The 113,755-nt window shown below is 58.1% G+C and carries 103 protein-coding genes, 2 tRNA genes and 1 pseudogene (1 of these 106 cut by a window edge); 55 read left to right on the forward strand and 51 right to left on the reverse strand.

The annotated features are described in order from the left end of the window. Positions 1-120: 120 nt before the first annotated feature. Positions 121-1,224 carry a DNA alkylation repair protein gene (locus tag AC1RKH_RS21985; RefSeq protein WP_493064505.1) on the forward strand — a complete coding sequence of 368 codons (1,104 nt, stop codon included), beginning with the start codon at positions 121-123 and terminating at the stop codon, positions 1,222-1,224. A 174-nt stretch (positions 1,225-1,398) separates the two neighbouring features. Here the strand turns inward: AC1RKH_RS21985 and AC1RKH_RS21990 are convergent, their stop codons facing one another. Beyond that, complete coding sequence (locus AC1RKH_RS21990) at positions 1,399-2,298, reverse strand: LysR family transcriptional regulator (RefSeq protein ID WP_493064506.1); 900 nt, start codon at positions 2,296-2,298, stop codon at positions 1,399-1,401. 134 nt (positions 2,299-2,432) lie between these two features. Between AC1RKH_RS21990 and AC1RKH_RS21995 the strand changes: the two genes are divergently transcribed. Further along, entirely contained in the window at positions 2,433-4,082 is a 1,650-nt protein-coding gene (locus AC1RKH_RS21995; protein ID WP_493064507.1) for a GMC family oxidoreductase, read from the forward strand. Between the two features lie 75 nt (positions 4,083-4,157). Then, positions 4,158-5,780 carry an MFS transporter gene (locus AC1RKH_RS22000; protein ID WP_493064508.1) on the forward strand — a complete coding sequence of 541 codons (1,623 nt, stop codon included), beginning with the start codon at positions 4,158-4,160 and terminating at the stop codon, positions 5,778-5,780. Between the two features lie 93 nt (positions 5,781-5,873). Here AC1RKH_RS22000 and AC1RKH_RS22005 read toward each other — a convergent pair whose 3' ends face one another. Beyond that, positions 5,874-7,307, reverse strand: coding sequence for a serralysin family metalloprotease (locus AC1RKH_RS22005; protein WP_493064509.1), 1,434 nt, complete (start codon positions 7,305-7,307; stop codon positions 5,874-5,876). A 277-nt stretch (positions 7,308-7,584) separates the two neighbouring features. Between AC1RKH_RS22005 and AC1RKH_RS22010 the strand changes: the two genes are divergently transcribed. From AC1RKH_RS22010 to AC1RKH_RS22035, 6 genes are all read left to right on the forward strand, one after another. Next, the gene (locus AC1RKH_RS22010) at positions 7,585-7,938 is read left to right on the forward strand and encodes a hypothetical protein (protein ID WP_493064510.1); all 354 of its coding nucleotides are present in this window, start codon (positions 7,585-7,587) and stop codon (positions 7,936-7,938) included. Positions 7,939-8,344: 406 nt separating this feature from the next. After that, positions 8,345-8,635, forward strand: a complete 291-nt coding sequence (locus AC1RKH_RS22015) for a hypothetical protein (protein ID WP_493064511.1) — start codon at positions 8,345-8,347, stop codon at positions 8,633-8,635. A 286-nt stretch (positions 8,636-8,921) separates the two neighbouring features. Then, positions 8,922-11,636 carry a magnesium-translocating P-type ATPase gene (gene mgtA, locus AC1RKH_RS22020; RefSeq protein ID WP_493064512.1) on the forward strand — a complete coding sequence of 905 codons (2,715 nt, stop codon included), beginning with the start codon at positions 8,922-8,924 and terminating at the stop codon, positions 11,634-11,636. Between the two features lie 211 nt (positions 11,637-11,847). Beyond that, complete coding sequence (locus tag AC1RKH_RS22025; RefSeq protein WP_493064513.1) at positions 11,848-13,542, forward strand: Na/Pi cotransporter family protein; 1,695 nt, start codon at positions 11,848-11,850, stop codon at positions 13,540-13,542. Beyond that, positions 13,530-13,883: a DUF2493 domain-containing protein gene (locus AC1RKH_RS22030; RefSeq protein ID WP_493064514.1), complete on the forward strand. Its 354-nt coding sequence runs from the start codon at positions 13,530-13,532 to the stop codon at positions 13,881-13,883. Before AC1RKH_RS22025 ends, AC1RKH_RS22030 begins: the two co-directional genes overlap by 13 nt. A gap of 150 nt (positions 13,884-14,033) precedes the next feature. Continuing rightward, positions 14,034-15,974 carry a DNA topoisomerase III gene (locus tag AC1RKH_RS22035; protein WP_493064515.1) on the forward strand — a complete coding sequence of 647 codons (1,941 nt, stop codon included), beginning with the start codon at positions 14,034-14,036 and terminating at the stop codon, positions 15,972-15,974. A 190-nt stretch (positions 15,975-16,164) separates the two neighbouring features. On the opposite strand, the gene AC1RKH_RS22040 is transcribed toward AC1RKH_RS22035, so the two are convergent. The 4 genes from AC1RKH_RS22040 to glsB form a co-directional block, all read right to left on the reverse strand. Next, the gene (locus AC1RKH_RS22040) at positions 16,165-17,184 is read right to left on the reverse strand and encodes an AbrB family transcriptional regulator (protein ID WP_493064516.1); all 1,020 of its coding nucleotides are present in this window, start codon (positions 17,182-17,184) and stop codon (positions 16,165-16,167) included. Between the two features lie 6 nt (positions 17,185-17,190). After that, a complete protein-coding gene (locus AC1RKH_RS22045) occupies positions 17,191-18,636 on the reverse strand; it encodes an FAD/NAD(P)-binding protein (protein ID WP_493064517.1) in 1,446 nt (481 codons plus the stop codon). 104 nt (positions 18,637-18,740) lie between these two features. Continuing rightward, a complete protein-coding gene (locus AC1RKH_RS22050; RefSeq protein WP_493064518.1) occupies positions 18,741-19,967 on the reverse strand; it encodes an ATP-grasp domain-containing protein in 1,227 nt (408 codons plus the stop codon). 822 nt (positions 19,968-20,789) lie between these two features. After that, positions 20,790-21,698, reverse strand: a complete 909-nt coding sequence (glsB, locus tag AC1RKH_RS22055) for a glutaminase B (protein ID WP_123424814.1) — start codon at positions 21,696-21,698, stop codon at positions 20,790-20,792. A gap of 166 nt (positions 21,699-21,864) precedes the next feature. Here glsB and AC1RKH_RS22060 point away from each other — a divergent pair, with 166 nt between their 5' ends. Beyond that, entirely contained in the window at positions 21,865-22,728 is an 864-nt protein-coding gene (locus AC1RKH_RS22060) for an NAD-dependent protein deacetylase (RefSeq protein ID WP_493064519.1), read from the forward strand. Here AC1RKH_RS22060 and hcnC read toward each other — a convergent pair. The 4 genes from hcnC to AC1RKH_RS22080 all read right to left on the reverse strand — a co-directional run bounded on the left by hcnC (position 22,706) and on the right by AC1RKH_RS22080 (position 26,479). Continuing rightward, entirely contained in the window at positions 22,706-23,965 is a 1,260-nt protein-coding gene (gene hcnC / locus AC1RKH_RS22065; RefSeq protein WP_493064520.1) for a cyanide-forming glycine dehydrogenase subunit HcnC, read from the reverse strand. The two genes, AC1RKH_RS22060 and hcnC, sit on opposite strands and share 23 nt — an antisense overlap. Further along, positions 23,958-25,367 carry a cyanide-forming glycine dehydrogenase subunit HcnB gene (gene hcnB, locus AC1RKH_RS22070; protein ID WP_493064521.1) on the reverse strand — a complete coding sequence of 470 codons (1,410 nt, stop codon included), beginning with the start codon at positions 25,365-25,367 and terminating at the stop codon, positions 23,958-23,960. The genes hcnC and hcnB overlap by 8 nt, the downstream gene beginning before the upstream one ends. After that, a complete protein-coding gene (gene hcnA / locus AC1RKH_RS22075) occupies positions 25,364-25,678 on the reverse strand; it encodes a cyanide-forming glycine dehydrogenase subunit HcnA (protein WP_493064522.1) in 315 nt (104 codons plus the stop codon). The genes hcnB and hcnA overlap by 4 nt, the downstream gene beginning before the upstream one ends. Positions 25,679-25,948: 270 nt before the next feature. Further along, positions 25,949-26,479 carry a hypothetical protein gene (locus AC1RKH_RS22080; RefSeq protein ID WP_493064541.1) on the reverse strand — a complete coding sequence of 177 codons (531 nt, stop codon included), beginning with the start codon at positions 26,477-26,479 and terminating at the stop codon, positions 25,949-25,951. 316 nt (positions 26,480-26,795) lie between these two features. On the opposite strand from AC1RKH_RS22080, the gene AC1RKH_RS22085 reads away from it, so the two are divergent. Continuing rightward, positions 26,796-27,479 carry a response regulator transcription factor gene (locus tag AC1RKH_RS22085; protein WP_123424820.1) on the forward strand — a complete coding sequence of 228 codons (684 nt, stop codon included), beginning with the start codon at positions 26,796-26,798 and terminating at the stop codon, positions 27,477-27,479. Further along, positions 27,457-28,851, forward strand: a complete 1,395-nt coding sequence (locus AC1RKH_RS22090) for a sensor histidine kinase (RefSeq protein WP_493064523.1) — start codon at positions 27,457-27,459, stop codon at positions 28,849-28,851. Before AC1RKH_RS22085 ends, AC1RKH_RS22090 begins: the two co-directional genes overlap by 23 nt. 95 nt (positions 28,852-28,946) lie before the next feature. On the opposite strand, the gene AC1RKH_RS22095 is transcribed toward AC1RKH_RS22090, so the two are convergent. Both AC1RKH_RS22095 and AC1RKH_RS22100 read right to left on the reverse strand, forming a co-directional pair. Next, positions 28,947-30,254: an ATP-binding protein gene (locus tag AC1RKH_RS22095; RefSeq protein WP_493064524.1), complete on the reverse strand. Its 1,308-nt coding sequence runs from the start codon at positions 30,252-30,254 to the stop codon at positions 28,947-28,949. Positions 30,255-30,258: 4 nt separating this feature from the next. Further along, the gene (locus AC1RKH_RS22100) at positions 30,259-30,960 is read right to left on the reverse strand and encodes a response regulator (RefSeq protein ID WP_123424824.1); all 702 of its coding nucleotides are present in this window, start codon (positions 30,958-30,960) and stop codon (positions 30,259-30,261) included. 293 nt (positions 30,961-31,253) lie between these two features. Here AC1RKH_RS22100 and AC1RKH_RS22105 point away from each other — a divergent pair, with 293 nt between their 5' ends. From AC1RKH_RS22105 to AC1RKH_RS22115, 3 genes are all read left to right on the forward strand, one after another. Beyond that, entirely contained in the window at positions 31,254-32,411 is a 1,158-nt protein-coding gene (locus AC1RKH_RS22105) for an efflux RND transporter periplasmic adaptor subunit (protein ID WP_493064525.1), read from the forward strand. Positions 32,412-32,427: 16 nt separating this feature from the next. After that, a complete protein-coding gene (locus AC1RKH_RS22110) occupies positions 32,428-35,535 on the forward strand; it encodes a multidrug efflux RND transporter permease subunit (protein ID WP_493064526.1) in 3,108 nt (1,035 codons plus the stop codon). Between the two features lie 180 nt (positions 35,536-35,715). Then, positions 35,716-36,357: a DUF1345 domain-containing protein gene (locus tag AC1RKH_RS22115; protein WP_493064527.1), complete on the forward strand. Its 642-nt coding sequence runs from the start codon at positions 35,716-35,718 to the stop codon at positions 36,355-36,357. A 139-nt stretch (positions 36,358-36,496) separates the two neighbouring features. Here AC1RKH_RS22115 and AC1RKH_RS22120 read toward each other — a convergent pair whose 3' ends face one another. The 3 genes from AC1RKH_RS22120 to AC1RKH_RS22130 all read right to left on the reverse strand — a co-directional run bounded on the left by AC1RKH_RS22120 (position 36,497) and on the right by AC1RKH_RS22130 (position 43,363). Next, positions 36,497-38,497 carry a hypothetical protein gene (locus tag AC1RKH_RS22120; RefSeq protein WP_493064528.1) on the reverse strand — a complete coding sequence of 667 codons (2,001 nt, stop codon included), beginning with the start codon at positions 38,495-38,497 and terminating at the stop codon, positions 36,497-36,499. 262 nt (positions 38,498-38,759) lie between these two features. Next, a complete protein-coding gene (locus AC1RKH_RS22125; RefSeq protein WP_493064529.1) occupies positions 38,760-41,087 on the reverse strand; it encodes an autotransporter outer membrane beta-barrel domain-containing protein in 2,328 nt (775 codons plus the stop codon). 215 nt (positions 41,088-41,302) lie between these two features. Continuing rightward, a complete protein-coding gene (locus AC1RKH_RS22130) occupies positions 41,303-43,363 on the reverse strand; it encodes a hypothetical protein (protein WP_493064530.1) in 2,061 nt (686 codons plus the stop codon). Between the two features lie 285 nt (positions 43,364-43,648). Here AC1RKH_RS22130 and AC1RKH_RS22135 point away from each other — a divergent pair, with 285 nt between their 5' ends. From AC1RKH_RS22135 to AC1RKH_RS22155, 5 genes are all read left to right on the forward strand, one after another. Next, the gene (locus tag AC1RKH_RS22135; RefSeq protein WP_493064531.1) at positions 43,649-44,674 is read left to right on the forward strand and encodes a LacI family DNA-binding transcriptional regulator; all 1,026 of its coding nucleotides are present in this window, start codon (positions 43,649-43,651) and stop codon (positions 44,672-44,674) included. Between the two features lie 171 nt (positions 44,675-44,845). Further along, entirely contained in the window at positions 44,846-45,628 is a 783-nt protein-coding gene (locus AC1RKH_RS22140; protein ID WP_493064532.1) for a sugar phosphate isomerase/epimerase family protein, read from the forward strand. Further along, the gene (locus tag AC1RKH_RS22145; protein WP_493064533.1) at positions 45,621-46,646 is read left to right on the forward strand and encodes a sugar kinase; all 1,026 of its coding nucleotides are present in this window, start codon (positions 45,621-45,623) and stop codon (positions 46,644-46,646) included. Before AC1RKH_RS22140 ends, AC1RKH_RS22145 begins: the two co-directional genes overlap by 8 nt. Positions 46,647-46,724: 78 nt before the next feature. Continuing rightward, on the forward strand, positions 46,725-48,023 hold the full coding sequence (locus AC1RKH_RS22150) for an MFS transporter (protein ID WP_493064534.1): 1,299 nt from the start codon (positions 46,725-46,727) through the stop codon (positions 48,021-48,023). Positions 48,024-48,044: 21 nt separating this feature from the next. Continuing rightward, a complete protein-coding gene (locus tag AC1RKH_RS22155) occupies positions 48,045-49,022 on the forward strand; it encodes a 2-hydroxyacid dehydrogenase (RefSeq protein ID WP_493064535.1) in 978 nt (325 codons plus the stop codon). A gap of 135 nt (positions 49,023-49,157) precedes the next feature. On the opposite strand, the gene AC1RKH_RS22160 is transcribed toward AC1RKH_RS22155, so the two are convergent. Continuing rightward, positions 49,158-50,345: a pyridoxal phosphate-dependent aminotransferase gene (locus AC1RKH_RS22160; RefSeq protein WP_493064536.1), complete on the reverse strand. Its 1,188-nt coding sequence runs from the start codon at positions 50,343-50,345 to the stop codon at positions 49,158-49,160. Positions 50,346-50,577: 232 nt separating this feature from the next. On the opposite strand from AC1RKH_RS22160, the gene AC1RKH_RS22165 reads away from it, so the two are divergent. After that, positions 50,578-51,345, forward strand: a complete 768-nt coding sequence (locus AC1RKH_RS22165) for a hypothetical protein (RefSeq protein WP_493064537.1) — start codon at positions 50,578-50,580, stop codon at positions 51,343-51,345. A 63-nt stretch (positions 51,346-51,408) separates the two neighbouring features. Here AC1RKH_RS22165 and AC1RKH_RS22170 read toward each other — a convergent pair whose 3' ends face one another. From AC1RKH_RS22170 to AC1RKH_RS22185, 4 genes and pseudogenes are all read right to left on the reverse strand, one after another. After that, the gene (locus AC1RKH_RS22170) at positions 51,409-52,272 is read right to left on the reverse strand and encodes a methyl-accepting chemotaxis protein (RefSeq protein ID WP_404942524.1); all 864 of its coding nucleotides are present in this window, start codon (positions 52,270-52,272) and stop codon (positions 51,409-51,411) included. Continuing rightward, positions 52,267-53,073 (reverse strand): annotated as a pseudogene (locus tag AC1RKH_RS22175) (MCP four helix bundle domain-containing protein); the annotation flags it as partial. The gene AC1RKH_RS22170 and the pseudogene AC1RKH_RS22175, both read right to left, overlap by 6 nt. Positions 53,074-53,359: 286 nt before the next feature. Beyond that, positions 53,360-54,502, reverse strand: coding sequence for a glycerate kinase (locus AC1RKH_RS22180; protein ID WP_493064538.1), 1,143 nt, complete (start codon positions 54,500-54,502; stop codon positions 53,360-53,362). A gap of 360 nt (positions 54,503-54,862) precedes the next feature. Continuing rightward, the gene (locus AC1RKH_RS22185) at positions 54,863-55,984 is read right to left on the reverse strand and encodes a sugar diacid recognition domain-containing protein (RefSeq protein ID WP_493064539.1); all 1,122 of its coding nucleotides are present in this window, start codon (positions 55,982-55,984) and stop codon (positions 54,863-54,865) included. A gap of 167 nt (positions 55,985-56,151) precedes the next feature. Here AC1RKH_RS22185 and AC1RKH_RS22190 point away from each other — a divergent pair, with 167 nt between their 5' ends. The 3 genes from AC1RKH_RS22190 (at position 56,152) to rarD (ending at position 59,754) form a co-directional block, all read left to right on the forward strand. Continuing rightward, positions 56,152-57,462 (forward strand): MFS transporter, encoded by a 1,311-nt coding sequence (locus tag AC1RKH_RS22190; RefSeq protein ID WP_493064540.1) that lies wholly within the window; start codon positions 56,152-56,154, stop codon positions 57,460-57,462. A 196-nt stretch (positions 57,463-57,658) separates the two neighbouring features. Continuing rightward, complete coding sequence (locus tag AC1RKH_RS22195; RefSeq protein ID WP_493064178.1) at positions 57,659-58,672, forward strand: aldo/keto reductase; 1,014 nt, start codon at positions 57,659-57,661, stop codon at positions 58,670-58,672. A gap of 200 nt (positions 58,673-58,872) precedes the next feature. Next, positions 58,873-59,754: an EamA family transporter RarD gene (gene rarD / locus AC1RKH_RS22200; protein WP_493064177.1), complete on the forward strand. Its 882-nt coding sequence runs from the start codon at positions 58,873-58,875 to the stop codon at positions 59,752-59,754. Between the two features lie 124 nt (positions 59,755-59,878). Here the strand turns inward: rarD and hppD are convergent, their stop codons facing one another. Together hppD and AC1RKH_RS22210 are read right to left on the reverse strand one after the other, a co-directional pair. Beyond that, a complete protein-coding gene (gene hppD / locus AC1RKH_RS22205; protein ID WP_123424842.1) occupies positions 59,879-60,955 on the reverse strand; it encodes a 4-hydroxyphenylpyruvate dioxygenase in 1,077 nt (358 codons plus the stop codon). Positions 60,956-61,197: 242 nt separating this feature from the next. Then, a complete protein-coding gene (locus tag AC1RKH_RS22210) occupies positions 61,198-62,148 on the reverse strand; it encodes a DMT family transporter (protein WP_493064176.1) in 951 nt (316 codons plus the stop codon). Positions 62,149-62,226: 78 nt separating this feature from the next. Here AC1RKH_RS22210 and AC1RKH_RS22215 point away from each other — a divergent pair, with 78 nt between their 5' ends. The 3 genes from AC1RKH_RS22215 (at position 62,227) to AC1RKH_RS22225 (ending at position 65,377) form a co-directional block, all read left to right on the forward strand. Continuing rightward, positions 62,227-63,099, forward strand: a complete 873-nt coding sequence (locus tag AC1RKH_RS22215; RefSeq protein WP_493064175.1) for a LysR family transcriptional regulator — start codon at positions 62,227-62,229, stop codon at positions 63,097-63,099. Between the two features lie 133 nt (positions 63,100-63,232). After that, complete coding sequence (locus AC1RKH_RS22220; protein ID WP_493064174.1) at positions 63,233-64,768, forward strand: EAL domain-containing protein; 1,536 nt, start codon at positions 63,233-63,235, stop codon at positions 64,766-64,768. A 246-nt stretch (positions 64,769-65,014) separates the two neighbouring features. Beyond that, on the forward strand, positions 65,015-65,377 hold the full coding sequence (locus tag AC1RKH_RS22225) for a histone-like nucleoid-structuring protein, MvaT/MvaU family (RefSeq protein ID WP_123424846.1): 363 nt from the start codon (positions 65,015-65,017) through the stop codon (positions 65,375-65,377). A gap of 197 nt (positions 65,378-65,574) precedes the next feature. Here AC1RKH_RS22225 and AC1RKH_RS22230 read toward each other — a convergent pair whose 3' ends face one another. Beyond that, entirely contained in the window at positions 65,575-66,111 is a 537-nt protein-coding gene (locus AC1RKH_RS22230; RefSeq protein WP_493064173.1) for a DUF4946 domain-containing protein, read from the reverse strand. A 138-nt stretch (positions 66,112-66,249) separates the two neighbouring features. On the opposite strand from AC1RKH_RS22230, the gene gloA reads away from it, so the two are divergent. Further along, positions 66,250-66,771 (forward strand): lactoylglutathione lyase, encoded by a 522-nt coding sequence (gene gloA / locus AC1RKH_RS22235; protein ID WP_493064172.1) that lies wholly within the window; start codon positions 66,250-66,252, stop codon positions 66,769-66,771. A gap of 191 nt (positions 66,772-66,962) precedes the next feature. On the opposite strand, the gene ahpF is transcribed toward gloA, so the two are convergent. The 4 genes from ahpF to galU all read right to left on the reverse strand — a co-directional run bounded on the left by ahpF (position 66,963) and on the right by galU (position 72,209). Further along, positions 66,963-68,525, reverse strand: coding sequence for an alkyl hydroperoxide reductase subunit F (ahpF, locus tag AC1RKH_RS22240; protein ID WP_493064171.1), 1,563 nt, complete (start codon positions 68,523-68,525; stop codon positions 66,963-66,965). A 283-nt stretch (positions 68,526-68,808) separates the two neighbouring features. Next, complete coding sequence (gene ahpC, locus AC1RKH_RS22245) at positions 68,809-69,372, reverse strand: alkyl hydroperoxide reductase subunit C (RefSeq protein WP_123424850.1); 564 nt, start codon at positions 69,370-69,372, stop codon at positions 68,809-68,811. Positions 69,373-69,880: 508 nt separating this feature from the next. Continuing rightward, positions 69,881-71,239, reverse strand: a complete 1,359-nt coding sequence (gene gorA, locus AC1RKH_RS22250; protein ID WP_493064170.1) for a glutathione-disulfide reductase — start codon at positions 71,237-71,239, stop codon at positions 69,881-69,883. A gap of 130 nt (positions 71,240-71,369) precedes the next feature. Next, positions 71,370-72,209 carry a UTP--glucose-1-phosphate uridylyltransferase GalU gene (galU, locus tag AC1RKH_RS22255; protein ID WP_123424852.1) on the reverse strand — a complete coding sequence of 280 codons (840 nt, stop codon included), beginning with the start codon at positions 72,207-72,209 and terminating at the stop codon, positions 71,370-71,372. Between the two features lie 255 nt (positions 72,210-72,464). On the opposite strand from galU, the gene AC1RKH_RS22260 reads away from it, so the two are divergent. Together AC1RKH_RS22260 and AC1RKH_RS22265 are read left to right on the forward strand one after the other, a co-directional pair. Then, a complete protein-coding gene (locus AC1RKH_RS22260; RefSeq protein WP_123424853.1) occupies positions 72,465-72,653 on the forward strand; it encodes a hypothetical protein in 189 nt (62 codons plus the stop codon). 147 nt (positions 72,654-72,800) lie between these two features. Beyond that, complete coding sequence (locus AC1RKH_RS22265; RefSeq protein ID WP_123424854.1) at positions 72,801-73,082, forward strand: hypothetical protein; 282 nt, start codon at positions 72,801-72,803, stop codon at positions 73,080-73,082. A 21-nt stretch (positions 73,083-73,103) separates the two neighbouring features. Here AC1RKH_RS22265 and AC1RKH_RS22270 read toward each other — a convergent pair whose 3' ends face one another. Together AC1RKH_RS22270 and AC1RKH_RS22275 are read right to left on the reverse strand one after the other, a co-directional pair. Beyond that, entirely contained in the window at positions 73,104-73,334 is a 231-nt protein-coding gene (locus AC1RKH_RS22270) for a hypothetical protein (RefSeq protein WP_123424855.1), read from the reverse strand. Between the two features lie 136 nt (positions 73,335-73,470). After that, the gene (locus tag AC1RKH_RS22275; protein ID WP_493064169.1) at positions 73,471-73,827 is read right to left on the reverse strand and encodes a hypothetical protein; all 357 of its coding nucleotides are present in this window, start codon (positions 73,825-73,827) and stop codon (positions 73,471-73,473) included. A gap of 211 nt (positions 73,828-74,038) precedes the next feature. Between AC1RKH_RS22275 and AC1RKH_RS22280 the strand changes: the two genes are divergently transcribed. The 5 genes from AC1RKH_RS22280 (at position 74,039) to ada (ending at position 77,325) form a co-directional block, all read left to right on the forward strand. Continuing rightward, positions 74,039-74,341, forward strand: a complete 303-nt coding sequence (locus AC1RKH_RS22280) for a DUF1883 domain-containing protein (RefSeq protein ID WP_019690029.1) — start codon at positions 74,039-74,041, stop codon at positions 74,339-74,341. A gap of 35 nt (positions 74,342-74,376) precedes the next feature. Continuing rightward, a complete protein-coding gene (locus tag AC1RKH_RS22285) occupies positions 74,377-74,547 on the forward strand; it encodes a hypothetical protein (RefSeq protein ID WP_493064168.1) in 171 nt (56 codons plus the stop codon). Between the two features lie 145 nt (positions 74,548-74,692). Beyond that, positions 74,693-75,469, forward strand: coding sequence for a 2OG-Fe(II) oxygenase (locus AC1RKH_RS22290; protein ID WP_493064167.1), 777 nt, complete (start codon positions 74,693-74,695; stop codon positions 75,467-75,469). Between the two features lie 4 nt (positions 75,470-75,473). Next, positions 75,474-76,136, forward strand: a complete 663-nt coding sequence (alkB, locus tag AC1RKH_RS22295; protein WP_493064166.1) for a DNA oxidative demethylase AlkB — start codon at positions 75,474-75,476, stop codon at positions 76,134-76,136. Between the two features lie 85 nt (positions 76,137-76,221). Then, positions 76,222-77,325 (forward strand): bifunctional DNA-binding transcriptional regulator/O6-methylguanine-DNA methyltransferase Ada, encoded by a 1,104-nt coding sequence (gene ada / locus AC1RKH_RS22300; RefSeq protein WP_493064165.1) that lies wholly within the window; start codon positions 76,222-76,224, stop codon positions 77,323-77,325. Here ada and AC1RKH_RS22305 read toward each other — a convergent pair. Both AC1RKH_RS22305 and acuI read right to left on the reverse strand, forming a co-directional pair. Next, positions 77,280-77,738, reverse strand: coding sequence for a GyrI-like domain-containing protein (locus AC1RKH_RS22305; protein WP_493064164.1), 459 nt, complete (start codon positions 77,736-77,738; stop codon positions 77,280-77,282). The genes ada and AC1RKH_RS22305 overlap by 46 nt on opposite strands. Before the next feature lie 18 nt (positions 77,739-77,756). Beyond that, positions 77,757-78,740, reverse strand: a complete 984-nt coding sequence (gene acuI, locus AC1RKH_RS22310; protein WP_493064163.1) for an acrylyl-CoA reductase (NADPH) — start codon at positions 78,738-78,740, stop codon at positions 77,757-77,759. Positions 78,741-78,925: 185 nt separating this feature from the next. On the opposite strand from acuI, the gene AC1RKH_RS22315 reads away from it, so the two are divergent. The 7 genes from AC1RKH_RS22315 (at position 78,926) to AC1RKH_RS22345 (ending at position 85,218) form a co-directional block, all read left to right on the forward strand. Next, positions 78,926-79,990, forward strand: coding sequence for an NAD(P)H-dependent flavin oxidoreductase (locus AC1RKH_RS22315; RefSeq protein WP_493064162.1), 1,065 nt, complete (start codon positions 78,926-78,928; stop codon positions 79,988-79,990). 159 nt (positions 79,991-80,149) lie between these two features. Further along, positions 80,150-80,917: a molybdate ABC transporter substrate-binding protein gene (gene modA, locus AC1RKH_RS22320; RefSeq protein WP_493064161.1), complete on the forward strand. Its 768-nt coding sequence runs from the start codon at positions 80,150-80,152 to the stop codon at positions 80,915-80,917. Next, entirely contained in the window at positions 80,918-81,598 is a 681-nt protein-coding gene (gene modB, locus AC1RKH_RS22325; RefSeq protein ID WP_493064160.1) for a molybdate ABC transporter permease subunit, read from the forward strand. 3 nt (positions 81,599-81,601) lie between these two features. Further along, complete coding sequence (gene modC, locus AC1RKH_RS22330; protein ID WP_493064159.1) at positions 81,602-82,690, forward strand: molybdenum ABC transporter ATP-binding protein; 1,089 nt, start codon at positions 81,602-81,604, stop codon at positions 82,688-82,690. A gap of 181 nt (positions 82,691-82,871) precedes the next feature. Further along, positions 82,872-84,524, forward strand: coding sequence for an ABC-F family ATP-binding cassette domain-containing protein (locus AC1RKH_RS22335; protein WP_493064158.1), 1,653 nt, complete (start codon positions 82,872-82,874; stop codon positions 84,522-84,524). A gap of 88 nt (positions 84,525-84,612) precedes the next feature. Further along, positions 84,613-84,837 (forward strand): hypothetical protein, encoded by a 225-nt coding sequence (locus AC1RKH_RS22340; protein ID WP_493064157.1) that lies wholly within the window; start codon positions 84,613-84,615, stop codon positions 84,835-84,837. A 150-nt stretch (positions 84,838-84,987) separates the two neighbouring features. Further along, positions 84,988-85,218: a hypothetical protein gene (locus AC1RKH_RS22345; protein ID WP_071550498.1), complete on the forward strand. Its 231-nt coding sequence runs from the start codon at positions 84,988-84,990 to the stop codon at positions 85,216-85,218. A gap of 78 nt (positions 85,219-85,296) precedes the next feature. On the opposite strand, the gene AC1RKH_RS22350 is transcribed toward AC1RKH_RS22345, so the two are convergent. The 7 genes from AC1RKH_RS22350 to AC1RKH_RS22380 all read right to left on the reverse strand — a co-directional run bounded on the left by AC1RKH_RS22350 (position 85,297) and on the right by AC1RKH_RS22380 (position 93,480). Next, a complete protein-coding gene (locus tag AC1RKH_RS22350; protein ID WP_123424867.1) occupies positions 85,297-86,268 on the reverse strand; it encodes an XdhC family protein in 972 nt (323 codons plus the stop codon). A 1-nt stretch (position 86,269) separates the two neighbouring features. Beyond that, entirely contained in the window at positions 86,270-87,517 is a 1,248-nt protein-coding gene (locus AC1RKH_RS22355) for a c-type cytochrome (protein ID WP_493064156.1), read from the reverse strand. Between the two features lie 2 nt (positions 87,518-87,519). Then, positions 87,520-88,059, reverse strand: a complete 540-nt coding sequence (locus tag AC1RKH_RS22360; protein WP_123424869.1) for a (2Fe-2S)-binding protein — start codon at positions 88,057-88,059, stop codon at positions 87,520-87,522. Next, on the reverse strand, positions 88,052-90,883 hold the full coding sequence (locus tag AC1RKH_RS22365) for a xanthine dehydrogenase family protein molybdopterin-binding subunit (RefSeq protein WP_493064155.1): 2,832 nt from the start codon (positions 90,881-90,883) through the stop codon (positions 88,052-88,054). Before AC1RKH_RS22365 ends, AC1RKH_RS22360 begins: the two co-directional genes overlap by 8 nt. Positions 90,884-91,183: 300 nt before the next feature. Beyond that, the gene (locus AC1RKH_RS22370) at positions 91,184-91,879 is read right to left on the reverse strand and encodes an alpha/beta hydrolase (protein WP_493064154.1); all 696 of its coding nucleotides are present in this window, start codon (positions 91,877-91,879) and stop codon (positions 91,184-91,186) included. Between the two features lie 774 nt (positions 91,880-92,653). After that, a complete protein-coding gene (locus tag AC1RKH_RS22375; RefSeq protein WP_493064153.1) occupies positions 92,654-92,884 on the reverse strand; it encodes a hypothetical protein in 231 nt (76 codons plus the stop codon). Positions 92,885-93,237: 353 nt separating this feature from the next. Beyond that, entirely contained in the window at positions 93,238-93,480 is a 243-nt protein-coding gene (locus AC1RKH_RS22380) for a DUF1652 domain-containing protein (RefSeq protein ID WP_493064152.1), read from the reverse strand. 241 nt (positions 93,481-93,721) lie between these two features. Between AC1RKH_RS22380 and AC1RKH_RS22385 the strand changes: the two genes are divergently transcribed. Continuing rightward, positions 93,722-94,474, forward strand: coding sequence for a carbonic anhydrase (locus AC1RKH_RS22385; RefSeq protein ID WP_493064151.1), 753 nt, complete (start codon positions 93,722-93,724; stop codon positions 94,472-94,474). Between the two features lie 64 nt (positions 94,475-94,538). On the opposite strand, the gene AC1RKH_RS22390 is transcribed toward AC1RKH_RS22385, so the two are convergent. Both AC1RKH_RS22390 and AC1RKH_RS22395 read right to left on the reverse strand, forming a co-directional pair. Next, positions 94,539-94,724: a hypothetical protein gene (locus tag AC1RKH_RS22390; RefSeq protein WP_493064150.1), complete on the reverse strand. Its 186-nt coding sequence runs from the start codon at positions 94,722-94,724 to the stop codon at positions 94,539-94,541. A 320-nt stretch (positions 94,725-95,044) separates the two neighbouring features. Continuing rightward, the gene (locus tag AC1RKH_RS22395; protein ID WP_493064149.1) at positions 95,045-95,473 is read right to left on the reverse strand and encodes a hypothetical protein; all 429 of its coding nucleotides are present in this window, start codon (positions 95,471-95,473) and stop codon (positions 95,045-95,047) included. Positions 95,474-95,548: 75 nt separating this feature from the next. Between AC1RKH_RS22395 and AC1RKH_RS22400 the strand changes: the two genes are divergently transcribed. Next, complete coding sequence (locus AC1RKH_RS22400) at positions 95,549-95,701, forward strand: hypothetical protein (protein ID WP_493064148.1); 153 nt, start codon at positions 95,549-95,551, stop codon at positions 95,699-95,701. An 89-nt stretch (positions 95,702-95,790) separates the two neighbouring features. On the opposite strand, the gene AC1RKH_RS22405 is transcribed toward AC1RKH_RS22400, so the two are convergent. Then, complete coding sequence (locus tag AC1RKH_RS22405) at positions 95,791-95,976, reverse strand: hypothetical protein (protein WP_493064147.1); 186 nt, start codon at positions 95,974-95,976, stop codon at positions 95,791-95,793. A 266-nt stretch (positions 95,977-96,242) separates the two neighbouring features. Next, a complete protein-coding gene (locus AC1RKH_RS22410; RefSeq protein WP_123426110.1) occupies positions 96,243-96,479 on the reverse strand; it encodes a hypothetical protein in 237 nt (78 codons plus the stop codon). Positions 96,480-96,751: 272 nt separating this feature from the next. On the opposite strand from AC1RKH_RS22410, the gene AC1RKH_RS22415 reads away from it, so the two are divergent. Then, positions 96,752-97,189, forward strand: a complete 438-nt coding sequence (locus tag AC1RKH_RS22415) for a glycine zipper domain-containing protein (protein WP_123426075.1) — start codon at positions 96,752-96,754, stop codon at positions 97,187-97,189. Positions 97,190-97,794: 605 nt separating this feature from the next. On the opposite strand, the gene AC1RKH_RS22420 is transcribed toward AC1RKH_RS22415, so the two are convergent. Together AC1RKH_RS22420 and AC1RKH_RS22425 are read right to left on the reverse strand one after the other, a co-directional pair. Continuing rightward, complete coding sequence (locus AC1RKH_RS22420) at positions 97,795-97,995, reverse strand: hypothetical protein (RefSeq protein WP_123426074.1); 201 nt, start codon at positions 97,993-97,995, stop codon at positions 97,795-97,797. A 184-nt stretch (positions 97,996-98,179) separates the two neighbouring features. After that, on the reverse strand, positions 98,180-98,569 hold the full coding sequence (locus AC1RKH_RS22425) for a hypothetical protein (protein ID WP_123426073.1): 390 nt from the start codon (positions 98,567-98,569) through the stop codon (positions 98,180-98,182). Positions 98,570-99,212: 643 nt separating this feature from the next. Between AC1RKH_RS22425 and AC1RKH_RS22430 the strand changes: the two genes are divergently transcribed. Both AC1RKH_RS22430 and AC1RKH_RS22435 read left to right on the forward strand, forming a co-directional pair. After that, entirely contained in the window at positions 99,213-99,719 is a 507-nt protein-coding gene (locus AC1RKH_RS22430) for a hypothetical protein (RefSeq protein ID WP_493064146.1), read from the forward strand. Further along, positions 99,716-100,045 carry a hypothetical protein gene (locus AC1RKH_RS22435; RefSeq protein ID WP_493064145.1) on the forward strand — a complete coding sequence of 110 codons (330 nt, stop codon included), beginning with the start codon at positions 99,716-99,718 and terminating at the stop codon, positions 100,043-100,045. The genes AC1RKH_RS22430 and AC1RKH_RS22435 overlap by 4 nt, the downstream gene beginning before the upstream one ends. A gap of 607 nt (positions 100,046-100,652) precedes the next feature. Here AC1RKH_RS22435 and AC1RKH_RS22440 read toward each other — a convergent pair. Together AC1RKH_RS22440 and AC1RKH_RS22445 are read right to left on the reverse strand one after the other, a co-directional pair. Beyond that, positions 100,653-100,739, reverse strand: a tRNA-Leu gene (locus AC1RKH_RS22440). Positions 100,740-100,933: 194 nt separating this feature from the next. Further along, positions 100,934-101,007: transfer RNA gene (locus AC1RKH_RS22445), tRNA-Cys, on the reverse strand. Between the two features lie 406 nt (positions 101,008-101,413). Here AC1RKH_RS22445 and AC1RKH_RS22450 point away from each other — a divergent pair. Next, the gene (locus tag AC1RKH_RS22450; protein WP_493064144.1) at positions 101,414-102,088 is read left to right on the forward strand and encodes a DUF3313 domain-containing protein; all 675 of its coding nucleotides are present in this window, start codon (positions 101,414-101,416) and stop codon (positions 102,086-102,088) included. A gap of 48 nt (positions 102,089-102,136) precedes the next feature. Here the strand turns inward: AC1RKH_RS22450 and AC1RKH_RS22455 are convergent, their stop codons facing one another. From AC1RKH_RS22455 to AC1RKH_RS22470, 4 genes are all read right to left on the reverse strand, one after another. Next, entirely contained in the window at positions 102,137-103,483 is a 1,347-nt protein-coding gene (locus tag AC1RKH_RS22455) for a glutamine synthetase family protein (RefSeq protein ID WP_493064143.1), read from the reverse strand. Between the two features lie 23 nt (positions 103,484-103,506). Continuing rightward, positions 103,507-104,064, reverse strand: coding sequence for a helix-turn-helix domain-containing protein (locus tag AC1RKH_RS22460; protein WP_123426068.1), 558 nt, complete (start codon positions 104,062-104,064; stop codon positions 103,507-103,509). A gap of 25 nt (positions 104,065-104,089) precedes the next feature. Next, positions 104,090-105,379, reverse strand: coding sequence for an NAD(P)/FAD-dependent oxidoreductase (locus AC1RKH_RS22465; protein WP_493064142.1), 1,290 nt, complete (start codon positions 105,377-105,379; stop codon positions 104,090-104,092). Between the two features lie 149 nt (positions 105,380-105,528). Next, the gene (locus AC1RKH_RS22470; RefSeq protein ID WP_493064141.1) at positions 105,529-106,053 is read right to left on the reverse strand and encodes a cupin domain-containing protein; all 525 of its coding nucleotides are present in this window, start codon (positions 106,051-106,053) and stop codon (positions 105,529-105,531) included. Positions 106,054-106,261: 208 nt separating this feature from the next. Between AC1RKH_RS22470 and AC1RKH_RS22475 the strand changes: the two genes are divergently transcribed. The 6 genes from AC1RKH_RS22475 (at position 106,262) to AC1RKH_RS22500 (ending at position 112,030) form a co-directional block, all read left to right on the forward strand. Further along, on the forward strand, positions 106,262-107,803 hold the full coding sequence (locus AC1RKH_RS22475) for an FAD-dependent oxidoreductase (protein WP_493064140.1): 1,542 nt from the start codon (positions 106,262-106,264) through the stop codon (positions 107,801-107,803). Positions 107,804-108,105: 302 nt separating this feature from the next. Continuing rightward, positions 108,106-108,294, forward strand: coding sequence for a DUF1843 domain-containing protein (locus AC1RKH_RS22480; protein ID WP_103316425.1), 189 nt, complete (start codon positions 108,106-108,108; stop codon positions 108,292-108,294). A gap of 40 nt (positions 108,295-108,334) precedes the next feature. After that, the gene (locus tag AC1RKH_RS22485) at positions 108,335-108,967 is read left to right on the forward strand and encodes a DUF1842 domain-containing protein (RefSeq protein ID WP_493064139.1); all 633 of its coding nucleotides are present in this window, start codon (positions 108,335-108,337) and stop codon (positions 108,965-108,967) included. 53 nt (positions 108,968-109,020) lie between these two features. Next, positions 109,021-109,605: a DUF1842 domain-containing protein gene (locus tag AC1RKH_RS22490; RefSeq protein ID WP_493064138.1), complete on the forward strand. Its 585-nt coding sequence runs from the start codon at positions 109,021-109,023 to the stop codon at positions 109,603-109,605. A gap of 271 nt (positions 109,606-109,876) precedes the next feature. Beyond that, the gene (locus AC1RKH_RS22495; protein WP_493064137.1) at positions 109,877-111,340 is read left to right on the forward strand and encodes a GDL motif peptide-associated radical SAM/SPASM maturase; all 1,464 of its coding nucleotides are present in this window, start codon (positions 109,877-109,879) and stop codon (positions 111,338-111,340) included. A 276-nt stretch (positions 111,341-111,616) separates the two neighbouring features. After that, the gene (locus AC1RKH_RS22500) at positions 111,617-112,030 is read left to right on the forward strand and encodes a VOC family protein (protein ID WP_493064136.1); all 414 of its coding nucleotides are present in this window, start codon (positions 111,617-111,619) and stop codon (positions 112,028-112,030) included. An 86-nt stretch (positions 112,031-112,116) separates the two neighbouring features. On the opposite strand, the gene AC1RKH_RS22505 is transcribed toward AC1RKH_RS22500, so the two are convergent. Continuing rightward, positions 112,117-113,139, reverse strand: a complete 1,023-nt coding sequence (locus AC1RKH_RS22505) for an AraC family transcriptional regulator (RefSeq protein ID WP_493064135.1) — start codon at positions 113,137-113,139, stop codon at positions 112,117-112,119. A 134-nt stretch (positions 113,140-113,273) separates the two neighbouring features. Between AC1RKH_RS22505 and AC1RKH_RS22510 the strand changes: the two genes are divergently transcribed. Further along, on the forward strand, positions 113,274-113,755 hold the beginning of the coding sequence (locus AC1RKH_RS22510; RefSeq protein ID WP_493064134.1) for an acetyl-CoA C-acyltransferase family protein. Its footprint extends 703 nt past the window's final position; only the first 482 of its 1,185 coding nucleotides appear in the window; it begins with the start codon at positions 113,274-113,276; the stop codon falls past the right edge of the window.

The raw sequence follows: 113,755 nt of genomic DNA on the forward strand, positions 1-113,755 counted from the left end.
GAAACGCATTTGCATGTGTGCACCGACGAGATTAAATCCTCTCGTTTGATTCCGGTGCAACATACAAGGAGCTGCCGCAGGCTGCGATCTTTTGATCTGAAATGCTGAAAGGAATCCATGATGAGTAGCGCCGACCAATCCTCCCCGGCCCTGAAGGAAATTTTCAACGCCGAGCGCTTGCAACACATCGCCACCGAAATGCGCGCGGTGTACCCGGCGTTCAACGCCAAGGCGTTCCTGAAACTGGCCAATGACGGCCTCGGCGAGTTGTCGGTGATGCAGCGCATGGCACGGGTCGGTGAATGCCTGCACGCGGTGTTGCCGCTGAGCTATGAGCAGACGCTGGAGATCCTGCGCCCGCTTGCACCGCGCCTGAACAGCAGCTTCGTCAGCATGTTCCTGCCCCACTATGTCGCCACTTATGGTGTTCACACGTTCGAGTTGTCGATGGATGCGCTCAAGTACTTCACCACGTTCGGATCCTCGGAGTTCGCAATCCGGCATTTCCTGCGCAGCGACCTGGAGCGCTCGCTGGCACTGATGCGCGAATGGTCGCTGGACGACAACGAACACGTCCGTCGCCTGGCCAGCGAAGGCAGTCGCCCGCGCCTGCCGTGGTCGTTTCGCCTCGAACAGGTACAAGCCGACCCGACGCTGGCCGCAGCAATCCTCGACAACCTCAAGGCCGACAGCAGCGTTTACGTACGCAAGTCGGTGGCCAATCACCTCAACGACATCACCAAGGACCACCCCGAGTGGGTGCTGAGCCTGATTGAAGGCTGGTCGCTGGAAAACCCGCGCACCGCGTGGATCGCCAAACATGCCCTGCGCAGCCTGATCAAACAAGGCAACCAACGGGCACTGGCAATCATCGGCGCTGGCGGTAAACCCGAAGTCCAGATCCATAACCTCAAGGTTGAACCGGCGGTGATCAGTCTCGGCGAGACCATCACGCTCTCGTTCGACCTTCATTCAACCGCCAGCGGCAACCAGCGACTGGTGGTCGATTACGCCATCGACTACGTCAAAGCCTCAGGCGCAACCTCAGCGAAAATCTTCAAACTCAAGGGCCTCACCCTGCCCGCCCACGCCCGCCAAACCCTCAGCCGCGCCCAGCAGATCCGCGAACTGACCACCCGCAAGCATTACGCGGGCACGCACGCGATCCACATCATGGTCAATGGCGAACGACTGGGAAGCACCGCGTTCGAAATCACCCCATAATCCCGAAGCAAACTCGGCTCCCACAATGGATTGGCGTACACCTGCAAGAGATGGGTCGGCTGTCAGGCCGCCATCGCGAGCAGGCTCGCTCCCACAGTTGAACTGTGTACACCTGCAAGAGATTGGTCGGCTGTCAGGCCGCCAAGATCAAAAGATCGCAGCCTTCGGCAGCTCCTACGCGTTTGGGGGCTGGCCGAGCAGCAGCGCCTGCTCGCTATCACACAACCCCACCACGTAATCCCACAACACCCGCAACCGCACCGACTTATGCAATTCACGGCGAGTGCTGATCCAGTAACTGCGCTGAATACTTTCAGCCGGCAGCAGCGGCACCAATTCCGGGTCGCTACTGGCCATATAGCACGGCAGCACAGCGATCCCCAACCCCGAGCGCGCCGCCTGCTGCTGGGCAATCACGCTGGTGCTGTGAAACACCACCTGAGGGCTGCGGCAGAAACTGTTGAGGAACATCAACTCCTGACTGAACAACAGATCGTCGACGTAACCGATCCAGACATGCCGCGCCAGGTCTTCACGGCTACGCAACGGCGGCGAACGGTCGAGGTAGGCCTGACTGGCATAAAGCGCCAGACGGTAATCGGTGAGCTTACGGGTGACCAGCATGTCGGCGGCCGGGCGTTCCAGATGAATGCTGATCTCGGCTTCACGGTTGAGGATGCTGACGAATCGCGGCACCGCCACCAGCTCCACTTCCAGCCCCGGATAGCGATCAAACAAGCCCTGCATGCGACTGGCGAGAAACATGATCCCCAGACCTTCGGTCACCCCGACGCGAATCTTGCCCAGCGGCGCACTGGACTGGGTGATTTCCTCCTGCGCCAGCAAGGCGACGTTTTCCATGGCTTCCGCGTGTTTAAGCAACGCTTCACCGGCCGGGGTCAGTTGATAACCCTGGGCTTGCTGGACGAACAGCGCAGTGCCGAGGCTGGTTTCGATGGCCTCGATATGCCGCGCCACCGTGGCGTGGGTGGTTTTCAGGCGCCGGGCGGCGGTCAGCAAGCGGCCGCTGCGTTGCAATTCGAGAAAAAACCGCAGGTCATTCCAGTCGAACATCTGCCTTCCTTGCATGCATGGGAGTTGATCACTGTTTAAAAACGCACAGCAGCTGAGCAAAAACTAACATTCTTTTGCCGAAAACTAACAACTAGGATGGATCTCAATAAGAACAACACGCTGCGAGGTCATGGATGCAACCTGCCGTTGATGCATACGATTACATCGTGGTCGGCGCCGGGCCGGCCGGTTGCCTGCTGGCCAATCGACTCTCCGCCAACCCGCAACACCGGGTACTGCTGCTTGAAGCCGGCGGGCGCGATAACTATCCGTGGATTCACGTCCCGGTCGGTTACCTGTTCTGCATCGGCAACCCGCGCACCGACTGGTGCTTCAAGACCGAAGCGCAAACCGGCCTGCAAGGCCGCAGCTTGAGCTACCCGCGCGGCAAAGTACTGGGCGGCAGCTCGTCGATCAACGGCATGATCTACATGCGCGGCCAGGCCGGTGATTACGACCGCTGGGCCGCCGAGGGCAATCCCGGCTGGAGCTGGAGCGACGTGCTGCCGTTGTTCAAACAGAGCGAAAACCATTTTGCCGGTGACTCGGCGTTTCACGGCGCTGCCGGGGAATGGCGTGTCGAACGCCAACGCCTGTCGTGGCCGATTCTCGACGCTTTCCGCAGTGCCGCCGAACAAAGCGGCATCGCCAGCGTCGATGATTTCAACCAGGGCGACAACGAAGGCTGTGGCTACTTCCAGGTGAATCAGAAAGCCGGGATACGCTGGAATGCCGCCAAGGCCTTTCTCAAACCGATTCGCCATCGACCTAACCTCACCGTCTTGACCGACGTCGACGTCGACCGCGTGCTGTTGGAAAACGGCCGGGCATCAAAGGTCAGTGCGCGCTGGCAAGGCCAGACAAGAACCTTCGTCGCCCGCCAGGAGATCATCCTCAGCGCCGGCTCAGTAGGTTCGCCAAGCATCCTGCAACGTTCCGGCATTGGCCCGGGCAGTCTGCTCAAACGCCTGGGAATCGGTGTCGTCCACGAACTCAACGGGGTCGGCGGCAACCTGCAGGATCACTTGCAACTGCGGCTGATCTACAAGCTGGAAAACGCCCGGACCCTGAACCAGATCGCCGGTAGCCTGTGGGGCAAAGTGGGCATGGGCCTGCGTTATCTGTATGACCGCAGTGGCCCGTTGTCGATGGCGCCAAGTCAGCTCGGTGCGTTCGCCCGCTCCGGGCCGGAACAGACCTCGGCGAACCTCGAGTACCACGTCCAGCCGCTTTCGCTTGAGCGTTTCGGCGAACCCTTGCATGCGTTCCCGGCGTTCACCGCCTCGGTGTGCGACCTGCGCCCGCAAAGCCGTGGCTGCGTGGAGATTCGTTCGGCCGACCCGCAGCAGGCGCCGTTGATTCAGCCCAATTACCTGAGCCATCCGCAAGACCTGCGCGTGGCCGCCGACGCCATTCGCCTGACCCGACGCATCGTTGCCGCGCCGGCCTTGCAACCGTTCAACCCGGTCGAATACCTGCCGGGTGCGGCCTTGCAAAGCGAAGAACAACTGCACGAAGCCGCCGCGCGCATCGGCACGACGATTTTCCATCCCGTCGGCACTTGCCGCATGGGCAACGACGCAGACGCGGTGGTCGACGCCCAACTGCGGGTCCACGGCATTCCCGGCCTGCGCATTGCCGACGCCTCGATCATGCCGCACATCACCTCGGGCAATACCTGCTCACCTACACTGATGATCGCCGAGAAAGCGGCGCAACTGATTCTCGCCGCATCGACCTGGATATCTACCCCGGAAATAGAACGGGTCACCGAGCTGCACTAGTAGGAGCAGCGCCAGCCCACAAGGCCGGCGCTGACAGTGGAACAACAATAAATAAACACTGTGAGGGATACCGACATGTCAGAACAGGCTCAAGCAATAGCCGCGACGCTCAGCGCCGGCACCAGCAAGGAAACCCAAAAAGTCATCTTCGCCTCGTCCCTCGGGACGGTGTTCGAGTGGTATGACTTCTTCCTCTACGGCGCCCTCGCGGCGGTGATCAGCAAACAGTTTTTCGCCGGGGTCAACGACACCACGGCGTTCATCTTCGCACTGATGGCCTTTGCTGCCGGGTTCATCGTGCGGCCGTTCGGCGCTCTGGTATTCGGTCGCCTGGGGGACATGATCGGGCGCAAATATACGTTCCTTGCGACGATCATCCTGATGGGCCTGGCGACCTTCTGCGTCGGCCTGTTGCCAACCTACGCCTCCATCGGCATTGCCGCGCCGATCATTCTGGTGGTGCTGCGCATGCTCCAGGGCCTGGCACTCGGTGGCGAGTACGGTGGCGCTGCAACCTATGTTGCAGAGCACGCGCCGGTCGGCAAGCGAGGTTTCCACACCAGCTGGATTCAGTCCACCGCGACCCTCGGTTTACTGCTTTCGCTGCTGGTGGTCCTCGGCAGCCGCTACTTCACCGGTGATCAGTTCGAAGTCTGGGGCTGGCGTATTCCGTTCCTGCTGTCGATTGTCCTGCTGGGCATTTCGACCTGGATTCGCCTGAGCCTGCACGAGTCGCCAGCCTTCTTGAAAATGAAAGAAGAAGGCAAGTGCTGCAAAGCGCCGATCCGCGAATCCTTCGGCAAGTGGGAGAATCTCAAAGTGGTGCTGATCGCACTGTTCAGCATCAACGCCGGGCAAGCAGTGACCTTTTACGCCGCGCAGTTTTACGTGCTGTTCTTCCTTACACAGTTTCTGAAAATGGACCCGGCGCTGGCCAATACCTTGCTGATTGTCAGCGTGGTGATCGGAGCGCCGTTCTTCATTTTCTTCGGCTGGCTGTCTGACCGGGTCGGGCGCAAGCCGATCCTGATGCTCGGCTTGCTGTTGGCTACCGCACTGTACTTCCCGATCTTCAAAACCCTGGCCCACTACGCCAACCCGGCCATCGACCGCGCCAGCCAACAGGCACCGATCAGCGTGCTGGCCGATCCGGCGACCTGCACCTTCCAGTTCGACCCGGTGGGCAAGGCGCGTTTTGACAGCCCTTGCGACAAGGTCAAAACCTTCCTGGTCAAACAAGGCCTGCCTTACAGCAGCGAAGCCGCACCTGCTGGCAGCGCGGTGCAAGTGAGCGTTGGTGACGTGAAGATCGATGGTTACGACGAGGCGGCCCTGCGCGGTGCCGTAACGCTGGCCGGTTACCCGCAACAGGCGGACACCCAACTGATCAACAAACCGATGATCGTCGCGTTGATTGTGGCGCTGATCATCATTTCCGCGATGTGCTACGGGCCGCTGGCGGCGTTGATGGTCGAACTGTTCCCGACACGTATCCGCTACACCTCGATGTCGCTGCCCTATCACATTGGTAACGGCTGGTTTGGCGGGTTCCTGCCGACCGTGTCGTTCGCGCTGGTGGTCTATACCGGGGATATTTTCTACGGGCTGTGGTACCCGGTGTTGATCACCGGTGTAAGCCTGGTGGTGGGCATGATCTGCTTGCGCGAGACCAAGGACGTGGACCTGGATAAAAACTGACGGATCCTACAAGCATAAAAAAAGTCCGCCCATGTTGGCCCTGGGCGGACTTTCACTGCACAGAACCGCGTCTGCGGTTCTTGTCAGCAGAGTTTAGGCCACAATATCCGTGGTTGCAGCCTGACCTACCGTTCCGACAGCAAAGTCCACCGCACCGTGGCCGGTGAGATCGACATACAGGCTGGTCTGGTTGGTCTGGGCGAAGTAAGTCAGGATCGCGTCACCGGCATGACCGGTGAAGCCGCTGACGAAGTTCAGCGTGGCGGCACCCGACGAGAACTGCGCGATGCCCGACAGGTCGATTTTGTCCTGGCCACTGGTGAAATCCATGATCCAGTCTGGCGCGGTCATGGTCGAATCGGATGCCGCACCGAATACGAAAGTGTCGGCCCCTGCTCCACCCCACAAGGTATCGCCGCCACCGCCGCCATAGATGATGTCATTGCCGGCACCGCCCATGATCAGGTTGGCCACCGCGTTGCCGATCAACAGGTCATTGCCCGAACCACCGATGGCATTTTCCATGGTCACGCCGTGGGCGATGGACACGTTGCCCACCAGGCCACCAACGTCGGAGAACGAGCCTTCGTTGAGGTTGATCTTCTGGTTCTGGCTGAAGCCCGAGAAGTCCAGGGTGTCGTTGCCGCCCCCGTCCCACACCGAGAACACCACTTTGGAATCAGCTGACGTGGCGCTGTAGAAATCGCGACCGGCGTTGGAGTTGAAACCATAGACCGTATCATCGGCACGGGTGCCGAGGTTGGCACCGTAGAGCTTTTGCACCGCGACGATGTCGTCCATCAAGGGTGCCGAGGCGTACGCGCCGCTGCCGTCCTTGCTGAAGTTCTGGCCGGTGTTGCTCTCGCTCCAGTAGCTCATCAGGCTGTAGCCACGCGTGTCCTGAGCGTAGGTCACGTCGTTATAGGTCGGGTTGCCGCTACCTGCGTTATAGACGCCAGGATGGGACAGGCCCAGGCTGTGGCCGATTTCGTGGGTCAGGGTCTGACGCCCGTAGTTGTTGGTGCCCGGCGTCTCGTTGACCCGATACTGATCGTTGATCAGGTACCAGGACTGACCGTCGTAGCTGCCACCCGAAGGCAAGTAGGCGAACGCTGCGCCACCGGTGCTGACGTTGTAGTTACCGAAACTCAGGTGCCCGTCGCCGCCCGTCGCCCCTTCCTTGAACGTGACGTTGGCCACGTCCGACCAGGATTGCAGAGACAGTTTCGCCTGGGCTTTCTGCAGGTCGCTGAACTCGCTGAACTGACCCAGTTTGGTGTTGTAGTTCGCAGGCGCGGAGGTCATGAAGCTGAAGCTCAGCTCGACTTTGCCGTTGCCGTCCGTGTCGTGCCAGGACAGGTTTTTACGCAGAATCTGATCGGCCGCCTGATCCGCTGTGAACGACGGTTTGCCGTTGATCAACTCAGAACCACCGCGATCATACAGATGGCTGAAGGCATCGACCTGGCTGTAGGCCGAACTGACCTGTCCTGAAGAGAAGACGGCTTTTGCTTTGGCTTGTGACATCACTACGTCCTTGTTTCAAATAGTCGGTTCCGATAGACCACGGCGACCCCTTCGCGAGATCGTCCTATCACTCGCCCTGTAGAAGGCGTAACGAAACTGACACAGTTTGAAGCGGCGGGGCTATTGAATTTTTAGATAGCGGACTGTTCAAGGCAAAGCGTCATGGCTCTTTTTGGTCTGACTGACGGTACACCCCTTCATCGCCAGCTCATTGACGTCCGCCCCCAGCAAGCGCGTGATGATGAGTCCGGTAGTAATCGGGCAAGGATGGTTCAACATGGCAAAAATCAACGTTTTGGCAGGCAATTTTCTACAAGGCGATAGCGAGTACCGTGAAGGCGCGTTCCGGCTGAAAACACCCTTCAATCCAGCGCTCGGGGTCAAAGTGCAAGCCTCGGCATTCAAAACCCTGGAAGTTGCATCCGAGGATAGCGTTGCCAACAAGGATGCCATTGGCTACGGCATCGCCGGCGCCATGCTGCTCGGTCCCGTCGGGGCGATCGCCGGCTACCTGATGGCCGGCAAGGAAACCGAGATCACGTTCATCGCCACCTTCAAGGATGGCAGCAAGCTGTTGGCGGCAACTGACAGCGATACTTACCGGGATTTATCCCGGCACATGAGCCATTAAGCGTTACATTGCAAACGCTGGTGCTCATGACATTCAAGCGTAATGTCATGAGCACTTCCCGCCACAACATCGATAACTATCGAATATAAAGACTCTGCTATATCCTCCCGCCTCCATCGGCCACACTTCTTACCTGTCTAATACCTAAACAGAGTGCTTTTAAGGTTGACTTCAGTGGCCTGCCTGAGTACATTGCGCGGGCCGGTAACTCAGGCCTTTTTTCAACTCACAAAAGAATCCAATGGACACAGTATCTAGACGCTGTCTGGCTGATGCGAATTCGCAGAGCTGGGCACTTAACCCAGAAAATGACGGGACTCGACTCCTCGGTCGGGTGAGCTGCGCTAGGGCTTGACGCTCCATCGTAACTTGCCTCTCCGGCGTCAGTCCGGTTGCGAGGCATGTTATGAACTTCAAATCTACTGTAATGCCAGGTGTACGCGCCTTCGCCTCGACGATGCGCGTAAAGCTCTGCCGTGAGCGCCCTGTGGCGGCTAGCTCGCCGTTTTCCTCCCCTTCTTCGCGCACTCAGGCTCACCTGCGTGCCAATTGGCGCGTCTGCCCGTCGACCGGCCAACTCCAGCAACGCTGGAGCGTCGACGAAAGCCAGGAACCACCGAGTCGGTGCTTTTCGCACCTGTTGCAGCAGGCCAGCCTGATGCTGGGTCTGTACCTCGGAGCGCGCACTTTCAGTTGATCTGAAAGTACACCCAGGCATTTAACCCCGCGTTTTCCTTAATAAGGAATTCGGCAACTTCTTATTGCCTGTTTAAAACACACACTTATTGGAGTCTGCTATGGACGACGCCAGTAGTAGGTTCGCTGCATACCGTTTGTTATTGGTTATGCAGCGAACGTTAAAACACAAAAAACACAACGACCTGAATCGATCGCTTACTTGCGCTTCGACATACTTTCGCTCGCCTTTAATTAGCTGAGTTGCCTGTGTGTCGTGCCGCAAGACTGCGGCAGGAGCACACACAATGACCACTGTAAAAAATCGAAAAACACCCGCCCAAGGCGCCACGAGCGACGACACCAAGCTGTCGATGCGCGCCGCCCGTGAGGCGCAAAACGGCCTCGCTGTCACCCTCGCCAACGTGAAAACTTCCGCCGACGGCCTGACCGAGCTCGATGCCGAAGGTCGCCTGCAACGCGAAGGCTTCAACGAAGTGGCCCATGACAAGCCGCCTCATGCGCTGATGCAGTTGCTGCTGGCCTTCAACAACCCCTTCATCTACGTCCTGATGACCCTGACCGCCATCAGCTTCGTCACCGACTTCTGGCTACCCTTTCAAGACGGCGAAGAAACTGATCTCACTGGCGTGATCATCGTGCTGGTGATGGTGTTGGCGAGCGGCCTGATGCGCTTCTGGCAAGAGCACCGTTCAGCCAAGTCTGCCGAATCCCTCAAGGCCATGGTCCGCACCACCGCCACCGTGCTGCGGCGCGAGCAGATGGGCATGAAGCCCAAACTGCGCGAAGTGCCGATGCGTGAACTGGTGGCAGGCGACATCGTTCAGCTGTCCGCTGGCGATATGATCCCTGCGGATATTCGCCTGATCGAATCCCGAGACCTGTTCATCAGTCAGGCCGTGCTGACCGGGGAAGCCTTGCCGGTCGAGAAGTACGACACCTTGGGCAACGTCGCACAGAAGTCCGCTTCAGCGACGCCGACTGATCAGTCCAACCTGCTGGATCTGCCAAACATCTGTTTCATGGGCACCAACGTGGTCAGCGGCACCGCCAAAGCGGTGGTGGTCGCGACCGGTTCACGCACGTACTTCGGCTCACTCGCCAAAGCCATCGTCGGCTCCCGAGTGCAAACTGCCTTTGACCGCGGGGTGAACAGCGTCAGTTGGCTGTTGATCCGTTTCATGCTGGTCATGGTGCCGATCGTCTTCCTGCTCAACGGTTTCTCCAAAGGCGACTGGACCGACGCATTCATGTTCGCCCTCGCGGTGGCGGTCGGTCTGACCCCGGAAATGCTGCCGATGATCGTCAGCGCCAACCTCGCCAAGGGCGCGATGGCGATGGCCAAACGCAAAGTCGTGGTCAAGCGCCTCAACGCGATTCAGAACTTCGGTTCGATGGACGTGCTGTGCACCGACAAGACCGGCACCCTGACCCAGGACAAAATCATCCTCGAGCACCACGTCGACATCAGTGGCCGGCGCGACGATTCGATCCTTGAACTGGCCTGGCTCAACAGCCATCACCAGAGCGGTCTGCGAAACCTGATGGACCAGGCGGTGGTGCAGTTCGCCGAGCGCAACCCGAAGTTCAAGATCCCGTTCGCCTACAGCAAGATCGATGAGCTGCCGTTCGACTTCATTCGCCGGCGCCTGTCGATCATCGTCAAGGACAGCCGCGACGATCATCTGCTGGTCTGCAAGGGCGCGGTCGAAGAGATGCTGAGCATTTCCAGCCACATCCATGAGGGTGGCGTGGTGGTTGCGCTGGACGAGCAGCGTCGCAAAGAGCTGCTGGCGATGGCCAACGAGTACAACGAAGATGGTTTCCGGGTGCTGGTGGTCGCCACTCGCGAGATCCCGAAAGCCCAAAGCAAAAATCAGTACAAAACCAGTGATGAACGAGAGCTGGTGATCCGCGGTTTCCTGACCTTCCTCGACCCGCCGAAGGAGACCGCTGGCCCGGCGATTGCCGCGCTGCGTGACATGGGCGTGACCGTCAAGGTGCTGACCGGCGACAACGCTGTGGTGACCTGCAAGATCTGCCGCGAAGTCGGTCTGGAGCCTGGAACGCCGCTGCTCGGCCAGGACATCGAGAAGATGGACGAGTCGACCCTCAAGCTACGGGTCGAAGAACGCACGGTGTTTGCCAAGCTCACACCGCTACAGAAATCGCGAGTGCTCAAGGCCTTGCAGTCGAACGGTCACACCGTCGGGTTCCTCGGCGATGGCATCAACGACGCCCCTGCCCTGCGTGATGCCGACGTCGGTATTTCGGTCGACAGCGGCACCGATATTGCCAAGGAATCGGCCGATATCATCCTGCTGGAAAAGAGCCTGATGGTGCTCGAAGAAGGTGTGCTCAAAGGGCGCGAGACCTTCGGCAACATCATGAAGTACCTGAACATGACCGCCAGTTCGAACTTCGGCAACGTTTTCTCGGTATTGGTGGCCAGTGCCTTCATTCCGTTCCTGCCGATGCTGTCGATTCACCTGTTGCTGCAAAACCTGATGTACGACATCTCTCAGCTGGCGCTGCCGTGGGACAAGATGGACAAGGAATACCTGCGCAAACCGCGCAAGTGGGACGCCAAGAACATCGGGCGCTTCATGCTATGGATCGGGCCGACCTCGTCGATCTTCGACATCACCACCTTTGCCCTGATGTGGTACGTGTTCTCGGCCAATAGCGTGGAAATGCAGACCCTGTTCCAGTCCGGCTGGTTCATCGAAGGCTTGCTGTCGCAGACGCTGGTGGTGCACATGCTGCGGACCCAGAAGATCCCGTTCTTCCAGAGCACCGCGGCATTGCCGGTGATCCTGATGACTGGACTGGTGATGGCGCTGGGCATCTACATCCCGTTCTCGCCACTCGGCACGCTGGTCGGACTGCAGCCACTACCATGGCAGTACTTCCCATGGCTGGTGGGTACGCTGCTCAGCTACTGCGTGTTCGCTCAGTTGATGAAAGCCTTCTACATCCGCCGCTTCAAGCAATGGTTCTGATGCACTGAACACACCGTAATCCATGTGGGAGCGAGCCTGCTCGCGATGACGGTTGCACATTCAACACTTGTGCTGCCTGTCAGTCCGCTATCGCGAGCAAGCTCGCTCCCACAGATTTTGTGTTCGCCGCACCTGATCAGTACACCTCATCGCACCGCCCTCCGGCTCCCGGGCCGTTAATAAATACAACACGAAATAAGGGAGAGTCCTCATGTCGGGAACTACTCTATTGATCAACCTCGCCGGCTCCATCGCTCTCCTGCTCTGGGGCACCCATATGATTTCTTCGGCGCTGTTGCGCGGCTTCGGCACGCAACTGCGTCACTGGCTGGGAAAAAACCTGAACAACCGCTGGATGGCCTTGCTGTCGGGCGTCGGTATCACCGGCATTTTGCAAAGCAGCACCGCTGTCAGCCTGATGGCAACCTCCTTCACCGCCGCCGGCACCCTGGGCCTTGCGCCTGCGCTGGCGGTCATGCTTGGGGCCAACATCGGCTCGACACTGGTGGTGCAACTGCTCAGTGTCGACATTTCGATCGTCACGCCCATTGTCCTGTTGATGGGGTTCATCGTCTTCCGACTGCGCGATGACTCACGCTACGAAAGCGTCGGTTGCGCGCTGATTGGCCTCGGCTTGATGCTGCTGGCGCTGCGCATGCTCGGCGCAACGCTGGGAGCCGTGGAAGGCACAGAGATTTTCCACGCCATCATGCAAAGCCTCGACGGCGACATTGTCATTGCCTTGCTGGTGGCCATGCTGCTGACGTGGATCTGCCATTCCAGCGTCGCCGTGGTGTTGCTGATCGCCTCGCTGGCCGGCACCGGTCTGTTGTCGCCCGTGACCACCATGGCGCTGGTGCTCGGGGTGAACATCGGTGGCGCCCTGCCCTCGGTGCTCAACGCCAGCTCCAGCGTGGCCCGACGCTTGCCGGTCGGCAATCTGCTGGTGCGAGTCATCGGTGCGCTGGTGTGCTTGCCGTTCGTGCCGATGCTGGCTCAGAGCAGCCCGATTGCAGAGCTGACACCTGCGCTGCTGGTGGTTTGCCTGCACACCAGCTTCAATCTGGTGCTGGCGCTGGTGTTCATCGGTCTGACAGAACTGCTGGCAAAACTCTTGACCCGCCTGCTGCCGTCACCTGCGCGGGACGTTGACCCCGGCATGCCGCTGTATCTGGACGAGGCCGGGCTTGAGGTGGCCAACATCGGGCTGTCCAACGCGGCACGCGAAGCCCTGCGGCTCGCCGATATGCTGTCGATCATGCTCAACCGCGTGTTGCAACTGTTCCAGACCTCGGACCAGGCCAACGCCGATGAGATACGGCAAATCGATCAATCCCTGGATCTGTTGAGCGCGGCAATCCGCGCTTATCTGGCAGACATCGGCCAGGAAGGCATCAGTGACAGCGACGCCGATCGCTCGCAGGAAATCCTGATGTTCGTGATCAACCTGGAACACGCCGCCGACATCCTTTCCACCAGCCTTGCGCAGTTAGCCGCGCGGCGGTTGCGGCGTGGCGAGAGCTTTTCGGTCTTCGAACTGGGCACGCTCTATCCGCTGCACAATGCGCTGCTGGATAGCCTGAGCCTGGCGATCACCGTGTTTCTTCGCGAAGACCTGCCCACCGCCCACCAATTGATCAACCGCAAGGAGACCGTAAGAAGACTGGAAGCGGCGGCCAGCCGGGAACACTTTCGCACGTTGCGCGAAGACAAAAGCGCCTGGGCCGAATCCGGTGACATTTTTCAACGGCTGCTGCGTGATTACCGACGCGTGCATCACCACATCGCGGCGCTGGCCTACCCGGCGCTCGAGCGTGCCGGCGAGCGGGAGATCGAGAGCAGCTACCTGACCGAAGCTCATCCGCAACCCGGCGACGACAAGGACGAACTGCAATGCGCGTCCTGATCTGTGCCGGGCGTTATTACGCCGACACCCGTACCTGCCGCCGAGTACTGGAAGCCTTCCAGCGCCTGCACGAAGTGCGCGTGCTGATTCATGGAGGCAATCAGTTTCTGGGCGGCGAAATCGAAGACTGGGCCCGGGAACTGGGCGCGAACATCGTGCGCTATCCAGCCAACTGGCAACTGCACGGCAAGTTGGCGGAACGCCTGCGCAACACCTTCATGTTGAGCGATAGCCGACCGGACATCGTCATCGCACTGCCCGGCGCAGAAGACACCGAAGAACTGATCGCGCAAGCCAGGACGGCCGGCATTCAAACGCTCTCGGTGAACGAACGGACGTAGCCGTACGCAAATCCGTAGGAGCTGCCGCAGGCTGCGATCTTTTGGGGCGCAGCGCCTAATTAACTGTACATCCATACAGATAAAGGTTGATCCCTGCCGTCGTAGCCCGCATGCTGTGCACCTCTCAAACCCTGATAACTGATGGTGGTTATGCGGCTGTTCCTCTGTGAAAAACCTTCCCAGGCCAAAGACATTGCGGCGGTGCTCGGTGCCAGCCGGCGCGGCGACGGCTGCTGGCTGGGAACGAACGTCACAGTGACCTGGTGCATCGGCCACCTGCTGGAAACCGCACCGCCGGATGCCTACGACACACGTTATAAACGCTGGGTACTGGAAGACCTGCCGATCATTCCCGAGAAGTGGAAGATGCTGGTCAAACCCAGGACCGCCAGCCAGTTCAAAGCAGTCAAACGGCTACTCGGCGAAGCGGATGAGCTGGTAATCGCCACCGACGCCGACCGTGAGGGCGAGATGATTGCCCGTGAGCTGGTGGAGCATTGTCGTTATCGCGGGCCGATCCAGCGCCTGTGGCTATCGGCGCTGGACGACGCCTCGATTCGCAAGGCCCTGGCGGCGCTCAAGCCCGGCGCCGAGACCTTCAGCCTCTACCACTCGGCGCTCGGGCGTTCACGCGCCGACTGGCTGATCGGCATGAACATGAGTCGCCTGTTCACCCTGCTCGGGCGCCAGTCCGGCTATCAAGGCGTGCTGCCGGTGGGCCGCGTGCAAACACCGACCTTGCGTCTGGTGGTCGATCGCGACCGCAGCATCGCCGATTTCGTGCCCGTGCCGTATTGGGCCATCGACGTACAACTGCTGCATGACAACATCCCATTCACCGCCCAATGGCGAGCGGCGTCAGACGTCTGCGACGAGCATGACCGTTGCCTGAATCAGCCACTGGCCCAGGAGGCGGCCACCGCCATGCGCAACGCCGCCAGTGCGCGGCTGGTCAAACTGCGCACCGAGCGGGTCCGCGAAGCCGCCCCGCTGCCGTTCGATCTTGGCACGCTGCAAGAAATCTGCTCGAAAAAACTCGGCCTCGGCGCCCAGGAAACCCTGGACGTTGCCCAGGCACTCTACGAAACCCATAAAGTCATCACCTATCCGCGCAGCGATTGCGGCTACCTGCCGCTGAGTCAGCACAGCGAAGCTCCGGGCATTCTCGCCGCCCTTGGACGTGCCGATCCGGGCCTCGGCGAACTGCTCAACTACCTTGAGCCGCAGCGCCGTTCGCGGGCCTGGAACGACGCCAAGGTCAGCGCCCACCACGGGATCATTCCCACAGCTGCGGCGAAAAACTTCGAACGCCTGACCGGCAAACACCGTGCGGTCTACACCTTGATCCGGGCACGATATCTGGCGCAGTTCCTGCCCAACCACGAATACGACCGCACCCAGGCTGACTTCGACTGCGCCGGGCAAGCGCTGCGGGCGGTCGGCAAGCTGATTGTCGAACCCGGCTGGAAGCGCGCGCTGCCCGAAGCCTTGGCCCCGGCCAAAGGACGGGAAGCCCCGGCACCGCAGATGCTTCCGGCACTGGCTGAAGGATGGGATTACGCCGTCGCCAACGTGACGCTGAAGGATCTCTGGACCCAGCCACCCAAACCGTTTACCGAAGGCGACCTGATCAAGGCGATGAAGAACGTCGCCAAACTGGTGGAAGACCCGCTGCTCAAGCAAAAACTCAAGGACACCACCGGCATCGGCACCGAGGCGACCCGCGCCGGGATCATTCAAGGGTTACTGGATCGAGGTTATCTGATCAAGAACGGTAAAGCCCTGGCCGCCACACCGCCGGCCTTCAGCCTGATCGATGCCGTGCCCCGGGCCATCGCCGACCCCGGCACCACGGCGATCTGGGAACAAGCGCTGGACATGGTGCAAAGCGGCGAAATGAGCCTTGAAGAGTTCGTCGCCAAGCAAGCCGCCTGGATGAGCAAACAGGTCGGCCGCTGCACCGGCCTGCGCCTGACCATCAGCGGCCCGGCAAGCCCGGCCGGCAAGGGTGCGGCGCCCTGGAAGAACAAACGTAAAACCACCAAACGCAAAACCGTCAAACGCAAAACCGCCCCCGCCACCAAGTTGTAGGATCTGGCGAAGCCTGCGATATTTTGACGTCGTTTTTCAAGATCAAAAGATCGCAGCCTCCGGCAGCTCCTACGCCGAATGGCGTGTCCCGCGTAGATACCGTCTTGAACCTCACCGAGCAAGCGCAAGTTTCGGGTCAAATGGCTGGCCCGACTTGAGCCCTCCCGTAAACGACCCGGCATTTGCCTGATCAGGCATTTTCCCGCCGTCTACGCGCCTGAACAATCAAGGCGGGGGCGAAGTGCAACACAACCATCCGCACCAAGTGGTGGGACAGAATGAACACCACGTTCAGCCCGCCACTGAACGCGACGATCGCGATGGTTTCGATGGCCCCCGGCATGTACGCCAACCATGAAGTCAAGGGATCGCTGCCCAGCAACCACCCCGCTACCCTGGCAAACGCAGCGGCGACCAGCAACATCAGCGCGACAGACATCAACCCGGCACGGCCGTGGCGCACGAGCTCCGCCGAGGTAATGTCCTTGAATTTCGAGCCGATCAGCACACCGAGGATGACGGCGGCGGCATCGACGCTCCATGCCGGCATGTGGAAACCGTGCAGATAACCCAGTTTGACGTAGACGCCGGTGGCGACAATCGCGGTGAGCATGAACGGTGCCGGGACGCCGATGCGCAACAACAGGCGCCCGAGCACCAGGCACAGGGCGACCAGCGACAACAACGTCAGCACGGTGTTGATCCCCAGCGTGCTGCTCTCGACAAGCAACGCGTCGACAGGCCCGGGGATGCAAAAACTAACCAGCATGGTGATCGACAACAGGCGGACCAGGTGCACGACAATCACCTTGCTCGACGCCCGCTCGGACTCCAGCAAATCGAATACCGCCGCGAGTGCACCCGGGTAAACGGCCAGCAGCGAGTCCTTGAGGTTCCATCCCGACACTTTGCGCAGCCACAAACCCGCCGCGACAATCTGCGCAGTCAGGCACAGCAGCAACAAGCCCAGGCTGGGCAACAGCGCGGCGACTGTCTGGCTGTCCCAGGCCTCGAACATCAGGCCGGTGGCGATCCCCAATACGATTTGCACGTAGCCAAGACCGAGCGGCATCCTCGGCGAAAATTGGCGGTTGCTGACGATCAATGCGCTCGCGAGTATCGAGCCCAACAACAGGCCATGCGGGACGCCGGCATACTGAAAACCAGTGCCCACCGCAGTGGCAATCAGTAAACACAGTAAGGTTTTCATAGTTTCTCAAACGCCTAATGCACGAAGGTTCTTGTAGATGATTTCAGCCTGCATCTGCAGCACATCAATATTGCTGACCGCGTAGAACACCCCTGCGGTAGGGGCGCCGATTGCGAAGATATTGGTCGGCCCCTGTTCGTTTATCACCCGGCAGTCGTCAAAGCGCACATCGATTCCGCCGTACTGATGCTGGATGCACATCCCGGAGGCCGTCAGGTTTTGGTACAGCGCGCCCTCCATCGAATCGCCGGCGCCGGTCGCATTTACCAGGTTGGAAAACGAACACTGAAAATCCCGCCCCCGTGCCACGAATTGATCCTCGATGACGCTGACATCCGCCAACCCGGTTTTGCAGACCAATCGCCCGGAATGGATATGTTGATGAATCTTGGTCCAGTTCTCCTTGGGAATCGGCACCCGCAGTTGGCGCCAGGCGCTTCGGTATCGCCCGACGAAAACTTTTCGGTCGCGCTCGGATAACAGGTTCCAGATCATCGGCACGATCAGGTTGGTCGATGAAAGCACCGAGTAGATCGCCTCTCGGGCAACCGAGGCCTGGGTGTGATCGCGCATCAAGGCTTCGAGGTTGACGTGAATGCCGTGTGCGCCCAGCTCCTCGTCGAACATTGCCTGTACGGTTTTCAGTACCGAGCCGGTGCCCCGCAGTCGTTGCTTGAGGTTGCTCTCGTTCAGCACCTTGAGCGGGCGCGGATGGTAGTGCTCGCTGTAGTTGGGAATCTTGCTGCTTCGGGTGAGCATCGTGACGTGGTTGTCAGGGTGGGCGTCGAGCAGGGTTAGCGCCACATCGATGGCCGATAACTGATTGCCGAGCACACCGATACTTTCTGAGCGGATGTCGGCTAGTTTGGTCGTCGGATAGGGATTGTTGATGTAGCCTTCGACGCCTTCGAGTCGATAGATATCGGTCGGCTCGGAGTTGCCAGTCGCCAGAACCACAGCGCTGTAGCCCGAGCGTTCGCCGCTGGCGGTTTTCAGCGAGTAGCGTCCCTGTTCTGCGCTCATCCCTATCACCCGCTCGCGGTGATATCTGATGGCGCTATGGGCGCGCAGAGACGACTTGAGTGTCTCTTCGATGAACCTCCCGAACACCGGCCTCGGCTGATAAGATATGGCCTGCGACACGGGACATTCGCGCAACCAATGTTTGAAATCGCCGAGCTCGCGCAAATACATCAGGCTGGCCGGACGGTTGACCAGATTGCTCAAACTGTCCTGTTGATAGGCCTGACCAGACCCGGTGCTGCCGGTTGTATCGTAGACATCCACTTTCAATGCGGGCGTCAGGTGTTTTAGTCGCTCCACGAGAATGGCGCCGCTATAGCCCATTCCGACCACTGCTACCTTGCCCATATCTATCCTTAGATCGGTTTCCAGCGGGCGCGATAACGCCTCTTGGTGTGTATCACAATGCCAGATCATGGCATGCAACATTACGCCAGCTGACGAGGGTGACCGTCAGCCGGCCTTTTGCGGAAGGCAGGCGTGGGTGACGATGCCTTTCGTCTTCCGTTAATGCATCGGGTGGGAAGATTCCGTTACTCCCAGATAAACGTGTCTCTGATCCAACTATCGAGTTGCGCGAGGTGATCGCTGACGCTTTCTTCGCTATCGCCCTCGACAATCGCCGAGACGATTTCGCCATTGGTCAACTTCATCCCGGCGTAGTCCGTGCCCTTTTTTGCGGTGACCGAGCAATAACGAATGAAGGGCAAATCGATGTGTGCCGGATACTCGATCAATTTGCCAGTGCGTGGCGGAACATTCAGTTGTCCCAGCAAGCGGCGCGGCTTGATCAATTCTTTGAGCGATGCCGCTTTCCCGCCCCGCTCCGCGTCAATCAGGGTCAAGCGCGGGTTCAAACCGTAAGCGTCGGTCAACTCCTGGTTAACGCTGCACCCGCCAAGGCGACAGGCGATTTCGCAGACGATCAGCTCTTCACCGTCGAGAAAAACCTCGAGATGGAACAGCATTGTGCCGAGTCGCGGCAGTGCCTGCTCAACGATCCGTCGGGTGAGCGTCACGCATTGTTGGTGAAGCGGATTATGCTCGGCCAGCATCTGGAAACCGAGACTTTTACCGTCAAGGAAATCCAGGCAGGTCACCGTTGAGCGCACCGGAGAGATAATCACCGGCCGGCCGTCAATGTAGAGCCCATTGACGTTCAACAGTGATGAATCGATGTACTTTTCGACCATCAGGTTGTGTAGCGTTGTACTGTCCTGCTCGTGCAGGTAGCTGCGAAGTTCAGCGTCATCGTGTAGCACACGGACCCCACCGGAGCCGCGGCCGTCGCGGGGCTTTACCACTACCGGAAAACCATATTGCTCAGCGAAGTCATTGATTTCGCATGCCGAGCGGACGACCGCCATGGGGTTGATGCGGATGCCATGTTCCGCCAGTTTTTGCTTCATCAGGAATTTGTCCCGATACAGCAAGGTCATCTCTTCGTAACGCGTCGTCGAGCCGCTGAGCCGGTCTTTGATCCGCGCCACGCGCAACAAATCGACTTCCGCTAATGCCACCAGAGTGTTGGTTCCCAGTTCTTTTGCGGCGGCCAGCGCATCCAGCTCAACCACGCCCGAGTCATTGAAGTTTGCATAGAGCCGCAAAGCTGAGGTCAGTGCTGGAAATTGTTGTGTCAGCAATTCCTTGGCTGACAAGTCGCTATAAATCAGGCTGTTGTTACCCAATACACTTAGCCATTCTGCTTCGGAGTGTTGAAGCAGGATTTTTGCAGGCGCAAATAAAATGACAGGATTCAAGAGGGTTATCCGGTATCAAAAGAGTCCATTCAAAATGCCAAGCGCGCAACTGGGCGATAAATCCATGCGAATCACCCGCGCGCAACTTCCTTGGCACACGCAATACACAGTGTTTACAATCTTCTCAACCAAGAGAAATATGAAACAGTGTCAGAGTTCATAAAATTCGTGAGGATCTCCCTCGCTTTCCTTAGCCATGTATGAGTCCAATGCTTTTACCAGAAGAAATTGTTTAACATCATTTTTTTTGCGGGTCAACTCAACCCACTCGCTTGCATTCCTGCAAAAGCCTCCCCTAAAGCCCTTTACCCATAAGGGCTGCGGCTCTGAAGCGTGGTTTCGCGAAACGTTAACCTACCCACTGACTGCACGGTCAATAGTCGCCAGCCAGGTCATTTAATGTTGGAGCTTGAAGCAGCTTGTAAGCGGACCACTTTAATTCAATACTGCTATCCACCTCATTAATCCCGTTGCGCCAATGGTTCATCCCTGCGGATTATTGCCAATCATTATAAGCAACACTTATTGAGCCATTTCATGAGTTATCTGATGACATGAGACCCTTGGGAAAAATCAGTGGCCTGCGGTTAATATCTGAAACAGCCGGTTGATTGCCAAACCATGAATCGTCTCTTTGAGCAGCGATAAGCCCAGTGTAACTGACAGGTTAATACGCTACTTCGTGGCTCGCTGTAGGGCGCTTCCGAAAATGATGGGCACTAGCGAAATCAGTCGAGAGCTATCGCTCCTGACGGCGCGATAGTCGAGATACAAGGAGCTGCAGCAGGACGCGTCAGCTCCTACACAGGATTTCTGTGATGCCTAGAACACCGACCAGCCAATCCGCTGGCTCAGCAGCTCCAGCGCCGCCATGCCGGCCAGCGAGTTACCCGCCGGGTTCAGCTCCGGTGACCAGACGCATACGGTAAAGCGCCCCGGCACCACGGCCACGATGCCGCCGCCCACGCCACTCTTGCCCGGTAGACCGACGCGGTAGGCAAAGTTGCCGGCTTCGTCGTATAGACCGCTGGTGGCCATGATCGAGTTGACCTGTTGGGTCTGGCGCGCGGTGAGAATCTGTTCACCGCTGTGCTTGCAGAACCCATCATTGGCCAGGAAACAGAAGGCCCGGGCCAAATCGACACAACTCATGCGCAGCGCACAATGGCTGAAGTAGCTGCGCAGCACTGCTTCCACATCGTTATGAAAGTTGCCGAACGACTGCATCAGATAGGCCATGGCCGCGTTGCGCGCACGGTGCTGGTACTCCGACTCGGCGACTTTGCTGTCGACCATCACTTGCGGATTGCCGGACAAACGCCGCACAAAATCGCGCATCGACAACGCCGGCGCGGCAAAGCGTGACTGGTTGATGTCGCAGATCACCAGCGCCCCGGCATTGATGAACGGATTGCGTGGCCGACCGCGTTCAAATTCCAACTGCACCAGCGAGTTGAACGGCTGACCGGAAGGCTCGTGACCGAGTCGCTCCCAGATCGCCTCGCCGGAATGCTCGATGGCCTGCACCAGGCTGAATACCTTGGAAATGCTCTGCACCGAAAACGGCGTGTGCGCATCGCCCGCGCAATACAGCTCGCCGTCATTGCCATACACCGCAATGCCCAACTGATCGGCCGGCACACTGCCCAGCGCAGGAATGTAATTAGCCACCTTGCCCTGTCCGATCAGGGGGCGAACCGTATCAAGGATTTCGTTCAACAACGCTTGCATGCCGGGTTCCAAATTCACACCCCGTACCACTGCGGGGACACAGACGCTAGACGCCGCGTGCCCGCGTCAAAGCACAGTTTTGTGCTCAACTGCCACGTCCACGCGGTGGACCGAATAACAACTATCCTGCATCGTGTGGTGAAACCCGGCAACTGGAGTGCTGACCATGTTCGACAGCCTCATTCGCGAACAGCTCGACCACCTTCAGAACTTGATGGCCGAACAGCCGTTGCTGGTGCTTACGGGCGCCGGCATCAGCACGCCGTCGGGCATTCCCGATTACCGTGATACCGATGGGGTGCGGCGCGGTCGGCAGCCGATGATGTATCAGGAGTTCCTGAAAGCGCCCGAGGCGCGCCAGCGTTACTGGGCACGGGCGATGCTCGGTTGGCCGCGGGTTCGGCAAGCGCGGCCGAACCAGGCCCACGAAGCCTTGGCCACGTTGCAGACACAACGACAGATCACCGGGCTGATCACCCAGAACGTCGACACCTTGCACGATCAGGCCGGCAGCCCGGAGGTGATCGAATTGCATGGCAGCCTGCACCGGGTGCTGTGTCTGGATTGCGGCCAGCGCAGTGATCGGGACTCGATCCAGCGCCTCATGGAAGCGCAAAACCCCTATCTGTCAGGCGTCGACGCGGTTCAGGCACCCGATGGCGACACCCTGCTCGACCCGGCCTTCGTCGCGCACTTTCAAGTTCCCCGTTGCCCTCACTGCGAGGGCGAGCGAATGAAACCGGACGTGGTGTTTTTCGGTGAGAACGTTGCACAAACCACCGCGACCAAGGCCATGGCGGCTGCCGAACAGGCTGCGGGTATGCTGGTGGTGGGCTCGTCGTTGATGGCGTTTTCGGCGTTTCGCCTGTGTCGGGTGATCGCCGACCGTGGCAAACCGCTGATCGCCATCAACCTGGGCAAGACCCGCGCCGATGAGTTGTTGGACATGAAAATCGAGGCGTCCTGCGAACAGCTGTTGCCGCTGCTCGCAGAACGCCTGAGCCAATTCAGGCCATTTCTGCCTGTTTGACCACGACCGGTTTCTGCACTTCAAACCGATCCGCCAGGAACGGTGTGATGTCCAGCGGCAACGCTTCGTTGTTCACCAGCTTGTCCAGCAACACCCCGGTGATTGCCGAGGTCAGGATGCCAGTGCGGAAATGCCCGCAGGCATTGAGATAACCCTGAACCCCTTTCATCGGCCCGAGAATCGGTAACTCGTCCGGTGAGCCCGGCCGCAACCCCGCCCAGCAACGCTTGAGATTGATGTGTTCAAGCTCTGGAATGCAGCGGATCGCGCCTTGCACCAGCCCATTGATTTCCGGGTAGGTGGTGGTCACATCGAAGCCTTTGTCTTCGGTGGTGCTGCCGATCAGGATCTCTCCGTTGTCCTTCTGCGCCAGGTAGCAATCACTGGTGGTCAGGCAACCGCGCAAGATTTTCGGCATACACTCGGTCAGCAAAATCTGACCCTTGACCGGATTCACCGGAATGCTGATGCCCGTGGCTTTCAGGCTGAGTTCCGCGGCCCAGGCACCAGCGGCGTTGATCAAGGTGTCGCAACGGAACTCGCCGGCCTCGGCAGTCTGCACGCCGACCACTCGCGCGCCCTGGCGCAACACCTCAGTGACGTTGGTGTTGAAGTACAGGTCGACGCCATTCTGCCGGGCGCCTTCGGTGTAGGCATCCGCCAGACGGAACGGGCTGACCTGATGGTCGCAGAGAAACTCCAGCGCCCCGCGCGCCTCATGGCTGACACTCGGCTCGGCCTCGCGCAGTGCGGCCTGATCAAGCCAGCGCACCTGATCGGCCAAGTGTGGAATACAGGCGACGATGTGCTCGGCGTACAAACGGTCCTCATCGTCGTAGATCACGAATTTCAGCCCGGTTTTTTCGAACTTGAAGTCCATGCCGTGGTTCTCCTGCAACTCGCGGTGCAGGTCCGGGTACATCGCATTCGATTGCAGGGCAAAGTCAAAGAACGAATCCGGCAGGATGTGCGGCGTGCTGGAGTCGACCGCCACCGCCGTGCCCTGGGTTTCGCGCTTGCGGTCGGCCGACATCATGCGAAAAAAGATCACCCCGCAGCCCAGCCCCACCGACTCGCCAATCGCCCAGAGACCGCCGGCCGACGCACGGGTCGCGTTGCCAGGGCGCTTGGCGTCGATCAGCGCGACTTTCAGGTTTTTGCGTTTCGACAGTTGATAGGCACAGGAAGCCCCGATCACACCGCCACCGGCAATCACCACATCGTAGAACTTACTCATGATTCAACGCATCCGTGCCGAGGTTCTGGAAAGCCGAAAAAGGAATCGGCTCGATTGGGAAACGCGGACGCAACCAGCCCACGTCCTGACGCCCGGTGGCGTCACGCAAGCGGTCGCTGCAATAGCCGACGCACATCCGCCCCTGACAGTCGCCCATACTCACCCGCGTGCGCATTTTCAGGCTGGCCATGTCCTCAACACCTTGGGACAGCGCCCGATCGATGTCGGCGCGGGTGGCGTTTTCGCAGCGACAGATCACCGTGTCGGCAGCCGGCAACGCCGTTTGCCCGGCACCGCGCTCGGTGTAGCGATTCACCGCCGCGCGAAAGCGCACGATGGACTTGAGCTTCGCCAGATAGCGGTCACGCAATTGCAACGCACGGTCGACGTCCAGCACACCACGTTGCATGAGGATCGACAGCGCGGCGATCCGTCCACTGAGCATGGCCGCCTCACCGCCACGAATCCCGCCCATGTCGCCGGCCAGGTGGACGTGCGGTTCACTGCTTTGCTGCCAGATATTGGCCGTGGCGCGCAGGTAACCGTCATCGCTGAAGCCATGTCCCAGGCCCATTTGCTGACTGAGTTGGGTACGCGGAATAAAGCCATAGCCCACCGCCAGGGTCTGCGCCGCAACCTGCTCGGTGCGACTCAGGTCTGGCTGCCAACTGCTGGAATACGGTGCGACCGTCACACTGCGCAACTCGCCCTCGCCTTGCGCCTCGACTACGCCCCAACCGTAACGCATCGCGATTCGGTGCAATTTCAGATAGGCGAGCATGCTCAGCCCGTCGAGGAACAGTTGCGGTTTGTTCAGCAGTGCCAGGCTTTCCTTGGCGATCTTGCCGAAAGCGCAGGCCTCGAACACACCGGCAACCTTCACCCCGGATGCATGCAATTGACAGGCAACCAGCGGCAACAACGGACCGGTACCGGCGATCACCACCGGGCTTTGCGGTTTGACCACGCCACTTTTGATTTGCAGCTGTAAACCGCCCAGCAATATCACTCCCGGCAAGGTCCAGCCGGGGAACGGTACGCTGCGCTCATGGCATCCGGCGGCAAGCAACAACTGCGGGTAGGTGATTTCCTGCAGGTGTTCGTCAGCGTCCAGCATGACCAACGCCCGAGTCCCTTCTGCACCGATGACCCGAGTGTTCAAACACACATCGATCAGCGCACAACGCGCCTGAAAGTCACCATGCAGCCTGGCCAGAGCCTCGGCGTAACGCGGCCCCAGATAGTCCAGATGCACGCCGTCACGCAACGGCCCGCGATACACCACGCCGCCCAATCGGGAAGCTTCTTCGAGCAACGTGCAATGCACGCCGTGTTCGGCCAGTTCAATGGCCGCCGCCATACCCGCCGGGCCACCGCCGACGATCACCGGATGCAGGCTCATAGTGCCTCCTGCTCGGCAATACGGTTGACCACCGTTTCGACCTTCATGCCCGGCTGCACCAGAGTCTGGCAGGCGCGGCGCTTGTGTCGGCCGTTGATTTTCACCAGACAGCACTGGCACACGCCCATGCCGCAATAGGCCCCGCTGATCTGGTCGTGATCGTTGCGTGCGACCTGGCGCACGCCGAGGGATTGAATGACCGTCAGCACGGTTTCGCCAATCGCGGCGCTGACCGGTTGGCCATTGAGTTCGATGGTCATATCCGCCGTTTGCAGCGGCTGAATATCAAAGGTTCGATCTAGGCGTTGCATTGCATAGTTCATCCATGAAAGGGTTGGGTAAAGGTTGCCAGCTCCATGCTGCACTACACCTTGCAAGTCGGTTGATCCGCAAAAAATGCGCCGACCTGTACCGGTAACTCGACAACGCAACATGCGCGCACCACGGCGATGTAGCCGATGTCATGCGACAGACCTGGAGCGCATACGTTAGGAGTTATTTCACCGGACAATATTGATCCAGGCCAGTGAAAGCCTGGACTCATCCTTTTTTACAGAACGAGATGATGCGCCAGGGGCGCATCAGTTGGAGAAAACGTACTGCCCCTTGACCTTTTTCGGACCGATAAAGGCATAGTCCGGAAACAGCAACGACCTCAGGCGCATGACGAAGTACAGAACGCCCAACGTGAACACGGCACCCGCGGTGGCCACCAGCGGTGCCTCGGAAAATCCGGAGAACAATCGCGGCAGCTGGGTAATCGTCAGGACGATGTAGAGGGTATAGGCCTGCGCCGAGTTCTTGTAGAAGCCATAAGCGAACAGTAGCGGGACCACACCGGCAATCGCCGCCAGGATAAAGGCCGCTTTGGGCCCGATGCTCGCCCCAATCAAATACCCGAGCACCACGCCCATCAATGCCTGAATGAAGTTGATGGTCACCAGCGCATTAACTTTGCGGTAATGCGCCTGGTACAGATTCCGATCCGGATGCGCGGCGATCCAGAAGGCGAGCACCCGGTCCCCGACCCCTCCACCGGAAAACGCTTTGAAGGTCTCTGTCTTGGAGCGGCCTGCTTCAAGCATCGCCTCCAGTTGCCGTTTGATTTCCATTTTTTTCAAGACACTTCCCCTCTGCAAATTCAGGCACAGTCGTTGTCGGCCAACGCTAGTAGAGCGCCGGCATCTTGTCCATCCGTGGCCAACACCTGAAAACGGCCACGTCTATCGAGGTAAAAAACAAAAAATCGTGTCACCTTGCCCTGTGTTTCGAGCATCGGCTACTTTCGTTTATAGCTTTAGAGCCTCCAGGCAACGGGTGGCCAGATGATATCAATGATTGCCTGTATAAAAGTTTTTTTAGAAACCTCGCGGGCATTTCTTGGCACACTGCCGCCCCGTGTATTTCATTTACTCTCAGGCAAGCCCCATGACCCGAATCCTGACCATTGAAGACGACGCCGTCACCGCACGGGAGATCGTTGCCGAGCTGAGCAGCCATGGCTTGCAGGTGGACTGGGTCGCCAATGGTCGAGAAGGCCTGGCGCGAGCGGTCAGCGGTGACTACGACCTGATCACCCTGGACCGCATGCTGCCGGAGCTCGATGGCCTGGCGATTGTCACCACCTTGCGAACCATGGGCGTGTCGACGCCGATTCTGATGATCAGCGCCTTGTCCGACGTCGACGAGCGCGTTCGCGGCCTGCGTGCCGGCGGCGACGATTACCTGACCAAACCCTTTGCCACCGACGAAATGGCCGCCCGGGTCGAAGTCCTGCTGCGACGCCAGAACACCGTCAAGGACTACACCACGACCCTGCGCGTGGCCGATCTCGAGCTCAATCTGATCAGCCGCGAAGCCAGCCGCGCCGGGCAGTTGCTGAGCCTGCTGCCCACTGAATACAAACTGCTGGAATTTCTGCTGCGCAATACCGGGCAGATACTCTCGCGGATGATGATTTTCGAAGAGGTCTGGGGCTATCACTTCGACCCGGGCACCAACCTGATCGATGTACACATCGGACGTCTGCGCAAAAAGATCGACCCCCCGGGCCAACTGCCGCTGATACGGACTGTGCGAGGCTCGGGTTATGTCATTGCTGAACCCGTCTAAAGGCTGGCGGTCATCCAGCAGCCGTTTGCTGGCACTCTACAGTTCGCTGTTCGTGGTCTGGAGCGGCCTGCTCATGGGGGTGATGTATTACGAGGTTTCCAGCTACCTGGAGAACCTTGCCAAACATTCGCTGATGCAACGCCAGCACCTGTTTTCGCGTTTCCACGGCGAGCAACTGGATGAGGCGCTGATCGCCAGCATCACCTTCGATCAGCGCGGTATCGACGCCTACGGGCTGTTCGACGAGCAGCATCGGCCCTTGCACGGACTGATCCGCAAGATCCCCGCCGGTCTGCCGCTGGACGGCAAGATCCATGAACTGCCCGACTGCGCCGACCCGGATGACGCCAGCATGCCGTCCGACAGTTGCGACGCGGTGGCGACTCACACTCTGGATGGCCGCTGGCTGGTTCTGGTGCGTGACAACGGTTCGTTGTTCGCGGTCACGCGGATCATCCTGTATGCACTGTTCTGGGGAGTCTCGCTGACCATTATCCCCGGCATCGCCGGTTGGCATCTGTTGCGCCGTCGGCCGTTACGGCGCATTCGCGCCCTGCAAGCGAGTGCCGAAGCCATCGTCGCCGGTAACCTGAACCACCGTTTGCCGCTGTCCAGCCGCCGCGATGAGCTGGACATGCTCGCGGCCATCGTCAACGCCATGCTCGAACGCATCGAGCGGCTGGTGAATGAGGTTAAGGGGGTTTGCGACAACATCGCCCACGACCTGCGCACCCCGCTCACCCGGCTACGCGCGCAGCTTTACCGCATTCAGCAGCAGGCCGCCGAAGGGTCCGATGAAGCGACGCAACTGGATCAGGTGCTCGCCGAAACCGACACCCTGATGGCGCGTTTTCGAGGCTTGCTGCGGATTTCCGAGTTGGAGGATCAACAGCGGCGTTCGGGTTTCGTGCTGTTCGATCCGTTGCCGTTGCTGCAGGAACTGCATGATTTTTACCTGCCGCTGGCCGAAGAAGGCCATCTGAGCCTGAGCCTGCAAACGCCGCAAACCTTGCCAGCGCTGACTGGCGACCGGGCATTGTTGTTTGAAGCCTTGTCGAACTTGCTGAGTAACTCGATCAAGTTCACCCCGGCGGGCGGTCAGGTCATTGTGCGGGCGAGCGATAACGCCGGCAGCACACGCATCGAGGTACTCGACTCCGGTCCCGGCATCCCTGCGGACAAACGCACGGCCGTGTTTCAACGTTTCTATCGCGTTGACGACAACGCTAAAAAAGGAGGTTTCGGCCTCGGATTGTCGATTGTCGCAGCCATCGTGAACCTGCATGGGTTCACCCTTGATGTCGGCAGCAGCGAACTCGGCGGCGCCCGGCTGACGCTCGATTGCCGCCAGCGTTTACTGCCCGCGGATTAGCCTGCTGCCCCCAAAAGATCGCAGCCTGCGGCAGCTCCTACGGATAGACACCACCCCCTCCGTAGGAGCTGCCGCAGGCTGCGATCTTTTGATCTTCAGGCGCTCATGGGGGTCGGCAACCACAACCGGAACCTCGCCCCGCCCAGTGGCGAGGTTTCGGCCGTCAGCGTGCCATCCTGGGCTTCCAGTGCCCGACGGCTGATCGCCAGTCCCAGGCCAAACCCGCCCGTGGCGCGGTCGCGGCTGCGGTCTAGCCGATAAAACGGCTCGAAGATTCGCTCACGTTCGTCTTCCGGAATGCCGATACCGTCATCGTCGACCCAGATTTCGCAGCCTTTGGGGCAAACCTGCACGCCGATTTGAATACGTTTTTCGCAGTAACGCATGGCGTTGCGCAGCAGGTTCTGGATCGCGCGGGCGGTCAGGCGCGGGTCGAGGCTAAAGCGTTCGAGCTGGCCGTGCAGCATGACGTCGATGACGATGTCCGGCGACTCCAGTTCCTCATCGACGCTGCCCAGAATGCTGTCGATGAACTCATCCAGCGACACCTCCACCTGCTCCGGCACCCGTACCGGATTTTGCAGGCGACTGTAGGAGAGCAATTCCAGCACCAGCTCATCCAGTTCACGAATGTGTGCAACCAACCCCTGCAAACGCTCGCGGCTAGCGGCCGGCAAGTCGTCGGACAGCGCCAGTGCCAGGCCAAAATCCAGTCGGGTCAGCGGCGTGCGCAGTTCGTGAGACACCGCATTGAGCAGGTCACGTTGCTGGTTCAGGAGATTTTCTATATCACCGGCCATGGTGTCGAAGACATTGGCCAGGCTACCGATGTTCGAGCTCGGCGGAATCTGCGTGCGCTCGCTCAAGTGGCCCTTGCCGAAGCGCTCGGCAGTATTTTTCAGACGTTCCAGGTCGCGCCAGTGCGGCCGCAGCCAGATCAGCAGGCAAGCCAGCAGCGCCGCACCGATCAGTACGTTGATGCTCCAGTACAACAAATTGACGTCCAGCGGATCCGGTGGCACCACCAGCTTCACCGACAGCTGTTCGTCCAGCGGTGAAACCGCCAGCGTACGCCAGCCCCAGTCGCCCATGCGGATGACCTTTTCACCGCGCTCCAGACGTTCACGTTCGTAGGGTGTGAAGTCCGCGTCGTCATTGCGCACCAGCACCACATGCAACGGGCTGAAGTCGTTGTCCAGTTGCGTCGCCAGGCGAGTCCATTGCTCGCTCGGCACCGCGTGAAACTGCTTGACGATCAGGTTCTGCAAGCCTCGGGACTGATCGAGGTTGTAGTTTTGGAATCGCTCATGAAAAGCCTTGATCACCAGATCCGGGATGAAATAGATCGCCGCGCTGAAGGTGACGATGGTGATCAGGTAGAGGCGGATCAGAATGCGCAGCATGGTTTCAGCATTCCCACTCGGAGCGACTGAACAGATAACCCTTGCCCCACACGGTCTTGATCTTGCGCGCTTCGCCGGCGTGGTCATCGAATTTGCGCCGCAGCTTGGAGATCGCCACGTCCACCGAGCGGTCGGTGCCGTTGAATTCGATGCCGCGCAGGCGTTGCAGAATCTGGTCGCGGCTAAGCACTTCACCGGCGTGGCGCGCCAGCACCACCAGCAGGTTGTATTCGCCGCTGGACAGTTCGACCAACTGCTCGCGCCAGATCACGGTGCGCTCCGACAGGTCGATACAGAGGTTGCCCATGAGGATTCGGTCGCTGGCGGTCTGTGGTTCGTTCAGGCTGCTGCGCCGTAGCAAGGTCCGCACCCGTGCCAGCAACACGCGCGGCTCGCAAGGTTTGGTCACGTAATCGTCGGCGCCCATCTCCAGCCCCAGCACCTGGTCGTGACTGTCGTCGCGGGCCGTCAGCATGAGAATCGGCAGGGTCGCCGAATCGGCGCGCAGCAAACGACAGACCTGCAGGCCATCGAGGCCCGGCAGCATCAGGTCGAGGATCACCAGATCCGGCGGGTTGATTCGCGCCCGTTCGCGGACATGGTCGCCACGGCTGATCACGCTGACCTGATAGCCATTGCGTTCAAGGTAGCTGGCAATCAATTCAGAGAGCGCGGAGTCGTCTTCGACCAGGAGGATGTTGGGCATGGGTGTTTCCAGGGAATGCAGTGGCGTTTGATAAACCGCTATCGCGAGCAGGCTCGCTCCCACAGTTGATCGGGGGTGTTCACAAAATCTGTGCTCACATCAAATCCCTGTGGGAGCGAGCTTGCTCGCGATGGCGGCATAACAGTCGCAAAAGGAATCAAGCAGCCAAGGATATACGCCCTCACGCGCGCATGAGTAAAACCCTTACACAATTTCACACAGCACCTACAAAGCTTCACCGCTACGCTCGTCCCCTCCCCGTAGGATGCCGGGGTCATTATTGGGGTATTCACATGTCAAAGAACCTGTTTGCGAAGCTCGGCCTGATTGCCTTGGCAATGACGCTGAGCGCGTGTGACAAGTCCTCCACCGCCGAAGAAACAGCGCCGCTGGCCACGGTCCGGATCGAAACCATCTCCGCCGGGCCGCTGTCGATCAGCAGCGAACTGAGTGGGCGGATCGCCGCACCACGAATCGCCGAAGTCCGCGCCCGGGTGGCCGGCGTCGTCTTGCAACGAACCTTCCGCGAAGGCAGCGACGTCAAACAGGGCGACGTGCTGTTTCGCATTGATCCGGCACCGTTCAAGGCGGATCTGGACAGCGCCCAGGCGGCGCTGCGCAAAGCCGAGGCCAATGCCTTTCAGGCGCGTTTGCAAGAGCAACGCTACGCGCAACTGATCGAAGGCAATGCCATCAGCGGCCAGGATTACGACAACTCCCGCGCCAATGCCCGGCAGACCGCCGCCGATGTCGCGGCCAATCAGGCGGCAGTACAACGGGCGAAACTGAACCTGGGTTACGCCACCGTCACTGCACCGATTTCCGGGCGCGTCGGTCGTGCGCTGGTCACCGAAGGCGCGCTGGTCGGGCAGAACGAAAGCACGCCCTTGGCGCTGATCCAGCAACTGAACCCGATCCACGCTGACCTGACCCAGTCAACCCGCGAACTCAACGAGTTGCGTCGGGCCTTTCGTGCCGGGCAGTTGCAGCAGGTCGGTCAGGATCAGGCCAAAGCCACATTGATTCAGGATGACGGCAGCCTCTATCCGCTGCCGGGCAAGCTGCTGTTCGCCGACATCAGCGTCGACCCGAGCACTGGTCAGATCATCCTGCGCAGCGAGTTCCCCAACCCGGACCTCGACCTGCTGCCGGGCAGTTTCATCCGCGTGCGCCTGGAGCAAGCAGTCAACCAGCAAGGCATCAGCGTGCCGCAACGGGCGATCCTGCGTGACAGCGCCGGCATTGCTCAGGTGCTGCTACTCGACGCCGACGCACGCATCAGCCAACAACCGGTGCAGCTTGGCCAGGTGCAGAAGAATCGCTGGATCGTTACCGGCGGCCTGAAACCCGGCGACCGCATTGTCATCGAAGGCCTGCAACACGCCCGTCCCGGCGAAAAAGTGCAGATCGACGACACCCCTCTTCCACTTGCCCAGGTAACCGGGCAGTAGGCAGGACGCAGACTTTATGCCGCAATTTTTTATCGACCGCCCGGTATTCGCCTGGGTGGTCGCGCTGTTTATCCTGTTGGCAGGCAGCCTGGCCATCCCGCAGCTGCCCGTCGCGCAGTACCCCAACGTTGCGCCGCCAAAGGTCGAGATCTATGCGGTGTACCCCGGCGCCTCGGCGCAAACCGTCGATGAAAGCGTGGTCAGCCTGATCGAAGGCGAGCTCAACGGCGCTGACCATCTGCTGTATTTCGAATCCCAGAGCAGCCTCGGCACCGCCACCATCACCGCAACCTTTCAGCCTGGCACTGATCCGGAAATGGCTCAGGTCGATGTGCAAAACCGCCTCAAAGTGGTCGAGTCGCGCCTGCCGCAAGCGGTGATTCAGCAAGGCTTGCAGGTCGAAAAAGTCTCGTCCGGCTTCCTGCTGTTGATCACCCTCACGTCCAGCGACGGCAAGCTCAATGACGTCGCGCTCAGTGATTACCTGGCGCGCAACGTGATGAACGAAATCAAGCGTCTGGACGGCGTTGGCAAGGCCCAGCTGTATGGTGCCGAGCGGGCCATGCGGATCTGGATCGACCCGCAGAAACTGATCGGTTTCAACCTGACCCCGGCCGACGTCAATGCCGCGATTGTTGCGCAGAACGCCCAGGTCTCGGCCGGCAGCATCGGTGACTTGCCGACCCGCACCACTCAGGAAATCACCGCGACGGTGCTGGTGAAAGGTCAGCTGTCGACCCCCGAAGAGTTCGCCGACATTGTGCTACGGGCCAATTCCGACGGTTCCACGGTGCGTGTAGGCGACGTGGCACGGGTCGAAATCGGCAGCCAGGAATACCAGTTCTCCACCCGCCTCAATGGCAAGCCGTCGACCGCCGTCAGCGTGCAACTGGCGCCCGGCGCCAACGCCTTGAGCACGGCAACGCTGGTGCGCGAGAAGATGGACGAGCTGGCGCGCTACTTCCCGGCCGGCGTGGAGTACAAGATTCCGTATGACACCTCGCCGTTCGTCAAAGTCTCGATCACCAAAGTGATCTACACCCTCGGCGAAGCGATGCTGCTGGTGTTCGCGGTGATGTTCCTGTTCCTGCAGAACATCCGCTACACGCTGATCCCGACCCTGGTGGTGCCAGTGGCGTTGATGGGCACCTTTGCAACCATGTTGGCGCTGGGCTTCTCGATCAACGTGTTGACCATGTTCGGCATGGTCTTGGCGATCGGCATTCTGGTGGACGACGCCATCGTCGTCGTCGAGAACGTCGAGCGGATCATGGTCAACGAAGGTCTGTCGCCCAAAGAAGCCACGCGCAAAGCCATGAGCCAGATCACCGGGGCGATCATCGGCATCACCCTGGTGCTGGTGGCGGTGTTTATTCCGATGGCGTTCATGCAGGGCTCGGTGGGGGTGATTTACCAGCAGTTCTCGCTGTCGATGGCCACTTCGATCCTGTTCTCGGCGTTCCTCGCCCTGACACTCACCCCGGCACTTTGCGCCACGCTGCTCAAACCGATCGCCAAGGGTGAACATCATGCCAAGGGCGGTTTCTTCGGCTGGTTCAACCGGCGCTTCGAGCAGATGACCGAGGGTTATCAGCGCTGGGTGGTGTACGCACTGAAACGCAGTGGCCGTTTTCTGCTGGTCTATGGCGTGCTGTTGATCGGCCTGGTGTTTTGCTTCAGTCGCCTGCCCTCGTCCTTTCTGCCAGTCGAAGACCAGGGTTACACCATCACCGACATTCAGCTGCCGCCGGGCGCGAGCAAGAACCGCACGGTGCAGGTGGTCGAGCAGATTGAAGCGCACAACGCCACGGAGCCGGGCGTCGGCGACAGCACGGTGATTCTCGGTTTCAGTTTCTCCGGCAGCGGCCAGAACGCAGCCCTGGCGTTCACCACGCTCAAGGATTGGTCGGCACGTAGCCGTGATGATTCGGCGGCCTCGATTGCCGATCGGGCCAACATTGCGCTGAGCCAGATCAAGGACGCCGTGGCCTTCGCGGTGCTGCCGCCTCCGGTTGACGGCCTCGGTACGTCGAGCGGTTTCGAGTTCCGCCTGCAAGACCGTGGCGGCCTTGGCCATGCCACGCTGATGCAAGCGCGCAGCGCGTTGTTGGCGGCCGCCGAGAAGAGCCCGATCCTGATGAATGTGCGCGAAAGCGCCTTGGCTGAAGCACCGCAAGTGCAGCTGGAGGTCGACCGCAAACAGGCGAATGCCTTGGGCGTTTCGTTTGCCGATATCGGCAACGTGCTGTCCACCGCCGTGGGCTCGGCTTATATCAACGACTTCCCCAACCAGGGGCGGATGCAGCGGGTGGTGGTTCAGGCTGAAGGTGATCAGCGCAGTCAGGTTGACGATTTGCTGAAAATCCATGTGCGCAACAACGCCGGAAAAATGGTGCCGTTGTCGGCGTTCGTCCAGGCCAAATGGACCCAGGGCCCGGCGCAGCTGACGCGCTATAACGGTTACCCGGCCATCAGCATTTCCGGTGAGCCGGCGCCCGGTCACAGCACCGGTGAAGCGATGGCGGAAATCGAGCGCCTGGTCGCCCAGGGGCCGGCGGGACTGGGTCAGGAATGGACCGGGTTGTCGTTGCAAGAGCGGCTGTCTGGCAGTCAGGCACCGATTCTGCTCGGTTTGTCGTTGTTGATCGTGTTCCTGTGTCTCGCGGCGCTGTACGAGAGCTGGTCGATTCCGACCTCGGTGCTGTTGGTGGTGCCGCTGGGTGTGCTCGGCGCGGTACTGGCCGTGACCTTGCGCGGGATGCCCAACGATGTGTTCTTCAAGGTCGGACTGATCACCATCATTGGTCTGTCGGCGAAAAACGCGATCCTGATCATCGAGTTCGCCAAGAGCCTGTACGACGAAGGCCATGACCTGATCGACGCCACAGTGCAAGCCGCGCGCTTGCGCCTGCGGCCAATTGTCATGACCTCGCTGGCATTCATCCTGGGCGTGGTGCCGTTGGCGATTGCCACCGGAGCCAGTTCGGCGAGCCAGCAAGCGATCGGCACGGGTGTGATTGGCGGGATGATCACCGCGACCATGGCGGTGGTGTTTGTGCCGGTGTTTTTTGTAGTGGTGATGAGATTGGTCCGCAAGCGACATAAGAACATCTGCACAACATAAATCAACTGTGGGAGCGAGCTTGCTCGCGATAGCGGCATAAAAGCCAACATGGATGTTGGATGTTACGGCCTCATCGCGAGCAAGCTCGCTCCCACATTGGTTCTCATCAATCTCACCCTTGTGGTCACAACGGACCTCGCTGGGCTAAGGTGTTACAAAGCCCTGACGTATCGAGCCTCCATGCCACACCTCCTGCGCACCCACCCTCGCCTGACCGCCGCCACCCTGCTGGGGGTGGCGGTCAGCATCCTGGCTCCGGCCGACTCACTCATCAGCAAGATCCTGATCGGCTGGAATTCCGGCGTCTGGACCTATCTGGTGCTGATGCTCTGGCTGACCGTGCGCTCACGGGCCGATGACGTAAAACGCATCGCCGAAGTCGAGGATGAAAACGCCGGGGTGGTGCTGCTCATCGTCTGCATAGCGGCGATTGCCAGCCTCGCCACCATCACCCTGGAACTGGCCGGCAGCAAGGACCTGGAAACCAGCCGGAGGCTATTGCACTACGGCTTCACCGGGATGACCGTGATCGGTTCGTGGTTGTTGGTCGGGGTGATCTTCAGCGTGCATTACGCACGGCTGTTCTACACCTGGGACGGCAAGGACCCGGCACTGCGTTTTGCCGAAGGTCTGCTGACCCCCAACTACTGGGACTTCCTGTACTTTTCCTTCACCATCGGCGTGGCAGTACAAACCTCCGATGTCGGGGTCGCCACACGCAGTTTGCGCAAAATCGTGCTCGCCCAGTCACTGATCGGTTTTCTGTTCAACACGGCCATCCTGGGTTTTTCGATCAACATTGCCGCTGGACTGTTCAGTTGATGAAAACTGCGCGCCGCACTATTGGGCGCGACCAATGACAGCGTTTTCATCAGCCCAAGCAGACTTCCCCCCTACAAAGTCAGAGCATGGAAAACAGAGAGAGGTGTTAACCTCTCTCTGTTGTATTGACCAACATTGATTAGAGTGTTGGTGTCCCTTCGCAATACAGGCTACCGGCTAACAGCCTAACTTCACGCACGAACATCTCTGACTGAACGGGCTGGCCATTAATCTCCACCCTGTACCAGATTTTTATAGCACCATTTAATCGCCCAGAATCCTGGGGCGGTTGAATGGGTTTAATCTTGGTCACATAGGGCTTGATATTGACCATAAACCCATTCCCTACTTCACTACCGGTGACCGTATAAGACTCTGAGAACCCGGTGCCATTGATGGGTTCGACGCCAAGACGATCGTACGTACCGACTGAGTGCACCACAACAACGGAGCCCTTCGGCATATAGGTGACATCAAGAGGAACGGTCACCGTTAATTGAAGGTCTGTACCTGTACCGGTAAGACTGCGGCAGTTAATGATCTCCTTTCTGACACCATTTTCAATAATTGGATAAGTGGGTGCCGATGGAGACGCAAATACGGCTACTGCATCAACGGTCACCACCGTTCTTTCCGAGCGAAACACATTCTTGCTTCCATCCGCTTGAATAGTCCAAAAGGCATTGTGATTGCCAGTACCTAGCCGATCAATAACAGACGAAGGTATTTCGTATGTAAGCTCCGTCTCAATACCGGTCAAAGCCAACTCGTAGATCAGCTCCCCACCATACCAGAGCCGAGCAGTCTCACTACCTAGAATCACCCAGGGGTCACCAGGATTATTCATCGGCGTCCGGATATTGACCGGACTTCCACGGTCCGCGCGCGTTATATGATTCAGTGTCCCGGAAACCCCTCGAAGTTCGACATTGACCATCTGCGGGTTTATCAAGTCCGGTAGGTTCGGGCTTTTTGGGCCGGCCTCCATAAAGTCAATATCAAACGTTAGCATGGGGGACTGAAGCGGCAATTCTCCATCTCGTTTGAATTGATAGGACAGGTGTGCCTCATACAGTGTGTCACGATCAATAGGCAATTGCCTGATGACCAAGTAACTGAGTGGGAACACCAAGGGGCCTGCCCCCTCACCCACTGCCTGTTCTGCCACTGCAATATTATCAAGGTACAACAAGACCCGGTCCGTTGGGAGTGAGTGTTCTGGACGAGGAACATAGCATCTCGGTGTTGGCTGAACCTTTTCCAGATCAAGCAGCCCATCGTCACCCAGAACCGGCAACTTGGGCGCCTCCAGCACTGGCTCAGGTCGAAGTTTCACATCCAGGTAAGTGTGCAGCGAAACCTTGCTGGCATTACCTACACTATCGGCAATAGAGTAAGCCGCATAAAGAGTGCGGTCTGCACCCAGATATTCTTTAAAGCTTTCAACCGGGATATTTACCAGCCCAGTTTCATTCAAATACCCGGAAAACACTTCATTGGGGAGCGGAGAATCGGCGCCCGGCACAGTGTCGGAAATAGAAACTCTGACAAAGTCACTCATCAGATAAAAAGAGTAGCCAGTGTCTACTTCAAGCTCCAAGTGTGAATTATCTTCCAACCATCGTTCATCGATGACCTGGTCAGGTGGCACATTTAGAAAGACAGGCCTCACGGGCCGAATGTAGCCACCGTTATATTTACTTTGGTAAGGGGCATGGCGGTCGACCCTAATGTCGAGTTCTTTTGTGGGAGTATCGTTACCGGTATTCCCAGCAGTGACTATCAACCTCACTCTATAGTGAGTTGAGGCATTAATCACATCATTATCAAGCAGTTCAGCACTCGGCAGAGCAACATATTGAGGGTACCCGTCTGCGGTCGCCGGCAAATTCTGTTGAGGCCCTTCATACACAATGAATGGAAATGGCTTTCTCGGGTCAATCAACTGCAATACCGCAGTATCACCCTCATGATATTCGTTCAACGCCACCAACTTAACCACTACGTCCGCCTGATCCAGAAGTACTTTAGGCAGCAGTCCATTTTCGATCAGCCCATCAATCACTGGAGCCGGGTGCGGCTCCGCTGCATCTGGGAATGGGCGGTGAAGATTCGGTGTTGCCTTTTCTTTAGCGGTCATTTCATGTTCTCCATCACAATTGAATTGATGCACGTCCGAACAGGACTTACTGGCAATCGTTCTTCAATAACAGGAAGTGACCCGTTAGCCCCTGCAAGAAATTAAACACCTGATCCCCGACACCGGCTACTGTCAGATCTGACAGGTCTTACGACCGCCGGTCGGTTTGCGGCTTCACCAGGGTTTGTGACCGCACAAAAAAAACTCCATAAAAAAAGCCGCACCTCTGTCGAAACGCGGCTCTCTAAAAGTTAATCGCCCGTTACCACTTGAATTGCACACCCACCGTCCCGTCAATCGGCATCTCGATGTTATTGCCGTTCATATACCCGACCTCGGCGTGTGCACTCCAGCGATCCGTCAGTTTCATGGCAACCCCCGTTGCCACTTCAAAGCGCGACCCGGAAAGGTCATGGTTGAACGCAGTGTCGTTGACCTTGTACTCATTGCTTTTGGAAAACTCATGGGCGAATGCGGCACGGACATAAGGCTGCAGCGTGCCACCGTTGGCCATCGGCATGTCACGACCTGCGGTCATCCCAGCCTTGCCCACGAATGACCAGGTCCGGTCGCCCTTGGCCTGCATACCGTTGTCCAGGTCATAATCCTTGCCCTGAATGAACGCGGTCGACCACCGAGTGAAAGGCTCGATGAAATACCCATCGTCGAGTTTGATATTGCGACCGAACTCCACAGAGCCGCTCACACCGGTATTGCCATAATCACCCTTGGACTTCGTACCATCACTCATCGCAATGTCGGCCTTGTTCTCGAAGCGGTTGAGCTTGACGGTGCCATCGACGTAGTACCCGCTCACGTCATCCAGCCAGGTCAGGTAGCTGCCCAGGTAATAGCTGTCGACGGTACCGCTGGTGCCATGACTCAAAGCGAGGTCCGACTTGCTGTAGCCCGCCATCACCCCCAGCAACCATTGACCGTCGCCCAAAGGTGTATCTACACCCAGCGCGAAGCCCTGTTGCGTTTGCCGAAAGCTATTGCCTGAGTCTCCTTCGACGTTGTACTTGCTGCCAAAGGCCCGGCTCCAGGCCCCCGACTTGCCAGTGTTGAAGCGCACTTCCCCCATACGAGTGCGCAACAAGGCGTCTTCGCCTAACAACACGGTAAGCGGCGCACCAAACAACGCACTGACGACTTGAGTGGAAGGACTGACGCTACGCTTGGTCGGATCGAGGAACCAGTTTTTACCGGCCGCATCCTGACTCAGCCCATAGGAATACGTACCCAAGTCGACCGCGCCATCGGCATTGGCCAGCGAGAACCGGGCATCGCCGCCTTCTGTGTGCACCACGGTGATCGGCTGGCCACCGGCCGGATCGACACCGCTGCTGGTGATCAACAGTTGATGGTTGCCGCTAGCGATGCCGGTGACGTTCAGCACATCGGTCTGGCCCGTGGTGAAGTGGGTGCCCATAATAAACAGGCCGTTGCCCGACAGGTTGGTTACGTCCAGTTGATAGTAAGCATCCTCGGCACCAAACCGGACGGTGCCGCCGTCCATGGCCAGGTTGCCGACTTGACTGTTGCCGGTCAGGTTCCATTCGGATTGATGATCGATGCCCACCGCAGCGACGTTTTCCATGCGCCCGCTCAGCAGAGAACCTTGCTGCAACTGAACATTAGCGGTGCTGCCCGCCTCGGCGATCACATCACCAGTCAGCGAGCCTTGCTTGAAGTTCAGGTTGGCGGTGCTGTTACCGGCCACCTGGACATTGCCGTTCAGTGCGCTCCCACCAACATTCAAGTTGACCGAAGCGGCTCCCGTCACTTCAAGAACGGTGCCGTTACCGCCCTTGAGAGTGGAACCGTTGAGAACATCAATCTGCGTCGCCGCACTGTCCTTGCCGGCGTAATCGACAAGAATCGCCGAACCCGATCCACCGATCACGCTCGAGTTGTCCAGAATCAATGTGCCCGGTTGAGCAACAGAGGTATCAACCATCAGGCTCACGCCATTCTGGCCACCGATGATGCGGCTGCCATTGCTGGCAGTCACACTGCCATTGGTCAGCTTAAGCCCGTAACTGGCGGTGCCGGTACCTTCAAGCGTGGAATTCGAAAGCGCCAGAGTACTAAGGCTGGTGACCCACGCCCCGCCCGTCACGCCAGTGATCGTGCTACCGGTCACCGTCGCTGTAGAACCGTTCGTGGTGGTCCCGTCACGGGCGATGCGCATCCCCAAACGGTTACTGTTGATGGTGCTGTCAGTAATATTCGCGACGCTGCCGACCAGCGCGATGCCGTTCTGGTTGTCAGCAGCGTTGACGGTCGTCTTCACCAGATTGACCGTCGAGCCCTGGGAGGCTGAAATCTGTTGCGTCGTGCCCAAATTGACATTGAGCGTCGACTGTTGCACTGCGGATATACCAAAAGTCGACATACCGTCGACCGTTAAAACTGCACCGTTGTACAGTTGCCAGTCCTGGGTCACCCCCGGTGCGCTGATCGTAAGGCTGGTGCCGTCCAGGCGCTGGGCACTGGCATAGGGCGCGATCATCGACATAAGGGCCAGTGATGATAAATTGAGCCCGACGACAATCGGGCTGAGGTTAAACCGTTGCGCTAACGACATAGTGAGGTGTCCAGATAGTGATCCCTCCCAGAAGGAACGATCCAGTAATTCGACAAGGGAGCTCTCCTCCCGGAATGCGCGGGAGACTACGTGCGTAAACGAAGTGCGTATGTAGGACTTTTCATCAGTTCAAGCGGACTTTTCGCTCTACAGAGTCAGAGCATAAAAAGCAGAGAGAGGTGTTCGCCTCTCCCTGCTGACTCGAGCATTATTAATTAGAGTGTTTGTATCTCTTCACAATACAGGCCACCAGCCAACAGCCTTACTTCACGCATAAATTCATCTGACTTGGTTGGCTCACCCTTAACCTGCACCACATACCAAATTTTTATAGCGCCATTGAGTAGTCCAGACTCCTGGGTTGGCTGAATGGGTTTGATTTTAGTTAAATAGGGTTTAATGTTCACCTTAAACTCACCCGCCGCCACTTCAGCGACAGTGATTCTGTGAGGCTCAGAGAACTCGGTACCCGCGATAGGTTGGAAACCAAGTCGATCAGACGTACCGATTGAATGCACTACAACAGTGGAGTTCTCCGGCATATAGTTGGTGTCGATAGGCACCGTCACTACCAGTTGACGATCTGGACCAACAACCGTGAGGCTCTTGCAATTAACAACCTCTATTCTGTTGCCATTGTCAGTGATCGTGGAGGTCGGTGCCGACGGAGCGAAAAAATTGACAATCGCTGCATCAACGGTTACTTCAGTTTTTTCCGAGAGCCAGGTGTTGGAACTCAGATCGCCCTGAATAGTCCACCAGGCATACTTTTTACCAGTACTATGCCGATCAATAACAGCCTTAGATATCTCGAATGTAAGGATTTCCTGCTCCCCTTGCAACCCCTCCGAGAAAACCACTTCACCGTCGTATATTAACTCAGCATACTCGCTACCTTGAGGTTTCCACTCGACGGTGGCCGACATCGGTGTCTGAATAGTGACCGGACCTTCACGGTCCCCGCCCGTAATATGATTCAACGTTCCAGATTCCCCTGTAACCCCAACGTTCACCATCTTCGGATTGGTCAAGCTCGGTAGATCGGGGTTATTCGGGCCGGCCTCAGTGAGATCAAGAGTAAAGGCTGTTGACGGCGAAGGAATCGGGGTCTCGATCCCTCGTTTCAGCTCATAAAGCACCTCTGTGGAAATCGTTGTCTCGCGATCGATAGGCAGTGATTTAAGATCCAGATAACGAAGTTCGAACCGAAGCAGGTTACCCGTACCCACTGGGAGCTCTGCCACGTCAATAGTAGTAACAACACCCGCAATAGTGCTACGTATCTGGAGCAGAATATGGTCTGAGCCGAGCCAGTGCTTACCGCGATCTACATAGGTATAGATCTTTGATTCAAGTGTTTTGAAATCAAGCGTCCCCCCTTCATTCACGATCGGGATTCTGGGCTTTTTGAATTCGGGCTTAGGACGTAGAAGCACGTTAAGGATGGTATTAAATGAAACTTTACTGACGTTTTTTACAACATCCTCAAGCGTGTAGCTCACATAAATTGGCCCATCATTTTTCACTTCGCTTTCAAAGTCTTTAACCGGAATATCAACAAACCCAGTGGCGACTAGATCTCCAGAAAAAACCCTATTCGGAAGCGGGTCATCTGCCCCTGGCTCAGTAGTAGAGATGGAGATATGAATCCGATCACTGGGCGAATAAAATTTGTAACCCGCTTCAACTTCCAACCTCAGGTGCGTATTGTCTGCCAGCCACTGCTCGTCAATGCTGCCCGAAACATTTAAAACTTCAACCCTATCAGGCCGAAGGTAACTGCCATCCTGCTTGCTTTGGTAAGGTGCGTAACGGTCGACGCCAATATCAAGTGCATGTGAGGGAATATCGTTACCGGTATCTCCCTGGGTGACGATTAATTTCACCTGATAGCGAGTGGCAGCGTGAACTTTGTCACTGTCCTTCAACTCAAGACTCGGCAGAGGAAAGGATTGAGGGTATCCTTCTGCAGTGGCTGGCAAGTCTCGTGGATCCCCTTCATAAACAAGGGCTGGAGGTGACCTGCTTAGATCAAACAACCGTAATACAGCCGTATCACCTTCATGGTATTGATTCAATGCCTTCACTACGACTACTACGTTTGCTTGATCCAGAAGCGCTTTAGGCAGCAGTCCATCATCAATCAGCCCCACTATCTCTGGAGCCGGATGTGGTTCTTCTGCATTGGGTAAATTGAAAGAGCGGTGTTTGATACGAACTTCTTCAGCAAGTTTTTGCCGGGTCAGCGTCGATGTCAGTTTTTCGTTAGCAGTCATTTCGCGTTCTCCATCACAGTTGAATTGATGCACGTTCGAACAGGCGTTGCAGGGGAGCGTTCTTCAATAACAGGAAGTGACCTGTTATCCCTGCAAGAAATTAAACGCCCTATCCCCGATACCGGCTACTGTCAGATCTGACAGGTCTAACGACCGTCTGTCGGTTAAATGCGACTTTTCCCACAACTTCCTTCGCCGATGAGCTTGACGTTCACTTGCGTCTGGTGTTTTCTGAAACCGGTTTCAGCGCCAGCCACAACAACTCAAACAACAAGGCTTCACACCGTGACTACTTTTTCCGCCGCCCAGCGCGGCCGCGTCACCATGCTTGATGTCGCCGAACACGCCAGGGTCTCCAAGGCCAGCGTGTCGCGTTTTATTGGTGAAGACCGGGCCTTGCTGTCGGATGCCACTGCCAAGCGCATCGAGCAAGCGATCAGCGAACTGGGCTATCGCCCGAACCAGATGGCTCGCGGTTTGAAGCGTGGGCGTACCCGCCTGATCGGCATGCTGGTAGCCGATATCCGTAACCCGTATTCGATTGCCGTGATGCATGGCGTGGAAACCGCTTGCCGTCAGCACGGCTACAGCCTGGTGGTGTGCAACACCGACCGTGACGATGAGCAGGAGCGTCAGCATCTGGCGGCGCTGCGCTCGTACAACATCGAAGGCTTGATCGTGAACACCCTCGGTCATCACCTTGATGAGCTGCGCGAGTTGCACCGTGAACTGCCGATGGTGCTGGTGGATCGCAAAGTCGATTTGCTTGATAGCGACCTGGTCGGGCTGGACAACCCGGCAGCGGTTGAGATGGCCCTTGCCCACCTTGAAGAACGCGGCTATCGCGACATTGTGTTGCTCAGCGAACCGTTTGACGGCACTAGCTCGCGGATTGAGCGGGTCAACAGCTTCAAGGCTCAAATCGATCAGCGCGCTCTACTGAGCGGTGCGGTGGTCGAAATCGGCAGCGACCTGAACACACGCCTGAAATCCTTCCTGACGACACCCGGCTCCGGTCCGAAAGCACTGTTTTGTGCCAACGGTATTGCCGCGTTGGCCGGCACCCGCGCCTTGCGCGAATTGGGCTGCACGCTGTTTGCAGACATCGGCTTGATCGCCCTGGATGACCTCGACTGGTACCCGCTGGTGGGCAGCGGTATTACCGCCCTCGCCCAGCCAACGGCGGAGATTGGCGCGAGCGCGTTCGAGTGTTTGCTCAAGCGCTTGCGGGGCGATGACGGGCCGGCGCGAAAACTGGATTTTGCGGCGCGGTTGATTGAGCGTGGGTCGACACGGCGGAAGTTGGTGTGATGCTTCTGACGCCATCGCGAGCAAGCTCGCTCCCACAGGGATTGTCTAAACAACATAGATCCAATGTGGGAGCGAGCTTGCTCGCGATGAGGCCCTCAAGATCACCGCAAAAATCAACGATTTGACTATTTTTTTGAACAAAAATGAAACCGGTTTCAGAGGTGCAAAACAATGAATAAATCACCCGTTTCCATCAGTCTCTCCAGCTACGGCGCCGATCTGGTTCGCCAGCGTGGGCAGTTGAGTTTTGTCGCATTGCTGGCCGCTGCCGGTGCTGATCGCATTGAACTGCGTGAAGAACTGCTTACCCATGAAGTCGCTGCCGACGTGGCGTCGGCGATCGAACACAGCGGCTTGGGCTGTGTGTATTCCTCGCCACTGGAACTGTGGCTGGCCGGTCAGTCGAAACCCAATCCGGAACTGGCAGACACCTTGAATCGAGCGCAGGCGTTTGGTGCCAGGTGGCTGAAAGTCTCGCTGGGTTACTTCACCGACACGAATGATCTGCCAGCGCTGGCCCGGTGTCTGGCCCAAAGCCCGGTACAGTTGCTGGTGGAAAACGACCAGACCCTGCACGGCGGGCGCATCGAGCCTTTCCAGCGGTTTTTCACTGCGGTTGAAGCGCATGCGCTGCCGGTGCAGATGACCTTCGATATCGGCAACTGGCAATGGCAGGACCAGTCCGCCGCCAGCGCCGCGCGCCTGCTCGGCCGGTATGTCGGCTATGTGCATTGCAAAGCGGTTCGCCGCCGCGCCGACGGCAAATGGATTGCCGTACCACCCTCGCCCGGTGATTTGCAGGAATGGGAACAGCAGTTGCAGTACATGCCCCAAGGGGTGATGCGGGCGGCGGAATATCCGTTGCAAGGCACAGACCTGGTGCAGTTGACCGCCGAGCATGTCGCCACTCTCGCCCGCCTCGGTCAGGCACGGCTGGAGAGCGCTCATGTCTGAGATCGATATCCTGTCGTTTGGCGAAACCATGGCGATGTTTGTCGCCGAACAGCGTGGTGATCTGGCCGACGTTGGGCAGTTCCACAAACGCATCGCCGGTGCCGACAGCAATGTCGCGATCGGCCTGTCGCGACTGGGGTTCAAGGTGTCCTGGCTGAGCCGGATCGGCGCTGATTCGCTGGGCCGATTCGTGGTCGAGACCCTGGAGCGGGAAGGCCTGGATTGTCGCTTCGTCGAGACCGACCCGGCGCACCCGACCGGTTTTCAGCTCAAGTCGCGTGCCGACGATGGCAGCGATCCTCGCGTCGAATACTTCCGTCGGGGTTCGGCAGCCAGTCTTCTGTCAGTGCAGTCGATCGTTCCAGAGCTGCTCGAAGCCCGGCATTTGCACGCCACCGGCATTGTGCCGGCGCTGTCCGAGTCTGCGCGCCAGATGTCCTTCGAGTTGATGACGCGCATGCGCGAGGCCGGTCGCAGTCTCTCGTTCGATCCCAACCTGCGCCCAACACTGTGGGCCAGCCAACAGCAGATGATCCGCGAAATCAATCGGCTCGCGGCGCTGGCCCATTGGGTGCTACCGGGGTTGAGTGAGGGGCGCTTGCTCACCGGCTTCGATGATCCGGCCGACATTGCAGCGTTTTATCTGGATCAGGGCGCTGAAGCGGTGGCGATCAAGCTAGGCCCCGACGGTGCCTATTACCGCACCCAACAGGATCAGGGGTTTGTACCCGGTGTACCGGTGACCAAGGTGGTGGACACGGTGGGCGCCGGCGATGGTTTTGCGGTCGGGATGATCAGCGCCCTGCTGGAGAACGTCAGCGTCCCCGACGCCGTGCGGCGGGCCAACTGGATCGGCAGCCGCGCGGTGCAGAGCCGTGGGGATATGGAGGGTTTGCCGACCCGGGCCGAGTTTGAGGCCGCCAATCGCGAGCAAGCTCGCTCCCACACTGGATCTGTTTCAGACACAAATTCTATGCCCGACGCCAATCAAATGTGGGAGCGAGCTTGCTCGCGATGAGGCCCTGACTGTCACCGCACTACCTGAACCCGAACCGTTACCTGTTGCGACAAAAACAACAAGCTCAGGAGCACTACCATGCAAACGCTGAACCTCGCCACCCGCCGCTGGTGGTACATCATGCCGATCGTGTTTATCACCTACAGCCTGGCGTACCTGGACCGCGCCAACTACGGTTTTGCCGCCGCCTCCGGAATGGCCGCCGACTTGATGATCACGCCGGGACTGTCCTCGCTGCTCGGCGCGCTGTTCTTCCTCGGGTACTTTTTCTTCCAGGTACCGGGGGCGATCTACGCGCAAAAGCACAGCGTCAAGAAGCTGATTTTCGTCAGCCTGATCCTCTGGGGTGGTCTGGCCACATTGACCGGGATTGTCTCCAACGCCTACATGCTGATCGCCATCCGCTTCCTGCTGGGGGTGGTTGAAGCTGCGGTGATGCCGGCGATGCTGGTTTACCTGTGCCACTGGTTCACCCGCGCCGAACGCTCGCGGGCCAACACCTTTCTGATCCTCGGCAACCCGGTGACCATGCTTTGGATGTCGGTGGTGTCGGGGTATCTGGTGCAGCATTTCAGCTGGCGCTGGATGTTCATCGTCGAAGGGTTGCCGGCGGTGCTCTGGGCGTTTATCTGGTGGCGTCTGGCCGATGATCGTCCCGCCGACGCCAAATGGCTGAGCAACCAGGAGAAGCAAGACCTGCAAAGCGCCCTGGCCGCCGAACAGGTCGGGATCAAAGCGGTGAAAAACTACACCGAAGCGTTCCGCTCACCCAAAGTGATCATCCTGGCCCTACAGTTTTTTTGCTGGAGCATCGGCGTTTACGGTTTTGTGCTGTGGCTGCCGTCGATCCTCAAACATGGCGCGCAGATGAACATGATCGAAGCCGGCTGGCTGTCGGCGCTGCCGTATCTGGCGGCGGTGATTGCAATGCTTGGGGTGTCCTGGGGCTCGGACCGGATTCAGCGGCGCAAACGTTTTGTCTGGCCGCCGCTGTTGATCGCCTCGATCGCGTTTTACGCCTCCTATGCCCTCGGCGCCGAACACTTCTGGTGGTCCTATGCGCTGCTGGTGATTGCCGGCGCCTGCATGTACGCCCCTTACGGGCCGTTCTTCGCCATCGTTCCGGAGATCCTGCCAGCCAACGTTGCCGGCGGTGCCATGGCGTTGATCAACAGCATGGGCGCCCTCGGTTCGTTCGGTGGCTCTTATCTGGTTGGCTACTTGAACAGTTCCACCGGCTCGCCTGGCGCCTCTTACCTGCTGATGAGCGCTGCCTTGATGCTCTCGGTGGTCCTGACGATTTTCCTCAAGCCCGGTGCCAGTGACCGGGCCCAGCCCACGCGTGCGCCAGCCCGGCCCGTCGCGGCACATTCCTGAATTGAACAAGAGACTGAACCGATGAAAAAGCAGGTCGTGCTGTACAAAAAACTGTCTGCGCCGCTTATGGCTCGCCTGCATGAACAAGCGCAGGTGACGCTGATCGACAACCTCAACGCCGAGGGTCTGAAGCTGTTACGCGAAGCGCTGCCCGGTGCCCACGGTCTTCTGGGCGCCAGTCTGAAACTGGACGCCGAACTGCTCGACCTGGCGCCACACTTGAAGGCCATTGCCAGTGTCTCGGTCGGCGTCGACAACTACGACATCGACTACCTGAACCGTCGACAGATCCTGCTCAGCAATACTCCGGATGTATTGACCGAAACCACCGCCGACACCGGTTTTGCGCTGATTCTGGCGACTGCCCGGCGCGTGGTTGAACTGGCCAACCTGGTGCGCGCCGGGCAATGGAGCCGCAACATCGGCCCGGCGCATTTCGGCAGCGATGTGCACGGCAAGACCCTGGGCATCATCGGCATGGGCCGCATCGGCGAGGCGCTGGCCCAACGTGGGCATTTCGGTTTCGGCATGCCGATTCTCTATCACAGCCACAGTGCAAAACCTGCGGTGGAGCAACGCTTCAACGCGCAGTACCGCAGCTTGTCGGACTTGCTACAGCAGGCAGATTTTGTCTGCCTGACGTTGCCGTTGACCGCCGAAACCGAAGGGCTGATCGGCGCTGAACAGTTTGCGCTGATGCGCCCGGAGAGCATTTTTATCAATATCTCCCGAGGCAAGGTGGTCGATGAAGCGGCGTTGATCGAAACGTTACGCCAAGGGCAGATTCGTGCGGCCGGGCTGGATGTCTTCGAGCGCGAGCCGCTGGCTTATGATTCGCCGTTGTTGCAGTTGAACAATGTGGTGGCGACCCCGCACATCGGCTCCGCGACCCACGAAACCCGCGAAGCCATGGCCCGCTGCGCCGTCGACAACCTGCTGGCGGCGCTGGCTGGTGAACGCCCGGCGAATCTGGTGAATGGCCAGGTGTGGAAAGCTTGATGGTTTTGGCGTTCGTTAGATAGCTATCGCGAGCAGGCTCGCTCCCACAGGGGATCTGTGTGTACATGCAATCCAGTGTGGGAGCGAGCCTGCTCGCGATGAGGCCATCAAATTCAGCACAAAGTTTCAGGCTGATCAGGCCCGGTGGGCTTTCAGCAACTGCGCTGCACAGCGCACGATCCGGCGGCAGGCTTCGGCCAGCCGCTGTTGATCCAGCACCAGACCAATGCGGATATGCCCCGCCGCACTGGGCCCGAAGGCTTCACCGGCGAGCACTGACACGGCATAGCCTTCCAGCAATTTTTCGGCGAACGCCTGCGCCCCCACACCGGTCTGGCGCACATCGACCATTACAAACATCCCGCCATCCGGAATGACCGGATTAATGCCCGGGCAATCGCTCAAGCGCGCACACACCAGATCACGCCGCGCACGGTACTCGTCGCGCATCAGCGCAAGCTCCGGCAAATCTGCCTCCAGTGCCACACACGCTGCGTTCTGCACAAAATCCGGAAGGCCAAAGAGCATGCACAACGACAAATTCTCCAGGTGTTCAGTCAAGAGTTTCGGACCGATCACCCAACCGATTCGCCAGCCGCTCATGGCATGGGACTTCGACAGACTGTTCACGGTCGCCGTGCGTTCGGCCATCCCCGGCAGGCTGGCCGGACTGATGTGCTCGCCTTCATACAACAGCTCGCTGTAGACCTCGTCGCTGATCAGCCACAGGTCATGCTTGATGCACAAACGCGCCAGGGCCTGCCAGATCGGCAGCGACAAACTTGCCCCGGAAGGATTGTTCGGACTGTTGAGCAGAATCGCGCGGGTTTTCGGGGTGATCCGTGCGGCGACGTCCGCCGGGTCGACGCGAAAACCGTTCTCCGGCCTTACCGCTATCGGCACCACCTTCGCCCCACAGGCGCCGAACACGCCTTCATACGTCACGTACATCGGCTCCGCGACCAGCACCTCGTCACCCGGGTCGAGCAGGCATTGCACCACCGAGTACACCGCACACTGCGCGCCCGGCAGTACCAGCACATGGTCGGCATCCACCCGCTGACCGCTGCGCCGGGTGTGACGACGGGCGATGCTGGTGCGCAGCGACCGCGTGCCGCGCACCTCCGAATAATGGGTATCGCCGGCCAGCAAGCTGTCGATGGCCGCCTGGACGATCGGCTTCGGCGTATCGAAGTCCGGGTCGCCGACCGACAGCAGCAACACATCGACGCCCTGCTCGCGCAATTCCAGCGCTCGGTAGTGAATCTGCCAGGCATCGGCTCCGTCGCCGGCGATTCGTTGGGTCAAGGCTGAATAGCGCATGTACTTCTCCTGTCGCGCGAACTCCACATTGAACCCTATCTCAAATCACGAAACGCGCCACCCTGGTCCACATTCTTCAACCGCCTCCCGGAAAGTCATTTATTTCAGTCGTAACGATTAAACCTTTCAGACTGCGACGAAAGCACTGGGCTGTATACCTGTCACACCTGACAGTATCCAAACCGGCGATATCCCTTAATTATCCGTCTTTCCTACTCTTGGAGAGTCAGAAATGGATACTCTTGATAAAGACACACTGACAGCGCCCGGTTCCTTGCACCTCCCCACCGCGCTGAAGAACTACCAATATCCGGAAGAGAATCTGCTGCCAGCGCCCGCGCTCCATAGCGACCTGCCAATGATAATTGACCCCCTTTGGCCCGACCATGCTCAGCCCGGACAGCAGGATCTATTGGAAGTCTGGTACGCCGAGCCAGGCGGTCAGAGTGAAAAGGTGCGGGAATATGTCGTCGATGGTCGGCCATCGCCATCGCCACCCCTTACGCTTTATCTTCCACACTCGTACTTGCAGATCGATGGCGTGGGCTCGATCACCTACAAAGTGCGGCGACATGACGGCTGCTTGTATGAGTCCATCAGCACACCGATTACAGTGGATAGACGTACACCACTGGGAGGCACGACCGGGAAAGAAACCATCTTTGATCCCGAGTTGAGCAATGGAGAAGGCGTTACCCCGGCCTACCTGAAGCAACACCACGACGTGGTGACGTTCACCATTCCAACATTTGAGGAACAAAGAGCAGGTGACCGGGTAGGCCTGTGTATTGGTGGGGTGAATGAGCCACATTTTGCCCATACGGTCATCCAGCAGAGCGGACGGGACACGGTGATGGTTGTACCGGGTGATTTCTTTCGCGGCATACGCGATGGCACCCATATGTGCTATTACAGGCTCAGCAGTCGTGCTGGTCTGGAAGGTGTGAACTCCATGCTCAAGTTCATTCGAATTTTCGTTGGCCCTAAAAGCGAACTTTGATTACCTGTCAGGCCTACCGTACTTCCCTGCTTATTGTTGGGTGAAGTACGGGCGACCTAAGGCTCAAATCACGAAACGCGCCACCATGGCATTCAAATCTACCGCCAGACGCGACAGTTCATGGCTGGCGGCGCTGGTCTGGTTGGCACCGGCGGCCGATTGAGTGGCCAGATCGCGGATGTTCACCAGGTTGCGGTCCACTTCGCGCGACACCTGCGCCTGTTCTTCCGAGGCGCTGGCGATCACCAGGTTGCGCTCGTTGATCTGGTGGATCGACTGAGTGATCTGCTCCAACGCCACGCCCGCGGCACGGGCCAGCTCCAGCGTAGTGTGGGTGCGCTGGTTGCTTTGCTGCATGGAATCGACCGCTTCGCCGGTGCCGTTTTGAATACCGGCAACCATTTTTTCGATTTCCTGGGTCGATTGCGCGGTGCGATGCGCCAGGGCGCGGACCTCGTCCGCCACCACCGCAAATCCGCGCCCGGCTTCACCGGCACGCGCTGCTTCGATGGCGGCGTTGAGCGCCAGCAGGTTGGTTTGCTCGGCAATCGCCCGAATCACGTCCAGCACCTTGCCGATATCACGGCCCTGAGTGGCCAGGCCTTCGATCATCAGCGAGGTGTTTTGTACGTCATGGGTCATCGTCTGAATGGCGTTGACCGTTTCCACCACACGGTCGCGACCTTCACGAGCGGCCTGGGTCGATTGATTCGACGCTTCGGAGGTGGACACCGCGTTGCGCGCAACCTCTTCCACGGCGGCGGTCATTTCGTTAACGGCGGTCGCGGCCTGTTCGATTTCGTTGTTTTGCTGTTGCAGACCGCGCGATGCTTCTTCGGTCACGGCGCTGAGCTCTTCTGCGGCGGCACCCAGCTGATTCGCGGAACCGGCGATCTGCTCGATGGTTTTGCGCAAGTTGGCCTGCATGGTCGACAAGGCGCCGAGCAAACGTGCCGGTTCGTCCTTGCCATCGACTTCGATGGGTTTGGTCAGATTACCGCCAGCGATGGATTCCGCAGCGGCGACAGCACGGTTCAGCGGTGTGACGATGCTGCGGGTCAGCAGCCAGGCCAGCAACACCGTCACCAGAGCGGCGATCACCGAAACCGCGATGATGCCATTGGTGGCATAGGAGTACTGGTCGCCGGCTACCGCATCGGCTTCGGTTGCGCCTGCCTGGTTAATCGCGATCAGCTTGTTCAACTGCTCACCCATCAAATCGGTACCTTCCTTGATACGCGTATTGATCAGGTTGCGCATGTCATCGACTTTGTTCTGCCGCGACAGCTCCATCATCTGGTTTTGCGCTTGCAGATAACTGTCCAGGGTGGCGGCAAAGGTTTTGTACAGCGCCGCCTCTTCCGGACCGGCTGGCAGGGCTGCATAGCTCTTTTGCGCTTGCCTGGCCTTTTCAGTGAGTGCGCTGACACGGGTTTCAGCGTCTTGCAACCCGGCTGCGTCGCGGTTTACCAGCACACGGAACGACAGAATGCGCAAGCGCAGGACGCTCTCCGTGATATTCCCAAGGAAGGCTACGCTGGGTAACTGATTGCTTTCCATGTCGATGGAGGCCTGGCGGATGATCGACATGCGGTTCACGGCAAATACGCCGAGCACGATCACCAGCAACGCAATGAAAGCAAAACCCAGGAAAGCTCGAGGCGCGATATTCATGTTTCGCAAGGACATAGGATGAGTCTCGGAGTAGTGATGTCTTCGAGCATCCATGCAGTGAACGCTGGCAAGCAGGAGATCGCTCCCGGCGTGCGGGTAGGCGACTTTGTTTGGAGGGGTGTGCGCCTATACCCTGTATCGGCAGGGCTTTAGGTTTTATGCAGGCTTGAGAAAAATATATTTCTTGGTGTGACAAGTGTTTCAAGGGTGAAACACTTGTCGGGTTTCAGAGGACTCTTGTAGAAGGATAGAACGCGGTTGATCAGGTTGAACGCGTTCACCGGTTTTGCGGTTGCTACGCAACCGAACGCAGGCTTCGCCAGCTGCTACAGGATTGCCTTTAGTCCTTGTGGACCGCGATGCGCCAAACGCGGGCGATGTCCCGGGCGCGATCATGCAGCAGGCGCGAAGCGTCGGCGCAGGCTTGTTCCAGCGTCATCGGCCCGGACGTCAGCGCGAATGCCGCGTCGACCCCATGTTCGTACATCTGCTGATAGCCCTCGCCAAGGGTGCCGGCGATGACGATCACCGGCACGCCCTGCTGCTGGGCGATACGCGCCACACCAAACGGCGTTTTGCCACGCAAGGTCTGAGCGTCGAAGCGGCCCTCGCCAGTGATCACCAGATCCGCATCACGTACTGCAGCTTCCAGGCCGACCAGGTCGGCGACCACTTCCACGCCGGCACGAAATTGCGCGCCAAGAAACGCCTTCGCTGCAAACCCCAAACCACCCGCAGCCCCACTGCCCGGTTCGTCACGTAGATCTTTTTTCAGGGTTTGGGCGCAAAGCCCGGCGAAATGCCCAAGGGCTAGATCCAGCTGTTGCACCTGCTCGACCGATGCGCCTTTCTGCGGGCCGAATATTGCTGAGGCACCGTGGGGGCCGCACAGCGGGTTGTTGACGTCGGCAGCGATCTCGAAGCGCACGTTGGCCAGACGCGGGTCCATGCCACTCAGATCGATCTGCGCCAGTTGCGCCAATGCCAGGCCACCCGGTTTCAACATCTGGCCCTGAGCATCGAGCAGTCGCACACCCAGCGCCTGCAACGCACCGGCACCCGCGTCGTTGGTGGCGCTGCCGCCAATGGCCAGGATGATCCGCTGCGCACCCGCATCGAGTGCCGCGCGGATCAGTTCGCCCGTACCGAAAGTGCTGCTGGTGCACGCATCGCGCTGGCCCACCGGCACCAACTGCAAACCGCTGGACTCGGCCATTTCGATGATCGCGGTGTGATTGTGGGGCAGCCAGCCCCAATGCGCGTCGACCTGTGTGCCGAGCGGTCCCTGTACGGTGACGCTGCGCAGCTCACCTTCGCAGGCAGCGAGAATCGACTCGACCGTGCCTTCCCCGCCGTCAGCCATCGGGCACTTGACCAGCGTCGCGTCCGGCCAGACCTCGGCCAGTCCCATCGCGATGGCGTCGGCCACGGCTTCGGCACTCAGGCTGTCCTTGAACGAATCGGGGGCGATGACGATTTTCATGTGAATTCTCCAGTTCCAATGGAGCCCATGCTGCCAGTTGAAATGAACAATAACGCCGGTCCGTTGCACAAGTGCGGCTGGGGTTTATTGTTCATTTCTACAAAACACTGTGGGAGCGGGCTTGCTCCGGGCGGCGATCCGACGAAGGCGGTGTATCAGTCACCATGGATATCGGATGTGATGGCCTCTTCGCGAGCAAGCCCGCTCCCACAATGGATTGGCGGTGAAACAAAATTTTGTGAACCTGCCGATCCATTGTGGGAGCGAGCCTGCTCGCGATGGCGATGCGTCAGCCACCATGGATATTGGATGTGATGACCTCTTCGCGAGCAGGCTCGCTCCCACAGGGATTTGTGTCGTTCACGGTTTGGTGTCGGTCTGTGGCAGTAGTTGCACGCCCAGGTACAACGCGAGCATGCCATCGAGGCGCAATGGGTCGACGCCACTGAGTTCGGCGATGCGCTCCATGCGGTAACGCAAGCTGTTGCGGTGGATGCCCAACGCATCGGCACACGCCTGGCTTTGGCCGTCGTGTTCGCACCAACTGCGCAATGTCGCCAACAGTTGGCCGTTACCGTCCTTGGCGATGACTTTGCGCAGTGGGGTGAGCAATTCGTCCAGCGCATCGTCATTGCGATGGCGCCAGAGCATGACCGGCAGTCGATAGCGGTTCAGCGTCAGCAAACGGCTGTTGGGCAACACGTCACGCCCATAGGCCAGCAAGTCGCCGACCCGCCGATAGCAACGGCGCAAGCCTTGCAATCCATCCGCCTGACCGCCAACAGCGATGCGCAGAATGTTCCAGCCCAGGCCTTCGAGCTTTTCCAGCAAGCGTTCGTTGTCCACTGCTTGCGTGGTCGGACGGCACCACAGCAGCGATGACTTGGCGGAGCTCACGCACCAACTGTCGGGATAGCGTGAGATCAACCAGACGCTCAAGGCCTCGGCGGTTTGCCCGGCGCCATGTTCCAGGCCCAGTTCAAACAAATAAGGGGTACGCGACAGTTGCGGTTTGAGGCCCATTTGCTGTGCTTCGTCGATCAGCCGTGGCGAATCTCCCGCCTCGCTGAGCAGCAACGCCAACAGATCATCGCAACGCTGGCGACGCCATTGCTGTTCGGCCTGCTGGTTGCGCTGGCCGACCAGCATCTCGGCGGTCATGCGTACCAGTTCCGCATAGGTACGCAGTTGCTCGGGCTCACCGGTAATGCCCAGCACGCCGATCAGGCGCTGATCGAGCAGCAGCGGCAAATTGATCCCCGGCTGCACGCCCTTGAGGTGCACGGCCGTCTGGGCGTCGATTTCCACCACCCGCCCATTCGCCAGCACCAGCTGCGCACCTTCGTGGCGGGTATTGATCCGCTCCGGCTCGCCGCTGCCGAGGATCAGCCCCTGGCTGTCCATGACGTTGACGTTGTACGGCAGGATGGCCATCGCCCGGTCGACGATATCCTGCGCCAGGTCGTGATCAAGTTCGAACATGCGGGTAATCCTTGAAAACGTGCGGTGATTGATTGTTCACCCGCACAGGCTGTTGGCGCAAACCCTGTGCTCAGGCACAAAGACATCCGCTTAGGGGTGACCGAGACTCTTCAGGCGATCAACGTTACCCTTGCCTCGCAAAAAATCATAATAAAGAGAGACCCGCCATGTCACAGAGCGCCGCTGCCACCCTGGCCACCGATGACGATAAAAACGCCGTCTACAAGCGCGTTACCCTGCGCCTGATCCCCTTCATCTTCATCTGCTATCTGTTCAACTACCTCGACCGGGTCAACGTTGGATTTGCCAAACTGCAGATGCTCGATGCGCTGAAATTCAGCGAAACCGTGTACGGCCTCGGGGCCGGAATATTCTTTATCGGCTACGTGCTGTGCGGCGTTCCGAGCAACCTGGCGCTGACCCGATTCGGCCCTCGGCGCTGGATCGCAGTGATGATGGTCACCTGGGGCACGCTGTCGACCTGCCTGCTGTTCGTCACCACACCAACCGAGTTCTACACCCTGCGCCTGTTTACTGGCGCCGCCGAAGCCGGGTTCTTCCCGGGCGTGGTGCTGTACCTTTCGCAGTGGTTCCCGACGTTCCGCCGTGGCCGCATCATGGCGCTGTTCATGTCGGCGATCCCGGTGTCCGGCCTGCTCGGCAGCCCGTTCTCTGGCTGGATCCTCAACCACTTCGCCGCCGGTCAAGGTGGTCTCGCCGGCTGGCAGTGGATGTTCCTGCTGCAAGGCATTCCGACCATCACCCTCGGCGCCCTGGCGTTCTTCCTGCTCAGCGACAACTTCGCCAGTGCCAAATGGCTCAAGCCGCAAGAGCGTGCTGTGCTTGAAGCCGATCAAGCCATTGATTGGGCCAACAAACCGAAATCCACCACCGACTCGCTGCAGGCGGTGTTCAAGAACCCGGCGATCTGGGCGTTCGGGCTGATCTACTTCTGTATTCAAAGCGGCGTTTACGCGATCAACTTCTGGCTGCCGTCGATCATCAAGAACCTCGGTTTCGCCGATAACCTGGTGATCGGTTGGCTCAGTGCAATTCCGTACTTGCTGGCGGCAGTGTTCATGTTGATGGTGGGCCGCTCGGCCGATCTGCATAAAGAACGCCGCTGGCATTTGGTGGTACCGATGTTGATGGGCGCGGCAGGTCTGTTGATCGCCGTGAACTTTGCCGCCAACCCGGCTATTGCGATTCTTGGCCTGACCATCGCCACCATGGGCGCCCTCACCGGCCTGCCGATGTTCTGGCCGGTACCGACCGCGATGCTCAGCGCCGGCGCTGCCGCCGGTGGCCTGGCGTTGATCAACTCCATGGGGCAGATGGCCGGTTTCCTCAGCCCGTACCTGGTGGGTTGGGTCAAGGACAGCACCGGCTCGACCGATGCGGCGTTGTACCTGCTGGCGGGTGTGATTGTCGGCGGTAGCCTGTTGGCGCTGCGCATGACGCGTACGTTGCGCGTGTAATCCCCAGCAATCAGTGTGGGAGCGGGCTTGCTCGCGAAGACGGTGGTCAATTCACCATTGATGTTGACCGATAGACCGCTTTCGCGAGCAAGCCCGCTCCCACATGTTGATTCGGCGTGTTCGATAATTCCGTTTGCCCCGTGCAGTTGTTCTGGTATTTGATTGAGCCTTTCCCACCGGCAAAAGGATTTCGCACATGACCTACCGCACACTGGGCCACTCCGGACTGCAAGTGTCCACGTTGACCCTGGGCACCATGATGTTTGGCGAACAGACCAGTACCGAAGACTCGCTGCGGATCATCGAAAAGGCCTGGGATCAGGGCGTCAACTTCATCGACACGGCGGATGTATACACAGGCGGTCGCTCCGAGGAAATCGTCGGTGAAGCAATTGCCAGTCACCGCCATGAATGGGTGGTGGCTTCCAAGGTCGGTTTCGGTCCGGTCGACGGTGTGCCGAATCGCAGCGGGCTGAGCCGCAAGCACCTGTTCAATGGTATCGATGCCAGCCTGGCCCGCTTGGGCACCGACTATCTGGACATCTATTACCTGCACCGCGAAGACCACAACACACCGCTGGAGGTCACGGTGTCGGCCATCGGCGATCTGATTCGCCAAGGCAAGATCCGTTACTGGGGCCTGTCCAACTACCGTGGCTGGCGTATCGCCGAGGTGATTCGCATCGCCGAAAAACTCGGCGTCGACAAACCGGTGATCAGCCAACCGCTGTACAACATCGTCAACCGCCAGGCGGAAACCGAACAAATCACCGCCGCCAACGCCTACGGCCTCGGCGTGGTGCCTTACAGCCCGTTGGCCCGTGGCGTGTTGAGCGGCAAGTACGCGCCGGACGTCACCCCGGACGTCAACAGCCGCGCCGGTCGTCAGGACAAGCGCATTCTGGAAACCGAATGGCGGGTCGAGTCATTGCGCATTGCCCAGCAGATTCAGAAATACACCCTGGAACGCGGCGTCGGCATTGTCGAGTTCGCCATCGCCTGGGTGCTGAACAACTCGGCCGTCAGCTCGGCCATCGTCGGCCCGCGCACCGAACAACAATGGGATGCCTACACCAAGGCGCTGTCGGTGAAGATCACGGCTGAAGACGAAGCTTTCATTGATTCGCTGGTGACGCCGGGGCATTCCTCGACACCGGGGTTCAATGATGTGAGCCATTTCGTCTCAGGTCGTAAACCCCGTTCCAACTAAATAAACACATACCCATGTGGGAGCGAGCCTGCTCGCGATATCGGTCTACCAGTCAACATCAATGTTGAATGTGAAACCGCTATCGCGAGCAGGCTCGCTCCCACAGTTGGCCGGTGTTGATCATTCGGACAATATTCGTCTCTGAAACCACGTATCCTCTGCACCCGTTTCACGCTCACTCAATGTCTCGCGAGGACAGTTTGTCTAAAGGTATTGCTCTATCGGTGTCAGCCTCGGTGCTGTTTGCCGTCATGTATTTCTACACCTCCTTGCTGTCTCCCCTGAGCGGCGTGGAAATCTTCGGCTGGCGAATGCTGCTGACCGTACCCTGCATGACCGTGTTCATGGTGGTTTCCGGCGAGTGGCGGCGCGTGGTCGAAATCCTCCGTCGGGTGGGCAGCAAACCGGCACTGCTGGGCGGTCTGCTGCTGTCTTCGGCATTGCTCGGCGTGCAACTCTGGTTGTTCATGTGGGCGCCGCTGAACGGCCACAGCCTTGACGTTTCGCTGGGCTACTTCCTGCTGCCGCTGACCATGGTACTGACCGGGCGCATCGCCTATGGCGAGCAGCTCTCGTACCTGCAAAAGATCGCCGCGTTTTTCGCCACCCTCGGCGTGCTCAATGAGTTGTATCAGGTGGGCAGCTTTTCCTGGGCGACCCTGTTGGTGGCCATCGGTTACCCGGCCTACTTCGTGCTGCGCCGACGTTTGGCGGCGGACAACCTCGGTGGTTTGTGGCTGGACATGGCGCTGCTGCTACCGGTGGCGTACGGGTTCGTGTACAGCGGCGAACAGGGCTTTGCGGTGTTCGATCAACATCCGTGGCTGTCGCTGCTGATCCCGCTGCTCGGGGTGATCAGTGCCTCGGCGCTGGTGGTGTACATCATCGCCAGCCGGCTGCTGCCGTTCAGCCTGTTCGGTCTGTTGAGCTATGTCGAACCGGTATTGTTGCTGGGGGTTGCGTTGCTGCTGGGGGAAAGCATCAAGGCTGGAGAATGGCTGACGTACATCCCGATCTGGATGGCAGTGCTGGTGCTGGTGTTTGAGGGGTTCAAGCATCTGATGCGGCATCGCCGACCTTAACGCTGCGCAAAACAATGTGGGAGCGAGCTTGCTCGCGATGGCGTCTTCAGTTTCAACATTGATGTTGGCTGACAGATCGCTATCGCGAGCAAGCTCGCTCCCACAGTTTTACAGCTGAAGCAGATTACTCAGTGGACAGCACACCACGGCGAACCTGGTCACGTTCGATGGATTCGAACAGTGCCTTGAAGTTGCCTTCGCCGAAGCCATCGTCGCCTTTACGCTGGATGAATTCGAAGAACACCGGCCCCATCAGGGTTTCCGAGAAGATTTGCAGCAGCAGACGCTTGTCGCCCGACTCGGACGAACCGTCCAGCAGAATCCCCCGCGCTTGCAGTTCGTTGACCGGCTCGCCGTGGTTCGGCAAACGGCCTTCGAGCATTTCGTAGTAGGTTTCCGGCGGCGCGGTCATGAAGCGCATGCCGATCTTTTTCAGGTGATCCCAGGTCTTGATCAGGTCATCGGAAAGGAAGGCAACGTGCTGGATACCCTCGCCGTTGAACTGCATCAGGAACTCTTCGATCTGCCCGGCGCCCTTGGACGACTCTTCGTTCAGCGGGATGCGGATCATGCCATCCGGAGCGGTCATGGCCTTGGAGGTCAGGCCGGTGTATTCGCCCTTGATGTCGAAGTAACGGATTTCGCGGAAGTTGAACAGCTTCTCGTAGAAGTTCGCCCAATAAGCCATACGGCCGCGATACACGTTGTGGGTCAGGTGGTCGATGATCTTCAGGCCCGCCCCGACTGGGTGGCGGTCAACGCCTTCGATGAACACGAAGTCGATGTCGTAGATCGAGCTGCCTTCACCAAAACGGTCGATCAGGTACAGCGGAGCGCCGCCGATGCCTTTGATCGCTGGCAGGTTCAGCTCCATCGGGCCGGTCTCGATGTGAATCGGCTGGGCGCCGAGTTCCAGGGCTCGCTTGTAGGCTTTTTGCGAATCCTTGACGCGGAACGCCATGCCGCACACCGACGGGCCGTGCTCAGCCGCAAAGTATGAGGCGACACTGTGAGGTTCGTTGTTGAGGATCAGGTTGATCGCGCCCTGGCGATACAGGTGCACGTCTTTGGAACGGTGGGTCGCGACCTTGGTGAACCCCATGATCTCGAAGATCGGCTCAAGGGTGTTCGGGGTCGGCGATGCGAGCTCGATGAATTCAAAGCCCATCAGGCCCATTGGGTTTTCGTATAAATCTGCCATGGTTGGCGCCTCATCATGCTGATTAACGGATCGTTAGTTACGAGCAATGCTGAGAGCGGCGGGTGGCGCGCAGGAGATGCCTCGCACACTGCGGGCGAGAAAGTCACCGTAGATCAATTGGAACCCAAATATCTTCATTGTCGACCCAAGGCTCTTGCGGGCGAGGCTTCTGCTGCCAGAAGACGTTATTCTTATATGCGTAACCGGATTCTACACAGCGTAACCAGATTTGTCCGCCTTCTCTATAAAATCCCCCTTTTTGACGCCGGTGCAAGGGGTTTGTTGCACAGGTAGATCCCCAGCAGAATCGCCCCGCCTCCCAGGCACATCGCCAGGCTCAGTTGCTCGCCCAGCAACAGCGCACCCAGCATCACTGCGGTCAGCGGATTCAGCGCAATGAACACTCCCGAGCGGGTGGCGCCGATTTTACGGATGCCGTCGTAGTACCAGATATAGGCCAGCGCCGAACCGAGTACGCCCAGATACAGCAGGCTCAGAAGCTGCCCCACCTGCAATTCGCTCAGGACCTCAAGACTCACCTCACCGCGCACCGCGCTGGTCGCCCACAACATCAATGTGCCCAGCACAATCGAGTAGGTGACGGTGTGCAGTGGGCCTAATGTCTGACTCAGTCCTTTGGAAAACAACGAGTAGACGCCCCAACCCAGCACACAACCGAAAATCAGCAGGTCACCGATCCAGGTGTTCGCGGCATCGCCATCAAACACTTGCTGGTTGCGGCTGACAATCACCACCCCAGCCCCGGCGATGCATATCGCAATGCCTACGACTTTGACTCGACTCAAGCGCTCCTTGAACAGCAGCCACGACGCCAACCCGATGACCGCCGGATTCAACGCCACGATCAGTGAGGCACGAGAGGCGTTGATGTAGTGCAAGCCGTAAAAGAAACACAGGTTGTAAAAGAAGATCCCGAAAAAACCCAATCCCCCCAACTGCAACCACTGCCTGAAGGTCGGGCGTGCCAAAGGGATACGCGCCAACGCCATGAACAGCAGCAAGGCCAGGCTCGCCAGCAGAAAACGCAGGCTCGCGGCCAATAACGGGCTCAGTGTGTCGGCAAGAAACCGGCCGGCAACGAAGGTCCCACCCCAGATCATGGTGACAGTGGCGAGTTTCAGGTAAACCGCGACATCCGAATCACGAGAGCCGCTCTGGACAAGGCTTTTCATAAGTCTCCACGATAAAAAATCAGTCAGATGACGTATTCTTTGTGTAATGCCTGATCATCGTAAAATGAGTAAATACTCATGACCCTGACCCAACTCGAGATTTTTTCCCTGGTGGCCGAGCTGCATGGCTTCACCAGCGCGGCCAACCGCCTGGGCATCACTCAGTCGGCGGTGTCCCATGCCATCAAGTCGCTGGAACAGGAACTCGGTGTCGAGTTGCTCAGAAGACATCAGTCCCACATCGAGCTCAGCGATATCGGACAACAGCTGTTGTTGCGCGCCCGCGCCATGCTCGGGTTGGCCAGCACTCTGCGCCAGGAAGCAGCGGATGCCCGCGGGATGAAACGCGGCACGCTGCGCATTGGCTCATTTGGACCGACCTCGTCGATCAAACTGCTGCCGAAGATTTTGCAGCACTACCGCGCGACCTATCCGGGGATCGAGGTGCACATAGACGAAGGTCCGGATCGGCAAGTGCTGCAGTGGCTTGAAGAGCGGCGTATCGATGTCGGTTTTGTGGTGTTGCCCGAGGAGCGTTTCGATACCATTGCGCTCGTGGAAGACCAGATGGTCGCGCTGATACCGGCCGATCACGAGCTTGCCCGGCGCGACAGCCTGACCTTGAGTGATCTGTGTCACGACCCGTTCATTCTCACCGAAGCAGGCTCCTCGGAGCTGGTTTCGCGCCTGTTCAGCGCTGCCCGGCTGACCCCGGACATTCGCTATCGCAGCTCGCAACTACTCAGCACGCTGGAAACTGTCAGCCGTGGCGACGCCTTGACACTGGTCGCCGAACTTTCGCTACCGGACGCGGAACAGCCGCGCTACCTGAAAAAGCCCCTTTCACCGCCGGTCAAACGCCAGGTGGGTCTGGCGGTGCTAGATCAGCGCCAGTCATCACCGGCGACCCTGGCGTTTATCAAGTTGGCGGTGAATCTGGATTACCGTTGAAAAGCACAAAGCCAATACGCCATCTATCATGGCCCGTGTCTGTACTCTTTTTGAGAGGCAAGCCGCCGCCCTGCCTGCATTTGAGAGCCTTGCTCTATCTGAGAGCCCTACTCCATCGTCACAGGTTCCACAAATGCCCTTGACCGTCAAAGCCCGCCGCACGCCGCTGACTCGCAACCTCATCACGCTGCTGATCGGTCTGGTTCCTGTGCTACTGGGTAGCATCATTCTGCACATGCAAGCCGAACGGGTGCTGGAGCAAAGCACCTACCAAACGGCCGAAGAAGCGGTGCGGCAATTCGATTCGATGCTCGATGACACCGCGCTGGCGGCACAAGAACTGCTGCCGCTGGCCGGACAGCCTTGCGCCGATGTCAAACTGGCCCTGCGCGAACAAGTCACGCGCCGGCCCTTCGTGCGTTCGACCAATCTGGTCTGGGACAACAACATATATTGCAGTTCACTATTTGGCGACTATCAGGCAACGGTCGATCCTGGCGAGTACACACAAGGCAAGTTGTGGTTGATGAACGGCAACCCGGTCACACCCAATACCGCGGTGCTGGTGTATCGCCTCAGTGAAGGCAATCAAGGCGCCCTGAGCGCCCTTGACGGCTATCACCTGAGCAATGTCCTGCGGCTGATTGGACGCAAGACCCTGCTGTTACTGCAGGTCGGTCCCCACTGGTTGTCGGCCGATGGCAAGGTCCATGAGGGCGCCCTGCCCGTATTGCCGATAGCCCGAAGCAACCTTGAATCTGCGCGGTACGCTTATGAAGTAGAGGCCGGTTTTCCCGACGGTGAAGTCTGGCGCTACATGAAAAGCGAATACCCGCCGCTGTTCAGCCTGCTGATCTTCTTTGGGGGAATTGCCGGGATCATTGGTCATTGGCTACAGAAACGCTCGTCATCACCCAGTCACGAATTGCAGCGGGCACTGGAAGCCAATGAGTTCATTCCTTACTTTCAGCCCGTGGTTCACGGCGACACTAAACAGTGGGCCGGCATTGAGGTATTGATGCGCTGGAAGCACCCGAAAGAAGGCCTGGTGCGCCCAGACCTGTTCATTCCGTTCGCCGAGCACTCCGGCCTGATCGTGCCAATGACTCGCTCGTTGATGCGCCAGACTGCAGCATTACTCGCCCCGCATGCGCATTTGTTCCATGAGCGCTTTCACATCGGCATCAATATCACCGCCAGCCACTGTCGTGACCTTGAGCTGGTAGACGATTGCCGCGAGTTTCTCTCGGCTTTCCCGCCTGGCAAGGTCGCACTGGTTCTGGAACTGACCGAGCGCGAGCTGATCGAACCTGACGCCATCACCCTTCAATTGTTCGAACAGTTACATGCGCTGGGGGTGATGATTGCGATCGATGACTTCGGCACCGGGCATTCGAGCCTGGGCTACTTGCGCCAGTTCAATGTGGACTTTCTGAAGATCGATCAAAGCTTTGTGGCGATGATCGGGGTCGATGCCTTGTCCCGTCATATACTCGACAGCATCATCGAACTCTCGGCCAAGCTGGATCTGGGAATCGTTGCCGAGGGTGTCGAAACCATTGAACAGAGTGATTATCTTGCCGCTCACGGGGTGAACTTCCTGCAAGGCTACCTATTTGGACGACCACTGCCGGGCGCTGATTTCATTAATGCGCTGGACAGCCACTAATTAGCCACTTTTCGCGCTCCAGGGAAACCCTCAACAAGTGGGTCCCTGCAGAAAATCGCATAAAACAGCAGCCTGCGTTACATAAAGAAAAAGACGCGATTTACTCTGAGCGAATTAACTACTACAATTTTTCTTGCCTGCGCTAGATTGACAGGTGAGCCAATAACACCGAGTCGCTACAAGGCTCTTGGCTTATAGCTTTGTTGGCGGTTGGTATCAGCCAAACACACTATTGGAGTAAAGATATTGTCCAGACTCGCTGAATTTCGTGCCGCTGAAAAGGCCCTTCAAGAACAGCTCGCGCAGCTGGAATCGCTGAAGAACGACGCCGGGCTCAAGAAAGAAATCGAATTCGAAGAAAAGCTCCAGGGGCTGATGAAATCCTACGGCAAGAGCCTGCGCGACATCATCGCCATCCTCGACCCGAATCCGAAGTCCAGCCTCCAGCAGGCCGCCGCACCTAAAACTCGCCGCGCCCGCGTGGTCAAGGTTTATCAAAACCCGCACACCGGTGAATTGATCGAAACCAAGGGCGGCAATCACCGCGGCCTGAAAGCCTGGAAGGAACAATATGGTGCGAGCACCGTTGACTCCTGGCTGCGCGCTTAAGCTTCCCTGCGCCCCTCCAAAAGCCCTGCCTGTGCAGGGCTTTTTTATGCCCAACCAGACTTGATGCAACGATGATCGGCGATCTAGTTGGAAACGACCGACAAATATCGTCGGTGCCTGGCACAACTTTATGCTTAATCCCTTTGGATATTGAGCAATAACCCTCGGCACTGAAAGCGTGCAGGCGTCGTGCACTACTAAAGTTTCAAACTGTTTCGCGCATCGCGTATTTCATCCTGACTTGCCGCATAAACCTCGGCCTGACCTGCGTAGGAAAAAACATAGGCTTTATCGGCATCTAGCGCTGCGACTAATGTTTGCGACAACACATGCCGCCCATTCTGGGTGACCGTACAGGTGGTTTCCAGCGCTTGCAGGCGGCTCAATGTAGCGGGGTGAATTTTGTTGCAAACACTTTGATAGCCGCCCTGAAAAAAATCCTTTTGTACGGACTTGCGCATTTCCAGCAGCACACCCTGTAAATTGACTTCATGCCCGGGCTCAACCTCGGTCATGGTCAACTCCATGACCAGGACAGGATCACCGTTTGCATCGTTTTTCACTGCCCGCTGCCTGGAAACCTTGGCCGGTGTTTGAGTTGTCGCATTATCTTGAGGCAATACTTGTACTTCCCAGCCGGTGGGCCAGGTGATCTCGGGAAGCACCGTCTCGGCGCTGGCAACCGCCGAAAACAGGCAGGTCAAAACAAACAGATAGCGATACGGTCGAATCATTGCACTAAACACTGGCGGGGCGAGCGTTAAAGTCTGAGCCCAGCCACGCCACCAGGCAATAGCTGAAGGTTTTGCTTTGGCGCAACGCGGGCCCTTGCGTATCATTGGCGCACTGCAAAACTGCTTTCCGGAGGGCCCATGAGCCTGCACGAACTGAATACGTTCCCCGGCGTTACCGCCCAACCTGACACCGCCACGCAACAATTCGTCTTCAACCACACCATGTTGCGGGTCAAGGACATCACCAAGTCGCTGGACTTTTACACGCGCATCCTCGGCTTTACGCTGGTGGAAAAGCGCGATTTCCCGGAAGCCGAGTTCAGCCTGTACTTCCTGGCGCTGGTCGATAAAAACCAGATCCCGGCCGACGCCGCCGCACGCACCGAGTGGATGAAATCGATTCCCGGCATTCTTGAGCTGACGCACAACCACGGCACGGAGAACGACACGGATTTCGCCTACCACAACGGCAACACCGACCCTCGCGGTTTCGGCCATATCTGCATTTCGGTGCCAGACATTCGTGCCGCGTGCGAGCGCTTCGAAGCCCTGGGCTGCGATTTCCAGAAACGCCTGAACGACGGCCGCATGAAGAGCCTGGCCTTCATCAAGGACCCGGATGCGTACTGGGTTGAAATCATTCAGCCGGCACCGTTGTAAAGCTCACCGAAAATCCAGTGTGGGAGCGAGCTTGCTCGCGATAGCGCCCTGACATTCAACATGGATGTTGAATGTGATGACCCCATCGCGAGCAAGCTCGCTCCCACAAAGATCAATCCATCATCTGGATTGTGTGAGACACACAAAACCCCATGATCGCTCATGGGGTTTTGTGTTTTCAGCGTTGACGTTTACGCAGGTGCAGACGTGCGAATCAGGTGATCGAAAGCGCTCAGCGATGCCTTGGCACCCTCGCCTACCGCAATCACGATCTGCTTGTACGGCACGGTCGTTACGTCACCGGCAGCGAACACACCCGGTATCGATGTCTCACCACGGTTGTCGACGATGATCTCGCCGCGCGGCGACAGCTCTATGGTGCCTTTGAGCCAATCGGTGTTCGGCAGTAAACCGATCTGCACGAAGATCCCTTCCAGCTCGACGCTCAAGACTTCGCCTGACTGACGATCCTTGTAACGCAACCCGTTGACCTTCTGACCGTCGCCGGTCACTTCAGTGGTCTGGGCGCTGGTGATGACAGTCACGTTTGGCAGGCTGTGCAATTTGCGCTGCAACACCGCGTCGGCACGCAACTGCACGTCGAACTCCAGCAGGGTCACGTGGGCAACGATACCGGCCAGGTCGATGGCCGCTTCGACGCCCGAGTTGCCGCCACCAATCACCGCAACGCGTTTGCCTTTGAACAGCGGGCCGTCGCAGTGCGGGCAGTACGCCACACCTTTGTTGCGATATTGTTGCTCGCCCGGGACGTTCATTTCACGCCAGCGAGCACCGGTCGCAAGGATCACGGTCCTGGCTTTCAGTGAAGCACCGCTGGCGAATTTGATCTCGTGCAACTCGCCGCTCTTGCCCGGCAGCAGCTTATCGGCGCGTTGCAGGTTCATGATGTCGACGTCGTACTGCTTGACGTGTTCTTCCAGCGCGACAGCGAGCTTCGGCCCTTCCGTCTCCTGTACCGATATGAAGTTTTCGATGGCCATGGTGTCCAGCACCTGCCCACCAAAACGTTCGGCCGCAACGCCAGTACGAATGCCTTTACGGGCGGCGTAGATTGCCGCCGAAGCACCGGCCGGACCACCGCCGACGACCAGCACGTCAAAGGCTTCTTTGGCGCTGATTTTCTCGGCCTGACGCTCGATGGCGCTGGTGTCGATCCTGGCGATGATTTCTTCCAGGCCCATGCGTCCCTGACCGAAGTTCACACCGTTCAGGTAAACGCTTGGTACGGCCATGATCTGACGATCGTTGACCTCGTCCTGGAACAACGCGCCGTCGATGGCGACGTGACGGATGTTCGGGTTCAGCACCGCCATCAGGTTCAGCGCCTGGACCACGTCCGGGCAGTTCTGACACGACAGCGAGAAGTAGGTCTCGAAGTTGAACTCGCCTTTGAGCGAGCGGATCTGTTCGATCACCTCACTACTGGCCTTCGAAGGGTGACCGCCGACTTGCAGCAAGGCCAATACCAGCGAAGTGAATTCGTGGCCCATGGGGATACCGGCGAAACGCAGGCTGATATCGCTTCCCGGGCGATTCAACGAGAACGATGGCTTACGTGCATCGGTACCGTTGTCGAGCAAGGTAATCTGCTGGGAAAGACTGGCAATGTCTTTGAGTAACGCGAGCATTTCCTGGGATTTCGCACCGTCGTCGAGGGAGGCGACGATCTCAATCGGCTGGGTGACCCGTTCCAGGTATGACTTCAACTGAGCTTTAAGATTGGCGTCCAACATACGGGCGATTTCCATTTTGAATAGTGTAGAAAAAACAACGCCCGGGCTGTCGCCTGTACGGCGAGTTCGTTAGATCAAGTTCGGATGCCGGAAGTCCAGAGCCAAGGCGCCGCGACGACTCATAGCCCGCTATGGGGAGGAGCGGCAACGCAGGATATGGGCTGCCGGCATCCGAAATTGACTAACAGAACTCGCCACACAGGCGACCAACTCGCCCAGGCGTTTTTTGGGGCGATGCGGTTTACGTGCTTAAGAGCTCATCGCCCTCGATCGACTCACAGACTCAGATCTTGCCGACCAGGTCCAGGGACGGAGCCAGGGTGGCTTCGCCTTCTTTCCACTTGGCTGGGCAGACTTGGCCTGGGTGAGCAGCGACATACTGAGCCGCCTTGATTTTGCGCAGCAGCTCGGAAGCGTCACGGCCAACGCCGCCGTCGTTCAGCTCGACGATTTTGATCTGGCCTTCCGGATTGATCACGAAGGTGCCACGGTCTGCCAGGCCAGCTTCTTCGATCAGCACGTCGAAGTTGCGGGAGATCACGTGGGTCGGGTCACCAATCATGGTGTACTTGATTTTGCCGATTGCTGGCGAGGTGTTGTGCCATGCAGCGTGGGCAAAGTGGGTGTCGGTCGACACGCTGTAGATTTCTACGCCGAGTTTCTGGAACGTATCGTAGTTGTCAGCCAGGTCTTCCAGCTCGGTTGGGCAAACGAAGGTGAAGTCAGCCGGGTAGAAGAACACGACAGACCATTTGCCTTTCAGATCGGCGTCCGACACTTGGACGAAGTCGCCGTTTTTGTACGCAGTAGCTTTGAATGGTTTTACTTGGCTGTTGATGATAGGCATCGTTGATTCTCCATCAGGGTTGAAAAGTTGATGAGGTGAATCCTACCCACCCGATCGCCTGATGGCTCATTGGCAAACCTGATGCTGCTAATTGGTTTTCGCTATTAGCCAGCACTATCAATAGAAGAAAACCGTATTTATTCGCCAACAGCCTTTTCAGCGATACGGGGGTATCCCGAGAAACGGGCTGGCTTCACCATAGCGCATGGCAGACTTCACAGCCTTCCAGCCCACATAACTCATCAACGATTTCAAATCCCAGACACTGCGATGGGCCCACGCCGCACTGTGGGAGCGAGCCTGCTCGCGATAGCGGTTTCACACTCAGCCTTGAAGTTGAATGTGCTGGCCTCATCGCGAGCAGGCTCGCTCCCACATTTGATCTGAGGTGTTCACCAAGGATCTGGAACTGCGGGCCACAAAAGCCGAAGCCAGCCTTGGAAGCGCTGCATCTGGCGTCCGCCATTAATGCGGAGCCAGACGCAGCGTCAGAAGCACTGTAGGACGATTAACCCGCTACCGGCGTGCGCATGGTGACGAATTCTTCGGCAGCAGTAGGATGCACGCCGATGGTTTCGTCGAAATCGCGCTTGGTGGCGCCAGCCTTCAAGGCAATCGCCAGGCCCTGAACGATCTCGCCCGCTTCCGGACCGACCATGTGGCAACCCAGAACCTTGTCGGTCTTGGCGTCCACCACCAATTTCATCAGCGTGCGCTCCTGGCACTCGGTCATGGTCAGCTTCATCGGCCGGAAACGGCTTTCGAAAATCTGTACCTCATAGCCTTCTTCCCTGGCCTGCTCTTCACTCAGGCCAACGGTGCCGATGTTCGGCAAGCTGAATACCGCCGTGGGAATCATCTTGTAGTCGACCAGACGATACTGCTCAGGCTTGAACAGCCGACGCGCCACCGCCATGCCTTCAGCCAGGGCTACCGGCGTCAGTTGCACGCGACCAATCACATCGCCAATCGCCAGGATCGACGGCTCGGCGGTTTGATACTGCTCGTCGACTTCGACAAAGCCTTTCTTGTCGAGCGTGACCCTGGTGTTCTCCAACCCCAGGTTGTCGACCATTGGACGCCGCCCCGTAGCGTAGAACACGCAGTCCGCCTGCAACTCGCGGCCATCCTTGAGGGTCACGTTCAAACTGCCGTCGGCCTGCTTTTCGATGCGCTCGATGTCGGCATTGAATTGCAGATTCATCCCGCGCTTGGTCAGCTCCTCCTGCAAATGCTTGCGCACCGAACCATCAAAGCCGCGCAGGAACAGTTCACCGCGATACAACAACGTGGTGTCAGCACCCAGCCCGTGGAAAATCCCGGCGAACTCTACGGCGATATAGCCGCCGCCGACCACCAGAACGCGCTTGGGCAGCTCTTTGAGGAAAAATGCCTGATTGGAGCTGATGGCGTGCTCATGCCCCGGAATCTCGGGGATCTGCGGCCAGCCGCCCGTGGCAACCAGAATGTGCTTGGCGGTATGCCGCTCGCCATTGATCTCGACCTCATGCGGGCCAACGATTTTCGCGTGGCCTTCATGCAAGGTCACACCGCTTCCGACCAGCAGGTTGCGGTAGATACCGTTCAAACGATTGATCTCGCGATCCTTGTTGGCAATCAGCGTTGCCCAATCGAAATTCGCCTCGCCCAACGACCAGCCAAAGCCCTGCGACTGCTCGAAGTCTTCGGCGAAATGCGCCCCGTAGACCAGCAGTTTTTTCGGAACACAACCAACATTAACGCAGGTCCCGCCCAGATAACGGCTCTCGGCCACTGCCACTTTCGCGCCAAAACCTGCAGCGAAGCGCGCTGCTCGTACACCACCGGAACCGGCGCCAATCACATAAAGGTCAAAATCGTAGGCCATTTTCAATCTCCTCGGCAGGCCACAAGCATACCCGCTGCAGCTTTCTCGGTCAGCGCTGCGAATTACATGGGGCCGGAAAATGAAAAAGCCACCCGAAGGTGGCTTTTCAGAACAAAACAGCGAAGCGCTTTTAGTAAGCCTTGCCAGTCTTGTAGAAGTGTTCGAAGCAGAAGTTGGTTGCTTCGATGTAGCCTTCAGCGCCACCGCAGTCGAAACGCGTGCCTTTGAACTTGTAGGCAATCACGCAACCGTCTTGCGCCTGTTTCATCAGGGCGTCGGTGATCTGGATCTCGCCGCCTTTGCCCGGATCGGTTTCTTCGATCAGCTTGAAGATGTCCGGAGTCAGGATGTAACGACCGATGATCGCGAGGTTGGATGGAGCATCTTCCGGCTTTGGCTTCTCGACCATGTTGCGGACGCGGTACAGGTCATCACCGATCAGATCGCCAGCGATTACGCCGTATTTGTGGGTTTCCTGCGGGTCGACTTCCTGGATCGCGACGATGGTGCAACGGTACTGTTTGTACAGTTTGACCATCTGGGTCAGTACGCCGTCGCCTTCCAGGTTGACGCACAAGTCGTCCGCCAGAACGACCGCGAACGGTTCGTCGCCGATCAATGGACGGCCGGTCAGAATCGCGTGACCCAGACCTTTCATTTCGGTTTGACGGGTGTAGGAGAACGAGCACTCGTCGAGCAGCTTGCGGATACCGACCAGGTACTTCTCTTTGTCAGTACCTTTGATCTGATTTTCCAGCTCGTAGCTGATGTCGAAGTGGTCTTCCAGGGCGCGCTTGCCACGACCGGTAACGATGGAGATTTCTGTCAAACCAGCGTCCAGCGCTTCTTCAACGCCGTACTGGATCAGTGGCTTGTTCACCACCGGCAGCATTTCTTTAGGCATGGCTTTAGTCGCTGGCAGGAAGCGAGTACCGTAACCGGCTGCTGGGAACAAGCATTTCTTGATCATAAAAGTCCTTAAAAGGGCTGTGTGTACGAGTTTCGGCGCAGTCTAATCAGGCGGCGAGCACCTTACAATGCCCCACACTGGCTAACCGATGCCATCATAGAGAAATATTCCAGCGGATAGTTCCGCAGCGACACAGATTAGCCTCCAGGCTAACGCGTACGGAACAACGCAAAGGCTTCACTTTAGACCAGTGAACGCACCCCGGCACTTTTCCAGTTATCATTGCGCGACTGAACCAGCCAACGAGGCAGATAGATGTCGGCAGCAAAAAGCGTGAACGGTTACCTGATCAATCAGGCCAAAGATGGCCAATGGTGGGTCGACAGCACCAGTGGCGAAAACATCGCCGGGCCCTTCCCCACAGAAGCATTGGCGATTGAAGTGGCCTCGGTGCTGCAAGACACCCCGCCCGCACCCAAGCGGCGCGGCGCCAAGCCTGAGTAACGCGCGTTTCCCAGGGTCTCTGGAGAGCCCTGCCAACGTGCAGGGCTTTTTGGTGTTTGCCTGTACCGACATGGCTGTTCGCTATAGCATCTCGCTGCAGGGCGACTCGTGCCCTCTTCACCCTTTTCACTCGATGACGACCATTCCATGAAAAAATATCTGGCTCTGATTGCGGTGTTGGCTTTGAGCGGTTGCGCCACCGCGTCCAAAACCTATCTGGATAACGGCGAACAAGGCCTGTCGATCGACTGTTCGGGTGAAGCCAATTCGTGGGCCAAATGCTATGAAATGGCTGATGCGTCCTGCGCCGGAACCGGCTATCGGATTATTGGCACCGATGGCACGCCAGCTACCAAGGAAAGCGACAAGACCTTGGGCGTCGATGTTGGCAACTTCAAGAGCCGCAGTGTCGTAGTGGTGTGCAAGTAACCGGCAAAACGTTGTTGGCCGTTACATGTGAATTTCAGCGAATTTGATCCCCAGGCCACGCACCGTCTCGATCAAATCGTCCAGCCGACTGAAGGATTCGACCTCGTCGTTTTCATCCACCAGGAAAAAGCTGCGCCCTGCACTTTTCTTGAAGAACACAATCCATTCGCCGGAGTTTGCCGGATTTTGAATCACATGGGTCGCAGAGATGTGCCCCTCTGCATGCCGCTCTCTTACTTGCTCTCGCTTCATTGGCCACTCCAAAAATGACAATGCCGTCCAAGCCCGAGACTGGACGGCATTCCTGCTGATCGACGACAGTTTATCGGACGATACGGTCAATCAGCTAATTTCAAACTCAGCGAGCGAGGGGGAATCGCCAAAAAAACTATGAGCCGGAAATGCACTTGTTGGCCGCATCCTGCACATCTCCAGGCCGAATTGGCACATTGGACATACTTTCGTGGAGCTTGATGCTACTTCCGCCGGATCGCTCTTCGATGTCAAACACTGCAGCCGGACTCGCAGACAGTTTTCCCGCAACAATGACCCGGACGCCGTCCTTGTTGTAGGGCTCCATTTGCACAGCCCCTCGGGTACTGGCCAAATGCTTGGCCACGCAGTCGGCATACGCTTGAGGTTTTTTCCCCGAGATTACATTCATGGTCGGCAGCGTCTGACTAATGTCCGAGACTGTCGCACAACCACTCATCGCCAACGCCAGCACCAAAACGCCCCACTTCATACAAATCCTCCGATAAAGACCCTCCGACAGCACAAATACTGTTTTTCTCCGGGGACCGCTGCTTTATCACTCATAAAAGCCCGAATAACTGTTTTTAATTGTCAAAGCAGCCTGCGGCAGCCCAATAATAAACCGTTCGTGCTGATAAACTGCGTCATTGCCCATGCTATCGTTTTGATTTTGTAGAAAAAGCCCTTCTGGAGGCGCCCCAATGAAATTTATCCACCAGCGCGAGCACCTCAACGAAGATGACATTGTCGTCATTCAATGCTCCCAAATGTGCAACATCCGCCTGATGAACGACGCCAATTTTCGCAGTTTCAAGAATGGCGGCCGTCACACCTACCACGGCGGCGCATTCGACACCTTCCCTGCGAAGATCACCGCGCCAAGCACCGGTTTCTGGAACATCACCATCGACACGGTCAACCGCCGGCCGATCAGCGTGACCCGCAAACCGACCCTGACTCACTCGATCAAAATCATCCGTCGGTCCAGCTCGAAACTCAGCTGAGGCCCCAGCCCGCACTGCGACAGACAGGTACGACCGTGGCTCAAACGACCAAATACGTCATCAAATACAAACTCAACGGCGAGCGTCGCTTCGAATTCGCCCAGCTTGAGAATGGCACCGAAGCAGAGGCCAAGGCCGCGCTCGCCGCCATTCATGGCGATACGTCAGACATCATCAGCGATATCAGCGTGAGCAAAGCGCTGTAACGCTGACAAGCAAGGGCGGATGATATTATGCGCCCTGAAAGCTTCTCGACAACCACTCCGGAGTTCGACCGCAAGCACCGGAGTGTCGCCCACCCTTGAGCTCCCTAGACTGGCAAACCTCAACCTTGAGTTCAGGAGCCGGAACATGCCCACTTCTTCGCAGCACAACGCCCCCGTAGCGCGTTATATCGACGGCGTCTGTGCGATCGCCGAACACTCTCTGACCTCGCGTATCAATGCACTGGATTGGCCTTCCCTGGAGCAAGACCTCGACCGGGACGGCTGCGCGACGATCAAAGGACTGCTGAGCCCTGAGCAATGTGAAGACCTCAGCGCACTCTACGCTCAGCCTGCGCTTTTCCGCTCGCAAGTGATCATGGCCCGGCATGGTTTCGGGCGCGGCGAATACAAGTATTTCAGATACCCGCTGCCTGGCATCGTTGCTCGCCTGCGCGGCACGCTGTACCCAAGGCTTGTCCCGCTGGCCAACCTCTGGAATGAACGGATGGACTTGCCCAGCCGCTTTCCCATGGAGCACGCAGCCTTCCTGCAACGCTGTCATGACGCAGGACAGGAGCGCCCTACGCCGCTGTTGCTGCAATATGGTCCGCAGGACTACAACTGTTTGCATCAGGATCTGTACGGCGAACATGTGTTCCCGCTGCAAGTGGCGATTTTGCTGTCAGCCCCCGGCGAAGACTTTACCGGTGGAGAGTTCGTGCTCACCGAACAGCGCCCGCGGATGCAATCACGGCCCATGGTGATGAGCCTGGAGAAAGGCGATGCGCTGATCTTTGCCGTGCATCAGCGCCCGGTCAAAGGTGTTCGCGGTTATTACCGGGTTAACTTGCGCCACGGTGTCAGTCGCCTGCACAGCGGCAAACGGCATACCCTTGGAGTGATCTTTCACGATGCGCAGTAACGCGATGCCCCCAGCCACCTTCGATCTGTTTGCCGGCGAAGATCAGCAACCGGCCAGGACCGAGCAAATCGGCGAACAATCCTTCGTTCTCCGAGGCTTCGCCCTGCCCTGGGTGGAGCGATTGCTGCCGGCATTGGAGAAGATTTTACTGGCCGCACCGTTTCGGCAAATGATCACCCCTGGCGGTTTCACCATGTCTGTCGGCTTGAGCAGCTGCGGCACGCTGGGCTGGACCACCGATCGCAGCGGCTATCGCTACACTCGCATCGATCCTGTCAGCGGTGAGCCTTGGCCGGCCATGCCAGAGGTCTTTCGGGAGCTGGCACAGGCAGCCGCACGAGAAGCCGGCTTCCAGCACTTTGAGCCCGATGCGTGCCTGATCAACCATTATCTACCGGGAGCCAGGATGTCGTTGCATCAAGACAAGGATGAACGCTCCTACGAGCCGCCGATTGTTTCGGTGTCCCTCGGGTTGCCGGCGATGTTCCTGTTCGGGGGATTTGCGCGTAGCGACAAAAGTCAGCGAGTGCCGCTGTTTCACGGTGACATCGTGGTATGGGGCGGCGTGGATCGCTTGCGTTATCACGGCGTGCTGCCGCTCAAGGAAGGTCATCACTCACGATTGGGCGCACAACGGATCAACTTCACGTTCCGCACCGCGGGATGAAACCCGGAGTTTGACCGCAAGCGCCGGAGTGTCCGCATCGCCCGCAGTCGCTAGGCTGAACTGAACCTTCAACCGGTAACACCTCATGACCACTGCCAAACCCACCACAGAGCAAGACCCCCGCTGGTCCGCGGTACTGGCTCGCGACCCGCGTGCTGACGGTCAATTTGTTTACGCGGTGAAAACCACCGGGATCTATTGCCGCCCCAGTAGCCTGGCGCGCCTGCCGAAACCGGAAAACGTCGAGTTCTTCGACACCGAGGAACAGGCTCAGGCTGCCGGTTATCGCCCGAGCAAACGCGCGGCGGCAGACCAGACCCATCTCGCCGCACAGCACGCGACATTGGTTGCAGCAGCCTGCCGGCAGATCGAGTCCGCCGAGACGTTGCCCAGCTTGAACGAGCTGGCAGAAGCCGCGCGAATGAGCGCCTTCCACTTTCACCGGGTGTTCAAAGCGGTCACCGGCCTGACGCCCAAGGGTTACGCCACCGCACAGCGTTCACGCAAGGTTCGTCAGCGCCTGGAGGTCGCAGGCTCGGTGACTGACGCGCTGTATGACGCAGGCTTCAATTCCAACAGCCGCTTCTACGAGTCAGCCGACCACCTGCTCGGCATGAAGCCCAGCGACTACCGTGCCGCGGGCCAGAACACCGACATCCGCTTTGCCGTCGGTCAATGTTCGCTGGGGGCGATTCTGGTGGCGCAAAGTCAACGCGGGGTGTGCGCAATCCTTTTGGGGGATGATCCCCACGCGCTAGTCTGCGACCTGCAAGACAAGTTCCGCCAAGCCAACCTGATTGGCGCCGACCATGACTTCGAACAACTGATTGCCAAAGTGGTGGGTTTCATCGAAGCCCCGGCGCTTGGCCTGGACTTGCCGCTGGATGTGCGCGGCACGGCGTTTCAGGAGCGGGTGTGGATGGCGTTGCGGGATATTCCGGCGGGCAGCACTGCCAGTTACGCCGAAATTGCCCAACGCATCGGCGCCCCGAAGTCTTTCCGGGCCGTGGCCCAGGCCTGTGGCGCCAATACTCTCGCAGTGGCCATTCCCTGCCACCGAGTGGTGCGCAGCGATGGCAACCTCTCGGGTTATCGCTGGGGTGTGGAGCGCAAGCGTCAACTGCTTGCGTGGGAAACCCAATCTCAAAAAATGCCGATGTGTACTGCCACTGACTCAGGGCCGGTATAGGCTTCAAAATCGGTGACAAATCGGCGTTTGACCTGCGGATTGGCTTCGAAATACGCCCAGACGCTGCCCCACGCCTCGATCACACTGCCCGGCATCGCCCCCTTCGCCTCGAAAACCAGATACTGGCCGCCCTGCACCTCAATGGTTTCGTAACCGGGGGCGGCTTCACTGACCGCCACCCCGGCCATCACATCGAAAGATCCCGAGGCATCGGACTCATAGCTGGAGTACACCCCGTAAGCCGGTGAGTCCGGTTTCTTGTTGGCAATCTTGTCAAACAGCCCATCGACAAAAAATCGCTGCCACATCGGGCCGATTCTGGCGGTAGTTGCCTGCTGCTCGGCACTGTTGAGCGTACGTACACGCAGTCCCGACACGCGGAATGGTGAAATCTCGAGTTGCTTCAAATCCATGGAACAATTCCTCCGTAGTTAACGATTCACATCCACCACAACCCGACCACGCAACTGGCCGGCCAGCAACCGCGACGCTGCTTCAATCGCTTCGCTCAAACCAATTTCATGACTGATCAGCGGCAACAAAGCGAAATCCAGATCCTTGGCCAGACGATCCCAGGCAACGATGCGGTTGGCTTTGGGCTGGGTCACGCTGTTGATCCCGGCCAAGGTGACGCCGCGCAAAATGAACGGCGCAACGGACGCCGGAAAATCCATGCCTTGCGCCAAACCGCATGCGGCCACGGTGCCATTGGCCCGAGTGCTGGCACAAGCGTTGGCCAAGGTGTGGCTGCCGACCGAGTCAATCACCGCCGCCCAACGCTCCTTCGCCAACGGTTTGCCCGGTTCGGAAAGACTGGCGCGGTCGATGATCTCGCTGGCACCCAGTTGCTTCAGGTACGCGTGTTCCGAGGTGCGGCCGGTGGAGGCAACCACCCGATAACCCAGTTTGGCCAGCAGTGCGATGGCGAAACTGCCGACGCCACCGTTGGCGCCCGTGACCAGCACTTCACCTTGCTGCGGGGTCACGCCGTTACGCTCCAGTGCCAGAATGCTCAGCATCGCCGTGTAACCGGCCGTGCCGATCGCCATGGCCTGGGCCTCGGTGAACGCCGCAGGCAACGGGATAAGCCAATCGCCATCGAGCCGCGCCTTCTGCGCCAGCCCACCCCAATGACCTTCACCCACGCCCCAGCCATTGAGCAACACCTTGTCGCCGGCCTTGAAATCCGGATGGCTGCTGGCGTCGACCGTACCTGCCAGATCGATCCCCGGCACCATCGGGAATTTGCGTACCACGGGACTTGCACCGGTAATCGCCAGGCCGTCCTTGAAGTTCAGCGTGCTGTACGCCACGCGAACCGTGACATTGCCGTCGGGCAACTGATCTTCGCCGATTTCCCGGAGATTGGCGCGGTAACCGCTGTCATCTTTCTCAATCAAAATGCCGTTGAACATGGTTGTCTCCTGACTTGATCGTTAGTCGAAGGGCGAGCCCGAACGAACACCTTCGCAGCCGTTGCACAAAAAAGCCATGACCGAGGGCTACGTTTTTTTGCTCTTCACCTGCGCCTAAAGGCCACTATCCTTGTGGCGGCGACTCCTGTTACAAAATCCGCTCTTGTCATGAAGAGGACGTCCCAATGAGCCAGTGGCCTGACACGCGCATTCTTGATCTGCTCGGTATCGAATTGCCGATTATCCAGGCCCCCATGGCCGGCGCCAACGGATCGGCCATGGTCATCGCGGCCAGCAATGCCGGGGCTCTCGGCTCAATGCCCGCGGCCATGCTCAGCGTCGAACAATTGCGCGAAGAGCTGAAGATCATTCGCCAACACAGCCAGCGCCCGTTCAATGTGAACTTCTTCTGCCATCAACCACCGCTGGCCGATGAGCAGCGCGCAGCACAATGGAAAACCCTGCTGGAACCGTATTACCGCGAACTGGGCGCTGACTTTGACGCACCGACACCGGTTTCCAACCGTGCACCGTTCGACGCCGCCGCCTGCGCGGTGGTCGAGGAGTTCCGCCCGCAGGTGGTGAGTTTTCACTTCGGCCTACCGGAAAAATCCCTGCTGGAGCGGGTCAAGGCCACGGGCGCGAAAGTCCTGTCTTCGGCGACCACTGTCGATGAGGCGATCTGGCTTGAACAGCACGGCTGCGACGCGATCATCGCCATGGGTTATGAGGCCGGCGGTCATCGCGGGATGTTTCTCAGCGATGATCTGAGCAGCCAGGTCGGCACCTTTGCCCTGGTGCCGCAAATCGTCGATGCGGTCAACGTACCGGTGATCGCCGCTGGCGGGATTGGCGATGCGCGCGGAATCGTCGCCGCATTCGCCTTGGGCGCCTCGGCGGTGCAATTGGGCACCGCCTACTTGTTTACGCCTGAAGCCAAGGTCAGTGCTTCTCATCACCGGGCACTGCGTATTGCCAAGGAAAGCGAGACGGCGCTGACCAACATTTTCAGCGGACGTCCGGCACGGGGGATTATCAATCGGGTCATGCGCGAACTCGGCCCGATCAGCCCGCAAGCACCGAGCTTCCCGCTGGCCGGCGGCGCGCTGATGCCACTGCGGGCCAAGGATGAAGCAGATTTCAGCAACCTCTGGGCCGGGCAAGCGCTGCGGCTTGGGATTGAATTACCAACCGCTGAACTGACCCGGCGGCTGGCTGACGAGGCGCTGGCATTGATGGCGCGTCGATAGCGCAAAAAGTTGTATACAATTTTCGCTCGAGGAAAGCCCGTGAGTTCCGTTCGTCGCCATTTCGCTATATATTCCGATATATAGCGTTTTGCTTCAGCCCCGGCGCAGTCGACCGACAACAACAAACTGCCCACCTCACTTGCACCTCGGAGCCGCTTCATGACTATTCGTGTCTCACGTTTTGCCCCTACTTGCCTGGCATCCTTGCTCGCCGTGTTTGCGTTTGGCTCAGCCCAGGCCGATGAAGTCCAGGTTGCGGTCGCGGCCAACTTCACCGCACCGATCCAGGCCATTGCTGCCGACTTCGAAAAAGACACTGGGCACAAACTGGTCGCCGCCTATGGCGCCACTGGCCAGTTCTATACCCAGATCAAAAACGGTGCGCCGTTCGAAGTGTTCCTGTCGGCTGACGACAGCACCCCGCAAAAACTCGAGAGCGAAGGCGACACGGTCAAGGGCTCGCGTTTCACCTACGCCATCGGCACCCTGGCGCTGTGGTCGGCCAAGGACGGTTACGTTGACGCCAAGGGCAAAGTGCTCAGCGACAACAAATATCAGCACCTGTCCATCGCCAACCCGAAAGCCGCCCCTTACGGCCTTGCTGCGACCCAGGTATTGGCCAAGCTGGGCCTGACCGACAAGGTCAAAGACAAGATCGTTGAAGGCCAGAACATCACCCAGGCCTACCAGTTCGTTTCCACCGGCAATGCTGAAATAGGCTTCGTCGCCTTGTCGCAGATCTATAAAGACGGCAAAGTCACCGGCGGTTCGGCGTGGATCGTCCCAGCCAATATGCACGACCCGATCAAACAAGACGCGGTGATCCTCAACAAAGGCAAAGACAACCCGGCCGCCAAGGCACTGGTTGCCTACCTCAAAGGGCCTAAAGCCGCTGCCGTCATCAAGTCCTACGGTTATCAACTCTAAATGACGCTATCGAGTGCCGACTTTTCCGCCATCTGGCTGACCCTCAAACTGGCGTCCCTGACGACGGTCATCCTGCTGCTCATCGGTACTCCGATTGCCTTGTGGCTGTCGCGCACCCGCTCCTGGTTGCGCGGGCCCATCGGCGCAATTGTCGCCCTGCCCCTGGTGCTACCGCCAACGGTAATCGGCTTCTATCTGCTGCTGACCCTCGGCCCTAACGGGTTCGTCGGCCAGCTCACCCAATCACTGGGGCTGGGCACTCTGACGTTCAGCTTTGCGGGGCTGGTGATCGGCTCGGTCATCTACTCGATGCCCTTTGTCGTCCAACCGTTGCAGAACGCCTTCTCGGCGATTGGCACGCGTCCGCTGGAAGTGGCCGCCACCTTGCGCGCCAACCCTTGGGACACTTTTTTCAGCGTGATCTTGCCGTTGGCCAGGCCCGGTTTTATCACCGCGGCCATTCTCGGCTTCGCCCACACCGTCGGTGAGTTCGGCGTGGTGCTGATGATCGGCGGCAATATTCCAGACAAAACCCGTGTGGTATCGGTGCAGATCTACGATCACGTCGAAGCCATGGAATATGCCCAGGCCCATTGGCTGGCCGGGGCGATGCTGGTGTTCTCATTCCTGGTCTTGCTGGCGCTGTACTCCAGCCGCAAAACCAAAGCCGGCTGGAGCTGATCGATGGCCTCAACGATTCACGCTCGACTGAAATTGAGCTATCCGGATTTTTCCCTGGACGTCGACCTGAACCTGCCCGGCCGAGGCGTGACCGCGCTGTACGGCCATTCCGGTTCGGGCAAAACCACCTGCCTGCGCTGCATCGCCGGCCTGGAAAGAGCCGAGCAAGGCTTTATCCAGATCAATGACGAAGTCTGGCAGGACAGCAGCAAAAAACTCTTTGTCGCCCCGCACAAACGAGCACTGGGCTATGTGTTTCAGGAGGCCAGTCTGTTTCCCCATCTGTCGGTGCTGGCCAATCTTGAGTTTGGCCTGCGGCGTATTCCACGCCAGCAGCGCCGGGTCGACATGCTCCACGCCACCGAACTGCTGGGAATCGGCCATTTGCTCGACCGTCATCCACAACACCTCTCGGGTGGCGAGCGCCAACGGGTCGGCATCGCCCGGGCGCTACTCACCAGCCCGAAACTGCTGTTGATGGACGAACCACTGGCAGCGCTGGATTCACAGCGCAAAAGCGAAATCCTGCCGTACCTCGAACGGCTGCACGACGAACTGGAAATCCCGGTGTTGTACGTCAGCCACTCGCAGGATGAGGTTGCGCGGCTGGCCGACCACATTGTCTTGCTCAGCTACGGCAAGGCTCTGGCCAGCGGTCCTGTCGGCGAAACCCTGGCGCGGCTCGACCTGCCACTGGCCTTGGGCGACGACGCCGGCGTGGTCATCGAGGGTCAGGTGACGGACTACGACGCCAATTACCAACTGCTGACTCTGCAACTGCCCCACAGCCAATTGAACGTGCGGGTCGCACATTCGCCTTTGGCCACGGGCAAACAGCTGCGCGTCAAAGTCCAGGCTCGAGATGTCAGCCTGAGCCTTCAGGGTGGTGAACTCAGCAGCATCCTCAATCGCCTGCCAGTGACCGTCACCAGTGAAATTTCCGCAGACAACGCCGCCCACGTGCTGGTGCGCCTGGATGCTGCCGGAACGCCGTTGCTGGCGCGCATCACCCGCTATTCCCGCGATCACCTGCAACTGCATCCCGGCCAACAACTGTGGGCGCAAATCAAGTCAGTGGCGGTCCTCGCGTAATCGGTTGACGCGCGCAACAAGACCATAACCATTGTAAGGGGATAGTCTTTTGAGCTAGTCTGGCCGCCTTTCCCCTATGCCGGACGACCTTTCGACGTGAACAACTAAGCCTTTCAAAAATGTATGCGCAACAAGCTGCCACAGGCACTTGTTGGTCTTTTCGACATTTTTTGGAGGTGCCATGACTCACGTCACGCGTCTGCCTGCGCTTGTAACCCTGAACCAGCTGTCCTATCAGCTCGCCAATGGCGAAACTCTGTTCGACTCCCTGAATCTGCGCCTCGACCATCGTCCCACCGGCATTGTCGGCCGTAACGGCACCGGTAAATCCGTGCTTGCCCGATTGATTGCCGGCGAGTTAACGCCTGCTTCGGGCACACTCAGGCGCTTTGGCAGCGTTGCCTACGTGGCGCAAGAACCGATTGCCGTCGGCGGTCAGAGCGTCGCGCAAGCAGCGGGAGTGGCCCTGATACTTGATGCGCTCGCCAGACTGGCCGATGGCACCGCATCAGCCCAAGACCTTGAGCATGTGGCTGAGCGCTGGGACCTACCCGAACAATTACGCCTGTTGCTCGACGAAGCCGGCCTGCCGGAGCTGACGGAGCATCAGCCCATGGATACGCTCAGCGGCGGCCAACGTGCACGCATTGCACTGATTGGAGCGTTTCTCAGCCAGGCCGATTTACTGGTGCTGGATGAACCGACCAACCATCTGGATGCTGACGGTCGCCGCTGGCTAATGGACCGGCTCGCCCACTGGCGCAGCGGCTTGATTGTGGTCAGCCATGATCGGATGCTGCTCAACAGCCTTCAACGTATCGTCGAACTCAATGCCCTGGGGGTGCAGACCTTTAGTGGCAACCATGCGGCTTACCTTGAGCAGCGCGAGGTCGAGCAAGCCGCGGCGCACGCCGTCCTTGAACACAGCCGTACACTGCGCAGTCGTGAGCTCAAACGGCTACAGCGCGAACACGACACCATTCAGCGACGCGCTGCCGGATCACGCAAAAACGCTGAAACCGCCAACGTCTCACGGTTCGAACGTTCTAAAATTAAAGGCGCGGCCACCGAGATCATGGGCCACATACGTCACGCTCATCAGGCCCACAAATCAGCGATGAATGATCAGGTACGAGAGGCCAACGCGCGGGTTCTACCGTCAGATCCGGTACTGATGACGTTGCCGGGAACCGCTGTGCCGGCCAGTCGGCAGATCATCACGCTAATCGACGCGCAGCTGCCCTGGCTGCCACCCGAGGCGCCGACAACCTTCCTCACTATTTCACTCGCGGGCCCGGTGCGGGTTGCGCTCAGTGGCCCGAACGGTTGCGGAAAATCCACCTTGCTGAAAATGCTCGCGGCACACTGCAAGCCCGTCAGCGGCGATTGCCTGACCCACGTGCCCAGCGCCTACCTCGATCAACATCTGGAATTGCTCGATCCAGAACGTTCCATCATCGAGCAATTGAACCTGCTCGACACACCGCTATCGGAAGGCTCGGTGCGCAGCCGTCTGGCCCAACTGCAACTGGACGCTGTGCGCGTGAGCGTGCCGACTCGCCTGCTCAGCGGCGGCGAACGCCTGAAAGCGGCAATTGCCATTGCCTTTTGGCGGGAGAATCCGGCCCGGCTGCTGTTGCTCGACGAGCCGACCAATCACCTGGACATTGCGTCTGTGCAGGCTCTGGAACTGGCATTACGCGATTTTCCGGGGGCGATCATTGCCGCCTCGCATGATGCCGAATTCCTGCGGGCACTGGCACCCACCCACACCTTGCACTGGCAGCGCACCGGGTGGTGCCTGCAACGTGTCGAAGCACCATTATGGCGTTGACTCAAGTGACGAACAGCACGGAGCCGTTTTGCACCTTTCCAACTTGCTTCTATAGTTGATGTGAACACGATTACACCTCGGTGACGCCATGGAAGACATATTCGTTGTGAAACGTTGCAACAAGACCATCGTCCAGGGTCGCCGGGAGGGTGAAGTGTCTCATCAGCAGCCGATTGCGGCAGTCTGGTACCGGATCGCCGATACCCGCACCGGGGGCGGTTTTATTGGCGATGGTTATGAGCGTATGGAAGATGCCATGCGTGAGTGCCGACGGCTTAATGCCGCCAGCTCGCGAAGCTCGCGTAAAGTCTGAAACGCAGGCCTGAAGCGGCTCCGCTGCAATTGGCTTTCTGGGTCTATACTGATTTCAGCTGAAGGATCGGCGACCTCATCGGCAAACGCTCGCTCCCGGCGAGCGTTTTGTTGCTCGATCAAAAGCTTCTCTGATACGGAGGTGTTTCTCATGTCCGAAAAAGAGTCCATCACCACATTGCTCACCCTGCTCGACTCGCGTCAGGCGCGCTTAGCGGCTGCCTGCAAGGAAATTGCCGACTGGGTCGACATTCATGGCGGCCACCCCACTGCCATGAAAATCCGCGACCGTCTGCAAGACATCGAGAAAGATGCACCGCTGATTCAGAATGCGCTGACGTCGCTCAAACCTATCGACCGGCCATTGCCTCGATTCCGCTAAGCAAGTCCCGGCTCGTACGCTCAAGCCAGTTCAAGCCGGGACTCGCCCAGGATCGGCGCTACCCCGACACGGTGTTTTTCAGAGCCGATCCCGCGCAATACCGCTGCGAATACGCAGAATATCGGCGAGCACCGCCAAGGCAATTTCCGCCGGCGTCTTGCTGCCCAGATTAAGCCCGATCGGCGCGTGAATACGTGCCAGCTCAGCCTCACCCAAACCACCGATACGGCGTAAACGCTCGAAGCGCTTTTGCGAGGTTTGCATCGAGCCCATCACACCGATGTAAAACGCCTCGGTGCGCACCGCTTCCATCATTGCCAGGTCATCGATGCGCGGATCGTGTGTCAGCGCTACCACCGCCGTATCGCTGTGACAGCCACCGTCGGCGATGAACATCGACGGTAGTTCACGACGAATCTCCACGTTCTCAAGGACCACCCCTTCGAGGACCTCATCACGCGGATCACACAGAATCACCTCGAAACCCAGGCCAACCGCAAACTCGGCACACGCCTGCGCCACGCTGGAATATCCGGCGAGTAGCAGGCGTTGGGCCGCACCGACGCGCACACGCACCCGATCGATTTCTCGTTCGATGCGCGGCCCGTGTTCACGGTCAACCAGCAAACTGCGTGCGCCGCTGGCCAGATTCACTTCACGAATCAAGCGACGCTGGCCGAGCAACGCGGACTCCAGCTCACGCAGATGGGCCTGCACCTCACAGTCCGGCTCAAGCTTTTCCACCAGCACGTCGAGCAACCCGCCGCAGGGCAGTTTCACCTGGGAGCGCGGGTCATCGCCTTCGCCGTAACGCACCACCGAAACGGCGTCTTGAAAGGCCCCTTCGGCCATGCGTTCAAGAAAGTCGTCTTCGACACAGCCGCCCGACAGCGAACCAATCCAATGGCCGCTGTCGTTGACCGCCAGCATCGAGCCCGGCGCACGGGGCGCCGAACCGTAGGTGCTGAGCACGCTGCAGAGCCACACACGCTGACCGGCGCTGGACCAGGCCAATGCTCGCCGAACCACTTGCAGGTCAAGATGCTGCATATCAGTACGCCTTGTGCTCAGCGGGAGTGTCCGCCTTCAACTGCTCGATCTGACTGATCGGCAGATCAGCCGGTTGACCACCCCAGGCCTGACGCAAGTAGTTGATCAGGTCGGTCGTTTGTTGATGGCTCAACTTGTCGGCGAAACCCGGCATCGGCTGCATACGCTCGAAACCGGCAAACTTCTGTTCGCCAATCCCGTCTGTGATCACCCGCAACAGGTTGCGCGGATCTTCCAGACGCAACGTGGTGTTGCCTTGCATCGCCACCGCGATGTGCGGCTTGCCTTCGCCGTTGGCGCCATGGCAACCGGCGCAAACGTTCAGGTAATCCTGATGGCCGCGCTGGGCGCTCTCGGTCATTTTCGCCAACGGTACCTCGGTCAACACTTTCGCCTGGGGTGGCGGGTCGCCGAGCAGGAAAGTTGCCATGGCCGCCAGATCCGGATCATTGAGATTCTGGGTGCTGTTATGGAACACCGGGAACATCTCGTTGAACATCGTACCTTGAGCGCTCATGCCGTGCTTGAGGAAAGAGCTCAGGTCCTGATGCGTCCAGCCACGTGCCGCCAGATCGTTGGCGAGCAAGCTTGGCGCCAGGTAGCCATTGAGCAGGCCGCCGGTCATGCGTTTGTCTTGCTGCATCGCACCGGGCAAACCGCGCGGCGTGTGGCACTCACCGCAATGACCGAGTACATCGACCAGGTACTGGCCGCGTTTCCAGTCTTCACTTTTGCCGATCGCCGACGCCAGCGTCACGTCTTTGCCGTAGAGCATGTTCCAGCCCATCAACCCCGGACGCACGTTGAACGGGAAGCTCAGGCGGGTGACCGGGGCGGCACGGTTGATCGGCGCGACGGTCTGCAGGTACGCGTGGATCGCGTCGGAGTCTTCACGCGGCATCAAGTGATACGAGGTGTACGGCATCGCCGGATACAGGTTGGCGCCGTCACGACGCTTGCCTTCGGTCAGCGCGGCAAAGAACTCATCGTCGCTGTACAGACCAATGCCGTGATCCTTGTCCGGGGTGATGTTGGTGCCGTAGATGGTGCCGAACGGTGACACGATCGGCAGGCCGCCCGCATAAGGCGCGCCACCGGGTGCGGTGTGGCAAGCCATGCAGTCCGCCGCCCGCGCCAGGTATTCACCGCGTTTGACCTGTTGCTGATCGGCGGCCTGGGCCTGCTGAATCGCCATCAGCGAAACGGCCAGACCGACCGCAGCGCCAAGGCCGGAGAGTAGTCGCTTCATGCTTAACCCTCCTTGACCAGGCCGAGATCGGTCAGCACGTTGCGCGTGGCGCTGTAATAGCGCACATAGCCGGTGCAGCGGCAGATGTGATGGCCGAGGCTGTCCTCGATCACCGCTTCCAGCTGACTTTTCCTGATCGGCTGACGCTGGAGTTTTTCCACCAGCACGGTCGCGGCGTTGACGAAACCCGGGGCGCAATAGCTGCACTGGAAGGCGAACTCGTCGACGAAACGTTGCTGGATCGGGTTCAGTTCAGTGACCTTGCCGCTGTCATCGCGAACTGCGTGACCTTCGATGGTGCGGATTTTCTTGCCCTCGAAGTAATGCGCGCCGGTGATGCAGGTGCGTACTTCTTCGCTGGTGCCGTCGGGGTTGTCGACAATCACCACGCAGGCATGACAAATACCCTGGCCGCAGCCCAGGCGCGAGCCGGTGAGGTTTCGGTATTCATGCAGGTAGTCGATCATCGGCAGATCATCAGGGACCTCGACGGGACCGACGGATTGACCATTGAGGGTCATTTGAAGCGGACGGTTAGCCATTGAGGGCCTCCTTGATGCGTGCTGGCGTGATAGGCAGGTCACGGACCCGTTTGCCGATAGCGTGGGCCACGGCATTGGCGATGGCACCCACCACCGGAATCATCACCACCTCGGCGATGCCCTTGGACGGATCGCTTGGCGACAATGGCGGGAGGATTTCCGAGGTCTGCTTCCACACCGCAACGTCCTTGGCGCGCGGCAAACGATAACGGTTGAAGTTCCAGTCACCCTCCCCCGGTCCACCTTCGTACAGCGGCATTTCTTCCAGCAGCGCGTGACCGATGCCCATGGCGATCCCGCCTTCGAGCTGGCCCTTGACCAGTTCCGGCACCAACACCCGGCCGCATTCGAGCCAGGAGTGATGGTTGAGGACTTGCACCTCGCCCGAACCTTTATTCACTTTCAATTCGACCAGCGTGGCCACGGGGCTGTAATACGTCACCGCCGCGTTGTTCAACTGGGTCGCCGGGTACGCAATGTTCTGCCGATCCAACAGGTGGAAACCGGCGCTGCTCATCTGCGCCTTTATCGCGGTCGGTGCGCCGTCGCCATACTTCACGGCGAGACCGTCGAGTGGCAGACGCTCGCGCACGCCATTGATGCTGTATTCGGCCTCAGCCCAGCTCCAGCGATTGAAACCGTGCACGGTCGCGCCGGTCACCAGGCCGCGCTCATGGGCACGTTTGGCCAACACAGTGAATGGCAGCGGTTCCATGCCGTTGGCGGTCAATTTGCCGTCGACCCAATGCGCGTCTTCGCGGCGCACCACATACGGGTTGGCCTGACCACCGAACGGGCCTTGACGCCAGATTTCGACGGCGGCTGGCCACAGACCGTGGTTGAACAGCACGCGTGCCGCTTCACGGGTGGCGTGGCTGAAGTAGTAAGCGGAGTTGGTCGCCGACGACGCCGAGGCAATCTTGCCGACCCAACGCGGGTTGCGCAGCACCGTGTCCTGCTCGGCCTGGCTCATGAGGTACGGGTTGCCACTGCTGGTCAGTTGCAGCTCCCTCCATTCAGTTTCACCGGTCTTCACTTCACTGGCCGGGTTGCCGAGGAAATCGGCGACCACCAAGGCCTGGGAAGTCGACATGCCGGTACCGATCTCGATGCCGATGTGGCGCAGCGTGATATGGCCGTCAGCGGTGAACTCGACGCTCGCCATCGGTGCTTCGGAACCGGTGCCGAAGTCTTTCTGGCAGATGGCAAAACCAATGCCGTACCAGTTATACGGGTCCTTGGCGTCCTCCTGTTTTTTCAGCGCGTGACGGTTTTTCCAGAGCTCGTTATCAGCTGCCTTCTCAAGAATTTCATGCAGGCGCAACGCACCTGCCGGCACTGCGCCCTGGGTGTTTTTCATACCGGACAGCAGCGCGTTTTTCTTGCGCAGGTCGATGGCGTCGATACCCAGACGATCAGCGATTTCATCCACCATCATCTCGGTGGCGGCCATGCTTTGCAGGGTGCCGTAGCCACGCATGGAGCCGGCTTCAACGCCGCGCGAGTGGTACGCGGTCACTTGCAGGTCGTTCTGCGGCATGTAGTAAATCGACTGCGCAGCCGTCGCACCAACCGCTGCCACCGAAGGGCTGTAGTTGATTCGGCCACCGCCGTCGATGGACATGTCCGCACGGAAAATCTTGAAGGTGTGATCCTGTTTGTCGACGGCCAACTGGTAACGGATGTTGAACGGATGACGCTTGATGCCGCTCTGGAATTGCTCGTAACGGTCGTTGGCCAGACGCACCGGCACACCGGCGCCATACAACGCCGCCAGGGCTGCGTAGTAGACAAAAATGTTGTGGTCTTTGGAACCGTAGCCAACGGTGTAGCCAGGGTGCATGTTCAGCGTGCTCAAGCCGAAACGCGATGGCGCGATCATCTTCGCGGTTTCAGTTGCGGCCTCCAGCGGGCACTGGGTGGCGACGACAAAATGCAGGGTCTTGGTCGCCGGGTCGTACCAACCGTTGCCGTTGTCTGGTTCCATTGCGGCCGGTTCAATCGACGGCGTCTTGTAGCGTTCGTCGAAGACCATCCAGCCTTCTGGCGGGGTTTCCAGTTGCTGCTTCATGCGCTCGGCATAAAACAGGCCGCGTTCGGTCAGGTTGCCATGCAGGTTTGGCTGGGCGTTCCACACTGGACGCCGTTCGCGAATCATCGGGAACAGGATCGAGTCCTTCAGGCTGGCGAACTCGTCTTCATCCGCCGAGGTTGCCCCACCGACCCGCACATAACGGAAACTGCCATAAGGATCGCGCGTGTAAAACGGAGCCTCGGCGCCGTAGCGGATCGCTTTGTCGTTGAACTTGAGCTTGTTCTTGGCCTGGCGGAAACGCTCGAAGTCGTTCCAGATCAGGATCGCCACCGGATGGCCGATGAACATCGGCACCTTGCCGGTCGGCAGCAGCGGATCGGGCGCATGGTCTTCAGGGAAGACAATGCCATCCTTGTCCAGGTCCTCGCTGGTGACGATGCGATCAGGCTGCAACTCGGCACCCAGCAACGACAGGTCGAAACCGTCATAAATGCGGTCAGCGCGAATGGTTTTGAGCAGCATCGCGTGGCCCTGTTGCTGCGGCCAGCCCGGCATGTCCTTGGCGCGGATGTCGCGAGCAAATACCTTGCTACCGCAGACCTTGGACAATGAGTCGTTGCGCATACGGGCCTTGCCGTTGTTGCCGAGCCATTGCTCGGACGGCACGGTCACGCTGTTTTCCATCAAGGCAGCCAACGCCTGGGAGCTGAGCGGGGTCAGCGTCACGCTGACACCAGCAATCAACCCGCCCTGCAGGAAGGAGCGCCGGGATATATCACGGTTGGACATGGATCATCCTCTGGACGGTTATGAATTCCGCCCATGTCGTTATGGTGTACTGGAAAATCGTTGGTCTCAGGAGCCCTTCCTGGCGATGCGAAGGGCTGAAAAGCCGAAAAGCTGACCTAATGGTTAACTTTATCGAATTTGTCAGGCCTCGGCAAAAGTAATAGTAGTTCGAAGGTGGTTTTCCCTCGTTGTAAGAGGGGGGCTCTTTACGCGGGTTTAAAGCTGCACAGCTTTCCCGGATCTTTTCATGGGACATAAAAAACCCCGCACGATGACGGGGTTCAGTATTTTCGGCAGCCACTATTTCGTCACGGCCGTCGCTGCTTCATCGATCAATCCAGCGACTTCGACCGGCATCGAAGCCAGTGATGCATGGCTTGCCTTCAGGGTGATCACCTTTCTGGCGCCGAGCCGCGCGGACATCCGCTGTTGGTTTTCGGGGGCGATCATTCGGTCGTCACTGGAGATCTGATACCACGAGGGCTTCTTCTTCCAGGCCGGCGCGGTAATCGTGTCGCCAAAGGTACTGGCCAGAGGTGCCTTCTGCGTGATGCCCATCACCAGCCCCTCATTCTCCGGCAGGTCCTGGCAGAAGCTTTGGTGGTAGAGCTTCGGATCGACCCACAAATAACCGTCGCTATCGGGTACAAGGTTCCGCGCCGCAACAGGCAGATGCTCTTGAGTGATACCGCCCGGGCTCTCGCCAGCATCGGGGGCAAACGCGGCGATATACACCAGACCCACCACATTCGGTTGATCGCCCGCCTCGGTAATGACCGCACCGCCATAAGAGTGGCCCACCAGCAAGACCGGTCCTGGTTGTTGCGCAATCATCTTGCGCGTGCGTTCCGCATCGTCGGCCAGTGAGGTCAGCGGTAGTTCAACGGCGCGAATAGAGGCATAGCCCCTTCGAAGCAGCTCCGCGATGACCCTATTCCAGTGCGCTGCGCCTCCCCAAAAGCCGTGTACCAACAAAATCGTGGGTTTGTCGCTCATCAGATCGCTCCCGGTTTCGTAGAGTTGAGTAACCGCCACTCTCACTCGGCGCAGGCCTTCATGATGTGGCGCAATACGCCCATCACTGGGCGTTTGCCACCACTGGGATTAGCACGACGCTATCAGTTCGTCTACAAAGTTATCCCTTGGCGCCCTTCAGCATCGTATGGGGTCTGGGGGGTGATCGATGAACGGAGATTTTTCAGCTCGAAAAAAAGCCCGCATGCGGGCGGGCTTAAAGGGGATATATCAAAGGAGTGAGGTCAATCTAGGCAGGTTAGGGTGAAGAGTTCGTGAAAGGGTTGTCAGCGTTACGGAAATCTCGCGATTCCAGACATCTGGACCAAAGCCTGTGTATCAAGCGGTTGAAACCATCGCTTATCTGACACCCTCACCTTCACGTTGTCTTTCTTTTTGCCTCGCACCTTTACTCCATTTTTTTCTCAACCACTTGTGTAAGGGCTCAAGCAGAAAAAACAGTACATAGGCCGCCAGAACGAGTGCGAGATCAATCCAGGACTCGGCAATGGGCCCTTCGAAGTACTCGATGCAGTACTTGGCTACGAACAGCAACGAGATTCCGCCGAGTGCCATTAATATGACAACGGCCAGACTTGATAACCTTGCTTTCAACTTGATACCTCTCCCTACTGTGTTCCGGCGACCTCATTTTGGACGCTTGGAAATTTCCATCGTTCCGTCAAATCTAAAAGCATGCAGCAAGCCCGAGCCTTGAAATTACGAGGCCCGAGAAGCAGACAGAGTGAGCGATGCTCATTTAAGGCTAATTCGGTGTGCCTTCACTTCATCCGCGTAGGTTGCAAGCCGATCTTCGGCGGTCTCCAGCACTTGACACGTTTTCAGCAGTGACTGAGCGTCGATCTCATTGCCGCTCTGCCTCAGCCGCTCGGCAATGGCTTTGAGCTCCACCGCCGACCATCGCAAATCAGACGCAAGATTCTGGAAATCGCTGCGCAGTTCGTGTTCGGGTTTGTTGAGTAACATGGCAATTCCCTCCGCGTCGCCGCTTCACACGATGCGACGCTCTGAAAATCGGTATGACTGCACAAGACTTGATAACCCTCTCGTGCACTTGATGCAACTCCTGGATTCAGTACCCCGCACCTTCGGCCAATCAAACCTGCCACCCGATTGCTCTCCAGGCGCGTGCCTGCTCAGGCACAGTGAAAACAGCCATCAACTCGGCCAGGTTACAAGCGCATCAGCGATCATGACGACTTGCATCTCGTCGGCCTGAATGACTGTGATTCGGGACCTGAAGCTTGACATGCCTTCAAGAATTTACATAAGTTTTAGCTAGTAAACCATTGTTTTATATGGCGAAAATAATCACAGAATCAGCCGGCAAATGCTCTGCGCCCGGCTTTCATCTCAGTCCGCAGCTCGCCGATAAAGTTGGATATTTCCCGGACACTGGTCAGCTTCACGGTCGATACGCCGGTGATCAGTAATTCAACGCGTCCGGATTCTGGCTCGACAATTTCGATCCTCAACGATCCGTCGGGATTCACCGTGCAGGTGCACGAGAGTGGAGGGAAACCGGACTCCACAATCTGGCAAAGCTGAAGAAGAGGAAACATGGCATTCCGTCCGTGGGATTGTGTATGGGAGTGTTGCCTGATCGTTACAGGTTAGCTGACCACGGCGAACGCGAACGAATTAACCTCAAAGTGCTATGTGTTTCGCACGTCGTAATGCCGCGAAGCCCGCAACAGGCTTTTACAAAGCATCTAGACTCCAACGAAGAAGTGCTGGAGATACAGGCAAGAAGCAACCCTTGATAGCAAGCCATTCCCACCCAAACCCTGAGTACACAAGACTATGTGTGAATCATGTGATTCAAACCCTGCACCAGATGCAGAGAGTCGTCGTCGTTTTCTCCGGCTTGCAGGAATAGGCGCCGGCGCCCTGCTGCTTGCCGGTGCGCTGCCTGACAGCATCGTCCAGGCCGCCGAGAAAAAGGCCCCTCCTCCAAAACCACAAAACTCGATCAGCCCGGATGCGGCCCTTCAACGACTGATCGCGGGCAACAAGCGGTACATCAGCGGCACCTCCAAGACACATGACTTCAAGTCCGAGCGTGAAGCCCTGGTCTCTGGCCAGAACCCGTTCGTGGCGGTATTGAGTTGTGCTGATTCGCGCATCGCCCCCGAGTACGCGTTTGACACGGCTCGCGGCGATCTTTTTGCGGTGCGTGTCGCGGGCAACTTCGTCACCGAAGAAGGCTTGGCAAGCCTGGAATATTCGGTCCTGGCGCTCGGTGCCCCGCTGATACTGGTGCTGGGACATGAAGACTGCGGTGCCCTCGCTGCCGGCATCAAGGCAGTAAAGGACCATGCGGTTTTTCCTGGCCAAATCCAGAAATTGACTGATGCACTCAGGCCCGCTATCGAGAAGGTGATCAAGGATCCGGGAGATCTACTCAGGAACGCGACCGTGCAAAACGTCAGAGAGACGGTCAAAAACCTCAAGAATGCCTCACCCGTACTGACGGAAGCGCTCAATAAGGGCACGCTGAAAGTCGTCGGTGGCATCTATCGACTGGCCAGTGGCAAAGTAGATCTCATCGCCTGATGTGGAAGATGCATCTCACCCAGCGGTGCGATGCATCTTTTGATACCCGCAGACTCGCGCCTGTTTACCGTGAAGTAAGGGGCCTGGCTTTGTCGTGCAATTTTTCAAGCTCGTTATCAACCGTGCTTTGAACATCCTTCAACGCTTTCGGGTTATTTTCCTGTAGCTCGTCGCTGTCCTGTTGCGCTTCACCCGAAAGGGTCGGCTGAACCGGTTTTTTAGCACCCGGTAAGTGCAGATGGATTTTCATGGCTCACCTCCCTACGCCCTATGTCGATACGCATTAGAGGTTGCGAAACGGCCAATGTTCAAAGGCGAGTCGTTAGAAAAGTGCGCGTGAGAGGCTTCCGGAGACACTGAAATACCCTCTCACGAAGGACAAATTTCAGGCAAAAAAAAAGCCCAAGCAGCTGATGGACGCTTGGGGCTTAAAAATGCGTAAACCGTGGTAGGTGAACACGGATGCGATAATAGCTCATCACCCAACATGTAACAAGATATTTACATCTTGTTTTCACACAAAAAATCACCTAACCCCTTAAATAACCACACATTTTTCAAGGCTGTAGCTCAGCGAGAGCTTGGAGCTATTGAAATGCCCTCGCTCACATCACCGTAAATCCGAAAACGTTTTACCTCGCCGGCATCCATGGTCGTTACGACCTCGCGCAAGGAAATACCTATCGAGCACAGGCCGTTACCCTTCAGGTCTTCTCCCGCACCTACAAAGACTTCCCCAGGCTTAGTGAAAAATCTTGCTCCTTCACCAGGCCCCATTCTCGCGACAAAATCACCGTTCACGTAAATACCGATGTAGCAGGCCGAACCCAGCAAGCCACCATCACGCGTCACAAAAATCGTTCCGCTGTCTCCCGCGATGGGTTGCTGAAACGCAAAGACCCGATCACTTGGAACCCGAGCTGCTTTTTCTGCTGGAACCGGTGAAGTCATGCACCCTGAAATCAATACAAAGGCTGCAATAGCTATCAGAATCCGCATGTCGAGCCCTCGCTGAACTATGCCAATACTTCATCATCACCGAGTGAATTGGATATGCACCAGGATCGTGACCCCATGAATGAACGCATGAGAAACAGTATAGATGTCGGGGATGAGGGCCTTGTCCGTTGCAGTGGCTGGCCAGAAAATATTCTTGTCGATACCTGTCTCAGCCCGCAGCCCGTACACCCCAAAAATGAAAAAGCCCAGCGCTATGCCGGGCTTTGATTCGACTCAAGACAGACTCAATGAAGCTGACGTTGCCTCTGTAGCTCGGTCTTCACCCAAATGTTTGTCGGTTGTACTCCTGCTGGACATCACACCTCATAGGCTGTTGGCCTTACCGGGAAGGTGTCAGTCGTCTCTGTCATCATGATCTCGACCGTGGTTGCGATCATAACCCTGATCATTTTCACGACGTTCATATCCTCGGTCATACCGCCGATCATCGCGATGCTCATAGCCACGATCATACTCACGACCATGATCACGGCCTCGATCATGATCTCGACCGTACCCTCCGCCATCTTCCCAGTAAGGCCAGCAGCCTCCCAGCAGGAGAGAACTTGAAATGGCCAGGATCATTAACGCTGTGCGCTTCATTTGAACACCCTAAAAGCAAAGGTCAGAGCTACGGAGATGGGTTGTCGCTCCCCCCGAGTTCAACTCGGAAAGCGTTGTTCAACCGTAGGTACGACCATCAGGCAGTTCAATGATTCACTCGTCAGATGCGACAAGCCAAAAAGCCAGATCCCGCGATCGTCAAACCTTACTGAATTTTTTCGTGGTGACCGGTACGTCTCGCAATGTCGATCCCCCAGTCCAGAGCGTCTTCCATGTCCAGCAGATGCGGTTTTGGGTCGTTGTCCTCAAGGATGGCCGTGCCGTCTGGGCGGTAAACACCGATGAACATCTGCAGCGAGCCGTCCCTCAGTATCTTGGCCCTGACCTCAATCTTGCATCCGTTCGAAAGTGTTTCTGAGTGGATCAAATGGCGCTCAGTCATTGCTGCATCCCTCTCGTGTTTGATAGTTGAGTAACCCACCACGTATTCGCCATGCTACCTCGGCAAGGTGTCTCCATGCCTATAGAAACCCCATCCTTTCCACGGGTCGAACTTTAACTCTGCAGCAGCCTCTACATTTCTAGATATCCATCGGATTAAAACGCGCTGCAGAGAGAAGCTTGGCGATGGGCAGCAAAAGCGTACTGTTTCAAAATGCTCAACACTCTGAAATAGCAGCCTGAACGCAACACCTACTTTTTGAGGTCCACAGCATGCGCATAACACTGCTTACTCTTGCTCTAGGTGCTCTGATCACACAAGGCGCAATGGCCGCTGGGGATGGTTCCGCAGCCGTCGGCGGCGGCGTTGGTGGCGTACTGGGTAATATCGTCGGCCAGCAGCTTGGCGGAAGTACGGGGGCAGCGGTTGGCGCTGGTGTAGGCGGTGCTGCCGGTAGCGCCGTCGGTGCGCCGAGAGGCAACAAAACCAACGCGGCTATCGGCGGCGGGCTCGGATCGGCAGGCGGCTCGGTCATTGGCCATCAACTGGGTGGCACAACCGGTTCCACCATTGGCGCTGGCCTTGGTGGCGCCGCAGGCGGCGCAGTAGGTAATAACCTGTCCGACGATAATCGTAATCGCAGTTCAGGAGGCAATAGTTATAACGGCAAACACAAACATAAGTACAAGAATAAGTATAAGCACGATTAAGTGACTGAATTTACGTGTACGCGAACAGCCCGACCTTGCGTCGGGCTGTTCTTTTCGCCCCTGTCATACCTTCGTCACACCTGCCAGGCACGATGGGATCAGCCAAAAGGATTTGGCCCCATCTAACGAGAGCGCGAGAGACACTGGAGTTCGTTCAACCTCAACCGCGCGCCCTCCCTCGGCAGTCGATTGGACTGCCAGGATTCGAGTCTGAGCGCGGAGTAACGGATCTATCCCGCCCCCGATACGGCGATCTTACCAGCGGCGATACTCTTGTCCCCGATGATCGTCACCGTAGTAACGCCCATGATCATGTCCGCGACCATCACGGTCATGCCAATACGGCCAGCATCCGCCAAGCAGCAGCATTGCTGACATCACCAGGATCAAAGTAGTTGTGCGTTTCATTTGATTATCTCCGAGCAGGCAGCGCCTGACACTGTGTTCGTTTGATCCCCCCCAATTAAGGAGGTTCAAACGCCCTATCGCCTGAGCACGGGCAAACCGAACGCGGTGATCGCCTCTGGAGTTATTACGGCTATTTCACGTTAGAAGGCCAACGTGGCGCCAAATGTGAAGAGCCCAGCGCGATGGCTGGGCTCGGTTCACTTTCTGTGTTCCATCATCTTGTCAGCAAGAAGTCTGGCTCTATCAACCAACAGGTTCTGCCTGTCTTCGTGATTCGATTTCGGCCCTCCTACTGTCGGTGCCGTCAGATGGCTTTCCGCAATCAACGCAGCACAAAAATACTGATCCCAAACGACTCGTTCTCCAGCCGTCCGTTTGTTCATTTCGTCGGAGTTCATATGCGGCTCCTTTTGATGAGATAGCTCAGCTATTTTACGCCCGAACCACAAGCAAGCCCCGCTTGGAATCGAAGAAGCAGGCAATGGCGATGAATGGAAAGGGATCAGCGTCTGGATCCGCGGGAATGCCAGGCAGAGGCATCGTAACGCTGCCCTGATGCGCTGAGCACCGGCAAGTGGTCAGCTAGAAAATATTGATTATCCGCAGCAAGCGCCGAACATCATCAACTGATCGCAACTTGATGGTTCGCTCGCCATCAGGCTTCTCATTAACCTCGCCAAACTCTACGGATAATGCTTTAAGCGAATGATGTTCAGTCTTGAAGGATGGCAGTCGAAAGTAAAAAAGAAGCCAATTATGATTGGACACAAAGCTGAAAGGGCAGCTGCCATCAGACGCAGAAAAAATCCCGATGGACCGCTCTAACCCACCCAGTGTCCAGGGAGAGCAATCGTAGTTTTTCGTAGCGGAAATCGCACCGACCAGCATGCAAAACGCTTCCCGCACTTGTGGGCTTTCGATGGACGAATAGTACTCTACGTACTTCGCTGCATCCCGAGCATCAGTGATCATCTGATTCTCTCCTTAGGTTTGCGCCCCTTTTTCAATCTAGCACCCTCCATACCCGCTGGAGCATTCGATACTCGAAAGCGCCCCGTCCTTTGTTTACTGACAGGGCGCCCACTCGGACGTGATGGTGAAGTTGTTCGGTGTTGAGGGGGGGCCACAAGGCGAACGATGCCACCGAACCAAACCCTGACTACCAATACCGCCGACGGATCATCACGATGGCTAGCGGGCGCTTCGCCAAATCGAAGCAAGAACTTCCATCTAATCCGACGTTACCGGTTGCCTAAAATGATTCGACTGGCTGGTCGCCCGCTCATCAGTGTCGCGATGCAATAAGGAAACGTTGTAATCGTAGGTCGATATCAACGGCACTGGCTCGTCATTACGAGACATTTCAATCCAGCGCCTTGTGCGTTCAATGTCAAAGGATTCATTCTTTAACGACATTTTCGCAACAAGGTTCGCTGAGACCCTGAAGTGCCCACAACCCGCTGAGCATTTGACCTCTGACCAGTCTCCAAGCGCGTGAACAGTCCTAGCGGCAGCCTGACAAATCAAACACTTCATAGTCGATCTCCATGTCAATGATCCATCAACTGTAGCCGATCCCCGGCCAAGGACCTCTCCCATACCCACAGAAGGATGAGTGTCGATCCCGAGTGCCGGCAAGCGGCCTATTCCGTTGGAAAATCGGTTGAGTGAGCCTGCTGAGGCTATCGCCGGCGAAGGTCAAAAAGAACCACCTGCGAAAGATCGGAAAATCTGGAAATACGGGATGCTCATCCCCTTCTGGTTAAATCGGAGAGATTGTCGCAAGGGCACCAATCACGATGGTCAACGCCAGAAACCCACCCAGGAAAATTGCCATCTTCAACATTTTAGGCCTCCAAAAATTATCGGTCTGCGGTCACAGAGTCATTGTGAGGCAGGGGGTGGGCTCATTACAGAAGCAGATAGCAAAGGAAAATACGGATCAGCGCAACAAGCCGAAGCCTTCGTGAAAAGGCTGGAAGATCGCATAAATGCACCCCACCCCTTGCATCCATTTCCTTCTGTTTGGCGCTACGCTTTAAATTCGATGGCATACGAAGCGCCATACGGAACTGCAGTACCTCAAGCTTCGAGTTTCATTTCTCAAGGAATAGAAAAATGACTATCAGCTCAAAAAACTGGCATGCATGGCTGAACACGATGCCATCGAAACCGGACGACCTTCATGTCGTTGGAGATGTTGAAGTTGCCAATCCGGGAGTCGAGGCCTATCTGACCATGCGAGCCCCGCAGGGTTTTAACCCGGCATCACTCATGTTGGATCTGCACTTGATCCAACGACCTGGAAACTGGATTCAACAAATGAGTTGCGCGCAAGCGAGGTTCTCCAGAGTAGTACCTCCAAACTCGCCTCACTACACAACAGTTGAAGTTTTCTACAATGGTGAGCGAATTGCGTTTATCGACAAAATTCCATCCGTCTCCTGACTGATTCGCGCTGGATCAGCCAAGCCGTAACGCCCAGCCGGACACCGTGGCCATGCTGCCCGGCCGGGAGTGCTCGAAGAGTGCCAACCTCGAACGGCGCGTAGCAGCGAACGTCGGCATTCGGGTCGTTATGTCTGCGCCATCGTCCATCGCCTTTACTACGCGATATTTTTGTTCGAAAGGATCAAGCTGCGGGGGGAGAAAGGGGATCAATGAGCCCAATGCGCTGGTGCGCGAGCAGTTGGCCAAAGTCGCAGCTACTTATCCTTGTATCGGCAATCAGACTCATTGATCGTTGCCCAGCTCAATGTTGGGCGATTTCCATTTAACCAAATGGAGATGCATTGGCACGCAGTCAGCGTGCTACGCACTGATTTTTTAACAAAGCAGCTTCTGCACGTCTAATAACCTTTTTTCCTGGCCTTATAGGCTCAGGAAATATCCCTTCCCACCTTCTGCCGGCACAATCGGCATGACAGAGCAGTACATCCGCAACCGGAAAGGCAAGAAAGTCTCGCCAACCAAGTGAATTGCGGAAAGATATTTTTTTGCGGAAAAAAAAGATAAGGGCCTGCGTGAGGTTTCTCACGCAAGCCCTTGATATATATGGTGCCCGAAGCCGGAATCGAACCGGCACGTCCTTACGAACGGGGGATTTTAAGTCCCATGCGTCTACCAGTTTCGCCATTCGGGCGGTAGCGCGGTGAAGCATTCAAGAACGACCGAATTAACAATCAGTCCTTTTTGCTGCTGATACGGCAGGGGGAGAAATATATACAGCCCTTCCCCTCTAAGCAAGTTCGCTGACGTCAAATTCAAGACAAAATCTTGCTGTGTACCGAAAATAAAAAAGCTCCGTAAATCAGCGATCTACGGAGCTATTTATAGTGGAGGCCGAGGTCGGAATCGAACCGGCGTAGGCGGATTTGCAATCCGCTGCATAACCATTTTGCTACTCGGCCTCAAACGTCCGATGCCTAAAAAACAACATCAAACGCATACAAACTGGAGATGGAATCTAGATTGTTATCTATTTCCAACCCTTTGATATCTAAAGGGTTTTTCTCGTTCCTGAATCAGGAATGGACGCAATTCTGGACGTGTTCGCCAGGCATGTCAAGGACAGGAAGAAAAAAATTCTATAGCACGTTACCGAATGCTCTCCACAACCAAGTGACGGCATTCTGGGGCAATGCCTCCACGAGCATAACTACTGGATATTTCGCAATTCGTACCTACGCTAATTCGCGAGAGATCCAGGTTTCAGGTGGGCTGCGGTTGAGTGAAGCACGAAACCACCGGCCCAGCGGGCTTGAGCTCATTGCAAGGCAACCTGAATAAAACGTCTCAACCCATGGAGTAAAAAATATGAGTCTTGCCAGGAAATCGCTTGTCGGCGTTGCCTTGACCAGCCTGCTACTCGGCGGTTGCACCTCAAAAATCACCGAGAAGGAACAGTACTCAGGGTTTCTTCCCAACTACAGCAACCTGCAAGAAGTCACCACACCCAGCGGCGAGAAGGCCATGCGTTGGGTGACCCCTTCCTGGAATCCGAACGCTTACAACACGGTGGCGTTCAAGCAACTGGAACTGTACCCGGCGCCCAAGCCCAATGAGCGAGTCAACCGTCAGACGCTGGATCAGTTGCAAACCTACATGACCGACAACGCCAAGAGCGTACTGAGCCAGAAGTACCGTGTGGTACCGAACGTTCAATCGGCCCCTGCCGGTTCGCGAGTGCTGGTCGTACGCGCCGCGATTACCGGGGTCACGGCCTCAAACGAGGGCATGAAATGGTATGAAGTGGTTCCGATTGCGGCCGCGGTAGGCGCGACTCAGGCGGCCACCGGCCACCGCGACCAGGACACCGAATTGTTCATCGAAGCCGAGATGATCGACGCGAGCAACGGCCAAACCGTGGCCAAAGTCGTGCGCAAGGTCATGGGCCAGCAGTTGAAAAATGCAAGCCAGCAGGTTACCGCCAACGACTTCAAAGTCGCGCTGAAGAAGCTGAACAGCGACATGCAGGCATTTCTCAGATAACAACGGGGTGCAGCGCCGACTCAGCCAGCCAGGCTGAGTCGGTGGTCACTACAGATACCAGCGGTATTCGCGTGCACTGATTTCCTGCAAAAAGGCCAGATGGTCCTGGCGCTTGTTCTCGCAGTACACATCAACAAATTCCGCTCCCAACCCCTCGCGCAGCTGTGGCTGATGCTGCATGGCGCGCACGGCTTCGAGCATTTCCAGCGGAAAGTCGATCCCACTGCTGCGGTCTTCATTGAGTGCTGCGATCGGCTCGCGGCGGGCTTCCAGGCCCTGCTCCACCCCCACCAGAATCGCCGCCAGCACCAGATACGGGTTGGCATCAGCACCGGCCAAGCGATGCTCGATCCGCAGATTTTTCGAATCTGAATCGGGAATGCGCACACAGGCATCGCGATCCTCAAAACCCCAGCTGGCACGTGTCGCCGCATTCACCGTGCCGCCCAAACGACGCAGCGCGTTCTGGTTCGGCGCGAAGATCGGCATGCAATGCGGCAACAGCTCCAGACAACCGGCCACCGCATGCCGCAGCGCCTGCTGTTGGTTGGCCGCCAGCAGGTTTTTACCCTCAGCGTCATAGAGGCTGACATGTACATGCATGCCGCTGCCCGGATGTTGCAAGTAAGGCTTGGCCATGAAACTGGCGCGGTAACCGTGCTTGAGCGCGACGCCACGGGTGCTACGGCAAAACAGCGCCGCCCAGTCAGCGGCACGCAGACCGTCATCGAGGTGACCGAAGTTGATCTCGAACTGGCCCGGCCCAAGTTCGGCAGTGATCACCGTGGTATCGATGCCTTGCGCCCGCGCCGCTTCGACCATTTCATCGAGCACCGGAGAAAAACGTGACAGCCGCTCGATGTGCATGTTCGGTTGATCGTCGGCATCGTCCGACAGCAGATCGCGGGGGAACTGTGGCCGCCCCTCGCGCAACTTTTTATCGAACAGATAGAACTCCAGCTCGAACGCCACCACCGGATGAATGCCTTTACCGCGCAAGCGCTCCAGCACTTGCGCGAGGACCTCGCGTGGCTCGAAGACGATCGGCTTTTCAGTGCCGTCCGAGGTGATCAGCATCTGCCCCAGTGGCTTCGACTCCCAGCTCACCGGTTTGAGCGTGCCCGGCACCAGGCGCCGCAGGGCATCCGGGTCGCCGTCGTTAAAACAATAGTCGCCGATTTTGAACAGCCCACCCTGCACGCCCAGAAGCACGCAGTTCTGCGGCAGCTTCAAAGCACTGCCAGCAGCTACCTTTTCGAGCATCTCGATCGGGTAACGCTTGCCGTAGAAATGCCCCGGAATATCCAAAGCAATCAGGTCGACATAGCGCACCTCGGGGTAGCGTTGGCGAAAAGCACGAACCTCAGCCAGGAGATCAGAGCAGGCAGCATCCATCGTTGTTATTCCTTTTATTGTTATCAGGTGTAAACCCAAAGCACTCGCGTGAGCTGGTCAGTGAGGTTGCCGTAACGACAGCGCGTGTGACTGTCGAGTTGAAAACTATCGCCGGCCTGCAAGGTGACCGGCTCGTCGTCATCGCCCAACCACAGCGTCAACGCACCTTCCAGCACATAACCACCCTGCTCCGAGCTGTCGCTCAAGTGCCGCTCGCCACTGCTGGCGCCGGCCTCCAGTTGGCTTTCGAGCATCGAGAAGGTGGCCCGGATTTTCGGTGAGACCAGAATGTCGGTAATCCCGTTGGCGTAGTACAACGTGCGGCGCTCATCCGGTCGGGTCACCCAAGGCAACACCTTGGGTTTTGGCAAACTGTAGAAATAGGTAGTCGGCACCCCGAGGGTTTCGCTGATTGCGGTCAGGTCCGCCACCGTGGGTCGCGACAAGCCCCGCTCGACTTGTGAAAGAAAGCCGACAGACCGGTCGATTTTGTCGGCCAGTTCCTTGAGGGTGATTTTCTTGTGCTTGCGCAGATCGTGAATAAGGATCGCTAACGCGGCGATTTCTTCTTGCTTGTTCATGCCAGGAATTCCCCAAGATGACTCATCAAATGCTGTCGCGCAGTCGGTACCAGGCCTTGCCGATGGCTTCCAATGGCGCTGCCAGGTATTTACCGCCGGGAAAGCTGCCATTACTCAAACCCTGGTACAACGCCAGCTCATCCGGCTGACCGAGAATCGCATCGGACACGGCGCGAGCCCCGGCCAGCGTCGGGAGCACACCATGCCCGGAATAGCCCTGTAGCCAGTAGAGGTCGCCACGCCGACCAATGTCAGGAGTGCGCTTGAGGGTCAGATCGATATGCCCGCCCCAGGCGAACTCCAGCTCGACACCTTTGAGCTGCGGGAAGACCCGCTCCAGATAAGGCCGTGTCGCGGCGGCGATGTCTTTTGGCATCCCTCCAAGATAGGTACAGCCGCCACCGAACAGCAGGCGGTTATCCGGCGTGCGACGGAAATAGTCGAGGACGAACTGGTTGTCGGTGACGCAGACATTACTCGGCAACAGTGCCGTGGCTTGTTCCGCTGTCAGCGGTGCAGTGGCCACCTGATAAGTGCCCACCGGCAACACGCAACTGGCCAACTGCGGATCGAGCTGATCGAGATAAGCGTTGCACGCCAGCACCAGCACATTCGCCCGAATGCTGCCGTGTTCGGTGGTTACCAGGTACTGACCGCCTTCTTCGCGATAGCTCAGCGCTTTGCTCTGCTCGTAGATACAACCGCCAGCACGTTCGATAGCTGCGGCCAGGCCGAGCGCCAGTTTCAGCGGATTCAGATGCCCGCCTTCAGGGTCAAAGAGACCGGCCTGATAGCGCTCGCTGGAGACCCACTGCGGTAACTGCTCACGCGCTATGAATTGCAGGCCATCGTGACCCCACTTGTGGCTGGCCTCGCGCTGCCACTCTGTCAGGAGACTGACCCGACGCGGCATGACCGACGTCCACAAATGTCCAGCTCGATAATCGCAGTCGAAACCATGGCGCGCAGGCAACTCGCGCAACTCTTGCGCCGCCCAGCGCATGCCGTCCCACAAGCGCCGCGCACGTTCATGACCCAGCGCAGCTTCCAGAGGCGGCATGTCGCACGACCAGCCGAGAATCGCCTGCCCACCATTGCGCCCCGAGGCTGCCCAGGCAACACGACTGGCTTCCAGCAACATCACGCGCTTGCCCGCCAAGGCCAGGCGCAAAGCGGTATGCAGACCACTGAAGCCGGCACCGATGATCAGTACCTCAGCAGTGTGTTCCCCTTCCAGAACGGTTCGATCCACTAGGCGATCAGCGCAACTGTGGGCGTAATAGCTGGCGACATGCCGGGAGGACTGCTGAAACATTCGGGCACCCATGAAATTATGTTTTTATAATTTCATGAAAAACTACAGAATAAATTTCACGAACGCAACACCCTGCCCATCCCTCACGGACCGGATGCCCTGTAGCAGCTGGCGAAGCCTGCTACGGAGTTCGTGCTGGTCTTACTGTTTTATTCTCGCGCCAGCCGCTCAAATAGCGCCGAATGGTCTGGGAATAGCTCACTGAGTGTGCGCCGACTGCCCAATTGCATATCCGCAAAATCGAACCCTGGCGAAACGGCTTCGCTGATCAGGCCGTAAGCAGCCGGTCCATCCATAAGCTGCGAAGCCTTCCAGACACCGCCAGGTACGTGCAGTTGCAGGCACTGCCCGGCGGTGACGTCGCTGCCCATGACCACGGTGTTCAAGGTGCCGTCCGGGTAGATGAGGAAGTACTGAATCGCATCGCCCACATGGTGGTAGTGAACGATGTCGGATTTGTTCAAATGGAAGTGGCCAACGGGAGACGCACCCGTCAGCAGGTAATAGATCGAAGTCATCGCATAACGCCGACCGTCCGCAGTCTCGACCATGGCCTGGCAATCAGACTGAAAGGTTCTGCGGTAAAAACCACCTTCTATATGAGGTTCCAGGTCGAGCGCGGCGACGATGTCTTGGGCGCTGGGAGTGTGTTTGCCGGGGTTGTTATCAGTCATGCGAAGGGCCATCAGTCAGGTTGAATCATGAAGTTTGCATAGCGTGCAGTTGACCGCAAGCGCTCCTGGGAACGTTGACGGTGAGCTTCGATGGGCATTCGCTTTCGCTGCTTTACTGTAAGGGTCGAGCCTGCCAAGTGGGGCGCAGTTTCATTGACGTTCCCCGCTGCTGCCGACTCCAACGAAAATAGCGCCCCGGAGAGTTGTCATGTCCCTGCACAACGTCGCCCGTTTTGCCGACCTTCGAGAAGACCGTGGTACGCGCGTAGAAATCGGTTCACTGAAGATAGTGCTACTGCGGGCCGGTGAACGGGTCTACGCCTATCAGGGCGAATGCCCGCATGCGCAGGCCCCACTGGACGAAGGGGTCGTCTGCAATGGGCGGTTGATTTGCCCCTGGCACAAGGCGATGTTCACGGTCGAGGACGGCCAGGTTTGCGAACCGCCGGCCCTGAATGGACTGACCCGCTACCCGGTCAAAGTGATCGATGGCGATGTACAGGTGGACGACCAGCCTCTTGCGCCCATCGAAGTGGCTCGTCCCGCTGATTCACGCTGCTTTGTGATTGTCGGTGCAGGCGCTGCGGGAACAGCGGCAGCCGCCGCCCTGCGTGAACAAGGCTTTGCCGGTCGCCTGGTGTTGATCGATCGCGAAACGAATCCTGGTTATGACCGCACGGTACTGAGCAAATATGTCCTCGCCGGGGAAATGTCACCCCAAGAAACCCCGCCATTACTGGACGAAAGCTTTTATAACGAACAGAAAATCGAGCGCGTCAAAGGCGAGGTCATCCGTCTCGATGTCGCCGCCAAAAGGGTTTCCCTGGCTGACGGGCACACCTTTGACTACGACGCCGCACTCCTTGCCAGTGGCGGCGAACCCAGACCGCTTTCGGTAAACGGCGCGCATCTGCACAACATCCTGGCGTTGCGCTCGCGCGAGGACGCCGAGCGCATTCTCCAAACGGCAAAACCCGGCGCCCGCGTGGTCATCGTTGGTGCCAGCTTCATCGGCCTGGAGTCAGCGTCGGCCTTACGCCGCCATGGACTGGAAGTCAGCGTCGTCGCGCACCATGAAACACCGTTCAGCAAACTGTTCGGTGAGCGCATCGGCCTGGCGATTTTGTCCCTGCATGAAGACAACGGCGTGGTCTTTCACACCAGTACCCAACCGAGGGCGTTCGAAGGTCAGGAGCATGTCGAGGCTGTTCTGCTCGAAAACGGTCAACGACTTCCCGCCGATCTGGTGTTGATCGGCATCGGCGTCAGCCCGGTCACCGATCTGCTCGAAGGTGTCGAGCTGGACGACGATGGCGGGTTACCGGTCAACGAAGGCATGCGCGCTGCGCCTGGCCTGTGGGCCGCCGGCGACATCGCGTCCTTCGCGTTGCAAGGTGTCCCCACACGCATTGAGCACTGGCGCCTGGCCCAGCAGCAGGCGCGGATCGCCGCGCAGAATATGTTGGGCGGTGAAACACGCTACGCGGATGTTCCGTTTTTCTGGACGTATCACTTCGACAAGACCTTCGAGATGCTCGGCCACGCCGACCGATGGGACCGGATCGTTTTTGAAGGTAACCCCGAGCAATACGCCTTCATCGCATTGCTGTGCACGGGGGAACAGGTCGAGGCCATAGTCGCCTGCGAATACTCACGGCAAATGGCGCTACTGGCCGAACGGATGAAACAGCCGTTGCTGCGCGAGGAAGCCTTGCGGATCATTCGGCGAATCGCCGCGCAAGAAGGTTGAACACCCGCAAAAGGCGAAGTACTTAATGGAACTATCGTCCTTAATTACCAGAAAAAATAATAACCGTACTATTCATTATTAATGGCGATAAGGGCTCGCCTTCCTTATGAGGAAAAAGTTGAATTAACCTCTTTCATCGCCAATCTTAATATTAAACAGCCAACACCCAAACGCATCGCTATTAATGAAATAAAATTTAACAGACGTACTAGCGCATTGCCCATTGCATAATTACCCACGCCTGCTTAACTGCAAAAACTGCTGATGACAGCAGTATTCGCACAACCACGGAAGGAATCGTTATGAGCAATTCAACTGGCCATAGCATGCCCCCTTATGGGGTGGCCATCCAAAGCGCGATCAAGGCAGGCAACCTGCCGCAAATGAAAACACTGTTGAAACAACGCGATGCATCCAAGCCAGAACCCAAAGAACTAAGTAGCGCGTACGAGCAGTTGGCTAAGGAAGTCGCACGCCTGGAACGGCACTAACTGCTGTTTCCGCTCCCCTATTGCAATGGAGGCAATAATTATGTCTGGTTCTTCTCAGCAATCTGTCGGTTTATTCCCACTCTGCTATCAAATTGGAACTTCGGCACCGGGCGCACAAAACCTGGCGCTCAATCTGCTGGTGTTTACACCTGAGCAAACGGTAAGCGGTACTGCCGCCATCACTCAGGCAACCAATCCGCCGCTGGATGTGCACTCCGATGTCTGGGGTGAGTACACCTACATGACGGTGATGAAACCCGGCGTCAGCAAAATCCTGATCACCGTTCAAGGCAACCAGGGTGGCCCAGGCTCGAACTCCATCGTGAATTTCAAGCTGCATCTGGTAGTCGGTAGCGACTGGAAAGCAGGGGTCGCCAACTACGAGTACTTCAATGGTCAGCGCTGGGTCAAGGTCAATGCGCCCGCCCATCTCGTCGAGTCGGTGCCCTCCAAGGCCTATTCACTGCCATTGGAACCGGGCCCGGTAATCCTGCCATATCCGCCAATCATGCCGCTGTACGCCGCGCCGATTCAGAGTGCCATTGCCAGCGGTGACCTGGCCCAGATGAAAAATCTGGCGAGCCTTGCCAAACAACAACTGGACCAGCAACCCCAGTTGCAAAGTGCGCTTGAGGCGGCCAAGGGTGAAATCAGCAGGCTGGAACGCCGCTGACCGGCAACTGAACGTGCCTGGCTTGTCCTGAATACAACTAAGGGAGTTGCACCATGTCAATCGGACTTTTTCACACACGCCTCAACGTTTCCAGCTCACTACTCGGCGCACCGGTTTTGACCCTCGATCTGCTGGTGGATACCGTCAACAAGAAAGTCAGCGGTGTGGCGAGCATTTTTCAAAGCACCTACCCCGTTGTCAATTTCCGTGCCCGGGTTTGGGGTGAGTATTCCGAGGCCAAACTGACTGCCGATGCGGAAAACCACATCATCCTCACTCTGGATGGCAGCCCGAGCGGCCCTAACAGCAATATCGCCCAGACCTTCGACCTGCGCGGCATTCTAGGCGCCGATTGGGCCAGCGGTTTTGCCGACTACAAGTACTACGATCAAGACCACTGGACGACAGTCAGACACGCGGCTGTCAGCCTGGCGCCTGCTCAATACCAGCGGGTCGAGCAGCCGTCACATGCGCACCCGCTTTACGCGGTTGCCGTGCAGCAAGCGCAAGCCAGCGGTGATCTTGCGCAGCTGAAAACCGTGGTGAGCCAGGGCGAACAGCAACTGGCCAACAGCGGCGCCTTGCGCAGCGCGCTGGAGCAGTTGCAAGCAGAAATCGCCCGACTGGAAGCACGCTAACCGGCAATGCCCGGGCTTGGTCACTTAAAAAGTGGCCAAGCCTGGGTAATAAGCGCAATCCCTGTGGGAGCGGGCTTGCCCGCGAAGACGGCGGCACAGTCATCATTAATGTCGCCTGACACACCGCTTTCGCGAGCAAGCTCGCTCCCACAGGTTCTGCGCCCGTTGGCCAACAACAAAAGGTAAATCCGCTCGCGCCATCGACGCTAAGGAAGGCGCGAACACTTCGATGGATTCGTGTCGCGCATGTATCTGTGCGCAAGGATTTCCCATGTCAGACAATCGCCCTGCCCGCTACCTCAGTGAAACCGATCTCAAACGTTACGTGCCGGTCCATGTGGTCTGGGAAATCACCCTGGCCTGCGATCTCAAATGCCTGCATTGCGGATCCCGCGCTGGCCATCGACGCCCCGATGAACTGAACACCCGGGAATGCCTGGATGTCATCGATTCCCTGGCGGCACTCGGCACCCGCGAGATCACCTTGATTGGCGGTGAAGCCTATTTGCGCAAGGACTGGACTCAGCTGATCCAGGCCATCCACGATCACGGCATGTATTGCGCGATACAAACCGGCGGACGCAACCTGACGCCCGCGAAAATGCAGGCCGCGGTGGATGCCGGGCTCAATGGCGTCGGTGTTTCGCTGGATGGACTGGCCCCGCTGCATGACGCGGTGCGCAATGTTGCGGGCTCGTTCGACAAGGCCGTGGATACTCTGCGACGCGCCAAACAGTCGGGGCTTGCGGTCAGCGTCAACACCCAAATCGGCGCGGCCACCCTGCCCGACTTGCCCGAACTGATGGACTTGATCATCGGACTTGGCGCCACCCACTGGCAGATCCAGTTGACAGTCGCCATGGGCAATGCCGTCGATCATCCGGAGCTGCTATTGCAGCCCTACCAACTGCTTGAAGTGATGCCTTTGCTGGCGCGTCTCTACCGCGAAGGGGTTGATCGCGGTCTGCTGATGAACGTGGGCAACAACATTGGTTACTACGGCCCGTATGAGCATATGTGGCGTGGTTTCGGCGACGAGCGCGTGCACTGGAGCGGCTGCGCCGCCGGGCAAACCGTGCTGGCACTCGAAGCCGATGGCACCGTCAAAGGCTGCCCTTCATTGGCAACCGTAGGTTTTTCGGGCGGCAACGTGCGCAACATGAGCCTGCACGATATCTGGCATTACAGTGAAGGCATGCACTTCGGCCGCCTGCGCGGCGTCGACGACCTGTGGGGCTACTGCCGAAGCTGCTACTACAACGATGTCTGCCGTGGCGGCTGCACCTGGACCTCGCACTCCTTGCTCGGCAAACCCGGCAACAACCCCTACTGCCATTACCGCGCTCTGGACCTGCAAAAAAAGGGACTGCGCGAGCGAATTGTCAAACTCGAGGACGCAGCACAGACGTCCTTCGCTGTCGGACGTTTTGACCTGATTACCGAACGTATCGATACCGGCGAGAAGGTCAACAGCGTCAGCGACAGCGGTCAGGTGATCAAGCTGGCCTGGGCGAATCAGGGCCAGAAATCGCCTGATGAAGGCCGTATTCCGCCGCAACTGGCCCTGTGTCGTGGCTGCTTGCAGTACATCCATGCACACGAAGTGACGTGCCCACACTGCGCCGCCGATGTCGCCGCCGCAGAAGCCGAACACCAGGTAAACCGCGCCCGGCAACAAACCATCATCAATACGCTGACCGGCTTGCTGGGGTTGCCGCAAAGCAACTTGATGTAGCGAGGCCTCAAACCGGGGGCGAGTTGCCCCCGGTATTAAACCGGGCGTGCGGGATCGCCAGGATCGCAGCCTACGGCAGCTCCGGATTGCGTACGGTTTTGTCCGCCAGTCATAACGCTCGCCCGCAGCAAACAAAATCATCTAAAAAAACGACGCCTGTCAGCCATAATTAGCACCCTGTTACTCGATAGCTGAATGTCTTTCGCATGGTTTTACCTACGTGGGCAGGCTGGAACACGCCGTGCCCCCTTCCCCTCTGCGTCCCTGGAGCTGACCATGAAAATCAATCCCTACCTGATCTTCAACGGCGATTGCAAAGCAGCCTTCACGTTCTACGCGCAATGCCTGCAAGGCACTCTTGAAATGATGATGACCTTCGGCGAATCGCCGGCTCGCGATCACATCCCGGCGAGTTACCATGACCGAATTATCCATACCCGGCTGGTTGTCGGCGATCAGGCGCTCATGGGGTCCGACACCACGCCTGATCGGCCCTACCACGGTATCAGCGGATGCTCCGTCTCGCTGAATGTCAGCAGCATCGCTGAAGCCGAACGAGTCTTCACCGCGCTGGCGGACCAGGGCTCCATTCAAATGCCACTGGAGGCGACGTTCTGGGCCGCACGCTTCGGCATGCTGGTTGACCGTTTCGGGGTGTCGTGGATGGTCAATTGCGAAAAGGATCAGTGAGTGATTCCGTTCTTTTGAATGCTGTCGACCCTTCGCGCGTCAATAAAAACGCCACTCCCTGAGTGGCGTTTTTTTTGAAGTACCGATCAGGCATCGAGGCGCTTGCCCTGGAACCTCGCCCGGTAACGACCCGGACTCTCACCGGTCCACTTCTTGAACGCCCGATGGAACGCGCTGGGCTCCTGAAAACCGATCTGCTCGGCAATCACCGTGATGCTCGATTGACTCTGGCGCAGCTGTTCAAAGGCGACACCACGGCGCACCTCGTCCTTGATCTCTTGAAATGAACAGCCTTCACGCTCCAGTTTTCGGCGAACGGTGCTGGGGCTCAGATGCTGTTCGATGGCAAAAGCCTCCAGAGTCGGCCATTGGCTGTAATGGCTGTTGCGCAAACGCTGATGAATCTGCGACGCCAGGCCGTGCTGGTTACGGAAACGAATCACCAGCCACTGCGGCGCACTGCGCAAAAATGCCTTGAGTGACACCAGGTCCTGAACCACCGGCAATTGCAGATAACGGCTGTCGAATTCGATCTCTGTGCGCTCGGCGCCAAAGGTCAGGTTGGCGCCCCAGAGCATTGAATCATCACTGAGCGACAAACGCTCATGACGAAAGTCCGCACGATCGATGGGAATGCGCCGCCCGCCCAGCCAACACAGCAGACTGATCATCAACACCAGAAACGTCTCTTCACCGAAATGCGCGACATCGCTGTTTTGCGCCCGAGTCTGCAAGCCGATAACCGCTCGCTTGCCACGCACATTCAACGTGCCGCGAAAATCACGCAAGAACAGTGAGAAATTGGCCAGACACTGACGCATGGCTTTTTCCAGCGTCGGTTCCTGAATCAATGCCCGACAGATCAGGGCAAAACTCCCCGGCGGCATGCCATGAGAATCCAGCTGGAAGAATTCGTCGTTCAACTCTCGAATCTGCACCAGCCACAACGCAGCAAAAGCCGTGGCCGGCACCCGTGCAGTAGGCTGATCCATCAACTGCGGATCGATTCCCACCTGCTCAAGTACAGACCGCAGACGCTGCGGGTTCTCACGCAGGGCATGGATCATTGGATACATGAAGTAGACCGCCACCGAATCCGTTTCCCGCATGTGATCGTCTCTCTCCTCATCATCTGAAAGTGGCAAAAAACGCCATCTGCCTTGAACAGTTCTGGCATAGGCCAGCGGCGCTGCTGATTCTAGACTCGTGCCCAACAAAAAAAGACCTATTTCAGGGAACCAACATGAACCATTCCGATATTTTTGTGGTGAGCGCGGTCCGTTCTGCCATTGGCACCTTTGGCGGTTCACTCAAGGATGTACCGCCTATCCAGCTGGCAACCGACGTTTGCCGCGCGGCCATTGAACGATCAGGCCTGGCGCCCGAACACATCGGTCACGCGGTGATGGGGCATGTGATCCCGACCGAAGCTCGCGACGCCTACATCTCCCGCGCCGTGGCGATCAATGCCGGGCTGACGAAAGAGACGCCCGCCTTCAACGTCAACCGCCTCTGCGGTTCGGGTTTGCAGGCGATTGTCAGTGCCGCGCAAAGTTTGATGCTGGGGGATGCCGGGGCCGCGCTGGCGGGTGGCGTCGAGTCCATGAGCCGCGGTGCGTACTTGTTGCCGCAGGCGCGCTGGGGCGCACGAATGGGCGACATGCAAGCCATCGACTACATGCTCGGCGTGCTGCAAGACCCGTTTGCCGGTTTCCACATGGGCAT

This window comes from Pseudomonas sp. GW822-FHT06B12 (assembly GCF_058799675.1).

Excerpts from the sequence above, each read along its gene's own strand:
- AC1RKH_RS21985 (WP_493064505.1), top strand. The coding sequence starts at position 121 with ATGAGTAGCGCCGACCAATCCTCCCCGGCCCTGAAGGAAATTTTCAAC.
- AC1RKH_RS21990 (WP_493064506.1), bottom strand. The coding sequence starts at position 2,298 with ATGTTCGACTGGAATGACCTGCGGTTTTTTCTCGAATTGCAACGCAGC.
- AC1RKH_RS21995 (WP_493064507.1), top strand. The coding sequence starts at position 2,433 with ATGCAACCTGCCGTTGATGCATACGATTACATCGTGGTCGGCGCCGGG.
- AC1RKH_RS22000 (WP_493064508.1), top strand. The coding sequence starts at position 4,158 with ATGTCAGAACAGGCTCAAGCAATAGCCGCGACGCTCAGCGCCGGCACC.
- AC1RKH_RS22005 (WP_493064509.1), bottom strand. The coding sequence starts at position 7,307 with ATGTCACAAGCCAAAGCAAAAGCCGTCTTCTCTTCAGGACAGGTCAGT.
- AC1RKH_RS22010 (WP_493064510.1), top strand. The coding sequence starts at position 7,585 with ATGGCAAAAATCAACGTTTTGGCAGGCAATTTTCTACAAGGCGATAGC.
- AC1RKH_RS22015 (WP_493064511.1), top strand. The coding sequence starts at position 8,345 with ATGAACTTCAAATCTACTGTAATGCCAGGTGTACGCGCCTTCGCCTCG.
- mgtA (WP_493064512.1), top strand. The coding sequence starts at position 8,922 with ATGACCACTGTAAAAAATCGAAAAACACCCGCCCAAGGCGCCACGAGC.
- AC1RKH_RS22025 (WP_493064513.1), top strand. The coding sequence starts at position 11,848 with ATGTCGGGAACTACTCTATTGATCAACCTCGCCGGCTCCATCGCTCTC.
- AC1RKH_RS22030 (WP_493064514.1), top strand. The coding sequence starts at position 13,530 with ATGCGCGTCCTGATCTGTGCCGGGCGTTATTACGCCGACACCCGTACC.
- AC1RKH_RS22035 (WP_493064515.1), top strand. The coding sequence starts at position 14,034 with ATGCGGCTGTTCCTCTGTGAAAAACCTTCCCAGGCCAAAGACATTGCG.
- AC1RKH_RS22040 (WP_493064516.1), bottom strand. The coding sequence starts at position 17,184 with ATGAAAACCTTACTGTGTTTACTGATTGCCACTGCGGTGGGCACTGGT.
- AC1RKH_RS22045 (WP_493064517.1), bottom strand. The coding sequence starts at position 18,636 with ATGTTGCATGCCATGATCTGGCATTGTGATACACACCAAGAGGCGTTA.
- glsB (WP_123424814.1), bottom strand. The coding sequence starts at position 21,698 with ATGCAAGCGTTGTTGAACGAAATCCTTGATACGGTTCGCCCCCTGATC.
- AC1RKH_RS22060 (WP_493064519.1), top strand. The coding sequence starts at position 21,865 with ATGTTCGACAGCCTCATTCGCGAACAGCTCGACCACCTTCAGAACTTG.
- hcnC (WP_493064520.1), bottom strand. The coding sequence starts at position 23,965 with ATGAGTAAGTTCTACGATGTGGTGATTGCCGGTGGCGGTGTGATCGGG.
- hcnB (WP_493064521.1), bottom strand. The coding sequence starts at position 25,367 with ATGAGCCTGCATCCGGTGATCGTCGGCGGTGGCCCGGCGGGTATGGCG.
- hcnA (WP_493064522.1), bottom strand. The coding sequence starts at position 25,678 with ATGCAACGCCTAGATCGAACCTTTGATATTCAGCCGCTGCAAACGGCG.
- AC1RKH_RS22080 (WP_493064541.1), bottom strand. The coding sequence starts at position 26,479 with ATGGAAATCAAACGGCAACTGGAGGCGATGCTTGAAGCAGGCCGCTCC.
- AC1RKH_RS22085 (WP_123424820.1), top strand. The coding sequence starts at position 26,796 with ATGACCCGAATCCTGACCATTGAAGACGACGCCGTCACCGCACGGGAG.
- AC1RKH_RS22090 (WP_493064523.1), top strand. The coding sequence starts at position 27,457 with ATGTCATTGCTGAACCCGTCTAAAGGCTGGCGGTCATCCAGCAGCCGT.
- AC1RKH_RS22095 (WP_493064524.1), bottom strand. The coding sequence starts at position 30,254 with ATGCTGCGCATTCTGATCCGCCTCTACCTGATCACCATCGTCACCTTC.
- AC1RKH_RS22100 (WP_123424824.1), bottom strand. The coding sequence starts at position 30,960 with ATGCCCAACATCCTCCTGGTCGAAGACGACTCCGCGCTCTCTGAATTG.
- AC1RKH_RS22105 (WP_493064525.1), top strand. The coding sequence starts at position 31,254 with ATGTCAAAGAACCTGTTTGCGAAGCTCGGCCTGATTGCCTTGGCAATG.
- AC1RKH_RS22110 (WP_493064526.1), top strand. The coding sequence starts at position 32,428 with ATGCCGCAATTTTTTATCGACCGCCCGGTATTCGCCTGGGTGGTCGCG.
- AC1RKH_RS22115 (WP_493064527.1), top strand. The coding sequence starts at position 35,716 with ATGCCACACCTCCTGCGCACCCACCCTCGCCTGACCGCCGCCACCCTG.
- AC1RKH_RS22120 (WP_493064528.1), bottom strand. The coding sequence starts at position 38,497 with ATGACCGCTAAAGAAAAGGCAACACCGAATCTTCACCGCCCATTCCCA.
- AC1RKH_RS22125 (WP_493064529.1), bottom strand. The coding sequence starts at position 41,087 with ATGTCGTTAGCGCAACGGTTTAACCTCAGCCCGATTGTCGTCGGGCTC.
- AC1RKH_RS22130 (WP_493064530.1), bottom strand. The coding sequence starts at position 43,363 with ATGACTGCTAACGAAAAACTGACATCGACGCTGACCCGGCAAAAACTT.
- AC1RKH_RS22140 (WP_493064532.1), top strand. The coding sequence starts at position 44,846 with ATGAATAAATCACCCGTTTCCATCAGTCTCTCCAGCTACGGCGCCGAT.
- AC1RKH_RS22145 (WP_493064533.1), top strand. The coding sequence starts at position 45,621 with ATGTCTGAGATCGATATCCTGTCGTTTGGCGAAACCATGGCGATGTTT.
- AC1RKH_RS22150 (WP_493064534.1), top strand. The coding sequence starts at position 46,725 with ATGCAAACGCTGAACCTCGCCACCCGCCGCTGGTGGTACATCATGCCG.
- AC1RKH_RS22155 (WP_493064535.1), top strand. The coding sequence starts at position 48,045 with ATGAAAAAGCAGGTCGTGCTGTACAAAAAACTGTCTGCGCCGCTTATG.
- AC1RKH_RS22160 (WP_493064536.1), bottom strand. The coding sequence starts at position 50,345 with ATGCGCTATTCAGCCTTGACCCAACGAATCGCCGGCGACGGAGCCGAT.
- AC1RKH_RS22165 (WP_493064537.1), top strand. The coding sequence starts at position 50,578 with ATGGATACTCTTGATAAAGACACACTGACAGCGCCCGGTTCCTTGCAC.
- AC1RKH_RS22170 (WP_404942524.1), bottom strand. The coding sequence starts at position 52,272 with ATGCAGGCCAACTTGCGCAAAACCATCGAGCAGATCGCCGGTTCCGCG.
- AC1RKH_RS22180 (WP_493064538.1), bottom strand. The coding sequence starts at position 54,502 with ATGAAAATCGTCATCGCCCCCGATTCGTTCAAGGACAGCCTGAGTGCC.
- AC1RKH_RS22185 (WP_493064539.1), bottom strand. The coding sequence starts at position 55,984 with ATGTTCGAACTTGATCACGACCTGGCGCAGGATATCGTCGACCGGGCG.
- AC1RKH_RS22190 (WP_493064540.1), top strand. The coding sequence starts at position 56,152 with ATGTCACAGAGCGCCGCTGCCACCCTGGCCACCGATGACGATAAAAAC.
- AC1RKH_RS22195 (WP_493064178.1), top strand. The coding sequence starts at position 57,659 with ATGACCTACCGCACACTGGGCCACTCCGGACTGCAAGTGTCCACGTTG.
- hppD (WP_123424842.1), bottom strand. The coding sequence starts at position 60,955 with ATGGCAGATTTATACGAAAACCCAATGGGCCTGATGGGCTTTGAATTC.
- AC1RKH_RS22210 (WP_493064176.1), bottom strand. The coding sequence starts at position 62,148 with ATGAAAAGCCTTGTCCAGAGCGGCTCTCGTGATTCGGATGTCGCGGTT.
- AC1RKH_RS22215 (WP_493064175.1), top strand. The coding sequence starts at position 62,227 with ATGACCCTGACCCAACTCGAGATTTTTTCCCTGGTGGCCGAGCTGCAT.
- AC1RKH_RS22220 (WP_493064174.1), top strand. The coding sequence starts at position 63,233 with ATGCCCTTGACCGTCAAAGCCCGCCGCACGCCGCTGACTCGCAACCTC.
- AC1RKH_RS22230 (WP_493064173.1), bottom strand. The coding sequence starts at position 66,111 with ATGATTCGACCGTATCGCTATCTGTTTGTTTTGACCTGCCTGTTTTCG.
- gloA (WP_493064172.1), top strand. The coding sequence starts at position 66,250 with ATGAGCCTGCACGAACTGAATACGTTCCCCGGCGTTACCGCCCAACCT.
- ahpF (WP_493064171.1), bottom strand. The coding sequence starts at position 68,525 with ATGTTGGACGCCAATCTTAAAGCTCAGTTGAAGTCATACCTGGAACGG.
- ahpC (WP_123424850.1), bottom strand. The coding sequence starts at position 69,372 with ATGCCTATCATCAACAGCCAAGTAAAACCATTCAAAGCTACTGCGTAC.
- gorA (WP_493064170.1), bottom strand. The coding sequence starts at position 71,239 with ATGGCCTACGATTTTGACCTTTATGTGATTGGCGCCGGTTCCGGTGGT.
- galU (WP_123424852.1), bottom strand. The coding sequence starts at position 72,209 with ATGATCAAGAAATGCTTGTTCCCAGCAGCCGGTTACGGTACTCGCTTC.
- AC1RKH_RS22260 (WP_123424853.1), top strand. The coding sequence starts at position 72,465 with ATGTCGGCAGCAAAAAGCGTGAACGGTTACCTGATCAATCAGGCCAAA.
- AC1RKH_RS22265 (WP_123424854.1), top strand. The coding sequence starts at position 72,801 with ATGAAAAAATATCTGGCTCTGATTGCGGTGTTGGCTTTGAGCGGTTGC.
- AC1RKH_RS22270 (WP_123424855.1), bottom strand. The coding sequence starts at position 73,334 with ATGAAGCGAGAGCAAGTAAGAGAGCGGCATGCAGAGGGGCACATCTCT.
- AC1RKH_RS22275 (WP_493064169.1), bottom strand. The coding sequence starts at position 73,827 with ATGAAGTGGGGCGTTTTGGTGCTGGCGTTGGCGATGAGTGGTTGTGCG.
- AC1RKH_RS22280 (WP_019690029.1), top strand. The coding sequence starts at position 74,039 with ATGAAATTTATCCACCAGCGCGAGCACCTCAACGAAGATGACATTGTC.
- AC1RKH_RS22290 (WP_493064167.1), top strand. The coding sequence starts at position 74,693 with ATGCCCACTTCTTCGCAGCACAACGCCCCCGTAGCGCGTTATATCGAC.
- alkB (WP_493064166.1), top strand. The coding sequence starts at position 75,474 with ATGCCCCCAGCCACCTTCGATCTGTTTGCCGGCGAAGATCAGCAACCG.
- ada (WP_493064165.1), top strand. The coding sequence starts at position 76,222 with ATGACCACTGCCAAACCCACCACAGAGCAAGACCCCCGCTGGTCCGCG.
- AC1RKH_RS22305 (WP_493064164.1), bottom strand. The coding sequence starts at position 77,738 with ATGGATTTGAAGCAACTCGAGATTTCACCATTCCGCGTGTCGGGACTG.
- acuI (WP_493064163.1), bottom strand. The coding sequence starts at position 78,740 with ATGTTCAACGGCATTTTGATTGAGAAAGATGACAGCGGTTACCGCGCC.
- AC1RKH_RS22315 (WP_493064162.1), top strand. The coding sequence starts at position 78,926 with ATGAGCCAGTGGCCTGACACGCGCATTCTTGATCTGCTCGGTATCGAA.
- modA (WP_493064161.1), top strand. The coding sequence starts at position 80,150 with ATGACTATTCGTGTCTCACGTTTTGCCCCTACTTGCCTGGCATCCTTG.
- modB (WP_493064160.1), top strand. The coding sequence starts at position 80,918 with ATGACGCTATCGAGTGCCGACTTTTCCGCCATCTGGCTGACCCTCAAA.
- modC (WP_493064159.1), top strand. The coding sequence starts at position 81,602 with ATGGCCTCAACGATTCACGCTCGACTGAAATTGAGCTATCCGGATTTT.
- AC1RKH_RS22335 (WP_493064158.1), top strand. The coding sequence starts at position 82,872 with ATGACTCACGTCACGCGTCTGCCTGCGCTTGTAACCCTGAACCAGCTG.
- AC1RKH_RS22340 (WP_493064157.1), top strand. The coding sequence starts at position 84,613 with ATGGAAGACATATTCGTTGTGAAACGTTGCAACAAGACCATCGTCCAG.
- AC1RKH_RS22345 (WP_071550498.1), top strand. The coding sequence starts at position 84,988 with ATGTCCGAAAAAGAGTCCATCACCACATTGCTCACCCTGCTCGACTCG.
- AC1RKH_RS22350 (WP_123424867.1), bottom strand. The coding sequence starts at position 86,268 with ATGCAGCATCTTGACCTGCAAGTGGTTCGGCGAGCATTGGCCTGGTCC.
- AC1RKH_RS22355 (WP_493064156.1), bottom strand. The coding sequence starts at position 87,517 with ATGAAGCGACTACTCTCCGGCCTTGGCGCTGCGGTCGGTCTGGCCGTT.
- AC1RKH_RS22360 (WP_123424869.1), bottom strand. The coding sequence starts at position 88,059 with ATGGCTAACCGTCCGCTTCAAATGACCCTCAATGGTCAATCCGTCGGT.
- AC1RKH_RS22365 (WP_493064155.1), bottom strand. The coding sequence starts at position 90,883 with ATGTCCAACCGTGATATATCCCGGCGCTCCTTCCTGCAGGGCGGGTTG.
- AC1RKH_RS22370 (WP_493064154.1), bottom strand. The coding sequence starts at position 91,879 with ATGAGCGACAAACCCACGATTTTGTTGGTACACGGCTTTTGGGGAGGC.
- AC1RKH_RS22375 (WP_493064153.1), bottom strand. The coding sequence starts at position 92,884 with ATGTTACTCAACAAACCCGAACACGAACTGCGCAGCGATTTCCAGAAT.
- AC1RKH_RS22380 (WP_493064152.1), bottom strand. The coding sequence starts at position 93,480 with ATGTTTCCTCTTCTTCAGCTTTGCCAGATTGTGGAGTCCGGTTTCCCT.
- AC1RKH_RS22385 (WP_493064151.1), top strand. The coding sequence starts at position 93,722 with ATGTGTGAATCATGTGATTCAAACCCTGCACCAGATGCAGAGAGTCGT.
- AC1RKH_RS22390 (WP_493064150.1), bottom strand. The coding sequence starts at position 94,724 with ATGAAAATCCATCTGCACTTACCGGGTGCTAAAAAACCGGTTCAGCCG.
- AC1RKH_RS22395 (WP_493064149.1), bottom strand. The coding sequence starts at position 95,473 with ATGCGGATTCTGATAGCTATTGCAGCCTTTGTATTGATTTCAGGGTGC.
- AC1RKH_RS22400 (WP_493064148.1), top strand. The coding sequence starts at position 95,549 with ATGAATGAACGCATGAGAAACAGTATAGATGTCGGGGATGAGGGCCTT.
- AC1RKH_RS22405 (WP_493064147.1), bottom strand. The coding sequence starts at position 95,976 with ATGATCGAGGCCGTGATCATGGTCGTGAGTATGATCGTGGCTATGAGC.
- AC1RKH_RS22410 (WP_123426110.1), bottom strand. The coding sequence starts at position 96,479 with ATGACTGAGCGCCATTTGATCCACTCAGAAACACTTTCGAACGGATGC.
- AC1RKH_RS22415 (WP_123426075.1), top strand. The coding sequence starts at position 96,752 with ATGCGCATAACACTGCTTACTCTTGCTCTAGGTGCTCTGATCACACAA.
- AC1RKH_RS22420 (WP_123426074.1), bottom strand. The coding sequence starts at position 97,995 with ATGAACTCCGACGAAATGAACAAACGGACGGCTGGAGAACGAGTCGTT.
- AC1RKH_RS22425 (WP_123426073.1), bottom strand. The coding sequence starts at position 98,569 with ATGATCACTGATGCTCGGGATGCAGCGAAGTACGTAGAGTACTATTCG.
- AC1RKH_RS22435 (WP_493064145.1), top strand. The coding sequence starts at position 99,716 with ATGACTATCAGCTCAAAAAACTGGCATGCATGGCTGAACACGATGCCA.
- AC1RKH_RS22450 (WP_493064144.1), top strand. The coding sequence starts at position 101,414 with ATGAGTCTTGCCAGGAAATCGCTTGTCGGCGTTGCCTTGACCAGCCTG.
- AC1RKH_RS22455 (WP_493064143.1), bottom strand. The coding sequence starts at position 103,483 with ATGGATGCTGCCTGCTCTGATCTCCTGGCTGAGGTTCGTGCTTTTCGC.
- AC1RKH_RS22460 (WP_123426068.1), bottom strand. The coding sequence starts at position 104,064 with ATGAACAAGCAAGAAGAAATCGCCGCGTTAGCGATCCTTATTCACGAT.
- AC1RKH_RS22465 (WP_493064142.1), bottom strand. The coding sequence starts at position 105,379 with ATGTTTCAGCAGTCCTCCCGGCATGTCGCCAGCTATTACGCCCACAGT.
- AC1RKH_RS22470 (WP_493064141.1), bottom strand. The coding sequence starts at position 106,053 with ATGACTGATAACAACCCCGGCAAACACACTCCCAGCGCCCAAGACATC.
- AC1RKH_RS22475 (WP_493064140.1), top strand. The coding sequence starts at position 106,262 with ATGTCCCTGCACAACGTCGCCCGTTTTGCCGACCTTCGAGAAGACCGT.
- AC1RKH_RS22480 (WP_103316425.1), top strand. The coding sequence starts at position 108,106 with ATGAGCAATTCAACTGGCCATAGCATGCCCCCTTATGGGGTGGCCATC.
- AC1RKH_RS22485 (WP_493064139.1), top strand. The coding sequence starts at position 108,335 with ATGTCTGGTTCTTCTCAGCAATCTGTCGGTTTATTCCCACTCTGCTAT.
- AC1RKH_RS22490 (WP_493064138.1), top strand. The coding sequence starts at position 109,021 with ATGTCAATCGGACTTTTTCACACACGCCTCAACGTTTCCAGCTCACTA.
- AC1RKH_RS22495 (WP_493064137.1), top strand. The coding sequence starts at position 109,877 with ATGTCAGACAATCGCCCTGCCCGCTACCTCAGTGAAACCGATCTCAAA.
- AC1RKH_RS22500 (WP_493064136.1), top strand. The coding sequence starts at position 111,617 with ATGAAAATCAATCCCTACCTGATCTTCAACGGCGATTGCAAAGCAGCC.
- AC1RKH_RS22505 (WP_493064135.1), bottom strand. The coding sequence starts at position 113,139 with ATGCGGGAAACGGATTCGGTGGCGGTCTACTTCATGTATCCAATGATC.